Below are 110,288 nucleotides of genomic sequence, written 5' to 3' on the forward strand. Positions count from 1 at the left end.
TGTCCGAAGGTCTCTTCAAGCCTCCTGTTCACCGAGGGGCGAACTGAAAGAGCAACAACCTTATCATGGTATCCCCTCAGTTTCTGTATATCATCGTGTCCGAACCTTCCGAGGTGGTTTAAAGAGCCTTCACTGAACTCGCAGACATCTACGGTGGTATTACCAACGTCAAGGGTCAGAACCTTCACAGCCAGTGCGCTCCCTTCCCGGAACCTTTCAGGTGTAAAACCTTAGCTCTAACCCCTTCCCTTTCAAAGGCTTCTATCATAGCGCTTCCCACCCTGTCTTTTACTTCTCCGGAGCTTATCGCACATACCGTTGGACCCGCACCGCTCAGAAATACCGCATAGGCTCCCGCAGAGTAACCCGCTTCAAGAACCTTCTCAAAACCCTTTATCAGCTTTGCCCTGTAGGGCTGGTGGAGTCTGTCTTCAACCGCAGTTCTGAGGAGTTCATACTTTCCGGTGAGGATAGCCGAAACGAGGAGACTCGCTCTCTGGATATTAAAAACGGCGTCTTTCAGGGAGACTTCCCTCTTTATAACCCTCCTCGCCTCCTCGGTGGACAGTTCAAAGTCTGGAACCGCAAAGACAAGGGAAAGCTCATCGGGGAAGTCTAACCTGTTGTAAACGAGTCCCCCGTTCTGGACGCACACGACGAACCCTCCAACAAAAGCGGGCAGGAGGTTATCCGGGTGGGGTTCAAACTCAAAGGCTACCTTCATCTTATCCTCAAGGTTCACCTCAAGGCTGTGGAGTCTTACACAGGCTTCTATACCTCCCACTATCGCCGTAGCGGAGGAACCCAGACCCCTCGCCGTTGGAACTTCATTGACCTGCTTGAGTTTAAAGGGCTTTACCGGAACTCCGAAAACCTCACAGGCTCTTTTATAAACCCTTATCAGGAGGTTGTTCTCGTCCCTTGGGAGTTCTTTCCCTTCTCCCTCTACCTCCACGCCGAAGGCGTCGCTCTCCCGAAATTCAAAGGTGTTGTAGAGATTGAGGGCTAAGCCGAAGGTGTCGAAACCAGACCCGAAGTTAGTGGTGGTTGCGGGAACGAGGAGTTTCATGGGAATATTATGACCTAATCCATAGAGGGCTTGCATATCTGCCGATATCTTATAGATTGAATAACCTGAAGGAGGTGTCTTGAATGGGAATGCCAACGTGGGAAGAGGTTGAAAAGGTTCTTGATGAGATTAGACCTGCTTTGAGATTTGACGGTGGTGATGTTGAGCTTGTTGATATTCAAGAGGACGGAACAGTCCTTGTAAGATTGGTCGGTGCATGCTCAGGTTGCGGAATGTCCGTTCTAACTCTGAAGGCGGGTATAGAGAGGGCTTTAAAGCAGAAGTTTCCTGAGATAAAAGAAGTTAAGGACGTCAATATGGACGTTCCTATGTCCTTCGGGCTGTGAAGTTTTTCTCGTAAACTATATTCACACCCAGCTCCCGGAGGAAGTTTATAAACTCTTTATACCTCCAGACCCTGTTATCACACAGGATTATGGTGCCTGAGTCTGTCTTCTGTCTCATCAGTCTCCCCACTCCCTGTCTGAACTTTATGAAAGCTTTTCTGCGCTGATACTCAAAGGGGTCTTCACCTATGCTATTTAGATACTTTATCCTGTGGTAAGTTACGGGGTCATCGGGACTTTCAAAGGGCAACTTGGACATGAGTATTCCCTTGTCCCCCCTTACATCTATTCCAGTCCACAGGCTGTCAAGACCTATCAGGATTTTTATCTCTCCCTCCCTTAGTTTCTCTACCAGAGAGTTTAAGCTGCCTTCCCCCTGTTTCACTATTTCACTGGTGTTTTCAAAAAATTTCATATGGTTTCTGTTTGTTAGCAGGACGAGTACCCTCTCGTGAAGATTTTTTATCGTCTCAAAGGAGGTTATGAGGTCCCTCTCCCATTCCTTTCTCTTGGGGTTCGTGTTCATTATCAGAAAGGTAACCTTGCTGTAATCAAAGTTATGACTTAGCCTGTAAAAATCTCCTTCTATCCCGGTTGTAAAGCGTATGTCTTCGGGGTCTATTGTGGCTGAGGTGAGGAGAACCCCCTTGTAAGCTTCCGTTTCTACCACGCCTCTTGGAAAAACCGGGAAAACCTCAATCCTGTAGTTAAAGGTTTGAAGCTTCTTACTCCAGGCTCTTGAGATTTTGTACCCATACTCGGGTTTTTCCTCTTCACAGAGCCGGATAAAGGCGTTCAACTTTTGAAGCTTTCTTTCAAGGTAATCAATCTTCTTGACTTTCTCTATCAGTTCCCTTTCCCTCTCGTCAGGGTCATCGTATCCAGACCTGAACCTCTCAAGGAGTTCAGGAGGAAACACAAGGGTACTTTCAAGAAAACCCTTGAGCTTGTAACTTATCATAAGTCTGCTCTCTAAGAACTCTTCCACCTCTTTCACCAGTGTGTTTCTGAACTCCATATATAGGTTCTTCAGTGGTTCTGCGAGCTTTTCCCTGAGCGCGGGCATGTATGGTGTCAGAGTATCAAGGGCAACCTCCTGGCTTTCCTCCTTAAAAAGCTTTTCAAAGTTTTCCCTGAAGAATTCTTCGGGGTTGAGCTTCAGCTCCCTATCCAGGAGTTTCTCAAGGCTACCTATTAACTCCCTGAACCAGTAAACCGATAAGGCTCCAGTGCTTGCAAGGGTGAGGTATCTGTCAAGTTCATGGGCTTCGTCTATAATCAAAAGCCTATCATGAGCATCATCAAACTCTTTTAACGCCAGCAAGGCGTGGTTAATCACAAGTATCTGGGCTTTCCTTTCCCTGCTCTTTAACCTCTCCCAATAATAACACTTTGTTCTGTGAGGGCAGAGGTTTCTGTAGGAAGGTGTGCAGTAATCATCGTCAATGTTCAGTTTAGAGAGGGCTTCATAGGAGCAACTGCTCAAAGTTAAATCCCCTTCCCATTCCGTTTCAAGGAGTTCTGGCACATCTCCCAGCTCCTCAACAGGTAATCTTTCCTTGTAGTATCTGTCAAGGCAAAGGTAATTACCCTTACCCTTCATTATCAGGTAACTGACCTCTTTTCCTGTCAGGAGTTTGTAGTGTCCCGTGAGAAACTCAACGTCTCTTCTGAGCTGGTCCTGAAGAATCTTAGTTCCAGTTGATACTATTGCCTTCTCGTCTCGGGTTATTATGGGTATAAGGTAGGCAAAGGTTTTCCCAGTCCCTGTTGGAGCTTCTATTAGTTTTACTCCACCTTCTTCAATGAGCTCCTCCATCAGGGTTATGAATTCTTCCTGAGAGCTTCTTCTCTCGTATCCTTTGTTAATCAGGTATTCATAGAAGGAGTTACCACCCATTACAGGACCTTGATGTAACCGAAACCGTTTGTTTGGAGTCTTCCCACGCTTGCAACCCCTGAAGGGACTATCTTAACAAACTCAAAGAAGTTCTCATATTTGAGTTTTAAACTCCTTATGGTTATGTCACATATATAAAACTCAACCTCAAACTGGGCGAGGTAGGCTAATCTTTCACGGGCACGCTTCAGGTCAACCTTTTCCTTTTCCCACCGCGTTCCTTTATGGGTCTTCATGAAGAACTTGACCCCTACGCCGTTCGCAACGAGGACGAGCTTTATCCTGAAGGGGTCAAAGTCGTAGGCTGAAAGATGGTTTCTCACATTGTCCAGCATTCCGTGGAACCTGTTTTCCTGAGGAAAGTCACAGTGGTATACGACGGCGTCCTCTGTTTCCTTTTTTGGAAGCTCATCAAGGGTTAACCTTGGAAGTGAGACTTTCTCCTCCTGAGCAAACACGCTTCCGGTTACCAGTGGTACCGATAGGCTTAAAGCTCCAAGCTTAAAAAATTCCCTTCTGTCCATAGCACACCCCCTTTACAGCTTTTAATTTATTTTTTGATGTTAATTAAGATAGCACTTCTCCTCATAATTTTCTTCTCCCTCTCCTACTCCGTTGAATTGAGAGTCCAGGCTTTTGGAGGGGTTGTGTATAACCTTCCGACTCCCCTGCTCATAAAACAGGCTGGTTATGAGGAGATAGACCTGACCGCAAGGTATGAAACTAGACCCTTTGAAACCTCACCTGCCCCTTACTATGTGGTGAGGGGAGGGGTATGGGAAGGAGGAAAGGCATGGGAGATTGAGCTTATTCACTCAAAGCTGTATTTGAAGAACAAACCTGCCGAAGTTCAGGAGTTTCAAATAACTTACGGGTATAACTACCTGTTGCTCAACAGGGCATGGGAGACAGGGTCTTTTATATGGAGAGTAGGAGGTGGGGTGGTTATTACCCACCCATCAAGTGTCGTGAGGGGAAAGGAAAACGAGTACGTTCGCTACGACATTTCTGGGGTAGGAATCCAGGTGGGTGTTGAGAGGGTCTTATTAAGAGGTAGAAACTTTATCGTGTCGGTAGAGGCTAAACTTAGCTCAGCCTACGCGGAGGTACCTATTGCAGCTGGGTACGCTGTGGTTCCTAACCTTGCCGTCCATGGCATACTGGGCATAGGTTTTGGTTTTTAAAAAAAGAAAAGGAGGGGCGGGGAGCCATGGAGGGGAGGGGTCAGCAGCTTTCGCAGGAGGCAAACTTTTTCTTAGCCTCTATTGCCTTCTGGGCAGTCTCAGGGTCGTAAGCTTTACCCTGCCAGAGCATGTTGTAGGCTATCTCTTCGTTCCCGTTCTCACATAGCTCAAGGACCCTCTCAAAAAGCTTCTGGAATTCAGGGCTTTGGTGGGATTTCTCGTGCTGTTCAAAGGAAGTCCAAAAGGTGACTATCAGAGCTTCCCTGTCTTTGAGGGGTGATACCTCCTTATCTTCAACCGTTGAACCTTCCTTGGAAATCATACCTGCGTTCATCAGAACGAAACCACCTATGAAACCATCTATAGAATGGAAGGTCTTTACGTGCTCACACAGCTCGGCATCCCTTTCTTCAAGGTCTTCTACCGTATAATCAGGCTTTAAAATAACCCTGTTTATTGTTACAACCCCATCCGGGGGAAATTCCTTTATCAGTGCCATCGTTGCTCACCTCCTTTTATATAAGGATATTCATATATAAGAAAACTATTATGATTTCTGTCAAATACGGGAAGAGCTTACATAAAAACCGGTTTTGGGAATATAATTAAAGACACTATGAAAAAGTATGAGGGAGAGCTTAGGGCTGAAGGTATAAGGTTTGCTATAGTAGCCGCAAGGTTCAATCACCTACTTGTTGATAGGCTTGTTGAAGGTGCAATAGACTGCATCCTCAGACACGGTGGAAGTGAAGACAACATTGAGTTGGCAAGAGTTCCCGGTTCATGGGAGATACCCGTAGCCGTTAAGAAATTTTTGGAAAGGGAGGATATAGATGCCGTTATAGCTCTGGGTGTTCTTGTAAGGGGAAGCACACCCCACTTTGATTACATCGCCGCTGAGGTCTCAAAGGGTATAGCTAACCTTTCCATAGATACAGGTAAACCCGTCTCCTTCGGGGTGGTCACAGCGGACACTCTTGAGCAGGCGATAGAAAGAGCCGGCACAAAGATGGGTAATAAGGGATGGGAGGCTGCCTTATCTGCCATAGAGATGGCAAACCTCTTCAAGAAACTTGGGTAGACCATGCGTTTCAGAAAAAAGGCAAGAGAGAACGGTCTTATAGTGCTTTACCGATGGGACATAAGGGGGGATTCTATAGAGAAAGTGCTTGAAGAGTACCTGGAAGAAAAGGGTATAAAGAACGATGAGGTTATTGACTACACAAAGAAGTTGCTGTCAACGGTAAAGGATAGACTTACCCAGATAGATTCTCTTATATCTGAATACTCTGAAGGCTGGAGCTTGGATAGGCTTGGTTACATAGAGAGAAACGCCCTGAGGCTTGGCGTTGCAGAACTGCTGTATATGAATCCTCCAGACCCCGGCAGGGCTTTCAACGATTACATAGACCTCGTCAAGAGATATGCAGACGGCAAAGCGGCTAAGTTTGTGAACGGCATACTTTCAGGCATATACAAGGACTACAAAGCTACCTCTTCAGCGAAAAGAGCAGGTTGAGAAGAAGAGTCAGCAAGATGCTCAATATTATTGAGGTAACTATAGGAAAGTAGAATACGAAGTTGTCTCGCTTTAAAACTATATCTCCCGGTAACTTCCCGAGACCAAAGGGTAGCTTCTCAAAGAAGATAAGCAGGAGTCCCAAGAGGACCATCAGAACCCCGAAAAGAACGAGCATCTTCCCGGCATCCGACATATTCATAGTTTACAACGCTCCCTTACCAGTCTGTTGAAAACTTCCCCCCTTTCAATGTAACTCGTGAACATATCAAAGGAGGAACATCCGGGTGAAAAGAGGATGAAGTCTCCGGGCTTTGCAACTTCAAGGGCTTTATTTACCGCATCCTCCAGAGAGTTCATCAAGGTTATGCAAGACCCCCCGCCAAAGGCGGCTTTCATGAGCTCTTTAGTTTCACCTATTAGGAAGGCAAACTTAACCTTTCTCTGAACAAGCTCCCTTAAAGGCTCAAAATCAGCCCCCTTATCTTTCCCTCCAGCTATCAGGATTACACTATCGTCAGGGAAACTTTCCAGGGCAGCTCTGAGGGCGTTGGGTGTTGTTGACTTGGAATCGTTGTATATCTCTACTCCTGTCCATTTCCCGACGAATTCCATCCTGAAAGGCAATCCCTTGAATTCCCTTAAAGTATCCCTTATGCTATCAACGCCTACACCTTTCAGAAGGGCTATGATAGACGCCACCAGAGCGTTTCTAAAATTATGCTCCCCTTTAAGGTTCAGGTCTGAAAGCTCAAAGAGTTTTTCTCCTTCAAAGTAAGCTACTCCCTTAGCTAACTGAACGTTTTTTTCCAGGAGTATTTTTTTTGCGTACGTGGGCGTGCCTGTCACCTCCTCCTGAGCTGAGCCTGCTATAAAGAAATCTTCATGGCTTTGCCTCAGGAATATATTTTGCTTGCTTTTAAGGTAATCTTCTAAACTCGGATGCCAGTCAAGGTGGTCCTCGTAGAAGTTCAGGAATGCACCTACCTTGGGCTTAAAGGTTGTAAGCGTCTTTCCCTGAAAGGATGAGACCTCTACCACTGCGGTGGCTGAAGGGTTTCTTAAGGCTATTTCAGAAAGGGGGGTGCCTATGTTACCAGCCTCATATACCTGAGGAAACCTCCTTGACAACATAAGATAGGTGAGCGTGGTAGTTGTTGATTTCCCGTCTGTCCCAGTTATGGCTATTACTTCTCCCTCAAAGAATCTGTAAGCAAGTTCAAGCTCTCCTATTACCTCTATCCCTTTCCTTATAGCTTCTCTCCAGAGTGGATGCCTCGGTGGTATCCCGGGAGAGAGAACGAGGGTATCAACCTCACCTATAAGCTCCTCCCATCTGTCCCCTCTGGCATCATCACCGCAGAATACCGTAACGCCTTTACTTTCAAGAAGTTTGACCGCTGCCTGCCCGCTTTTCCCAAGACCCCATACCAGAACCCTTTTCATGCTCACATCATCTCCGAGGTTGTAGGTTCAACTTTAGATTTAAGAAGCTTATAGGCGTAGTCTTCGTCAAGGTAAAGATGCTTTGCCATTCCTGATGCCATTAATCTCATATAGTAATCCCTTTCATAAGGGGGAACTATCTTTAAAGACTCAACGTAGGCTTCTAACTCCTTATATACCCACCACTTTTTCCTTATACCGAAGGTGAGCTTTTCTACAAGGTTCTGTTTTATGTGGGTAAGCTCATGGGCTATGGTTATCTCTTTCTCCCATCCGCTCAAATGCCTGTTTACCTCTATCCTGAAGGTAAATGCCCGTCCCCAGTCTTCCATCTCTTTATACTCTACTAAAACCGGAAATATCTTCCACACAAACCGAATCTCATAGTTTTTGAAGAGTTTCAGCCTTCTTATCTTGTAGGGTTTGTAACCCATGTAGTTTTATTAACGTTTCCAAAACCACCTTCCTGACATGAATATGGAGGCGACGGGCGGATTTGAACCGCCGTAAAAGGGATTTGCAGTCCCTCGCCTAGCCGCTCGGCCACGTCGCCTATCACTTAAAAGTTATGCCTTTTTATGGAGCGGGCGACGGGACTTGAACCCGCGACCTGCTGCATGGCAAGCAGCCGCTCTACCACTGAGCTACACCCGCTAGGGTATATATTATAACCTTCCTTTGTAAGAATTCTACGGTCTGTAAAGGTTAAAATTTTCCTATGCGGGTAACGGTAATAGGAGGAGGATACGTAGGTCTTGTCACAGGAGCTTGTTTTTCCCATTTGGGGAATGAGGTTCTAATAGTTGAAAAGGTCCCTGAAAAGGTGGAAAAACTCAGAAGGGGTGAGAGTCCCATATACGAGCCAGGACTTGATGAACTCTTGAAGGAGGGTATTGAGGGAGGAAGTCTTAGGTTTACAACAGATATAGAGGAAGGTGTAAACTTCTCGGACGTTGTCTTCATATGTGTGGGAACACCTTCTTTACCTGATGGTTCTGCTGACCTTTCGCAGGTTGAGGAAGTTGCAAGACTTACCGCCAAAAGCATGAAGTCTTATAAGCTTCTTGTTGAGAAGTCAACGGTTCCGGTCAATACCCACCAGCTTGTAAAGAAGACTGTTCAGAGGTATCTAGGAAGAGATATCCCCTTTGACGTTGCTTCAAATCCGGAATTCCTCAGAGAGGGTTCCGCCGTTTATGATTTTCTTAATCCGGACAGAATAGTGGTTGGTGTTGAAGGTGACAAAGCCAGGGAGATAATGGAAGAACTATACAGACCATTAACCGAGAGGGGTTTCCCTCTTCTGGTCACTGACCCGGCAACGGCTGAGCTTATAAAACACGCCTCCAACTCCTTCCTTGCTATGAAGATATCCTTCATAAATATGGTGGCAGACCTGTGTGAGAGAACCGGAGCGGATATAGAGCTTGTTGCGGAAGGCATGGGCTACGATAAACGAATCGGCAGAGCTTTCCTTAACGCAGGTATAGGCTATGGGGGTTCCTGTTTTCCAAAGGATGTTAAAGCTTTTATCAAGATAGCGGAGGACGTGGGACTTGACTTTGGACTACTCAGGGAGGTTGAAAAGATAAACTCGGAGAGGATAGGAAGGTTCATTGAGAAGGTGCTCAATGCCCTGTGGACCCTGAAGGATAAAAAGATAGCCGTTTGGGGGCTTGCCTTCAAACCCAACACAGACGATATAAGGGAAGCCCCTTCCCTTAAGCTGATTCCTGAGCTTCTAAAGAAGGGAGCAAGGATAAGAGCTTACGACCCTAAGGCTATGGAGAACTTCAGCAGGGTTTTCCTGCCTGGAGATGACCTCATGTACGTCCAGGATAAGTACGAAGCTGTGAAGGGAGCTGAAGCCCTTTTGATACTCACAGAGTGGGAAGAGTTTGCCAAGGCTGACATGGAAAAGGTCAGGGAACTCATGGAGCTTCCAATAGTGGTTGATGGTAGAAACGTATTCAAGCCTAACCACATGAGAGCTCTTGGTTTTGAGTATTACTCTATCGGTAGGAGCTGAAGATGTCTTCGTGGGTAGAAGAGTGTTTATTAAACCACTGTTCTAGGTCTTCGTAATCGTACTCCCCGTCCTTTGTAAAGACTTGCTCAAACTCGTCAAAGCTCATCCCCTCAAGTATGGCGAGTATATAAAACCTCACGCCCGGTTCATCACTCGGGTTCATCTTGTAAACCTCTTTAAATATCTTCAGTGCCTTTTCCAGCTCACCAACTTCCCAGTAGAAAACCCCCATGCTTATAAGCGCCTTTATCAGATGTCTGTTTGTAGGATATTTCCACTCAAGCCTGTCAGGTAGCTTGTTCTCTTCGGATATAAGTTCAATAGCTCTTCTGTAAGCTTCCTCAAGGATACCTTCCGCATCCTTTACCCTTCCTTCCATCTCGTATATCTCGTTGAGAAATACATAAGGTTCAAGGTAGTATGGGTCTCTTTCTATAAGTTTTTTGAGAAATTCTTTGAGCTCTTCTATCCTTCCCTCCTTAAAGAGCTCCTTTGCTTTTTCAAAATCCTTTGAGGTTTCCCTCTCTATATCCACGAATTCTCTCATGGGTATGAATTTTAATCGTTAATTAGGGTCAATCCATGAGCTTTTTCAAGTGCCCTCTCGTATTCTTCCCTTGACACTCTCCTTGCAAGCTCAGGATATTCCTTAGCCCTGTAGAAGGGGAAGTACTGATCCATCACGTTCACCGCAAGCTCAGGGTCTATACTTCTCAGAAAGTCCATAACCTCCTTTGTTGTAGATATATCGTTGGGTAGAACGAGGTGCCTCACTATCAGTCCACTGACAGCTATTCCCCGCTCGTCGGTCTTCAGGTTTCTCACCTGCCTGTAGAATTCCCTTATAGCCTCCTTGGCGTGTTTTGGGTAGTCCTTGACCTTGGAGTACTTCCTTCCGAACTCTCTGCTTAAATACTTCAAGTCGGCGAGGTATATGTCCACTATCCCGTCCAAGAGTTTGAGGGACTCCAAGGAATCAAAGGAGGAGGTGTTGTAAACGAGGGGTATCCTAAGACCCTTCTCCACCGCTATAAGGAGAGCTTCCAGTATCTGGGGCACCACGTGAGAGGGAGACACGAGGTTTATATTGTGGCATCCCATGTCTTGGAGTTCCAACATCATATCGGCGAGCTCTTCAGGTTTAGCCTCTCTCCCCTCTCCGAAGTGGCTTATTTCATAGTTCTGACAGTAAACACACCTCATGTTGCAATAGGAGAAGAATATTGTTCCGCTGCCCCTGTAGCCCCTTATGGGAAACTCCTCACCCCTGTGGGGAAAGTATGAAGAGACAACCGCATACCTTCCCGTCTTGCAGTATCCAAGCTCGTTCTCAAGTCTGTTCACCTCGCAGTTGTGGGGACAGACTCGGCAGGAGAGGAGCATCTCCTTAGCCTTCTCAACCCTTTCCCTTAACTCTCCGCTTTCGTAGAGGTTGAGGTAGGAGGGATACCTCATAGGTATAATTTCTTTTCCTCTCAGAGTCTTTCAATGAGCTCCTTCACCCTCCTCTCTATCTCGTCCCTGACCCACCTGAAGGCGTATAGACCCTTACCGGCGGGGTCGGGAATGCCCCAGTGTTCTGTCTTGGCTCCCGGCACCACAGGACACTCGTTCTTTGCCGAATCGCAGAGGGTTATAACGAGGTCAAGCTCGTTAACGGGTATCTCCTCAAGGCTCTTTGAATACTGGTCGGATATGTCTATCCCCACCTCCTTCATGACCTCTACGGCAAGCCTGTGGACGTAGCCCGCCGGTTTGGAGCCTGCCGAGTAAACCTCTATGTCTTTTCCCATCTCCTTGGCAAAGTACTTAGCAAACCCCTCCGCTATCTGGCTCCTCGCCGAGTTTCCCGTGCATATAAAGGCTATTTTCATGGCTTGATACCTCTTGTGAGGGACTCTATCTTTATCACAATGGAACTTGAGAAACTAAGGAAATTTTACTACGCCCTTTCCGACGAGGTAAGATTGAAGATAATCTCCTTGCTCTCCAAGAAAGGTGAGCTATGCGTGTGTGAGCTTCAGTCATTCTTCGGCATATCCCAACCCAACCTCTCCTTTCATCTAAGGGTTCTAAAGGAGGCGAACCTCGTAAGGACCCAAAGGAGAGGTAAGTGGGTATATTACAGACTGAACGAGGACAATGAGCTCTTGAGAGCGAACCTGAAGTTCATAAACTCCCTTGGGCTTGAGGTTCCTGAAGAGACCGCCTGCGAGCTTACTTGACCACCATCATATAAAAAATTTTTTATATAATTAAATCCTATAGGAGGTTGCCATGAAAAAGGTTCAGGTTATAAGTGCGTCAAACTGCAAGAACTGCGAAATTCTATACGATGTGGTCTCAAAAATCGTGAAGGCTAAGGGGATTGATGCGGAGGTTGAGAAGGTCCTTGACGTAAAAGAGGTTGTGAAGTTCGGTGTTATGACAACTCCCCTGCTCGTTGTGGACGGAGAACTCAAGCACGCCGGGACTCCCCTGCCTTCCCCGCAGGAGATTGAGGAAATGATAGGTGGATAGGTGATGTTTTGGATTTACGAAAGGCTCGCCGACCTTATTGTCTACAATCTCCTGAACCTTCAACAGGGTGAGAGGCTTGCGGAGGCTCTTCACTTCTTCATATACGACACCCTGAAGATATTTACCCTCCTCTTCCTCGTGATATTCTTCATGTCCCTTGTAAGGAGCTACTTCCCCCTTGAGAGGACGAGGAGGATAATCTCCCGTCATAAGAAGCTTGCCCTTCCCCTTTCAGCCTTCCTCGGAGTTCTGACGCCCTTCTGCTCCTGCTCAGCCGTCCCCATGTTCATAGGCTTCGTGGAGGCAGGCATACCCTTAGAGGCGACCTTTACCTTCCTGGTGGCTTCCCCGACGGTGAACGAGATGGCTTTGGGACTTTTGCTCTCCCTCTTTGGTCTTAAGGTTGCTCTCCTCTACATAGGTCTGGGTATAGCGGTCGCCGTCTTTTCGGGATACCTGATAGGGAAGGCAAACCCGAGGAGTCTGATAGAGGACTACGTCTTTCAGGTTCAGATGGGTGAGAGCGAGGTAAAGGATATAAGCTTTAAGGAGAGACTCAAACTCTCCCTTGAAAGTGTCAGGGAGATAGTGGGAAAGGTCTGGATATACATACTTATAGCTATAGGGATAGGGAGCTTTATCCACGGATACGTTCCCCAGGACCTGATTGAAAAGGTGGCTAAGGCTTCAGGTATATTCGGAGTTCCTCTGGCGGTGGTCATGGGAATTCCCCTTTACTCCAACGCCGCAGGTGTCCTTCCGGTAATCCAGCCTTTAATAGATAAAGGAGTTCCAATAGGAACAGCCCTCGCCTTCATGATGTCTGTTACCGCCCTCTCCCTGCCAGAGTTCCTGATACTGAAGCAGATAATGAAGGTAAAGCTCATAGCTATATTCGCAGGTGTCGTCGGAACGTCCATAATCGTAGCCGGCTACATCTTCAATCTCGTTCTCTAATATACTCTTCTCTATGAAGGTTCAGTTTCTAAAGTCCACCGTGAGGGAGTTCCCCCCTGCGGACAAACCCGAGGTCGTCTTCGTTGGGCGCTCCAACGTGGGGAAGTCCTCTCTGATAAACATGGTCACGGGAAGGAATATAGCTCGTGTCAGCAAGGAGCCGGGAAGGACGAGGACCATAAACTACTTCCTTCTTGAGGATAGCGTCTATCTCGTGGACGTCCCCGGTTACGGCTTTGCGAGGGTTCCCAAGGAGGAGCAGGAAAGGTGGAAGAGCATGATGGAGAACTACTTCCGGGAGAGGAAGGAGAACATAAAGATGGTTTTCGTCCTGATAGACGCCGTTGCCGGCGTGCAGAAACTTGACGAACAGATGTTAGAGTGGCTCCAATTTATAGGAGTTCCTTTTACCGTGGTTCTTACAAAGACTGACAAGGCTAAGCAGAAGGAGCTCTCAAGAACTCTGAAGCAGGTGAAGGGCTACGTCGGTGAGACCGCAATTGTTATGAGCTCTGCCAAAGAAGGGAAAGGGAAGAAGGAGATACTTAGCAGGATATTCTCCTGAAAGCTGTATAATCCTTACATGATGGAAGTTCGCTCAACTACCATTCTGGCTGTAAGGAAAAACGGGGAAACCGTTATAGGTGGCGATGGGCAGGTCACTGTGGGAAGCTCCGTTATAAAGCACTCAGCTCGGAAGATAAGGAGACTATACAAGGACCAGGTTGTCGTGGGTTTTGCAGGAAGTGCTGCCGACGGACTTGCCCTGATGGAGAGACTTGAGCAGAAGCTGGAAGAGTTCAGGGGTAACCTTCTCAGAGCCTCAGTGGAACTTGCAAAGGACTGGAGGATGGACAAGTATCTCAGGAGGCTTGAAGCCCTTATGCTTGCAGTTGACAAAGAGCACATGCTTCTTATATCTGGCAACGGGGACATAATAGAACCGGATGAGCCGGTGTTGGGCATAGGTTCTGGAGGAGACTTCGCGCGTTCAGCAGCCCTGGCTCTTTACAGGAACACCAACATGAGTGCTGAGGATATAGTTAAAGAATCTCTCAGGATAGCCTCCGAGATATGCGTTTACACCAACTCAAACATAGTTATTGAGAAGCTTTAGGTACATATAAAAGACCGAGAGTTCCGCCCCATATCAGATGTAGCAGGAAGAGGGAGATATGATCCTTGAGGGGTATATTTAAAAACTCTTTCATGAATTTGGCACCGCCGTAGGCGGTAATTACAAGTACAAAGAGGACAATTAAGTGCCACACTGCACCGAAGGTTAAGCCTTTGAACAGTCCATTTTTAGGAGGAACGAGGCGGTAAACCTGAGGATGAACGAAGACCAAAGCCAAAACTACGGAATTAATGGTGTGTCCCGCAGCCATAATCCAGTCTTCCATCCCTCTGAATAAACCCCATATCTTTATAAGCTCTATATATCCCCTGTATGTACCGAAGAGTCCGAGGAAACCGTCAAGCATAAGGTCAACTCCGAGCATAACGTAGCCTGCGACTAAACTGGCAAATATGTAGCTCGGGAAGTTCACCCCTTTCACGATACTATTCAAGGTATTTCTTTACCTCCTGCTGGAGCGAGATAGGAAGACCCAACTTTCTGAGTCTTTCTTCATCCGCCCTGATAAATTCATAGAGGTTGTCAAAGTTCCTGTAAATTATCTTTCGTCTCGTTTCACCTACACCCTTTACCTTGGAAAGAACGTCTTCCAGAGCTCTCTTTGTCCTAAGCTTTTTGTTGTAAGAGAGGGCGAACCTGTGAGCTTCGTCTCTTATGAGACCAAACACTCTGTAAAGTATGGGTTCTTCCTTGAGTTTGAGTTGTTTCCCGTCTTCGGTAAGAAGTATCTCTTCCTCCTTTGCTATGGAAAAGACTTTAATAGGCAGGTTAAATAGGTCTCTTACCTGAATTGCAACGTTCATCTGTCCTTTGCCTCCGTCTATGAGCCACAGGTCAGGCATAGGCTCCCTTTTCTCTTTGAGCCTCCTTGCCCTTCTGGTAAGTACCTCTCTGAGGGCACCGTAGTCGTCTATCTGGGACAGGCTCTTTACTCTGTACCTCCTATACCTCTTTTTGTTTATCCTCCCCTCTTCCCATATTACACAGCTTCCTACCGTATCTTCTCCATAGAAGTGGGATATATCAAACCCCTCTATTATCCTTGGAAGTTGGATTCCTAACTTACCGGAAAACTCCTCCTCCAGAAGTTCAAGGTTTATACTCTCTTTGACGTTTTCCTCTGCGAGATTTACCAGCTCCAGAGGTACTTCCTGCAAGAACTCCACCTTGTGTTTTGCCCTTTCCCTAATCCACCTTTTGGCTTCCTCGGATAGTTTGAAGTTCCCAAGGATGGTTTCAGGAACGAAGTTTGAGTAGTAATACCCAAGTATGAATTCTTCAAAATCTGTTTCCCTGTCAAGGTCGTAAATCTCTTTGCTTATCAGCTTACCCCCCCTTATCAGGAACAAACCTACCCTTCTGCCAAGCGTGTAAAAGAGATCCGCACAGTTGTAAGGAAGTCCTGTAACGCTCTGACCCCTGGTTATATTTTCAAGAGCCCTTATCTGGTCCCTTATGTGGGCGCACTTTTCAAAAAGCATCTCTTTCGCAAAGTCTTCAACCTTTTCGTACAGCTTCGGAAGTATATCTGCCACCTCTCCCGAGAGTAGAGCCTTGCTTCCCTCAACGCTCAGTTCGTATTCTTCCCTGGTAACAAACCCTGTGCAGGGGGCGGAGCAGAGTCCGAGGTGGTAGTCCATACAAGGTTCTGTCCTTTTAGGCAGAGGGTCACAGGTTCTTAGCTTAAAGAGTTTATGGATTAATTTCTTGACCTTATAAGCCTTGCTCGCCTGCAGGAATGGTCCGTACAACATACCCTTGTGCTGGGTACCCCTTACGACTTTTATAGTCGGATAGGGTTCCTCCGTTAAGAGGAGCATAGGATAACCGCCTCCGTATTTGTGTAGTATGTTGTATTTGGGCTTGTGGGATTGTATGAGGTCAACCTCAAGAACCAGGGCTTCAAACTCATTCCTGGTTATTATCCATTCTAAACTCACCGAATCTCTAAATATCGCAAATTCCTTAGTGTCGGTTTCAGAGAGTTTAAGATGTTGCTGGAGCCTCTTCTTTATGTTCTTCGCCTTTCCTATGTAAGTTGGTTTCCTTTTGCCTTTGAATATATACACGCCCGGTTTCTCGGGAGCTTTTGATACAACCTCTGTCCAGTTCATCTTAAAGAAATATAATTTCCTTAAGGGAGTGTATGAAGTACAAAGAAGCTTGGATAATCTTAGCCTTTATTATAATCCTTACGGCGATAATAATTCCCATTCCAGCTTTTCTTCTTGATATACTTCTTGCAACCAGCATAACCTTTTCCCTTGCCGTTCTGGTGCTTACATTCTTTGTTAAGACTCCCCTTGAGCTCAGCTCCTTCCCAACGATACTTCTTATGGGTACGCTCCTCAGACTTTCCCTTAACATAGCTGCGGCAAGGAGAATACTCCTTTACGGACACGAAGGCACCGATGCGGCAGGACACATAATAGAGGGTTTCGGAAAGTTTGTGGTCGGTGGGGACGTGGTAGTTGGACTGATCGTGTTTCTCATATTCATAGTCATAAACTTTATAGTTATAACCAGGGGTGCGGAGAGGATATCCGAAGTGTCTGCAAGATTTACCCTTGACGCTATGCCTGGAAAGCAGATGAGCATAGATGCGGATTTGAATGCAGGTCTTATAACGGAGGAGGAAGCAAAGAACAGGAGGGCACAGCTTGAAAGGGAAGCATCCTTTTACGGTGCTATGGACGGAGCAAGCAAGTTCATAAGAGGGGACGCTATCGCTGCACTTCTCATACTCTTCCTTAGCCTTATAGGGGGTCTCATAGTCGGGCTTGTCTTCAGGGGAATGGCTTTTATGGATGCACTGCAAACTTACACCTTGCTTACGGTGGGAGAAGGTCTCGCTTCCCAGATACCCTCTCTTATACTTTCAACCTCTGCAGGTTTGATAACCACCAAAAGTTCCTCCTCTGATGAAGTAGGGGCAGTTATAGCTGAGGAGTTTTCAAAAGAACCGAGAGCCCTTCTCTTTTCCTCTGCACTCCTGGTCTTTATAGGTCTACTGCCGGGACTTCCGAAGATACCCTTCTTCTTTATGGCGGGTGTTCTTGGGGGACTTTACTACGCTCTGAGTAGGAGTTTAAAGGAGAAACAGATTAAAGAGCTTGAAAAGCTCGTTGAAGAGCAGAAAAAGGAAGAATCAAAAAAGAGAGAAACCGAAGAAGAGTTTATACCTCAACCCGACCCTATAACAATGGAGGTGGGTTACGGTCTTATCCCCTATGTAGACGAGAGCCAAGGTGGGGATGTACCACAGAGAATCAGGACTATGAGGAGGCAGATAGCTCAGGAATACGGTGTAATAGTCCCTCTGGTGCACATAAGAGATAACCTCAAGCTCCAGCCAAATCAGTACCGGATACTCATCAAAGGGATTGAATCCGACTCCTATGAGATAATGCCAGGATACTCGCTGGCTGTTGATCTTGGTACTACCAGAGGTAAGGTTGAGGGTATAGAGACGAAAGAGCCAGCCTTTGGTATGAGAGCCTTCTGGATTCCTGAAGACAAGAAGGATGAAGCCCAGAGGAAAGGCTATATGGTGGTTGACATAAGTACTGCGATAATTACGCACCTGTCCGAGGTTATAAAGAGAAATCTCCATGAGCTTCTCGGAAGGAATGAAGTCATTGAGCTTATTGATAGGCTCGCAAAGAAGTATCCTAAGGTAGTTCAGGAAATAGTCCCAGAACACGTTCCCATATCCGTGGTGCATAGAGTTCTTCAGAACCTTTTGAGGGAAGGTATACCTGTCAACGACCTTTTGACCATACTTGAAACACTTGCTGACTACATAGACCAAACCAGAGACCCGGATATACTGACGGAATATGTCAGGCAGAATCTGTCCAAGAAGATAACACGTATGTACATGACGGATGGGGTTCTCTACGCTCTGGCACTATCTCCAAAGGTTGAGGCAAAGCTTATCCACATGATTAATGAAGGAAGGGAAGATGAGTTCATAGACCTCGTCTTGAACAAACTTTACAGGAAAATGACAAAGGAGATTGAAAAGTTTGTTCAGTTTCAGGCGCAACCCGTTCTCTTGACATCGGCGAATTTACGTAGATATGTGAGAAAGACCTTAGAGCCCTACTTACCTCAGCTCGCCGTTCTATCTTATAATGAACTTGAAAAGCAGGTTAACATGAAGATATTAGGACTTATAGATGAAGACTGAAAAGATAATAGTTAGCTCTTTACAGGAGGCTGTGGAGGAGTTAAAAAGAACATACGGGGACAATGCTGTAGTTCTTTCGTCAAGGATAGTAAAGAGAAAGAGATGGAGCTTAATTCCCTTCTTCAAAACAACCCTCCTTGAGGTTACGGTTGGAATACCCGAAAAGGAAGGGGAATTCCAGAAGGAGTTTGAGGAGAAGATAAGAGTTTATGAAGAGCTTGAAAAACTCAAGAGCACATTGAGTGAGGTTATGAAGACCGTCCGCACCCAGGATGAGGAAAGGGAAGCCCAGCGTACAAACGTAAATGAAGGCTTGTCTATGAGAGCACAACGTGTCCTGTCCCGTATGGTTTATAGGGGTGTTAGAAAGGACATAGCCAGAAGGCTTGTTGAGGAAGCCTGTGGCTACGACATAGAGCTTGGAAAACTTGACTTCAAAGAGGATATATATCCGTCCTTGATTGAGAGCCTTCGCAAGAACATAGTTATTGAAGGGGAAAAGATCTTTAACAGCACTCCTCGTATTATGGTCCTGATAGGACCTACCGGTGTTGGTAAGACTACTACCATAGCCAAGCTTTCATATCTGTTCAAGAGGGCTGGTAAACGTCCCGGAGTTATAACGCTGGACAGTTATAGAGTGGGTGCCGTTGAACAGCTTAGAGCCTTCATAAACATAATGGAGTTACCCTTCAGGGTGGCGGATACACCGGAGGAGTTTCTTAAATCTTTGAACGATATGGAGAACAGAGACCTTATACTCGTTGACACCGCCGGTAGAAGCCAGCACGATAAACTCAGGTTAAACGAGCTGAAGCTGTTTCTTGAGAGTACGGAGACCCAGATATACCTTACCCTTAGCGCTAACCTGTCCGAGCTTGTTATGTATGAGGTGATAATGCAGTTCGGTATGTTTCCCATAAGAGGTTTGATATTCTCAAAGCTTGATGAAACCTCCTATCCTGGAAATGTAATAAACGTTGCTTACAGAACAAAGCTACCTATACTCTGCTTTACAACAGGTCAAACAGTACCCGATGACATAGTCATGGCTGATTACGAAGTTCTGGCCAAATTAATGTTAGAGGAGAAACATGAGCTTGAATCAGCAGGCAACTCACCTGAGGCATAGGGAAGGTGCCGAAACCGGTACCAAGTACCTCGCCATAGCGAGCGGTAAAGGTGGTGTTGGAAAGACCATCTTATCTTTGAGCATAGGTAAGAGCCTGTCCAATAGTGGCAAAAAGGTTCTCATAATAGATGCGGATTTTGGATTGAGTAACATTCACTTGATGCTTGGTATTACACCCCAGAAGAATCTCGCCCACTTCTTCTTCGGCGACGCCTCCTTTGAACAGATAGTTGTGAAGGTTGAGGATAACTTCTCCTTCATATCAAGCGGTAATGGTATCTACGAACTTGCAAAGCTGCCAAAGGAGCAGGTTATAAACCTGATAAGGAGACTCCAGGAGCTTGCGGAAGACAACTACGATTATGTGATATTTGATACCCCACCGGGAATACATGACGATACCATAGCTGTTGTTTCCTCCGCCGACTTTCCTCTTATAATAACCACCCCTGAACCGACCGCCGTTGCAGATGCATACGCCCTAATTAAGATAATAAACAGGGAAAACGAGACTGAGAACTTTTACCTCGTAGTCAACAAGGTTGAAAACGATAACGAGGGTAAAAAGGTCTATGAGAGCATAAAGCTTTTAACGGAAAGGTACACGACCGCAAAACTCAACCACGTGGGAAATATAAGGTACAGAAAGACCCTCATAAGGAAGATTATTGAACAGAATCCCTTTGAAAGCGGTTTTATGGATGATGTGTATAATATTCTATCCAACATGAGTGTTGACGTGCTGCCCAGGAGGAGAGGCTTCTGGGAGAGTGTAATGTCAAGGTTGCTTAGGAAATGAAGAATCCCTATTCTTACGGAGAAAAGGAACGAGAGGAGCTCGTATTAAAGTACCTTCCCTTAGTTAAAAGCATAGCTTTCACCATAAAAAGACACATACCACCCACAATAGATGTAAGGGATTTAATAGGGCATAGCATAATCGGACTGATGAAGGCTCTTGAAAAGCTTGATACCCAAAAGAATCCCGAAAGTTATCTTAAAATCAGGATAAGGGGAGCTATATACGACTATCTGAGAAGCCTTGACTTTGGAAGCAGAAGAATAAGGGAGAAGGAGAGGAGGATAAGGGAAGCTCTCAGGGAGCTTACCGAGGAATTGGGAAGGGAGCCTACCGATGAGGAGATAGCGGAGCACCTTGGAGAGGACCTTGAAGTCCTACAGCATGACCTTAGCAGGATATCCTTCTCTTACATACTCAACCTTGAGGACATATTTACAGAGGAAAGGAGGAATTACGAAGAGGTCATAAGCTCAAGGAGAGCAGACGTTGAAGAGGAGGTGGTAAGGAAAGACCTCATAGAAAAGCTGAAAGAGGCCATAGAAAAGCTTGATGAGAGGGAAAAGCTCGTAATACAGCTCATATTTTACGAGGAGTTGCCCTTAAAAGAGATAGCTCAGATACTGAATTGTTCTATATCGCGTGTATCCCAGATAAAGGGAGAAGCTATAGAGAAGTTGAAGAAGCTCATGAAAGATTTTTAGACCTCAACCACTCTTCAAAGCTCATACCTTTCTTTATACTCTCCATAATCTCAAGCTCCTCCTCTGTAAGGTCTCGTGGGATGAGGTCCGGTCTCTTCCTTAAAGTGTTCTCTATTTTGTGCCATAACTTCCAAAGTTCAATAAGTTGGTGGTTGCCCGAAAGTAGAACATCAGGCACCTTCATACCCATGAATTCTCTCGGCCTTGTATAAACAGGGTATCCCAACCATCTACCCTTATAGGAATCCTCCTCTATACTCCGTGGTTCGCTTAAAACACCAGGTATAAGTCTGCTCACGGCGTCTATAACAGTCAGTGCGACGAGTTCACCACCGCTCAGTATAAGGTCTCCCACTGATACCTCCTCGTCCACTATAGACTTTACCCTCTCGTCCACTCCCTCGTACCTTCCACAGATTATCGCTACCTTCTCCTTCTTCAAAAGCCCTTCTATAAAGCTCTGATCAACTCTCCTGCCCCAGGGTTCTGTTATCAACACATAGGGCTTGCCATAGTTTTCTACAACGTGTTCATAAGCCCTAAATATAGGTTCAGGTTTCAGGACCATTCCCGGAAACCCACCGTAAGCCGTATCATCCACCTGCCCTTTAGGGGCAAATTTCCTTACATCAATGGTCCTGATAACTACCTTCCCCTTATTTATAGCTTGGCGAACTATACCAAACTCAGCATAGCATTCCACCACCCTGGGGAAAATCGTAAAAACGTAAAACTCCATAATTATCCTGTGAGGAAGTTCCTGACCAGCTCTTCCGCCCTCCTCTGGCTAAACTTATAGTAAGTTTCTATAGTTGTCTTTATATTTGAGTGCCCTGCAAACTCTTTAACTACTTCTACGGGAAAGCCGCTGTTTACAAGGTTGGTTATATAAGTATGTCTGAAGCTGTGTATGCTGAAAGGAATGCTTAACCTTTTTGATAGTCTGTCCGTGTAAACCTGAAGTACTCCCCTCTTTACAGAGAAGTTTTCCTCATAATTCTCTATCCATTTGAGTAATTTATCGGTTACGCTGTAAGTCTCATTTCTATTGGGAGCAAGCACGGGGGCAAGCCTTCCCTTGTTTCTCTTTGTCATATAAGGTTCAAGCCTTATCCACAGTATCCCGCTCTTGTCCAGGTAGAAGTTGTTCCTGCTGAGATGTTCAAACTCTCCAAGTCTTATTCCGCTGTATAGAAATAGGGAGTATATCTTCTCATACCTCTTTCCTCTGACAGCACTAAATATCCTGTCAACTTCCTCTTTGGTTAAGGCTTTTGGGTAGTTGGGGTTCTTCTTCGCATTCAGCTCTTCCCTTATCTCCTCTATCGCCTGCTCTATATCCGTGAACCTATCCCTGTCTATGTATTCCCTTCTGAGAAGAAACTTGAAGAAATGCTTAAGGGCTGAGAGGTTTGCAAGCATTGAAGTGGGACCTAGGTTTGCGCTGTCAGCATACTTAAATATCTGTGCCGATGAAACCTTTATAAGACTGTCCTCATCCAGAATCTGGGTTGTGCTGAGGAAGTTCTTAACATGTCTGAGGTAAGCCTCAGTTGTCCTCTGGCTCTTTGTCCTCATTAGGTTTTTTTCCCAAAGCTCAAGAACCTCCATAGAATTCATAATAATAGAAGAATGAAAGTTATTGCAATCGTGGGATATCACAATACAGGGAAAACTACTCTTATAAAGGAGCTCGTTAAAGAGCTTAAGAGGATAGGCTACAAGGTAGGTTACATAAAGCATGACCCGAAAGGACATGGAAAGACGGATAAGGAAGGCTCAGACACGGATAAACTTTTTAAAGAGGTTGAAAAGGTTGCCCTTCTCTCTCCAGGCAGAATGACCCTCTGGGAGAAACGGGAAGATGACCCCATAAAGGTTGTTAAAGAGTACTTTGCGGGGTTTGATATAGTTGTACTTGAAGGGTTCAAGAGCTTGAAGGACATTCCTAAGGTTGCTATCGGTGAAGTTGGTGCTGACAATGTGATTCTCAGAGTTGAAGGTCTGAAGGATGTAGCTCATATTATAGAATTACTTAAGGGTATGGAGGATAACCTATGAAGATGAAGTGCTTGGAACATAGGGAATTGTGTCCCTTTTGTCACAGGATAGCTCTTAAAGTGTGCGAGTACTCGGAGCCTTATCCGAGGGTTGAGGCTACCTGTGAGTGTTGTGGCTATCGTTCTTACGATATACCTATGGAGCTAAAGAGGGAAACCTTCTTCCAGATACTGGATAAGCTGTCCAGGAAAGAGATAGGTGAGATATGTATAGATGACCGTTGTGGAGCACGGGATATAATCAAGCTCCTGCACGAGGGGAGGTACACCGAGTACAGATGCCTTGAATGTGGTGCCGAATGGAACAGCGACGACATGCTCAAGGCTATAAGGAGGGTGAAATCGGTCCAGCAGCACGTCACCAACGGCTCAAGGTTGATGGACGTCCTGAAAGCGGACGAGGGTGAGTGCCCCCTGTGTGGTTGGGACATAGGACACCTACATGAGGGTTACGCAGTTGAGATAAGATGTCCTATATGTGGTTATCACAATGAATTCAAGGAGGAACTACCAAAGGAGGAGCCTCCTCCAGAGGTCTGCGCTCAGTTTGAAAAGTCTGAGGAAGCTGGATGAAAAACCCCTTTAAAGAGCTTCACCGTTTTATGAACTGGAAGGATAAGTTCCTTAATGACTATGAGAAGATTGAAAGTTCAGACCTTGATCTTGTGAGGGATGAGGTAAGAGAGTTCCTGGGTAGAGAGCCTGACGATAGGCTCCTCAAAGCTGTCAGATCCATGTACGTTGGAGGTATGGAAAGGAGAGTTGAAGACCCCGAGATAAGACGGTGGACCAACTGGGCTGCTGTAAAAACCTATAAAACCTTTAACGAGTTCCCGATACTCTCCGATACGGAGCTGGCTTTCGTATTTTACTCAATAGGGAAGCTCTTTGTTCCTCTCCTCATGCACGAAAGGGGTGTGAAGTCAGAGGCTTTCAGGAGGCTTTCTCAGGAAGAGCAAGAAGAAGCTGTTTTTGATGAGCTTGATACAATATGGGAAACACAGCTAACCCTTATACTCCAGGCTCTTCAGTTTCTTGACTTGAACTCTATTAGAAAGTGAGCACCTTTTTCTGAGGGTAAAGTTCTAATGCTCCATCCGTGGTCTTCAATAACCTTCTTTACCACCGCTAAACCCAACCCCATACCTTTTGGATTGCTTGAGTAGTAAGGTATAAATACGTTCTCTGTCTCTTCCTGCGGAATACCCTTTCCGTTATCAATATAGTCTAAGCTATCCTCTCTTATGTTGATAGTTATCTCATCGGCACCCCATTCCAGACTGTTGTTTATAAGGTTGTAAAAGACTTCCTTTAAAAGAGCTACGTCCCCTTTAACCCTCTTCTCACCGTTCACCTTTATGTTTATGCCTGCCGAAGCATAGAGTTTTTGGACGTCCAGGAGCAGGTTCTTAAGACTTACCTCCTCAAGTTTCAACTCCCGTGAAGGACTTAAGTGTTTAAACTGGTTTATAAGTTCGCTTATGCGGTCTATCTCCTTCAATATAAGCTTTGTAAGCTCTACGAATTTCTCATCGCTGAAATCACCTCTCTGGGCATACTTGTTCAGCCTTTCAAGATTCAATTTTATAGGTGTGAGAGGGTTTTTTATCTCGTGGGCTATCCTCTTTACCGCTTCCTGCCATGTCTTGAATCTCTCTGCCAAAACTATGGAACTTATATCCTCCACCAGATATATATCTCCATCTATGCCCTTTATATGCTCCAGTCTAAAGTTCTTGTCTTCTCTTATCCTCTTGAGGGTTTCTTCAATGTCTATATCCTTTCCGAACAATTCCACAAAGGTACTGTTTGAACGCATCTCACCCTTGGAGCTCACAAAAAGCACGCCGACAGGCAAAGTATCAAGGAGCCTTCCAAGCAAATCTCTTTCCCTTCTCAGCTCTTCATATATCCTCTTCAGGTTGCCTTTCATCTTTATGAACGCCCTTGAGAGTTCTTCTATTTCGTCTCCTGTTTTTTCTTCGGTAACTTCCACGTCAAGATTTCCCCTTGCGATTCTCATTGCTTTGTCTGATAGCCGCTCTATAGGCTCGCTTATGTGCCTTGCAACGAGCATACTTAACCAGACGGTGGCAAGCAGGGTAATCAGGGAGACGAGAACTATGAAGAAAACAAATATTCCTGTTATTATGTCCCTCGTCTTTACAAAAGCCCTCACATCAAGAGCCAGTTCACCAAATTCGGATACATCCCTTATGAGACTTAGGTCTTTGCTGACAACTACCTTGTATCCTGCATCGTCCAACTTTATACACAACGTATAGTTGAACTCCCCCTCGGAGACATCAAAATCACACTTGGGTACACGGATTATACTCTCAATCTCCTTAATCCTGTTCAGCTCATCAAACTGGTTTGCGCGGAGCAGTGCGTAGGATATGCTTTTAAACCTCTCTATCCTGCTGAGCTCAGACTCATAGAGGTTCTTGTACACCCTTTCTGCAGAGGCAGAGAGTGCCCTGGTTTTTGAGCTGAGGTAAGTCTTGGTTGACTGTAAAACAACAACGATAGAAACAACGTTCAGCAACAGCAATGGGATGAAAAGATAGAGAAACAGTATGTTTGCGAGCTTCCTCCTGAGTATGTTTCTCCTTCTGCCTAGGTAAACCTTTATCAGCTTTCTCAGGACTATGGACGTAACCACTACCAGGGCAAGCAGGTCAATGTTTATGGCGAGGAGGAGTATGTAATAGTTAGCGTAGGGAAGATTTTTAAGGTTGTTTATAAAGGCTACGTTTATACCAATAAAGATTAAGAGTAGGGCTAGCCCTATTAAAAGTTTACGCTTCACCTTCCTCTTCTTTTATCCTGTGATGTTTTATAAGCTCTCCCTCAGCCCAGTATATAGCCATTTCCGATATGTTTTCCGCATGGTCAGCTATCCTTTCAAAGTGTCTTGCTACGAAAGATAGGTGTATGACCCTCTTTATATTTCTTGGGTCCTCCATAACGTAGGTGATAAGCTCCCTCTCTAGCTGATGGTAGAGCTCATCTATCATGTCATCTTTCTCTATTATCTTTTTAGCCAGCATCGTGTCCCTCTGGAGGAAGCTTATAACACTGTCGTTTACCATCTCTTTAACAGCTTCCGCCATTAGGGTTAGATTCACGTAAGGCTTGAGGGGTGGTTCCTGAGCCAGGAATATGGAGCGCTCCGCTATGTTCTCGGCTTCATCTCCCATCCTTTCCAGGTCAGAAACTATCTTGTATATACCCATAACGAGTCTTAAATCTGAAGCTTCCGGTTGATAAAGGGCTATCATCCTTATACACCTTCTTTCTATATCAACCTCTAGGGAGTCTATCTCATCGTCGCCTTTTATGATCTCTTCCGCAAGCTCCACACTCTGTTCGTTAAGAGACTTTATCGCTTTGTCTATTGCATTCTGAACAAGCTTAGCCATCTTAACCACAAGACCTTTAGTTTCTTCCAGCTCCTCAAAGAACTTCATAGCTAAATAATTTAACCTCCCTGGGCTTCCTTGTAAATCTCAAAACCGCTGCTTGTCCCCAACCGGTCCGCACCGGCTTTAATCATAGCTATAGCTGTTGCAAGGTCTTTTATCCCACCGGCCGCTTTCACTTTTATCCTGTTTCCACCTATCTCCTTTATCAGTTTTACATCTTCAACGGTGGCACCTCCACTACCAAACCCTGTAGAGGTCTTTACAAAATCTACACCAGCTTGAACACATATCTCAACAGCTTTCACTTTCTCATTCTGGTCCAGATAGCAGGTTTCTATTATTACCTTTAAAGGCACGCCACATTCCCTCTTTACTGCCTTTAGCTCCTCTTCAACGTACCTGTACCTTTTCTCCTTAAAGGCAGATATGTTCATAACCATATCTATCTCATCAGCTCCGTCTTCTACGGCTCTTACAGCTTCATGAACCTTAACCTCTTTAGTATTCAGTCCTAAGGGAAAACCCACCACGGAACACACTTTAATCCTGTCTGTCCCTACCTCCTTTGCGAGTTTTACGTGATAGGGATTTACACAGACAGCATAGAATCCTACGCGAGCCGAGTCCCTCACGAACTTTTCCACTTCGCTTTCACTCACGTAAGGCTTGAGTATAGAGTTATCTATGTAGCTTCTTATGTCCATTCTCTCAACCTCCTGAGCGCCTGTAAAGCTACCTTTGCAGCTTCTATAATCTTCTCCTGATAGTTTATGAGAAACTTCTCTTCTGGCCTCTTATCAATTATGGGGCATATGGCACCGGCTCTATGTCCAAGAGGAAACATGAAGTGAAGTAGAAAGCTCGCCTCCATTTCCATGTTCTCAAACCTCAGGTCCTTCAAACCACTTTCAGCCCTGGATAAATGGACATCTATATCCGGGACGGTCAGAGGTATCCTGGAAACAGACCTACCTTGATTTGCAAAGAAACCCGAGTTGGAGACGGTTATTCCGCTTTTGAAGTTCGCGGTATTCTCTTGTGCGGATTCAATTAGAGCTTTAACCACAGCTGGGTGTGCCTTTGAAGCGTAAGGTTCTATCTTGCCTTTAAATCTGGAGCTTTCGGGTATGGCTCCTTCTATAACATCCTTGACTACCTTCTCAAGCTTTTGGCAGTTTTCGTCTGGGATGGGTGCATCGTAGAAGAGCCCCGTGTTGTCCAGACCTACAGAATACTCTGTTATAACCAGCGTCCCGAGCTCTGTATCTGGTTGAAGACCTCCTGAAGTCCCGACTCTGATTATGTTTATGGTTGGAAATTCTTCCTTTCTTTTTCCTTCGTAGAAATCTATCTCGTGTAAGGCAACCACCTCGTTTAGAACTATCTCTAAGGAGGGTGTTCCCATTCCGGAGGTTGTTATTGATACCCTTTGTCCCCAGTCGGTGTAACCTGTAATCGTTCTCAATCCCCTATGCTCCTTGTTTATATCCACACCCCGAAGGAAATTTTCCGCTATGAAGGATACTCTATTTGGGTCTCCTACTATAAGTATGTCCGGTGCGAGCTCTCCGGGAGATAGGTTCAGGTGGTAAACTTTATGGTTCATTATAGGAAGGTCAGGTAAATGAAAGGGTTGCTCCCTCATACTACGCATTATAATCCTAAAGGGATAAATTATTTCGTGGGGTGTTTTCATGGTTAGAGATATAGTTACATATCCGGCAGATGTGCTGACAAAGCCTACCGATAAGGTGGGTGCTATTGATACTGAGATAAAAAAGCTCATAAGGGATATGTTTGATACTATGTACAATGCAGAAGGTGTTGGCCTTGCTGCAAATCAGATAGGGGTTCCCCTCAGCATAATGGTTATAGATACAACTCCCAAGGAAGATGCTCCAGACCTTAAACTGGTCCTGATAAATCCGGAAGTTATCGCTGAAGAGGGGAAGATAAAGTACAAAGAGGGGTGCCTTTCCTTCCCAGGGTTAAGCGTTGAGGTGGAGAGGGCAAGAAAGGTCAAGGTAAAAGCCCTCAATGAGCACGGAGAACCTGTTGAAATAGAACTGGTAGATTTCCCCGCTATAGTTTTCCAACATGAGCTTGACCACCTTAAAGGTATAACCTTTATAGATAGACTAAAAGGTTGGAGGAGAAGGCTTGCCCTGGAAAAGTACAGGAAGCTACAAAAGGAGGCTGAAAAGGTTTGAGGATGCGAGCACAGACCAGACCCTATCTCTCCCTGAAGGATTACTTTCTTGAGAAGTACGGCAGGCGTGTCCAGAAGATAACCGTTGCCCTACCCTTTACCTGCCCAAATAGGGATGGAAGTAAAGCCAGAGGTGGTTGTACCTTCTGTCATGACGGCTCAAAGCCGTCAATGCTTACCCCTACAGTCCCTTTGGAAATCCAGATAAAGGAAGGCATTGAAAGGGCTAAGAGGAAGTATGGGGAAGATATATTCTTCTTTGTTTATTACCAGTCTTATACAAACACGTACGCTGACCTGCAAACTTTGAAGAGAGTTTACGACACAGCCCTTAAGTTTGATAGGGTTGTGGGTATAGATGTTGGAACGAGGCCAGATTGCGCTCCTGAAGAGGTGTTGGACTTGTTATCGGAGTACTCAGAATCAGGGCTTGAAGTCTGGGTTGAGTATGGTCTTCAGTCTGCTAACTTTGAAACCCTCAAAAGGATAAATAGGGCACACGGTGTATCAGACTTCGTAGATGCTGTTTTAAGAACAAAGAGGAGGCCTCTGAAGGTATGTGCTCACATGATTGTAGGTCTCCCTAATGAAACCAGAGAGGATGTCATAGAAACTGCAAAACTCATTGCCTCTCTTCCCGTGGACGGCGTGAAGATACACCCCCTGCACGTTATAAAGGGAACTGTAATGGCTAAGCAGTATGAAAGGGGCGAGTTTGAACTCTTGTCTCTTGAAGAGTATGTGGAACTCTCTGCCGACGTTATAGAAATACTTCCTCAAAGTGTAGTCATTCACAGGGTAACGGGGGAAGTAGATGAAAGCCTCCTTATAGCACCAGAGTACTGTAAGCCCTCCATGAAGAACGAGGTAATAGGCAGAATCCTGCTTGAGCTTGAAAGAAGAGAGACCTGCCAGGGAGCAAAAACTTCTTATTACCTGAATAGGTCAACCTGACTGTAAAATTTTTCCGATGAAAAAGGAACACTGGGCACTGGTTTCATTACTTCTAAACCTGTTTCAATCTGCCCTTAAATTCTTTGCAGGATTTCTTACCGGGAGCCTATCGCTGCTTGGGGAGGCTCTTCACTCTCTTTCCGACGCTACTGCCTCCGTTATAGCTTATGTCTCAATCAAGTTTTCTGAGAAGAAGCACAGACGCTTCCCTTACGGTCTATACAAACTTGAGAATATAGGAGCTATAGTTATAGCCTTCTTCCTTATAGTGGCAGCCTACGAGATAGGACAACGGGCTGTGTCCGGCCGTGTAGAGATAGATAGGAGTTTTCTCCCTGTGGGTATAGGGGTGGTTGTTTTTTCCCTGTTAAGTTCTCTAACTCTATCTTTCCTGGAAAGGAGGGCTGGCAAAAATTTAAATTCTCCTACATTGATAGCCGACTCTTACCATACCCTTACAGATGCTTTTGGTTCTGCCCTCGTTCTGTTGAGCTTGTCAGCTGCCTACCTTGGCTACAACTATGACAGGTACTTTGCCTTAGCCGTGGTGGCACTGATTCTATATACAGCCTTTGGGCTGTTAAGGGAGCAAGTGGGTGCTATACTTGATATATCCGCAGACGAGGAGACTGTTGAAAAGATAAGGGATATAATCCTTGATTTTCCGGAGGTTGAAAGCATAAAAAGACTCCTTGTCAGGAGTGCTGGTGGGAGGCTCTTCGTTGATGCGGAGATACTCCTCAGACCTGGGAGTTTCATGAGAAGCCATGCCGTGGCAGACGAAATTGAGAGGAAAATTGCGAAAGAGATAGACAATGTTGAAATGGTCTTTATCCACTATGAACCGGCACGGGAGGAGAGACTCAGAATTGCGGTCTTTTCCAGAGACGGCGAGGCGCTGTGTAGGGACTTTTCCAATGTAAGCAAGATGTACATCTTTGAAGAAAAGAGGGGCAAACCAGAGGTCAGGGAAGTCAGGGTTCATTCGGAAGAGGATGTAGCAAAACTCCTTGTCAGGGAAGGTGTGGATATAGTTATATGTGGGCACCACCCTGAGAGTTCCAGAGCCAAGTGGATTCTTCACAAGAACGGGATCTTTGTGTGGGAGACGGATAGGGAGAATATATATGAGGCTCTATCCGAGGTGTCCAAGCTTAGGCTTGATAGTTTAAATAAAGAGTGAAGCCAGCAGAGGAACCAAGAGGTTTACACTCCTAACTTCTTTAAGCAATCCCCAAAGCTTTAGAGCTATAACTACCATTATCCCCCCTCCTATGAAATGGCTGTTAGCCATAGCTTGTGAGCTTAAGAATTCTCCGAAAAAGAAAGCCAGAAGTGTTATACTTCCCTGGAAAATCAGTACGAACAGTGAGGAAAACAGAACACCCCTCCCTAGAGAGGATGCTAGGATTATTGAAGAAAACCCGTCCATCGTAGCTTTAGAGAGTATAAGGGAGCTGTCCCCCTTTGTTCCTTCCAGGATACACCCCAGAAGGGTCATGGGTCCTATGGTGAACAGGACTGAGGAGGTGATGAAAGCGTTGGTGAAGTCCCTTCCAGCGCCTGAGAGTTGCTCAATCTTCCCTTCCAGATCAATCAGATAACCTATTGCGGTCCCAAATAGGAGAATAAAAAAGACTTTCAGGGTTTCTGGTTTGTTCTCAAGTATCAGCTTTACCCCAAGGAGAAATGTAAAGAGCCCTATCCCGTGGATCACCCCTTCCCTGAGTTTAGGGTTTATAAACCGGGCTCCCTTCAGACCAAATAAGCTGCCGAGTATTATAAGGAAAAAGTTTACAAGGGTTCCAAAGCCCGGGAACATATCATCCTTTTTCTCTATCCGTTTCTTCCCGCTTTGCTTGAATTTCTGCTTGGGCAATTATATCCTTCATCAGACCGTATATGAACTCTCCCCTGTCATCCACTCTGTACCTGTTTACAACAGCATTCCTTGCCCTTTCACCTATACCCCTCGCCTCTTCCGGATTTTCCAGGTAATAGAGGAGCTTCTCCTCTATATCTGCCCTGTCAAGGGGCATATAGGCTATAGCTTCTTCTTCCGGTACCAGAAAACCGGGCAACGTTCCTCTAAAATCAAGCATCGGAGCACTACCCATAGCTGAGACCTCAAGAGGTGTGAAACCTATACCCGACGGCACCGTATGAGGGAAGCTCAACACAGTTATATTCGTACGTCCGTATATATCAAGAAGCTCTTCAAAGGAGTTCACTTTAACATGCTCATGGTCCTCTTTTAGCTCACCCTGAAACTCTCCTATGACCTTAAGGTTTACTCCCTCAAGGAAGTTAATCAGATACCACCTCTTCCTCATGGTCGCATAGATGGATATGTCGTTCAGGAGTCTGAGGAAAGCCTCTTCATTCTTTTGCCTCCAATCCATAAATTCCTGTTGGAACTGAGGATTAAATATGCTGAGTATGTGGTTGAGCGCAGTGAGGACGTGAACTTCAGGATTTCTGAACATAAACTCTCCCGTCTCTATGAAGAGTGGAAATATATTGTCCGGGAGGTTCCTTCTCACTGAGTTCACCACAATCTCCGGAGCTATAACCGGTCCGAGGAAGGCTATCTCTATGTCCCTTTCTAAAGATGGTTGGGGAAACAGGGAGAAGTCAAGGAACGGGGTTATGTAACTGATATTTTCAACACCCAAAAACTTCAGACTGTCCGCGTACTTTATGTCTGTAACCAGGGCGACGAGGTTTCTGTGGCTATCAACCCCGTACAGGTTCGGGAAATGAAGCAGAGGGTCCTCTGTGAAGAAGGACAGATGAACAAAACCGAAGAGGTCGTATATGGGTATCTTTTTGCCGTCCTGCTCCCCTATCACTATACCTGTTGCGTTAACGTCCATTGTGAAAGCGGGCTTAAATTCCTGGAGTTCTTCAACTGCCTTCTGAACATTCTGAGGGTCAAGCTCTATCTCCTTAAGCTCAACTCCCCTTCCTTTCAGGTATTCAAGTAGAACCTTTAGGTGTCTCAGATTTCCCTGCAGCTCTCCTACCTTGAAAAAGGCGAGTTTCATGGTCTTTCCATTATAAAGGATTTCTCTTCGTCCATGAGTCTCTCCTTTAGCTTCTCTATCTCCTCACCGAGCTCCCTACCTTCAAGACCTCTCTCCTTCATTTCTCTTACGGCTTCAGGCGGCACTTTTACGAACCTCAACCTCTCCAGGAAGAGCTTTACCTTGTCCTGTACCTCTCTGCAAGACATAAGAATCAGGAGAAGGGATAGGTGAACCCCCTTAAGGAGTTTGTATATCTCCGAGTTCCTCTCCGCTTTTTGGAGATTCCCCTTTATTATATTGAGGGTTGTATAGAGGCTTTCCATACTCTCTCTTACCCAGGAAGGTGCGGATACATCTTGAAGAAACTTCATACTTACGTCTGGCTTGATGGTTGACAGAATTACCATAAGGAAAACCCAGCCGTAATCTATCCTTTCGGAAGGGAATTCCAGGGAATGCCAATCGGTGACCTTCTTCAAGCTCACAAGCTTATCTTCAAGGTTTTGGGTCCAGTTAAACCCTTTTATTATGTGCTCCAGAACCTTAAACTTCCTGTAGAGGGATAAAATTTCCAGGATTCTATCTTCTCTCAGGGCAAGCCTTATCTCGTTCATGATTCTCCCTGTTGGTGCTTCTTCAAGAAGCCCGAGATTAACAGCCTGCTTTAACAACCTTTCAGTGCTTTTAGAGCATTTAAAACCTAACCTACCTGCAAACCTAAGAGCCCTAAGTATTCTTACGGGGTCTTCTATGAAGCTCACCGGGTGAAGCACCCTTATTATCTTGTCCTTGAGGTCTCTAACTCCACCGAAGTAGTCTATTAACGTTCCAAAGCTTTCAGGATTTACAGATATAGCCATTGCGTTAATGGTGAAATCCCTTCTCACAAGGTCTTCCTTCAGGGATGCCCTTTCAACCTTTGGGTAAGCCCCGGGTCTGGAGTAGGTTTCCCTGCGGGCTGTGGCGAACTCCAGTTTCAGAGTACCAACCTTTAAATGGGCGGTCCCGAACTCTGGGAAGGGATGGGTCTTAACTTTGTACCTGCTGGCCAGTCTCTCCGCAAGCTCTATTGCATCTCCTTCAACGACGAAGTCCAAATCCCAAACCTCTTTCCCGAGGAGGATGTCCCTTACGACACCCCCAACTATATAAGCCTTGTAGCCCAGACCTTGGGCTATCTCACCGACTTCCTTTGATATACTCTCTATGTTTCCCGGAATTTTTACCCGCTTGTGAAGGGCTTTTACCTCTCCCAGGTCCTCCTTCATTCTGTGAAGTATGTCCAGCCTCGTAACTACACCCACAACCACACCTTCCTCAACCACCGGTATGAGCTTCTGTCCAAACTTGGTCAGGACTTCCTCAGCTTCCCAGACGGGAGAGTCGGGCGATAGTGTGGTAAAGTCCTTATTTACAAACTCCTCTATTGGCTCTTCGGGATAAAGCCTTGACAGCTTCAAGAGGCTTTTCTTTGAGATTATACCTATAAGGTTCCCGTCCCTGTCTATAACGGGGGCGTTGGCAAAGCCTCTTTCTGAAAGCTCAAGGAGAGCATCCTTTACCGAAAGGTGGTCCGATAGTAGGAAAGGTGGAGAGCTCATTATATCTCCGACCCTCAGTTTTTGGGATTTTATGCCTTTCAGGTAATTTACAAGCATGTTCTTTATCCTTGATGCGGATACATTCTCCAGCTTTGTAGCCCCCGCCTCTGGATGTCCTCCTCCGCTGAAGTAAGATAGGATATTGCCGGCATCAATATCCTCCGTTTGAGAACGCCCAAAAACGTACGTTTTCCCCTCGGCTTCTATGATCACAAAGAAGGCATCAGCTTCTTTCAAGTCTTTGACTTCATAAAGAAGAGCGTTTATATCTGGTTCATATTTCTCAAGGACCGCTGTTGCTATCGCTATCTCCCTTCCGTCAAGGTAAATCTTTTCTATGGAGGATAGTATTCTCCTGACTATATCTATCTGTTCCTTTGTGAAGGATTCAAGCATGTATCTGCGGATAATTTTCAAGTCCGCTCCTTTATATAACAACCAGGAAGCGGCTTTTAGGTCTCTTTCGGTTGTGCCTTCATAAGTGAAATTTCCCGTATCCTCGTATATACCCAAGGCTATCACCGTTGCCTCTTCCGGTGTAAGCTCCACACCCCTTTCCATAAGGTCCTCAACTACGAGGGTTGTCGCGGCACCAACCCTGTCTACCTTCCCTTCATAATTTTCCACGTCACCCGTAGGGTGGTGGTCATAAACGATAACCTTTTCTACTGTCTCCTTCGGGATGCTCTCTGGAAAGTACCTTGTGTCGGTAAGGATAAGAACGAACCTCTCAGGAAGTTCATCTGTGGTATGGAATAGATGCCTGTAATCCCTGAAAACCTCCCCAGCTCTTTTAGACAGGTATCTTGGCGTAAGTAGGCATGAACCCGGATAAAGCTTTTGAACAGCTAAGGCTGCCGATAGGGCATCAAGGTCTGCCCCTTCATTCAGGACAACTATCTCTTTGCAAGAATGCACCACCTTATAAATTTAAACCCTTACAGCCAACCCACGAGCTTTTATCTTCGTATGGAACGCATGTTCCTCGGTTTCAATGGTAAGTTCCAGTATGGCGTTGGCTCCTTCTCTAAGGGCTTTGTCCATAAGCTTCTGGATTACAGCCTGCTCCCCCATGGAGAGGTGTATATCCTCCCCTTCATTGGGTACAGTTACTGTGCTCGTTATGTAACCGATTATTCTGCGCACCTCATACCCTGGTATAGACTTGGAATAGGTAACTATAATGTTCTCCTCAACAAGAGGGGTTTTGTTGTCAAGTCTGTGCCTGAGCAGGGAAGCAGCTACGAAACCCACCAGGAATAACCCGAGGGAAACTTCAAACCACATATCTGAACCCTCCCTTTTATATGTTGCTTTCCAAATATTATATGCCTTCTCTTTTTTATGAAAAGTGTTTACATTTTAACAATTTTGTAAACAAATTTACATAAGCTTATATGTCTCCACATACCCTTTAACCCTTAAAATTTCATATTAGGAGACCATTTTGGTCTTTTGGCATGCTTTTTGCACTATAAAAACTGTGAAAGGAGGACGAAGGATGAAGAAGATTGAGGCGATAATTAAACCTTTCAAGCTGGATGAGGTTAAGGACGCTCTCGTTGAGATAGGTATAGGGGGCATGACCGTTACCGAGGTGAAGGGCTTTGGTCAGCAGAAGGGTCACACAGAAATCTACCGGGGCACAGAGTACGTTATTGATTTCTTGCCCAAGGTAAAGATTGAGGTGGTTGTGAAGGATGAGGATGTTGATAGGGTTGTGGAGACTATTGTTAAGACCGCCCAAACTGGAAGGGTGGGTGATGGAAAGATATTCGTCCTACCTGTTGAAGAGGTTGTTCGTATAAGAACAGGTGAAAAAGGAGAAGCTGCAATTTAGAAATCTTATAAGGAGGTGCAGAAATGCCTAAGTATTCACCCCAAGAAGTTTTAAGCCTGATTGAACAGGAGGGGGTCCAGTACGTGGACCTCAGGTTCTCAGACCCCTTTGGTCAATGGCAGCATCTGACAGTTCCAGCTTACGAGATATCGGAAGACACCTTTGAGAGCGGGAGGGGTTTTGATGGCTCTTCCATAAGAGGGTGGAGGACTATAAACGAGTCTGACATGATCGCTAAACCTGACCCCAATACAGCCTTCATAGACCCCTTCATAGAGCCGAAGACCCTCGTGATGATATGCGATATCTACGACCCTATTACGGGCGAGAGGTACGGAAGGGACACAAGGTACGTAGCTCAAAAGGCTGAGCAGTACCTCAAACAGACCGGTATAGGGGATGCTGCTTACTTCGGACCTGAGGCGGAGTTCTTCATATTTGATTCGGTTGAGTTCGGGACTGGACCCAACTACTCCTTCTGGAGGATAGACTCTGAGGAGGGTTGGTGGAACAGGGAGTTCACCTCAACAGGATACAAGATCCCCTTTAAGAGAGGTTACTTCCCGGTACCGCCCTTGGATAAGACAATGGATATCAGGAACGAGATGGTAACGATTCTCTCGGAGCTCGGGGTAACCGTTGAGCTCCACCACCACGAGGTTGCCACAGCAGGCCAGGCTGAGATAGATATAAGGTATGACTCCCTCGTGAGTCAGAGCGATAAGCTTTTCCTGTACAAGTATGTAGTCAGGAACGTCGCGGCAAAACACGGTAAGTACGCAACCTTCATGGCTAAGGTGCTTCCCAACGACAACGGTTCGGGGATGCACACCCACTTCTCCATATGGAAAGGTGACGAACCACTCTTCGCCGGCTCAGGGTACGCAGGACTCTCCGAGACAGCTCTTTACGCCATAGGTGGAATACTCAAACATGCGAGAGCCATAGTTGCACTGACCAACCCCACTGTAAACTCTTACCACAGGCTCGTTCCAGGCTTTGAGGCTCCCGTAAGACTCGCTTACTCTGCGAGGAACAGGTCTGCGGCGATAAGGATACCCATGTACTCCCAGTCCCCCAAAGCCAAGAGGATAGAGGTAAGGTTCCCCGACGCCACCTCCAACCCCTACCTTGCCTTCAGCGCCATACTCATGGCGGCGATAGATGGTATAGAGAACAAGATTGACCCGGGAGAGCCCTTTGACAAAGACATATACTCCTTACCTCCAGAGGAGCTTGAGGGGATACCCCAGCTTCCAGGCTCTCTTGAGGAGGCTATAAATGAGCTGGAAAAGGACTACGAGTTCCTGCTAAAGGGAGGTGTCTTCACCGAAGAGCTTCTCCAGCTCTGGATTGAAGCCAAGAGGGCTGAAGTGGACAGGCTCAGGTTCACTCCTCACCCTCTTGAGTTTGAGCTCTACTTTGATGTGTAAGTTTTAAAGCACCCCGCCTCTGGCGGGGTCATTTCAATATAGGAGGGAAAAGAGATGAGGCGCGCACTTCTTTGGATGAGTCTGCCCTTACTTTTGGGGGCGATACCTGCCTTTGCCGCAGAGACCAAGCTGGATACGGGGAATACAGCGTGGATGCTTACAGCTTCCGCCCTGGTTGTGTTTATGACGGTTCCGGGGCTTGCTCTCTTTTACGGAGGGCTTGACAAGAGTAAGAGCATCCTCAACACGATAGCCATGTCCTTGGTCGCCTTCGCGATAGTTACGATAACCTGGCTTGCCGTAGGATACTCTATAGCTTACGGGAACGATATAGCCCAGTTTGTGGGAAACCCCATCCAGTATTTCTTCGGAAGAGGCATAACGGGTATGAACGAGAGCACCGGTTACCCGGCACTCCTGGACCTGATGTTTCAATTAACGTTCGCTGCCATTACAACTGCCCTGGTAAGCGGTTCCTTGGTGGGGAGAATGAAATTTTCTGCATGGATAGTGTTCAGCATCCTCTGGAGCATTATCGTTTACGCTCCCATCGCCCACTGGGTCTGGGGTGGGGGTTTCCTGAGCAATCACGGTGCCCTTGATTTTGCTGGAGGGACTGTTGTTCATATAAACGCAGGTATAGCCGGTCTTGTTGGTGCTCTGATACTCGGAAAGAGGAAGGAACCTCAGCTCATACCTAACAACGTTCCTCTCGTGGCTCTCGGTGCCGGGATACTGTGGTTCGGTTGGTTCGGCTTCAATGCAGGCTCTGCCCTCGCTGCAAACACGGTAGCCGTCTATGCCATGGTAAACACTACAGTCGCCACCTCCTCTGCAGCTCTTGCCTGGATGTTTATTGAATGGGCAACTGCAGGAAAACCCACCGTTGTTGGTATATCCTCCGGCATAGTGGCAGGTCTTGTTGCTGTAACACCGGCGGCTGGTTTTGTTAACCCTGTAGGAGCAATATTTATAGGTGCTATCGCTTCTCTGATAGCATACTTTGCGGTCGCTAAACTCAAACCTGCTTTTGGATACGACGATGCCCTTGACGTCTTTGGAATTCACGGTATAGCTGGTGTGGTTGGTGCTTTACTCACCGGTGTGTTCGCAGACCCCTCTATAAATGAAAAAGCCGGACTCCTATACGGGAACCCGAAGCAGGTTCTAATACAGGTTGAAGGTGTTGTGGTTACCCTTGTTTACTCTGGTGTCCTGACGGCGGTTATCCTTTTAGTTGCTAAGGCTGTTACAGGGCTTAGAGCTAGGGAAGAAGAGGAGATAGAAGGTCTTGACAGCTCTCAGCACGGAGAGAGCGCTTATAACCTTTAAAGGAGGTTTTAGCTATGAAGAAGAAACTGCTACTCACAGCGATCTTGGCTTTTACCGGAAGCTCCATTGCCCAGGAGAAGACCTTGAGTCTCAAGCTTTCACAGCCCCTTGAACTTTACGGAGGATTGACTGGAGGCTACTTCTTTACAACGAACGAAGGAGGCAAAGACTCCCAGGACGCCTTCAAGCTTACAAACGCCCTTATAGGGCTTAAAAGTTCCGAGGGTATTGTAGGTTTTGACCTTGCCGTTGGAAGTTTCCTGGCACCCTCCGTATGGGACGGGGGAGTGAACAACAGCATGGTCTCCTACACGCAGGGTGAACCTACATACGATGAAGCTGGAATACTCTGGGGTTACGCAACACTTTCGCCTATTGATAAGCTCTCCCTTAAACTGGGATACATACCCACGAACATAGGGGCTGAGGTTATAAACACCTACGCTAACAAAAGCATAACCCTCGGTGCGGTGTGGTTCGCTCAACCCGTCATTTATCCAGGTGTGAGGGTTAGTTATGAGGTTTTTAAAGATATCAAGCTCTACGCCGAGTATAACCACGATTCTGTAAGCCCGAGGAGGGAAGCCTTCGCCTTTGGCTCCCTCGGTTCTATATCAGGTATAAGCTACGCTCTAAGCTACTATGACTATACAGGTTTCAAAAACCTCATAGACCTTGTTCTGGGATACTCCATAGGGGATATAGAGCTTGGGCTGAATGCGGACTACCAGTGGCTTGACAGCTCTGCTAAGACTCCGGGGCAAGATGACAGCGCTTACGGACTTGCCGTTTATATAACGCCAAAGCTTGGGATTCTATCTATTCCTGTAAGACTGGAGTACTTTAACGAGGGAACGAGTGGTATATACTGGGGTGGTGCGGACAAGGGCTACACCGTGACCGTAACCCCAACCTTCAAGCCTTCCGAAAACACTTTTATCAGAGGGGAAGTAGCCTACATCTCAACGGACAACAAGGTCTTTAAAAACGGAACTGAAGATAACAAAACTACCCTTGCTGTAGAGCTTGGCTTTACTTTTTGAGTTCTGCACCCATGTACCTGTTGCCCCCTCGGCGGGGGCTTTTTTAACATTAAACCATGAAGGCAATAAAGGGGTTGCTTCTTGACATAGATGGGGTCCTTTACGTAGGAGAAAGACCTATCCCGGGCGCAATAGAGTCGCTCAGGAAGCTCAGAGAAAGATTTAAAGTGAGGTTCATAACTAACACCACGAGAAAGCCCACTTCAGAAGTAGTTAAAAAGCTCAAGAAAATGGGTTTTGATGTGTACAAGGATGAGGTGTTTACAGCCCTGGCAGCAACAGCAAGCTTTCTGAGAGAAAGAAATGCAAAAGCCTTCTTCCTTCTGACAGACGAGGCTATGGAAGAGGTAAAAGATCTTATGGGAGAACCTCCCGAGTACGTGGTGGTGGGGGACGCCCACTATAACTTCAACTACGACAACCTGAACAGAGCCTTCAGGTATTTAACCGACGGTGCAAAGCTCATAACCGCCGCCAAGAACAGGTATTTCAAGGACAGGGACGGAAAGCTGTCTCTCGACGCAGGACCCTTCGTCAAGGCCTTGGAATTCGCCTCCGGAAAGAGAGCTAAGGTTATAGGAAAGCCGAGCAGAGAGTTTTTCCTGAGTGCGGTGAGGAGTATGGATCTGACGCCTCAGGAGTGTGCGGTCGTCGGAGACGACATAGAGGCTGACGTCCTGGGGGGTATGAAGGTAGGTTTACACGGCGTACTTGTGAGAACAGGAAAGTTTAGAGATACGGACTTAAAAAAGGGTAAACCAGACCTTCTGATTGAAAGTATAGCCGAGTTATCCAGAATTTTCAGGTAGCCTTACCGTTGCCGTTAAGAGATTCCCATTCTTCCGGCGTAAGCACGCTCACAAGCTTTTTGTTTCTCCTGCTTTCAAAGTGAACGTACCCGTCCGTCAGCGCGAAGAGGGTGAAATCTGAACCAAGTCCTACATTTTTACCAGGATATATCTTTGTTCCCCTCTGCCTTACAAGTATGTTTCCAGCCTTTACGAACTGACCGCCGTACCTTTTAACACCTAACCTTTTAGAATGACTATCCCTTCCGTTTCTCGTAGAACCACCGCTCGCTTTAGAAGCCATTTCAAACCTCCTTTATATCTTTAATTAATATCTCCGTGTAAGATTGTCTATGCCCTTTCCATCTCTTATAGTTCTTCTTAGGCTTATACTTAAAGACGGTTACCTTTCTCCCCTTACCATGGGCTACCACTTCAGCTACAACCTTTCCCTTGTAAAATTCAACGCTTCCGTCGTCCTTCCTGAGCATCAATGGTTCAAACTCTACACTTGCACCTTCTTCCGCCTTTATTTTCTCAATTCTGAGCTTCATACCCGGTTCAACCCTGTACTGCTTTCCACCAGTCTTTATTACGGCGTACATATGGATTACCTCCTATATGGCTTAACAGAGTGAATAGTATAGCATAAAAGCAAAGTGATAAAATAAAACTTCTATGGAAAAGCTCTGGGAAGCACATGGACTCTCTGAGGAAGAGTACAAGAAGATAGTCTCCTTTCTCGGCAGGGAGCCTAACAACGTTGAGCTCGGTGTCCTCGGTGCCCTCTGGTCGGAACACTGCTCTTATAAATCTTCAAGGGCTGTTCTCAAGAAGTTTCCAACTCAGGCTGAGTGGGTGGTTCAAGGACCTGGCGAGAACGCAGGCGTTATAAGGGTGGACGACGACGTATGGGTAGCCTTTAAGATTGAAAGCCACAATCACCCCTCCTTTATAGAACCTTTTAACGGGGCTGCTACAGGGGTTGGAGGGATAATAAGAGACGTACTTTCAATGGGAGCACGACCGATAGCACTTGCAGACTCATTGCGTTTTGGAGAGCTTACAGACCAGAGGACGAAATTTCTTGTAAAGGGAGTTGTAAAAGGTATAAGCTCTTACGGGAACTCCATAGGGGTCCCCACCGTGGGTGGAGAGACTTTTTTTGAAGGCTCTTACAGAACTAACCCCCTGGTGAACGCCTTCTGTCTGGGGATACTCCCGGCTAACAGGATGTACCGGGCGAGAGCAACCAAAGTAGGACAGCTCCTCTTTCTTATAGGCTCTTCCACGGGAAGGGACGGCATTCACGGCGCGGTGATGGCTTCTGGAGAGTTTGGAGAAGATGCCCAGGAGAAAAGACCGAACGTACAGGTTGGAGACCCTTACTTTGGAAAGAAGCTAATAGAGGCAGTTCTTGAAGCTGTGGAGAGAGGCATACCTGTAGGTATGCAGGACCTGGGTGCAGCCGGGCTTGCAGGCTCTGCTTCCGAACTTGCCAGCAAGTCTGATATGGGGGTTGAACTTTACCTTGACAAGGTTCCTCTTAGAGAGGAGGGTATGAACCCGTATGAGATCCTCCTTTCAGAGAGTCAAGAGAGGATGCTGCTTGTAGTTGAGGAGGAAAACGTAAAGTATCTGGAAGAGATAGCAGAAAAATACCACCTCAACTATGCGGTTGTCGGAAGGACCACGGACGATAAAAGATTCAGAGCTTTCTTTAATGGGGAGTTGGTAGCTGAGCTTCCGGTCAATCTTATAGTAGATGAAGCACCAGTCTATAGCAGACCCGTAAAAGAACCTTCTTACCTAAAGGAGCTCAGGGACTTTGACCAAGAACTTCTACCGGAAGTTGACATCAAGGAGGCGTTAATAAAACTCCTGTCCTCTCCCAACGTATGCTCAAAGGCTTGGATATACACCCAGTACGATTATCAGGTGGGGACGAACACGGTAATAAAACCGGGTGGGGACGCAGCCCTTTTGAGGCTTAAATGGGTTGAGAAACCAGAGCTTCACTCAAAGAAGGGCATAGCTATCTCCTCAGAGGGGAACGGGAGGTTCGTATTCTTGAACCCCTATGAGGGTGGCAAGTACATTGTTGCGGAAGCTTGCAGAAATGTGGCCTGCACGGGAGCGGTGCCGTTGGCTATAACCGATTGTCTAAACTTTGGAAATCCTGAAAGACCTGAGATAATGTGGCAGCTCCTTAAAGCTGTTGAAGGCATGTCGGAGGCTTGCAGAGAGCTGAACGTTCCTGTAATAAGCGGGAACGTATCTCTTTACAATGAAACAGTTGAGAAGAATGAGGTCAGAAATGTGTACCCTACACCCGTTGTAGTTTGTGTGGGTGTACTGGAAGATATAGAGCGATTTGTAGATATAGCCTATCAAGCACCCGGAGAGCTTATACTCATAGGAGACCTCAAAAGACCTTCTCAGATAGACGGAAGTGAGTATCTTAAGGTAGTTCATGGTCTTGTAAAAGGAGATGTACCGAAGGTTGATCTCGGGAAAGAAAGGACCCTCATAGAGACCTTATCCTTTCTTATTAAGAACGATATTGTGAAGTCAGCCCACGATATATCCTCAGGCGGGCTTCTTGTGAACGTGCTTGAGAGTCTATTTACAAGTAAGTTCGGGGCTGAGATAGAGCTGTACTCCGATGAAAGGGCGGACATCTTCCTGTTTGCTGAAATGCCAACTCGCGTTGTTGTGAGTGTTGAGCAGTCTAAGTCCGATCAGCTTAAGGATTTAATTGAGGAAAGAGGGCTTGATTGGATGTACATAGGCAGGATTATACCTGAGAGAGTTATCAGGTTGAGCTATAATGGGGAGCTGGTCTTTGAAGAGGACGTTGAAACCCTTAAGGAGGTGTGGGAAAGATCCTTAGAGGAAGCACTCTAATATACCTGTACACCCTTATCGGGGTTGTGTTCCTTGATCTCCTCACAAAGGAGATGGCGGAGCAGTTTCTCTCAGAGAAAAGCTATGAGCCTTTACCCTTCCTCAAGCTCTTTCTTATATACAACAAAGGGGCTGCCTTCGGTATTTTCTCAGGTGCACCCGATTGGATAAGGATACCTATCCTTGTTGTAACACCTGTTATCGCTTTTGCCGTCACCTACATTTACTCCAGAAGAGACTCAAACCTGCTTATCTCAGTGATAATGGGTCTTATAGCTGGAGGTGCCTTGGGAAATCTTTACGATAGGCTTTTCTTAGGAAAGGTCAGGGATTTTATCCACCTCCACATTGGAGAACACTACTGGCCAGCCTTCAATATAGCCGATGCCTCCATAACAACAGCGGTACTCCTTTTAGTAATAGGGCAACTCAAGAAGTAGTATATAAGTATGGGTTTCATATATATGACCTCCTTTGGAGGTGTTGAGAGCAGACTGCTTATAGGTTCAGCCACGAATGTAAAGGAAACCTTCGGTTTTAGCGTACGTGTATCTTCTGTGCCCTTTCCACCAAAGCTCGGCTTTAACCCAAGAAGGGGGCAGTTCCACGCAGGAACTATCCTCTCTTACTTAAGCCAGCTTTACTTTCCGGAGCTTGTACGTATGGTAGCCCTTGTCGGCTTTGACCTTTACGAGGAAGGTTTAAACTTTGTGTTTGGAGAAGCTGAACTTGGAGGAAAAAGCGCCCTCATAAGCGTTTACAGGTTGAAGCATTATGATGAGCGAATAACCTTTGAGAGAACCTTTAAGGAGGTAAACCATGAACTTGGGCACACCTTTGGGCTCACCCACTGTTCTGATACCACCTGTGTTATGAGCTTCTCAAATTCTCTTGCTGATGTTGATAGAAAATCAAGAGAGTTCTGTGAAAGTTGTAAAGGGAAGCTGAGGTTAGCCCTTTCCTCTTACAGATAGAATCCAGGGCGCAAGGGTGAAAAGCCATATAAGGGAGAGGATAGAGTTAAAAGTTAGCATGTAAACAGTCCCCAATTTTAGAAAAACGCCTCCCATAGCTCCACCTAAAAAGGCGCCTATAAACTGGCTTGTGTTGTAAACTCCGACCGCCAAGCCTCTCGTGTCTTTATGGGAGAGTTTGGTAAGCAAGGAAGGCATGATAGGTTCAAGAAGGTGAAAACCTATGAAGTAAAGCAAAAGGAGCGAGACCACACCGGTGAAGTTCTTGAAAATGAGATGACTGATAAAACCTAAGCCGATGAGGACTATACCGCTAAGAAATACCTCCCTTATCCTACCTTTCTTTTCAGCGAGTATAGTTGAAGGTACCATCACGGCTATGGATACGAGGATTATGGGTAAGTAAAGTTTCCAGTGCTCCGGTTTTGGGAGATTGTATCTGTTTATCAGCTCTATGGGAATTACCGTAAATATGGATACGAGGAGGGCATGGAGTATACCTACAGACAGGTTCAGCATAACTTGGCTTCTATCCTTAAGTACCATGCCTATGTTCTTTAAGGAAGGTTCTATTTCTTTATGATGGGTTTTTGGCTCCTTTATAAAGAAAAGAATGTACAGCATAGCTATACAGGACAGGAAAGCAGTTAGATAGAATATGAAGGGAACGCCAAACTTACCAGCCAATATAGGTGCAACCGTTATACTGAAGGCAAAGACCATCCCCACAGAAGCACCTATCTGAGCGAAGGCTCTCGTCCTCACCTCCTCTCTTATTAGGTCTGCTGCTAAGGATACAGCCGCTGAAGATATGGCTCCACCACCCTGAATGAGCCTCGCGACTATCATACTCCATATATTGTGAGCTATCCCCCCCAAGATGCTACCGAATATATAGGCTATAAACCCGAAGGTTATAACGGGTTTCCTGCCAAATTTATCGGACAGGTATCCGAAGGGAATCTGCAAAACTGCCTGGGTAAGCCCGTATATACCTACCGCTATACCTGTGAGCACCGGTGTGCTACCTTCCATGCTTTTCACATAAGGTGCAAGAACCGGGAGTAAGAGGAAAAGTCCCAGCATACGGGCAACCACAGCGAAGGTTATACCGGCGAGGGTTCTTTTCTCCTCGGATGTAAACATGTGGGGAATATTATATCAGGAGCCTTCCAGGCTGTATCTGATAATCTCTAAAAGGGTTAGTAAAGTCTTCTTAACGTCCTCCTTATCCTTCGCGGAAAGGGGTATTACCGGTATGCCCTCCTCCTCGGATATATCAAGGGCAAACTTTACATCCTCAGGAGACCAGGCGTTGGGAAGGTCCTGTTTATTGGCACCAACCACAACCGGCACAGGGAACCTTGACTGGAAGAAGTTGATTATCTTCCTCGCTTCGTGAAAGGTTTTTGGGTCAGTGCTGTCAACGAGAACTATTATCCCCAGGGCACCCTCACCGAGTATCTCCCACATGAAATCAAACCTTGATTGCCCAGGTGTCCCAAAAAGGTACAGTTCGTGCTCATCGTCTATCCTTATCTTTCCGAAATCCATAGCAACGGTGGTGTAGTCTTTAACGTTTTTTTCAGTTATACCAGAGGTTTTCCTTTCGGTAGCGACGGTCTTTATCTCGCTTACTGTATTTATAAACTGGGTCTTCCCTGCCGCGAAGGGACCTGCCACAACTATCTTAATCTTTTTAAGCTCCTTCATGCCCCACCTACAGCTGCTTTATTTTCTCTATTATCTTTGCAAGAAGGTCAAGGGTTATGGAGGGTTTCTGCACCCTCTCCTTCCTCTTCCTTCTTATTATCCCCGCTGCGAGAAAACCGTATAGAGCTCTATCAACGGTAAGCCTGTCCAACCCTGCCTCTTTCCTTATGTCTGCGACGCTCTTATTCCCATCTACAAGGGATAGAACTTTCTTCTCCTCCTCTGTTAGATTAACCCTGGCGACTCTCTCATCTACATCGGGAGCTTTTTCAAACACCAAAAGCTCATCGGAGATTTTTCTCTCAACCTCCTCCTCTGTAAGGGAACGTGAGGCTCTCATGATGAGCTCTTCCACCGGGTAACGGACCGGTACATCGCTATCGTACTTTATAAACCCGGGCGTAAAGGAAAATATACCTTCTTTCTGCTCAAGCCTCGGTAAAAAGAAGCGCTCTATAGTTTTGTGGATATCTTCCTTCTTTATACGTAGTCTGCTGATGAGCTGCTCAAAGTTCCTGTCCGTATATACCCTGAAAACCTTGTCAACTGGTCTTGCGAAGATGACCTCCCCGTCTTTAACGTAGTATGCGACTATCATATCCTTCCATTCAACCAAAAGAACACCGCTCTTTTTATCCTTGGCAAGGACCTGAAGTATATCTGCAAAGCTGAAAGTGGTTAAATCTCCTGTAAGCGCCATCTATTAACCTATAGCCTCCTTAAGTTGAGTCTGAGCTTTCTTTATATCCATAAGCAGGAGACCCAGCTTGGCAGCGTTGCTTGCAAGGACGGTAAGAACCGCGTCCTGTCCGATTCCGGTAAGCACGATGTAGCCCTCTTCCCCTTTTATGGTAATCTGCTCAAGGGTTCCCTTTTGAAGTTCCTCAGTGACCTTTTCTCCCAGGGAGAGGATAGCTGCGCTCATAGCTGCAACTCTGTCCTCCTCTATGCCCGGCTTGAGTACCGCGGATATGGGGAGACCATCGGCACTGACGAGAACGGCACCTTCCAAACCAGAACTTTTGATAAGTTCCTGCAAGACCTTCTCGTACTTGTCCATATCTAATAACCCTCCTTATTCTTCTTTTATAAGTTCAAGTCTCTTCATTACTCCTCTCTCCAGCTTCATAACCCTTTCTATCCCCTCCTTTACTCTCTGAACATCTATTTTATCGTCTTTTTCTTCCAGAAGTGCAGAAATTCTTTCAAGCTCTTCCCCGCACTCTCTAAGGTCCCTTTTTATCTCCATGAAAAGCTCTGCGTAATCCTCAAATACGTTCTGGACAGCCTGCCCTATAGCTCCAACCGGGTCAAGTCCTGCAGGAAACTCCGTCTTCAGGTAGCCTTCTCTGACCCTGTCCAGGGATTCCAAAAGCTTTGAGGTGTTTTCCGATATGCTCTCTATCTGGTCTTCCAGTGCGTTAATCTGTTTTTGATATTTGTCTTCAAAGTTCTTCACAAGCTCCTTTATGCTTTCAACAACGGTAACCATCTCCTCGTGGATAGGTATCGGGACTACGGTCTTCTCCTTATGCCTTTCTTCAAGGATATCTATCACATACATCAGCCTTCCGAACAACTCCTCAAGTTTTCCCTTAGTCCAGAGAAGGTTGAAGACTACCCATGCGGAGGATATGGCAAAGCCCACACCGAGGGCGTAGTATGGATTTACCTGCCCGAGAAAAAATAGGGCGAAGGATATAAGTATCCCCAGGAATATGGAAGAAAGAACGAAAAATTTTAGAAGCTCGTTTCCTAAAGAGGAAATTCTCGGTGTTTCAACCATGGGCTCACCCTTCAAACCCTCCTAACAAAGGTTATCGCTACAAGACGTGGATTTTTCAATTATTCCAGATTCCCTTCTTCTATGAAGAGTTCCCTCCTCATAGCCACCTTACCTGTCCTTGCCATTTCCTTTATACCAAAAGGTTTCAGGAGTTCCAGCATGGCGTTTATCTTTTCCTCATCACCGGTGACCTCTATGGTGTAGGTCTCAGGAGAGACGTCAACTATCTTTCCTCTGAATATCTCAACTATTCTCAAAACTTCGTCTCTCGCCCTTGAAGTGGGTGTGTGGACCTTTACCAGGACGAGCTCCCTTTCTACATGGGGGACATCCGTTATGTCTCTTACCTTTAAGGTATCTATTAGTTTCCTGAGCTGTTTCACAACCTGGTCTATAACTATGTCATCACCAACAACCTCTATGGTCATCCTTGATATTCCTGGTTCGTGGGTTTCTCCAACGGAAAGGCTCTCTATGTTGTATCCCTTTCCTGCTATAAGGGTCGCTATCCTTGCCAGTACGCCTATTTCGTTCCTTACCTTAACGTTTATTATGTGCTTTCTGACCTGACCCTTCCTCGTCTGCCTTAACCTTGGTGATTTAGCAACCGTTATCTCCGCACCACCAACCGTGTCAGCCATTTAAATCCTCCTCTCTTTATCCAACTAAGTACATGGTTTCCGCTTCAGCTCCTCTTCCGTCTTCAAGAATCATGTCCTTGTAAGACTTTCCAGGAGGAACCATAGGCAGGACGTTTTCCTCTCTGTCTACGACGAAGTCCATTATTACAGGTCTGTCCTCCACCTTCATAGCTTCTTCAAGGATTTCCCTGACTTCCTTAGGTTTCTCCGCTCTAAAGCCAACCGCTCCCATGGCTTCAGCAAGCTTTACAAAATCTGGTTGCAAGCTCAAGTCAACCTCTGAGTACCTTTTGCTGTAGAAGAGCTCTTGCCACTGGCGCACCATCCCCAGATAGGCGTTGTTTACTATGGCGACCTTAACAGGTACTCTGTACTGTACAGCAGTGATTATCTCCTGCATAGTCATCACAAAGGACCCATCACCGTCTATAACGAAAACCTCCTTCTCAGGTCTTCCTATCTTGGCGCCTATACCTGCTGGAAGGCCAAAACCCATGGTTCCCAAGCCTCCGGAATTCAGGAACTGTCTTGGGTAAGAGTACTTGTAGAACATGGCTGCCCACATCTGGTGCTGTCCAACTCCGGGCACAATTATGGCGTCGCCGTTGGTTACCTCGTAAATCTGCTCAATAACATACTGAGGTTTAATCACCTTCTTGGAATTTTTATAGGTAAGGGGATGGAGTTTCTTCCACTTCTCTATCTGTTCCAGCCATTTTTCCCTTTCCTCCGGGTGGGTGACCTTAGCACCTTTCCTCTTAAGCTCGTTTATCAGTTTTCTGAGGACTATCTTTACATCCCCGACTATGGGAACATCAACGATTATGTTCTTAGATATGGAAGCTGGGTCTATGTCTATATGAATTATCTTTGCATCGGGAGCGAACTCATCAATTTTACCTGTGACCCTGTCATCAAACCTTGCCCCCACAGCTATTAGCAGGTCGGAGTTATAAACTGCCATGTTGGCATAGTAGGTGCCATGCATGCCTAGCATTCTCAGAGCGAGAGGGTGGTTTTCTGGGAAGGCACCCTTACCCTGTGTGGTAGTTGCCACAGGTATCTTCATAAGTTCAGCCAGCTCTATGAGCTCTTCCTGTGCTTCTGCATTCACAGCCCCACCACCCACATATAGGACGGGTCTCTTGGCTTCCATTATGAGCTTTACAGCTTTCTTTATCTGCTGGATATTGCCCTCGGTATGGGGTTTGTACCCAGGAAGAGCCTTTTTAACCTCTTCAAGAGAGGGTATCTTTACATCTGAAAGTTGCTGGGTGATGTCCTTTGGTATATCAACGAGAACCGGTCCCGGTCTTCCTGTACTTGCAATATAAAAGGCTTTCCTTATGATGAGGGGAAGCTCATCTATGTTTCTCACTAAGAAGTTGTGTTTTGTAATGGGTCTGGTTATTCCGACTATGTCAACCTCCTGAAAGGCATCGTTTCCTATCATGTGGGTGGGCACCTGACCGGTTATAACCACCATAGGGACGGAATCCATATATGCGTCCGCTATCGGAGTGACTATATTTGTAGCCCCTGGACCAGAGGTTGTCATAGCAACGCCCACCTTACCGGTAGCCTTGGCGTAACCCTCAGCCATATGGCCTGCACCCTGTTCATGACGGGCAAGTATATGCTTTATGCCTCCGTCTCGGTAAAGGGCATCGTAAACCTCCATTATTGCCCCACCGGGGAGTCCGAATATCACATCAACCCCTTCTTCCTTAAGGGTTTCTATCACTATGTCTGCGCCCTTTCTTGACATTAGACTATCTCCTCCTGATTTAAATAAATCGTAATATATAAAATTTGTATAAACACGTAAGAAGGTCAAGGGAAAAAACAGACCTGTAAGCGTTTAAAATTTGCCCACTCAATAGGAATGCGCGTAAGACTTTACTCTGAGCTATATTTCACGTCTTTGGGAATTACGCACAGATACACTGAGGGTGTGGTATAATTTGCAGGATAAATCACAGGAGGTTCCGAGATGGGAATGCTCAGTTACGAAGAAGCCCTTGACCTTTTACGTCAACAGATAAAGGAGTTTGAAGCTGAAGCCAAGATGGAAGAAGTTGGCGTGGTTTACTATGTCGGTGACGGCGTGGCAAGGGCTTATGGTCTGGAAAATGTTATGGCTATGGAGGTCGTGGAGTTTGAGGGGGGACAGAAGGGATTAGCCTTTAACCTTGAGGAAGATAACGTTGGTCTGATAATACTGGGTAGCGAATCGGGTATAAGAGAAGGCTCCATAGTAAGGAGGTCAAACCAGATACTCTCAGTCCCTGTTGGGGAAAGCCTCGTTGGTAGAGTTATAAACGCTCTTGGAGAACCCCTTGACGGGAAGGGACCTATAGAGTATGAATACATGTCTCCTGTTGAAAAGATAGCCCCCGGTGTTGTTGCAAGGAAACCTGTCCACGAACCCCTCCAGACAGGCATAAAGTCTATAGACTCTATGATTCCTATAGGAAGAGGTCAAAGGGAGCTTATAATTGGTGACAGGGCAACCGGAAAGACTACCATATGTATAGACACCATCCTCAATCAGAAGAATACTGACGTTTACTGCATATACGTAGCCATAGGTCAGAAAAGGTCAACTACCGCAAGGATTATAGAGCTCCTTGAAAAAGAAGGGGCTATGGAGTACACCACCGTTGTCGTTGCTTCAGCGACTGACCCTGCTTCCCTTCAGTACCTTGCTCCCTTCGTGGGGTGTACCATAGGTGAGTACTTTAGAGACAACGGAAAACACGCTCTCGTTGTTTACGATGACCTTTCCAAGCATGCAGAAGCTTATAGACAGCTCTCCCTGTTGATGAGAAGACCACCGGGTAGGGAAGCTTACCCTGGAGATGTTTTCTACCTTCACTCAAGGCTTCTTGAAAGGGCTGCAAAGCTTAACGACAACCTCGGTGGAGGCTCACTTACAGCCCTGCCCATAATTGAAACCAAAGCTGGAGACGTTGCCGCCTACATACCAACCAACGTTATATCCATAACGGACGGGCAGATATACCTTGAACCGGACCTCTTCAACAAAGGTGTAAGACCGGCTATAAACGTTGGTCTATCGGTTTCAAGGGTTGGGGGAGCTGCCCAGATAAAGGCTATGAAACAGGTCGCAGGAACTCTCAGGCTAGACCTGGCTCAGTTCAGGGAGCTTGAGGCATTCGTTCAGTTTGCCTCGGAGCTTGATAAGGCAACCCAACAAACTATAAACAGGGGTATGAGACTCGTTGAGCTCCTAAAACAGGAACCTTACAATCCTTTACCCGTTGAGAAACAGATAGTCGCTATATTTGCTGGTACGAACGGCTATCTGGACGACCTTCCCGTTGAGTCTGTGAGAAAGTTTGAAAAGGAGCTCTACGTATTCCTTGACAACGAAAGACCTGAAATACTCCAGGAAATCAGGGAGAAGAAAGCCCTTGATGACGAACTCAAGGGCAAGATAAAAGAGGCTCTTGACGCCTTTAAGGCAAAGTTCGTTCCATAATTGCGTGAAAGGTGTATATATAGGGTGTAGTGGTTTTTCCTACAAGGACTGGAGGGGGACTTTTTACCCCTCCGGTATATCTCAATCAGACCTTATAAGGTATTACGAGAAGTTCTTTGAAGTTCTTGAGATAAACTATACCTTTTACTCAATGCCCCACACTTATACCCTGGAAAGTTTCCTTAAGAAGACAAGGAGACTCAGGTTTTCTATAAAGGTGAACAGCGTCTTTACCCATGTTAGAAGCTATACAGACAACGAGCTTAGGAAATTTAAGGAAGGTATAAAGCCTATAGCAGAAAGCCAACGCTTTATAGCCTTGCTCTTCCAGTTCCCTCAAAACTTTACATACTCTCCAGAAAGCATGGTGTACCTTAAGAGACTCTCAGAGGATTTTGTGGGCTACGATAGAGCGATTGAATTGCGAAGCAGAAGTTTTAATAGGGCTGAAGTTTTTGAAGAGCTTGAGAGTCTTGGTTTTAATCTTGTAAATGTTGACGCTCCAAAGATAAAAGGTTTGCTTGTTGGACCGTGGAAGTCCGTCGGAAACTTCAACTACGTCCGCCTCCATGGTAGAAACAAAGACAAGTGGTTTAAAGGGGAAGAATCCTATGAGAGATACGATTACCTCTACTCTGAGGAAGAGTTGCTAGAGCTGAAGGATAAGATAGAAAAGCTTCGTCAAGGAAAGGATACTTACATTTTCTTCAACAACCATTACAGGGGAAAAGGCGCGCTGAACGCTTTGCAGCTCAAAGGCTTATTCTCTGAGGCTGTTGAAATCCCCAAGGGGCTTGTGGCTGCTTTCTCAAAGAGACTGTGGGAGTAGAAATTTATAAGATATTTCGTATATTATTATTTGCTCGGAGGTGGTCAGGTTGAAAAGACAGATGCTTAAGTCAAAGATTCACCGGTTAACAGTTACAGGGGCAGACCTTCATTACGAGGGGAGTCTCTCCCTTGACCTTGAGCTTATGGAAGCTGCCGACCTCTTACCCTTTGAGAAGATAGATGTATACAACATAAATACAGGTGCAAGATTCACAACATACGTTATACCAGCCCCAAGGTACTCTGGTACCGTGAGGTTAAACGGTGCAGCTGCAAGACTCGGTGCAAAAGGTGACCTGATAATAATAGCTTCCTATGCTGAGTATAACGAAAATGAACTTGAGTATTACAGCCCCAGGCTCGTTTACGTTGATTCAGAAAACAGGATCGTATCCCTTAAAAGGTCTATGGAGGAAGAAGATGTTCAATGTACCGGAGGTAACCCCAGAAGAGGCTAAGAAGCTTCTTGAAGAAGAAGGAGATAAGGTAGTCCTTTTGGATGTGAGAACTCCACCGGAGCACTTTCAACTCAGGATACCCAACTCGCTATTTGTGCCCCTGGACGATCTGAGGTATAAATATTCAGACCTTCCAAAGGATAAAAAGTACATAGTGTACTGCAGGAGTGGAGAAAGAAGCGCCTTTGCCACGTACTTCCTTAGACATATGGGTTATGAAGCTTACAATCTTGCAGGTGGGATAATATCCTGGCCCTACGAGAGAGAATCCGGAGAAGTCAAATCCTGAGTATCTCTTCAGCCTGGGATTGAGCCTGGAACAGGAGGTTTTTAACCTCGTAGGGTTCCATCCTCAGTTTTGGAGCGAACTTTTCTACAATACTGTCCAGTCTTTCACCTCCTATCTCAAGGGCCTCTTCAAGTATGCTTGCCTCCTGGAGTACAAGACTTAAAGGTTTGTTCGCGCCTGTGTAGGCATCTATTATTTCCTGGTCTATGTTTACCTCTCTCAGGAACTCTATCTTATTCACCCCAAGTATCTTGTCTATAAGGGAGAAAAGACCTACAAGATACGCCTCATTGGCGAGCTCTGGTTTCATCCTCTTCATTATCTCCTCAGCGAGTATAGCCCTTATTAGGGACTTCTTCCATAGGTAGGGATTTTCAACGGAGACGTAATCGTTGGTCGCTATGAGTAGGGTAAATTTCTTCAGATTATCCATGCCCAGGTAGGCACAAGCCTGTACAAGGTCTTTTATCTCCTTTCTCCTAGCAAAGTAAGCAGAGTTCACAAACCTTAGAAGTTTTGCCGACATACCTACGTCGCTCGCTATTATGCCTGCAAACTCCCTTATGCTCTGAACCGTATTCAGGGAAGCTATCATACGCATAAGGGTACTCTTCAGGAAGGGAGCTATCTCAAACTCTTTTACCAGAGATACGGAACCGAGATAGTTTCCTTCAAATAGGTCACCGTAACCTAAAACTTTGTTGTACTCCTTCTCAGACTCTATTCTGGATATGAGTATCTTCTTCTGCATCCTCTTCACGGCGTTTACCCTGCCTTCATCAACCGTTTGGGCTGAAAACTCAACTATATGGGACATGCGCAGTATATCCGCGTATTTTCCCGAATAGAGCTTCTCTGTTAGGGCTATAAGTCCCCCCTTCTCCTTGAGCTCTTCTATCCTCTTTATAGCGTTAGCGTAAAGAGATTGACCTATCTCTATCTGCGGAGGCATGAGCTGGAAAACAACCATCTCCGTTGGCAGGAGGTCAAGAACTTTGTTCAGAAGCGAATCTAAGGTTACGTTTATAAAGACTTTTTTATTATCGGATACTCTTTTCAGACCAAGCTCGGCTACCAGCTCAGCGATTATGAAGGTCGCCTTGTTAAAAGGTATATCCGAAGGGTACTTTTCAAGGTCGTCACTCCTTCTCAGATAAACTTCATAACCGTATATGCTCCTCTCCGCGTTAAATACCGGCTGTCGGGCTATTACGAAGCTCATCTATCTTCTCCCTGAGCTCTGGGTAGAGGGGAAACTGCTCGCATAGCCCCTTTACCTCTTCTTTCACTCTCTCTATAACTTTATCGTCTCCTATATTTTTTACAACAGTGGATATCATTTTCGCTATCTTCTTCATTTCTTCCTCTTTCATACCTCGGGTTGTGAGTGCAGAGGTTCCTATCCTTATGCCACTCGTTACAGTCGGCTTCTGGGGATCAAAGGGTACAGCATTCTTGTTAACCGTGATATTGGCACGTCCAAGAGCTTCTTCAACCTCCTTTCCGGTAAGGTTCATGTTCCTAAGGTCAACAAGAACTATATGGCTATCTGTCCCTCCGGTAACTATTTTAAACCCTTCTTTTGCGAGTTCTTCAGCCATAACCTTTGCATTGAGTATAACCTGCTTAGCGTAAGCCTTAAACTCTTCTGTCATGGCTTCTTTAAAGGCAACAGCTTTGGCTGCTATTACGTGCATGAGTGGACCACCCTGGATTCCTGGAAATACCGATTTGTCTATCGCCTTTGCAAACTCCTCTCTGCACAGAACGAAACCGCTTCTTGGACCTCTAAGGGTTTTATGGGTAGTTGAAGTCACGAAATGGGATTCCGGAACAGGGTTTGGATACTCACCCGCAGCCACGAGCCCTGCATAGTGGGCCATGTCAACCATAAGCAGTGCTCCAACTTCGTCAGCTATCTCCCTGAGCTTTGCCCAGTCTATCACTCTTGGGTAAGCCGAAGCTCCTCCCACTATAAGCTTAGGTTTATGCTCTTTTGCGAGTTTATAAGCTTGGTCGTAATCTATCAGCTCCGTTTCTGGATTAACCCCGTACTGGACAACGTTGTAAAGTTTTCCAGAAAAGTTGACCTTCGCTCCATGGGTGAGGTGTCCGCCGTGGGCAAGGTTCATGCCCATTATGGTATCACCCGGCTCCAGAACTGCCATGTAAACAGCCATATTAGCTTGAGAGCCGGAGTGGGGTTGCACGTTAGCATGCTCTGCACCGAAGAGCTTCTTCGCCCTTTCTATAGCGAGTGTCTCCGCTATATCTACAAACTCACACCCTCCATAGTATCTCTTCCCTGGTAGACCTTCAGCATACTTGTTTGTAAGGACACTACCCGTAGCCTCCATTACGGCAAGGGATGTAAAGTTTTCGGAGGCTATAAGCTCAAGGTGGTAAAACTGTCTTTCATACTCTTTAACGACAACCTCAAATATCTCAGGGTCTGTCTTGAGCAGGTTTTCCATGAGAGAATTATATCACCTCTCAGGGCAGAGATTTTCCCTAAGCTTTAGAGCCGCTTCAACCAGCTTTTCTCTTTTTATGTCCGTCCCCACTGTCTCTTCCCAAAGTTCTTCACTTTCCGTTTCAATTCCACTATCAAAGTAAGATTCCATCATTGATACGAAGTTCTCAAAGGTACTCTCAACCATAAGCTCGGCATCTTTAAGGGTGGGGTACACCTCGGCAAAGTTTTCAAGATTGACCTCCTCTGAGAATTCCAGAAACAGTTGAAGTCCCAAACAGATGCACTCTTTGATATCAACAGCCTTTATATCCCTGATTTCTCGGGATGGGGAGTTCTCCATTTCGTCCGCCAAAAGGGGTATAAGAACGGATATGTAAGCGAATACGTTGCTCAAGTTTATAGGCATGTCCTGAGTCTTACCAAGCTTTAATATCTCTCTCAGAGAGAATACGGATTTTTGGAGTAAGACGACGGAGAGTTCCCTGTAGTCCTGATTGCCCGTATCCTCCCATTTTGTATAAAAGCTCATGCCTAAATCCCCGAATATCAGAGGTGAGAACTCCTCGGTATAAGGTACGTACTTATCAAAGCTGTACAGGAGGCTTTTCAAAAGTTCTATGTTATCGGTTCTCAAGCTCGTTATTACTTCGTATATGGTAAATGCTCTTTCTTCCTCGGAAAGCTCTTCCTCCATATACTGCTCAAGCAGGCTCTTAAGTTCTTTGTAAGTATTTAGGTCCTCTACAAGCCTTGCGTAAGTGTATATAGCCTTTTCCATGAGAATTTTCTTTAAGTTTTGGTTATCAGCTCTGTCGTATTTATCCATGAAGAGATCAAACAGTCTCTGGGATTCCTCTTCATCAATGAACCTGAAGAGAACATGACCCAGGAAGACCTCTAAGGCTCCCGGGTCGTATTCTGAGCAGTCTGAGAGTATATCTTCAAGGGTTTCTATATCTACTTCCACTTTGTCCTCAAGGAGTAAGTTATTTAGCTTCTCAAGGTCATCGCTCCTTAAGAGTTCTTTAATCTCCTCTCCGGAGACGGGAGACTGCCCATATCCTTTAAGGTTTACAGATATGAGCTCTTTCCCGAAGCCTTGCTCACGCAAAAGTTTTTCAGATATCACTACTATATCCGCCTCCGGTTTAATAAGGTCCTCTGGAGTAGGGTTATTGGGGTCCAGACAAACGAACTCTCCGGTGGAGTTTATGTTCTCCACGGCGGTTAAGAAGTCAGGTGATTCCAGTAAGGCTCTCTCCAGCTTATCTCTTTCCGTACTGGTTCCTCCGTAATCTACGAGGATTGCCTTGTCTTCGCTCTCACCTTCAATATATAGGAGTAAGTATTCAACCTTCAACCTTTTCGTATTGAATATGTAGGATATATCCTTAAGTTTGTTGTTTTCTAAGACTTCCTTTACAGATTCTCTTCCCTTAAGAACTTCCAGTTTCATACAGATAAAAGATAGTACTATATATTACCAGCTTCAAACATAAATACAGTTGAGCAACAACTCGGTGACAGAACTGGCTCAAGACCTATTGATTTGGAGTAGGTCACGACCCCTTCGGCAGGGAAGGCTATACCGTTCACACCTGCTAATATGGAGTATACGTCAAGCTTAACTCTTTCAGCTCCCGCTGGTCTTGCACATCCTACCATTATCGGAGATTCAGGCATGTTCTTTCTGGCATATAGAATCACGTCAACGCTTTCTTCAACTGACGGTGGAGGAAGAAGCTGAAACCTCGCTTTTCCATAATAAGGCATAACTACAACTAAAACGAGAGCTTCGGGTTTATACTTGGCGATAACATCAAGGGCTTTATACTCACCCTTTATCTTACCGTAATGGAGACCTATTATGACGTGGGGGACGATCTTCAACTGAGCTTCTCTGAGGAGCCTTAGAGACTCATCGTAATCTCTTACGCTTTTGTGGGGCATCTTGTAAACCTGGGAGATGGTTTCATCGTCACCTATTATGTCCAGGAGAACAGCGTCAACCTCTGCATCCTTTAAACCTTGCACGTAACTCTCATTAACGAGACCAACATGGCAGGTGACAAGCATACCTAACTCTTTTTTGACAGCTTTCATAGTGTCAAAGAAAGGTTCCAGCTCCACAACGCCGTCCCTGTTGGAACCTCCAGACACGAGTATACCTTCAACTCCCTGTTCCTTCAATTGAGAACACACTTTCCAGAGTTCTTCAGGTGAGGTCGCCGGTATCATGTGCCAAAGTATTTTGCTGGCACAGTGGTCACACATAAGCTCGCAGTTTCTACCGGTTATAGATATATCTACGAACCGCGGTGGAGTTTTTATAGAAAAGTCATCAACCTCGTAATGTTTAAATCCAGGGCTGTGAAAGTAGACCTTCTTACCAAAGTTTTTTAGCCTTATATCAAGCCCTTCCCTTAACCTCTCAGCAAGCCTTTCGTCAACTTCAAAGTCAAGTTCTAACATAGTATTTAAGGAGTCCGGGGCAGAGCCCCGACACTGTTAACCGCACTTAACGCCTTTCTCTTCGGCGACCTTTCTGAGCGCCTCAACAGCCTCAGGACCTTTCATCAGTTGGTTGACCTCATCAGCGTTTGTGGGCTTGAGTTTTACAACCCAACCCTGTCCATAGGGGTCATCGTTCACAAGAGCGGGGTTTCCTTTTAGACTTTCGTTGATTTCAACTATCTCTCCGGTAAAGGGTGCAGGGACAGGTCCGACCCACTTTCCACTTTCAATGGTGGCAACGCTCTTTCCCTTCTTGACCTCTTTACCCACCTTCTTAGGAGTGTAGGCAACAAGTCTCCCAGCCATTGCAGCGGCTATTGAGGTTAGCCCAACAGTGTAAGTTCCATCTCCGTTGTCTTTAACCCATGTAAAGGCGTTTGCCTCTGGGTCAACATGATAGAGCAGGTCCTCTGGAACCTGACATCCGTTTACCTCTGCCATTTCACACCTCCCATTTATTGAAATTTAAGGAATATTCTATACTATCTGGACTCCTCAGAATACTATTAGCTTATCAGCTTCCATAGCTCTAAGAGCAAATTCACTTGCCGGAACTACACCATCCAGCTCGGGTATCAGTTCCTCCTCGGTGAGTCCCAGAGAATCAACAGCCTGCTTGCACGAATAAAACTTTACCCCCGCAAGCTTAGCGTCTCTCATGAAGTCATAGACAGTTTTGGGTTTTTGTCCATTCTGCTGGAAGCAGTTACCCTCCGCAGACGGGCATATCTTCTCTGCTATCCCCCTACGGATCAGATGGGTTCCATCCATGTTAAAGAACACTTCCACCTCAGCATCGTTAGCTGCCATGAGGGCTGCAATGTAAAAGGGCGAGGCACACCGCCAGGGTGTCCTCGGACCGCTCGTCATGAGTATAACTATCTTCTTCTCCTCTTCCATGTCCCAAACCTTTATCAGGCGAGTCCAAGCCTCTTGAGAACGGGAATGGGGTCGGAGAGGTTGTCCTTGAGCTTCACGTCGCCAGAGCTGTAACCGAAGGCGAGACCCAGAAGCTGCGTAAAGTAAGCAGCGGGAACGTCAACATCGGGAACACCCTTCATCATGAGCCTGTGCCTGTACATTTCAAGAGATGCGTGACACAGCGGACACTCTGTGGCTATTATGTCTGCACCGTTCCTCTTTGCCATCTGGAGGATCATCATTACAAACTTCTCGGAGACCTGCTCATCAGAGAGGGAGTGGGGTCCTCCACAACACTGGGTATGCATGGGTTCAAACTCAACATTGGTAGCCCCTGCAGCTTCCAAGAGGGCTTCCATGTAGTATGGATGCTCGTCATCATCGGCGGTTTCTCTCATTCTGGGTCTATCTTGCTCTTCAGAGCCAATGTGAGAGTAGGTCCTTGCATAGAAGTGAGGTCTTGTATATAGGCAACCGTAGTAGTTGGCTACCTTTAAACCTTTGAGAGGTTTCTTCGTTCTTTCCTTAACCTTTTGAGGTCCAGCCTCGTGGTAAAACCATTCAAGTATATGATATGTGTGGGGTATTTCAGCCAGAGGGTCAACTCCTCCTTCTTTTAAAAGGGCATTTATTCTCTCAAAGACGTTCTTGTCTGTTTCAAGGAAGTACTCCGCTCTCTGAAGTGAGAAGGAGCATCCGTTGCAGGGGGCTACGATAGTGCTGTGCCCCTGTCTCTTCGCAAGAGACATGTTCCTCGCATTGAGGAGCATAGTTCCCCAGAAGGTGACATTCTTTGTTTCCATAGCACCGCAACAGTTGTAGTCCTCAAGATAATCAAGCTCAAGACCCAACTCCTTAGCAACTATCCTGGTAGAAACATCGTACGCTCTTGCAGCACCTTCCAGAGAACATCCAGGGTAGTAAGCTACCCTCTTTCCTATACCACCCATAGGTGGTTTTCTTTCCTGTGCTACTGCCATCTCAATCACCTCCTCAACAGATTAGTGGGTAAATACTCCCTCTTCCTCCATAACTTTCCTGAGAACCTGCTTGAACCTGTTCCAATTTTTGGTCCTCGGGTGGAAAAGCATGTGCTTTGCGTTGAGGACGAGGAAGCCAATGTTCATACTCTTCAGTGGTTTTGCTGCGAGCTGCTTTAGCCAATCTGGCACTCCGCCCACAAAGGGTATAGGTTTCTTGAGAATTGGGTCCTTAACAACTTGGTAACCCTGTTTCTCCACCCATCCGAAGAGGAGCTCTCCATCCTCTATCCTGCCGTACTCATAGACGCTCTCTAAGAAGAACTTATCAAACTTCTTGGAAGGATATTCTTCTATTATTCCCCTCTTAGCCATAACCCTGAGTATCGCTTTCAGAACCTCTTCAACGAGAACACCCTTTGGACACCTGTGGGTACACTTGTGGCAGGACACACACCTCCACATGACATCTGCCCGCTTCTGGAGTTCATCAATCAACCCGAGCCTTGCCAGGTATATGAAGTGTCTGGGGTTGTACCTTTCATCCCAGTAGTTATGGACGGGACAGGAAGCTGTACAGTAAGAGCACTGGTAGCATTGGGTTATAGTCTTACCTTCAGGCTGCTGGAGGACTTCATCTAAGAACTCAAGGTCATAGTCGTTTATAACCCTGGGAAGTATTATTAAGTTCCAGTCTCCTGATACATCAACTCCATCAATAACTAACCTCTCTTTCCTGAGTACCCTTTCCGGGTCAACCAGGCTTCTCTCATGGATAGCCATCTCTCACACCTCCTAAGTAAATTCAACGGGGACATTAACCCCTAGGAGCCTCTTTGCCATGACTCCAGCAGGTGGGAAGAACCCCTTTGCGCTGTGCATCGTGGACAGGGTCATGTAATCTACATAGGTTGCGTATATCATTGCAAGGAATATGTCAACGAAGAGGTAGCCCTTAACCTTTATTCCAAACTCTTGGAGCTTTTCCGCTATTTGCTCGTAAACCTGTTTGAACTGCTCGTAGGTTTCTCCGTACATCCTCCTTCCACGTCCTCCTGTCGGGGGTTCCTCCTTAAGGAAAACGATAGCTCCCGTTTCACTCTCCGGGTCCCAGATCCAGCTGGTCCAGAGAATGTATTTCTCCGGAAAGGTAAAATGGAGGAGCTCTGCGGCTATGTCCCTGGCTGACTTTCTGTCAATTCCTCTCAGTTGCTTTGCAAATTCATCAACCTTCTCTTCCCATGTTCTTTCCGTATCCTTCTTCTTCCTGAGTAATCCACCCTTCTCATCGCCGTACAGGAGGTCACTTATAGCCTTTTTGAGTTTGTCTATGCCGGTTTCCTCAATAATCTGCTTCTTTTTCCTTCTTGCCGCGAATATCTTGTCAAAGATAGCCTCAAGCTCCTCTGCCTTTAAGGAAGGCAGCCTGTCTTTGGCAAGGGTTTTCTGGAAGAATTCGGATTTCTCCACCAATTCCTGATAGAATTCCTGGGCAAAGTCTTCCCCTTCACCAAGGATTTTAATCAGATAGTCCCTTATAAGGGCATCGTCAAGCGTGACAGCCTTAAAGCCGCCTTCCTTTCTTTCTTCACTCATAACTACGCTGACACCTTAGCTCCTATAAATGTTGCTGCTTCAGCTCCAGCAGCTTCACCCTCTGATAGGGAGGATTCAATGTCTATGGGTCCTTTGCAGGCACCCGCTATAAACACGCCTGGCTTGTTAGATATTATGTTGGAGCCAGCATCTTCTGCTGGAACAAGAAACTGGCTGTCTGGGTCCTGGGCGAGACCGAGTATCTTTGCAACCTTTTTGGTGCCTTCGGAAGGCTCCATTCCAAGAACTAAAACTACAAGGTCCATCGGAACCTCAGCAGGTCTCTGGACTATGGTGTCCTCATGCTTGACCCTCAACCTTCCATCTTGGGGGTTATAGGTTATCTCAGCTATCCTACCCCTTACGTACCTGACTCCGTGTTTCTCCTGAGGAGCCCAATAGAAGGGGTACTCCCATGTTCCGTAAGTCCTCACATCCATGTAGTAGCAGAACACATCAACTTCAGGGTAGTGTTCCCTTATCTCGGTTCCCTGAAGACCTGAAAGGGCACATCCGTATCTACAGCAGTGAACATTTGTAACACCAAGCTGTCTATCCCTGGAACCGACACAGAACACAAAGGCAACCCTCTTGGGAAGCTGTCCATTAGATGGTCTGTAGAGCTTTCCTTCCCTTGAGAACATTTGCTCAAGCTCAAGGTTGGTTATTACGTCAGGATAGATACCGTAGCCCAGCTCGCCCTTCCTTTTGGCATCAAAGTGCTGGAAACCTGTAGCTACAACTATTGCAGCTACCTCATGCTCCTCACCGTTGGATAACTTCACTTTAAAGTTTGGAGCTTCACCTTCACAGGCTTCAAGCTCAACACCGAGTTTCACATCAATGTTGGGGTTATTCTGGACCTCTTCTATGAAAGGTCCTATGACCTGCTGGGGAGTCATCTTTCTGGGTATTAGGGTGTGATAGTCCTCAATTACAGGCCTTCCACCGAGCTTTTGCTCCTTTTCTACGAGTATAGTGGGTATTCCGAGCTTACCCAGTGTCCTCGCTGCTGCAAGTCCTGCTGGACCTCCTCCGACCACCAGAACACTCTTAGCCATCTCCAACCTCCTTAATAAGAGTTATTAGAGTAAAGGGGAGCAAAGCTCCCCAGAACCTGCTAGCTTTAAGACTTGAAAAGGGGCATGTCTGCAGAAGCGGACTTCTTCCTCTTAAATCCATCAGAAGTTCTGCTGTAAGGCTCGTAAAGGTCATACTCCTTGAAGAATTCCAGGAGCTCATCGTACTTTCCTTCTTTCTCAAGCTCTGCTATGTGCTTAACAGTGTCTTCCCACTCTTTTCTGAGCTCTTTCCAGTTGGTTATACCCATCTTCTCAAGCAGGGGTTCGTAGTTGGAGCAGTTCCAGTAGAGCTGAACTATCTTGAAGGGGTGTGCTCCACATGCCAGAGCAGCGAACATCACATCGGACATGACAGCCACAGGGTGATACATCCCGTGAGCTTTTCCTATCCACTGGTTCTTTTCAAAGGTGGTTGTGCATCCGGTATCATGGGTAACCATGAGGTCAGCCTTGACCTCTTCGGCTATGACCTTAAGCTTTCTCTGGATAGCGAAAGACCTCGTGAATTCCCTCTCGGTGAGTATGTGCCTGAAACCAAAACCGCAGCAGTCGTACCAGGTTGAGTAGTCAACAACCTGAGCTCCGAGAGCCTTCACTACCGCCGTAGAAGCTGCAGGTCTCTGTCCATTGTAAACTTCCGCATCGTATGGGTAATCATCTGCCATCATCTTCCAAGTGTGACAGGCATTGTGTATAGCTACCCTAACATTGGAAACGTCTATACCTTTGGCTTTCCCCTCCTTCTCGTAGAGTTCAGCTATCTTGTGCCTTACAGCGTGAACCCACTCGGAGTAGTGAACTACCTCTTGGGGTATAACGATTCTTCCGTCCTCGGTAAGCCTTCCAAGCTTCTTCAGGATCGGCTTAACGGCGTCCCTGAGTTCCTTGTTGAATATGAGCTGCTCTCTTGTCTCCTTATAAGAACCGAATGAGGTTCCGCAGTGTATAAGGGGGTAATAGCCCGTCTTCCAAGCCTGGTGCATGTTCCTGAGCCAAACTGCTGCCAGGGCAACGGGGTTTGATGTTCCAGAACCGTGGTAGTTCCATGCTGTACAGGATGTCTGGTGCGGCTCGTTCAGATAGTCATACCCGAACTTGTTCATGAACCAGAATATGGATGCAGGATATCCAGGTATGTTTCCGCACTGACCGCAAGATTTGTGGTGCCATAGCTTGGCTGTAGGAACGGTCTTTATCCTTCCGGTTCTTGTGAATACCTCAACAGGCTTATTCTCCTCAGTAATCTTGTATACCAGGATCTCTCCCTTCTCTTCAAGTTCGTGCATCTCCTCAAAGAGATGGTCATAGTGAGAATGCTTGTTCAGTATTGGAAACGGCTCAGGGTCTGCATATCTCAAATATGGGCTTTTTCCGTGTCCCATAATTACACCTCCTCAAAATTTTTACTCGGGGTTTTAGCCCCTTTAGTTAACTTAATCACTCTTCCTCCTCTTCCAGAAGCTCTTCCCATCTCTCTTCGTTCTCCTCAACGATGTCCATTATGACGTTGTATAGGTTGGGGTCAAGCTTCTCAAGCATTTCAAATATTCCTGTTTCTCTCCATATGGTGTACATCTCTATAGCCGTTTCAAGGGAGACTTCCCAAGCTGTTTTAACGGACTTTCCAACGTCAAAGGGTATAGCCATCCTCTTAGCCCTGACGTTCTCCATATTGTCCTGCATCTTCGGACCCCAGTCAGGGAAGAAGTCTGGTTGTAGCATGTCAGCTGAAAGCTGGTTTCCTGTCGTCATAACCTTGAGGAGAACCCTTCCGTAGGGCTTGAGAAGGTCTTTGGTTGCCTCAAAAGCGTTTCTGACTGCAACCTCTCTCATTATTATCACTAGCCCGCCCGGATTGTTTACGAAAGGACACCTTATCCAGCAGGTGAAGCACTGGGAGCAAGCCCATATGTATTCATGCATCATATCGTATATAACCTCTACGTCCTCTTCAAGGAACCTCTGAACGATCTCCCTTGGAGAGTAATCAAAGAATCTATTTGATGGGCAGGAAGCTGTACACACTCCACAGTTCAAGCATCCGAAGAGAAACTCCTTGAACCTGAAGTCGGACTTTACCTCCTCATATACCCTGACCTTCTCTTCCCACGGAACTTCCTTGGTCTTTTCCGATATGGGAATGTTGTATCCATAAGGATGTCCTTCCATCTCAACACCTCCTCAAAATGGTATGCACGTTGGTACCATGCTCAGATACTAAGTTAGTTCCTTTCGCACAGGAAAACAAAAAAATTTCGTTATAGGGATATAAAAATATGCTTATAATCATATTTTTGATGGGGAGGGGGAAGAACCCCTCCTTTGTCTTACAGGGATATGACAGCATATTCGCCGCTCATAAGCTTGTCTAGGAACGCTGCCCCACCTATTATTCCGTCACAGAGTTCCTCGTTGACGTCTTCCTTCTTGTAAACGTCCGTCAGGTCAAGGGAGGGAACACAAAGGTATATCTTCACACCGGCTTCCTTTGCCATAACTATGAAATCATAAACGGTCTGCTCAACACCTGGTCTTACCTTGACCTTTTTAGCGTTGTCCTTCATGAGGAGAAAACCAGCCTCCGAGGTGATGACCATTTCAACCTCATAGTCCATAGTGGTAGCAGCGGTTGCGAGGAAAAAGGGTGCTCCAGCCTGAGGGTTTATAAGCTCCCCTGTAGTGGGCTCAGCCCTTTCAAAGAAGGGGACCGTAAGGATGTAGAAGAGAAGTTTTTCGTACTCTTGTGCCGCCATTCCTTTCCTCCTAAAAATTTTTTAAGTTAGGTAAAGATAATCATTGGCTTGTCTGCTTCAAGGACGTAGTTAATAAAGGTGGCAGCTCCACCCGGAGGTTCTAAGCCGTCTATAAGGTCCTCATACTTGTAGCCAAACAGTTCCATAGTCATCTGGCAGGGTATGAGCTTTACATCAGCTTCTTTGCAGAGTTCAACGAGCTCTTCAACTGAGGCCACACCGTGGTCTTTCATGGTCTTCTTCATCATAGCTGTCATAAAGTCAGTCATTCCAGGTATGATACCCATTATCTGGGGAGGACCAGGGAATACAGCCTCCATTAAGCCTGCAAGCTGACCTGCTATGGGCGTCTTCTTTACCGAAGGGGGGAACGCCATTGGCATTCCAGGATTTCCAACGGGGGAAATCTTTAACTGCTTTTGCTTCTCCTTGTGTATTATGTTCAGCCCATAGAAGGTGAAGAATATAGCAGTTTCAACACCTAGGGAAGCTGCCGTTGATGCAAGTATAAGTGGAGGGTAAGCCCAATCCAACGTTCCTTTTGTAGCTATTATTGCAAGCCTTTCAGATGCCATGGCTACCCTCCTTTACTTTTTCTTAATGTAGAAGATGTACTTACCTCCTTCTTCTACAGTTTCTACAAGCTCATGCCCGGTTCTGTTACAGAAAGCGGGTATGTCAGCTTTAGAACCTGGGTCTGTTGATATAACCTCAAGAATTTGACCGCTCTGAAGCTCCTCAATCGCCTTCTTGGTCTTAAGAACTGGGAGAGGACAGTTAAGTCCTGAGGTATCCAATGTCTTATCTGCAGTAACACTAGCCATACTACACACCTCCTATACAAAGTTTACACTAAACTCCTTACATTAGATTATCACCATATTTTTATAATGTGACTATTACTTTTTATTAATAATAGGATAATGCCGATTTATAGTTTACAGGAACAAGCCTAAGTTATAAGTTTATTTAAAAGATGGGAAGGAAAGAGGAAATTGTAAGACTTGTGGAAGAAGGATACAAGACAGCTAAGGAACTTGCGAGGCACTTTAACGTATCCCTCATGACTATATACAGAGACCTCAAAGAACTTGAAGAAGAGGGTGTAATAATTAGAAGGCATGGAAATATTGAGCTTAAAAGGGAGGAAAGCCTCCGTGAAAGTGTGTGTGCTGTCTGTGGGAAGGAGGTTGACCTTAGGCTGGCCTTCATATATATCCTACAGGGGGGCAGAAAGGTTCATACGTGCTGTGCCCACTGCGGACTTATAGCCTATAAGACTTTACCAACGGATAAAGTGGAGATGGCCATCACCAGAGACTTTATAACCTGCAACCCTATAAACGCCTTTACGGGTACCTTTGTGGTCGGCAGCATGGCAAATTCATGTTGTACTCCATCAGCTTTCGTTTTTGCCGATAAAGAATATGCACAGAGGTTTGCCAAGGGTTTTGGAGGTTACGTGTCTGACTTTGTGGATGCGGTGGTGAAAATGGAAGAACTTATGAAGGCAGGGCAGAGGGTAAACCTTTCCCTGTAAGGAGGGAGAAATGGCTTTAGATTACCAGCCCCTCTTTGTGTTGTCCGGTGGCATGCTCCTTCAGGAAAGGAAGCTAGCAGTTATAACCAATAACCTTGCAAACATGGACACACCTTCCTTTAAGAAGGATCTACTTGAAGTCTCAAGCTGGTATACAGACATGGGTAGCCAGGTTCTGCACAATTCTCCGGAAAACCCTGCCAACAACTTCATTTACCCGATGATGAGTGGTGTCTTCACGGACATGTCCCAGGGTCCCCTGAGGGAGACCGGGAATACCCTTGACCTTGCCATAGACGGGGAGGGTTTCTTTGCTGTCAGAACTCCAGATGGAATCAGGTACACAAGGAAAGGCAACTTCAGGTTGGATAGGGAAGGTTTCCTGGTCACCGAGGAAGGCTACAGAGTTCTTGACAGAGGCAACAACGATATACAGATAAGGGGGAGCAGAATTGAGGTTGATAGGGAAGGCAACATATACACGGACGGCGTGCTCAGTTCAACCTTAGGGGTGTGGTCTCTACAAGACTCTCAGAAACTTGGAGAAGATCTCTTTGTTGGTACACCGCAACCAGCTCGCGAATTTCATATAAAGCAAGGTTTTATTGAGCTGTCAAACGTAAACGCTATACTTGAGATGGTGAGACTTATAGAAACATCAAGGGCGCACGAAACCTATGCAAGGCTCATACAGGCTGTTGATGAGGTGCAGGGAAGGGTGAATAACATAGTTCGTTAGAAAAGGGAACCCTGCGCTCTCTTTTTAAGAACCGTATCTAAGTCCTTAAGTATACTCTTCATTTCTAGCTCTTCCAGCCTTCTTTTGAGTTTATCCATGACAGGCTCTTTTAGCTTCAGGTCCTCTTCTTTAACTTCAATGTCCGCATCCATGAGGGGCTTTACGAGATAGTAGGATAGCTCAAGCTCTTGTCTGTTTGCTTCTGGGAATGCTTTCACAAACTCCTCCCAGTTTTCCAGTATGCCTTTTATCCCTCCAAACTTTTCTATGAGTTTTACTGCAGTCTTCGGACCAACTCCTTTAACACCTTGAATATTATCTATCTTGTCTCCCACAAGGGCTAGGTAGTCGGCAACTTTATCGGGAGAAACTCCGAACTTTTCCTTAACCTTTTCCGCTGTGAAGATCTCCCAGTTCATAGGGTTAATAACTATGATATTGGAGCTGACTAACTGGAGCATATCTTTGTCCGGAGTATATACCTTTACCTTGAAGCCCTTCTCAGAAAATTTCTTTGCCAGTATAGCTATTAAGTCGTCAGCCTCGTAACCTTCAACTTCTAATGTGGGTATGCCCATGAGCTTTAACAACTCCTTTATTACCGGAATCTGGAGTCTCAAAGGGTCTGGCATTGAGGGTCTTCCTGCCTTATACTCTTTGTATACCCTATCCCTCTTTGTAGGTGCAGGATGGTCAAAGACAACAACCAGATACTCAGGTCTTTCGGATTTCATTATAGAGAGAAGAGCCCTCAAGAAGCCGTATATAGCCCCGGTAGGGAAACCCTCCTTCGTAGCTAAAGGTGGTAACGCATAGAAACCCCTATATATAAAGGATGATGCATCAATGAGATAAAGGCTTTTCATGGTAATTTATAATTTTTATACAAAATGTTGAAGAAAATCCTCCTTTCCTTGATATCTCTTTCAATAGGAGTCACCTTCTTACTGGACGAGACCCTTGTGAGGGAGATTTTTGAGATTGAGAAGGACAAGGTACTCACCCTTGAAGTTCTGGTGCTGGCGATGTACCTGTTCGTATCGGAGCTTGTTAGGGTTGATGTAGTTGGAATCCTTATGATGGTTCTCCTGCCTTTGTTGGGACTTATCCCCCCTGAAAAGTCAATAAGCGGTCTAAGCAGTAATGCGGTGGTTTCCATAATAGCGGTGATAATCATAGGAACCGGGCTGGATAAAACAGGTGTGATGAACATAATTGCGAACTACATAATACGTCTCGCAGGTAAATCAAAAACCAGGATAATCACGCTGATCTCTGGGACGGTTGCTTTAATATCAAGCTTCATGCAGAACATAGGGGCTGCAGCTCTATTTCTGCCAGCGGTTGTGAGGATTTCAAGAAGGCTCAGGGTACCTGTATCCCACCTCCTTATGCCGATGGGCTTCTCTGCCATTCTTGGAGGGACTATCACCCTTGTAGGCTCAAGCCCCCTGATACTTCTGAACGACCTTTTGTCTCTTTACGAGCTACCTCCTTTCCACCTCTTTTCTGTTACACCGATAGGTTTGTCCCTCGCCTTTGTAGGTATCCTGTACTTTGTTGTCTTTGGAAGGTTTATCCTTCCAAAAACAGAGAAGGGAGAGGATGAGGGGAAATTTTTACCGCCCGACCTTGCCCAAACCTACGATAGAGTATGTGGACTTTATGAGCTCCACGTGCCTGTGAACTTTCAAAGGAGAACGGTGGAAGAGATAGATGCCAGGAGAAAGTATCAGGTTACGATCGTTGCAGTTTATCACAGAAAGACAAGGAGTAAAACCTTTGCTCCCCACAGGGAAGAGACTATAGAGCCTTCCGATGACATGGTTGTAATCGGCTGCCCTGATACAGTAGACAGGTTTGCTAAAGAACTTGGACTTATTCTTAAGGGAGAGCTTGAGGAGTTTGCTGATGACCTTTCCAATGTGAATGCGGGTTTGGTAGAGGGTATAGTTACTCCCAGGTCAGAGCTAGTAGGTAGGACCCTTAAAGAAGTCCATTTCCGCAGGAGATATGAGGTTAATCCTGTTGCCCTCGTGAGAAGAGGGGAAGTTATATACGCTGGGTTCTCCGATATGGAGCTTATGCCTGGGGATGCTCTGCTCCTCTTTGGAAAGTGGGACAAGCTTTTAGAGCTTAAAAATAGGAATATATTTGCCTTTTCCACCGAGATAAAGGGTGAGGTGATGAGACCCGAGAAGGCAAAGCTTGCCCTATTCTGGTTTGCACTGGCTATTGTCATGATACTTGTCTTCCACATTAAGCTTTCTATAGCTCTTCTTACTGGAGCACTTGGAATGGTTCTCACACGGGTTATGAGTATTGATGAAGCTTATCAATCCGTTGACTGGATGACTGTTTTCCTTCTGGCTGGTCTTCTTCCTCTGGGTATGGCTTTCCAGGAAACCGGTACAGCGGAGTTTCTGGCTAACAGGATAGTCTCAAGTATTGAAGAGCTAACCCCATTTACCCTGTACCTTCTGGTTGCTCTGCTTACATCCTTTTTCACCCTTGTAGTCTCTAACGTTGGAGCTACGGTTCTCCTTGTCCCCCTTTCTGTAGATATGGCTCTTGATGTTGGGGCTGACCCAAGGGTTGCTGCCCTTGTTGTGGGTGTTTCAGCTTCAAACACCTTTATAATTCCTACACACCAGGTGAACGCCCTAATAATGAGACCGGGAGGATACAGGACTATAGACTATGTCAAGGCTGGTGGGGGTATGACAATTCTATTCATACTAACCCTTATGGCAGGTATATACCTGTTTTACAGGTAACCCTACCTCTCCGGGCTCACGGTTAAGACTTCTTCTCCAAGAGTCCTGACCTTTTCAAGGAGTTCTTCAAGTCCCCACCTCTTTTCGGCGGAGACAACAACGGACCTACCTTCAACAAAGGCTCCGTGGGGAAGGTGTCTGGCTTCCTCCTCACTGTCCACAACTCTGTCTGCCTTGTTCAGGACATATATTACAGGTTTGTCATCTGCTGCAAGTTCCCTGAGTATTTCCCTCACCGTGTGAATGTAATCAAGCCACCTGTCATCGGATATGTCAACCACGTGGAGAATAATATCAGCCTCTGTAACCTCCTCAAGGGTCGCCTTAAAAGACTCTATAAGCTCTGGAGGTAGTTTCTTTATAAAGCCAACCGTATCTGTAAAGAGTACCTTCATCTCAGGGGATATAATTCGGGCTGAGGTTTTTGTGTCCAGCGTTGCAAAGAGCATATCGGCTGTAAAGGTTTCTCTGCCAGTCAAGGCTTTAAGCAGGGTGGATTTCCCGGCGTTTGTATATCCGACAATAGCAACCTTCAGTATGTTTTCCCCTGTATCGCTTCTCTCCCTCCTCTTCCTCTGATGTCTCCTCATCTTCTTTACCTCTTCAAGCTCCTCCTTTATCTGGTAAATCCTCTTCTTTATTAACCTTCTCCTTATTTCTGCTTCCTGCTCACCAGGACCTCTGGTTCCAACACCACCTCCAAGCCTTGACATCGCTCTACCCTTTCCGTAGAGCCTGGGTAACTCGTGTGTCAATCTGGCAAGCTCAACCTGAAGCTTGGCTTCCTTACTTTTGGCTCTCCTTGAAAATATCTCTATAACTAAATCTGTTCTATCAAGGACGGGCTTACCTATTATCTCCTCAAGACTCTTAACCTGTGATGGGGTCAGGAAATCGTCAAAGATCACTGCGTCAGCCTTTGTACCTTGCGATATCTCCTTCAGCTCTTGAGCCTTTCCAGCACCTATAAAGTACTTTGTATCAGGTTTGCTTCTCTTTTGGAGAACGTAACCGAGGCTAACCCCGCCCAGGGCTTTAACGAGTCCCTTCAGCTCCCTCAGAGATTCCTTAGCCTCCTCTTTATGTATGTCCTTGTTCCATATACCTACGAGGATAGCCCTCATTTACCCTCCACGATGGTGCTGACGGCGTGTTTGTATATGAGGTTGGGTTGTCCCTCAACATCAAGGAGTATAGTGTACTTATCGTGATTGAGCACCTTTCCTGTAATCCTGTTGCCGCGGGTAAGGTAAACGGTTACAGTAGCCCCTTTAGCTTTGAAGCTGTCCAAAAGCTCGTCCTGTATACTGGTCTCCTTCTCCATAGGGTACATTCCTTTACCTCCTTTCCTCTAAGATTTAAATATATACAAAATATCGCTCTTTTGTTGCATGAGAAAACCAGCCACTTTAAATTATTTCTATGCTCAAGGATACTTGGCAGGAGATCGGGAGGCTGGAGAGTATCTTCCTTGAGATAATAGAAGACCCCACGAAGAAGGAAGTCCTCCTTTACCCTATATGTTACTGTCAGCTTGTCAGGAAGGAGAACAGCTTTGATATAGAGCTGCCAAAGTTAATTTCCTGCGCCAATAAGACCTTCCATACCTTTAAGGGGAAGTGGCAGGATATACTCCTTGAGCTTGACCTGTTTCAGTTCATAACACCCAGAGGTGACGTCTTTTACGGAAAGGATATCTTGAAGTTCTCTTCTCCAGAGGGGTTAACCGTCAGCTTTCTTCCGGAGTACAGAGAGGTTTTCTACGAGGTTTACTCAAAGTTCCTTAGATACTGGACGGTACTGAGCAAGATTTCAAGTTATTCAAAGAGAAACACTCCTGCGGAAGCCGTTTATCTTGCCTCCATAATATTTAATGAGGAACTTTACAGCGAATCTGCCTACTATGCAAGTACACAAGCTTTCAGATTTCCTCAAGAGAAGCCTTTCTTTAACGCCCTTAAGGAGCTTTCAGAATTCTACCTCAGACTTAACGAAAAGAAGGAACCCAGTGTGGAACTGTTGCAGTCAGCCTTGGGCAGGATAAGTACCCTTAAAAGCCCCTATTACGGAGTGAACACAGATAAGTTGAAGCAGGATATAGAGGCTTTGATAAAGGATATATCAAAAGGCAGGAAGTACTTCATCCTGAAGATAAGTTTTACCCTTGTCTCAGGTCATGGAAAGGGTTTCTTCAGGAGGTTAATATCTAAACTTGTAAACAAGCTCAAAGAGATTGGAGGAAGAAGATGGACTTTAATGAGCTCAGAAACGGTTTACTCCTCTTTCACAGGAACCTGCTTGAGAAGGCAGAGAGAACCACTGACCCACGCTTGAAAGACGCCTATATGGAAGCAGCGAGGCATCTTAAGGATGTTGCTTCCTCCCTGTACAAGTTTGACCAGACCATGAAGGTTATTAAAGAGCTTGAAAAACAGGGAACACAGCATAACTGAAGGTGTTTAAGGAGTTTTCTGACCCCCTTTACGGTTTTATCAGGGTAGATGTAAGAGAACTTGCCCTTATAGACACCCTTCTGTTTCAGAGACTCAGACATATCAAACAGCTGGGTTTAGCTTATATGGTGTTTCCCTCAGCTCAACATACGAGGTTTGAGCATGCGTTAGGTGTACTCCATATCTGCTCCCTCCTGAGCGATAGACTCCTCAGGAGTAAAGACAGGCGTGAGAGGGAGCTTGTAAGGCTTGCCGGACTCCTCCACGACTTAGGTCATCCACCCTTTTCCCACACAACAGAGGTCTTGATTCCAGAGAAGAAGACCCATGAAGATTTAACACAGAGGCTTATCCTTGAGACAGAGATATATGACCTGCTCAGGAGGGTTTTCTCTTTTACCCATGAAGACGTGGAGAGGCTTCTGAGGATAACCTTGGGTAGACCTGAAAACAAGGAGGAAGAGTTTTTAACAGAACTCATAACCGGACAGTTCGGAGCGGACAGGGTTGACTATCTGCGTAGGGACGCTATCTTCTGCGGAGTTTCATACGGTTTGTTTGACCATAACAGACTGCTTAACACTGTAGAGGTGGTTCATGAGGGAGATTCAAAGGTGCTTGCGGTACATATAAGTGGGTTGAGGGCGCTGGAGAGCTTTATTATCGGTAGGTACTTTATGTATCTACAGGTTTATTTCCACAAGGTTGTAAGGATACTCAATATACACCTGATAGAACTTATAAGGGAGTTAATACCCGGTAAGGACTTTGAGGATATAAATTCCTTTGTGAGACTTACAGACAGCGTGGTTATATCCCGTGCCTTTTCAGAGGCAGATAAGAAGGAGCTTGTAGACAGGGTTTTCGGCAGGAAACATTTCAAGGAAGTCTATTCAACAAGGGACCGAAACGATTTTAACAGAGTAAAAGAGGAGCTTTTGAACCGTTACCCAGCTGAGCTTATAAGGTTTGACCATGTATATAAAAAGCCTTACGATGATGAGATAATGGTATTCGGTGGTATGAAACTCTTACCCATAAATGAGGCTTCACAGCTGGTGGCAGGACTTAACCCCATAGAGATATACAGGGTTTACGTTGCCCCAGAGATAAGGGATGAGGCATGCTCTCTGCTAAAAAGGTAAGTCTGGGACTAACATACCTGGTTGCGATAGGATGCTTTTTGGGACTCTATGGAATAGCCAATCAAATTTACTTCTTTTTATTGCTGTTCTTCTTTCTGTTAGGTTTGTTTAACGAGTGGAAGTTCAACGTCTATATGCCCCGTTGGATGCTTAACACCGGTGGGATTCTCGTTTCGCTCCTTTTCCTTTCAGAGCTCAGTCTTGAAAATGTTGTGAATCCCTTTGCCAACATGATCCTGCTTCTCTTAGCGATAAAGTCTCTTGAAGACAAAAAACCCAGAGATATATATCAGATGCTCTTGCTCAGTCTGTTTGGTGTTGCACTCTCTACCACTTTCCGCCTGGACTTGAGCTTCCTCTTCTTCTTCCTTTATGAGCTCTTTATAGGAAGTGTGGCTTTTATGCTCACTAACGTTTATGCCAACGTGGGGGACAAACCCTTGCAGAGGGAATTTCTATTCCGATATCTGAAGTTTTCCATAGCTTTCCCTATTGTTGTTGCCTTTGCCACAGTTCCTTTTTTCCTCATACTTCCAAGAGCCCAAACACCGCTCTTTGACCTCTTCGCTAAACAGGAGAAAGGGCTCGTCAGTGGTATATCCAACGAAGTGGAGCTTGGGAAAGTAGGCGAAATTCAGCAGGACAATACGGTCGTCTTCAGGGTTTATGGTGAAGTTCCAGAGGATGCCTACTGGAGAGTCTCCGTCTTTGATACCCTTATGAATACTAAGTGGGTTAACACCCTGTCGGAGAAGGAGAGGGTTGCAAACTTACCCGCCTCAGGAAAAATATACAGATACACAGTAATACTTGAGCCCACCTACGATACCTTCTTACCTCTCCTGGATTACCCCTTAAAGATTCTGAGACTTGAGGGGATGAAGGCAGATTACACGCGCAACAAAGGAGGATACTATGAAAGCACCAAACCTATAAACAGACCTGTAAGGTACAGAGCTGTATCTACAGAGGACTACCCAAGAGACCCTGTAAGCCAAGTCTACCTGGATGTCCCTCCCGACGTGCCTGAATCTGTGAGAAAGCTGGCAAAGGAGCTCTCTAAAGGAAAAAGCAAACCAAAAGAAAAAGTTGAGTCTGTTAGAAGTTTTTTTCGGAAGGGTTTCTCCTACTCCTTAAAACTTGACAAGCCTGAAGGAGACCCTGTTGAATATTTCCTGTTTAAGGCTAAAAGGGGAAACTGTGAATATTTTGCCTCCTCAACAGCTTTACTTTTGAGACTCATGGGTATGCCTGCAAGGGTGGTTGGTGGTTTTAAAGGTTTTATAAAGAACGAGTATGGCGATTACTATATAGTTACGAACTCTATGGCTCATGTTTGGGTAGAAGCTAACTTTGATGGAAGATGGACAAGGGTAGATACAACCCCATCTTATCTATCGCCGGCTGTCAGAAACATATCAAAGCTTCACCTTTTGCGGGATGCGATAATCTCTTTTTGGTATGAGAACGTGGTTGATTTTTCGGCTCAGAAGCAGGTATCCCTGCTCAGGAACCTTTTGAGGGAGGCAAAGACTCTATCCCTATCAAAGGTAAAGAGCGCCCTCTTGCCGGTACTTTACCTGATTACGGCTCTGTTATTGTCCTACGTACTGTTTATGTTCTATGTCAATAGAGTAAGGAAAACACCGGAGAATCTTTACAGGTTACTGGTGGCGAGACTCAGCAGGCTGGAGGGTGAAAACCTGAAAGGACTTCTTCCGGAGGAGTTACTGAAGAGGGTAGAAGGAAAAATGTACGGCAAAGAGGCTTCTTTCATAGTACACCTTTACCAGAGACACAGATTCTCACCTTACAGGGTAACCAAGAGAGAGCTTGAACATGCGTACAGGGTATTGAGAAAGATTTAATACTTGCTTATATTCTAATTATGTTAAAATTTACGAGAGGGCGAGAGGATGAATACAACTCTGACCAATGAGGAAAAGTTGGAAGAGCTGGCAGAATTTTTTAAAGCTCTTTCCCACCCCGTGAGGTTGAAGATCATATCCATTCTGATGGAAGGTAAGCAGTGTGTTAAGAACCTGGGAGAAGTACTCAACATGTCTCAACCCAGTGTTTCTCAGCACCTATCCATACTTAGAAGCAGGGGAATAGTGGGGTGGAAAAGAGAAGGGTCAATAATCTGCTATTACATCAAAGATGACAGAATTCTTAAACTCTATGACATATTGATAAAGGAGGAGCTGTAATGGCGGGAAGCGTACTCACTCTGAGCGAAAGCAACTGGAATCAGGAAGTCGTTAACTCGGATAAACCTGTGCTTGTTGACTTCTGGGCGCCCTGGTGTGGACCATGTAGGATAATAGCTCCGATAATTGAAGAGCTTGCTGAGGAGTTTGAGGGTAAGCTTAAGGTTGGCAAACTCAATACCGATGAAAACCCGAACATAGCTATGCAATACGGTATAAGGGCTATACCTACGGTGATCCTTTTCAAAGGTGGGGAAGTTGTTGATACAAGGATAGGAGTCCAGCCCAAAGAGGCACTGAAGCAGATGGTAATGGCACATATATGAGCTGAAGCTTAAAATTTTTATCTTGGGGAGGATATTAATATATAGCTATGGAGGCTCAGTCTGCGTGGGATACCCTAATTGAGGCTTCCCGCTATATGTTTCAAGGACCTTCTATCAAAGAGATAATTCTATTCTTTATAGTGCTTGGCATCACTCTTACGGTTATAGCTATACCCTATATATGGGGTAAGATATCCCATGCGAGGGAAGTTGAGAACGCTTTCTTTCTAAGGGGAAGGTCTCTGGGCTTAACCGAGGAGGAGATAAAGCTTCTGTGGAGCTACGCCAGGAGGTTTCCTTACGACCCCCAGATGCTCTATGAGAACAAACCACTCTTTGAGCGGGTTGTATCCCGTATAATCCGTGAAGACATAGCAGGTGTAAGACTGATACCTTCAATTAGGGCAAAACTGAGGTTTGATACGATACCCTGGTTCATACCTTTGACAAGTACAAGGGACATAGACCTGTATCAAACCGGTAAACTCATCGTGGACGGGGTTTACATTGATGCCGCCGTGTGGGATAAAACCGAGACAGAGCTTCACGTTGTTATCCTTGAGGCACTCCCAAGACCTATAAGGATAGGGGAGAGCGTGAAGTTTCACTTTATAAGGGAGAATGAGGGAAGGTACAGCTTTGACACCGTTGTAAAGGACAAGTATACTGAGGGAGACAGGCTTGTCCTCGTGCTTGAACATACCGATAACATCCACAGGGTTCAGCTGAGGGAAAGTCTCAGGTGGAAGGTAACTATCCCTGTGGAGTTTGCCATCGTAGACGATATAACCGAGGAAGCCATGAAGGAAGCTTCCTTCATATCTGGGAGGATAGAGGATATAAGCACGAAGGGAGTAAGAATATGCACTGACGCTCTCATAAGAACCTCGGAAGGGAAGTACATGATTATGAACTTCTCCATAGCAGAACATTACTTTGAAAATATGCTGGGACAGATAGTGAACGTGAGGATTACCCAAACACAGGTATGTATGGGGGTGAAGTTTCTCAAAGTGTCCCGCCAGGAGGAAAAGGTGATTGACAAGTTTATCCTTGAAGAGCAGAGGAAACTTATCAAGACCTTTAAAATTGGGGAGAGTGAGTAATAGGTGTTAACATATTAAACCTCCATGAGCAATCGGGTTGTAATTATAGGAAGACCTAACGTCGGGAAATCCTCTCTGTTCAACAGAATAATAGGACGTAGAAAGGCGATAGTTGAGAACATACCAGGTGTTACCAGGGACACGATAGAGGCGAAAGCTGAATGGTCAGGTAAGGAGTTTATTCTTGTTGATACAGGCGGACTTGTGCCCGACTCCCATGACGATATACTCCTCAAGGTAAGGGAAACAATAGAGAGGGAGGTAAGCAGGGCTGATGTGATACTCTTTGTTGTCAGCGTTAAAGATGGTGTAACACCTTTAGATACGGAGATAGCGAAGTTACTGTATCCATACAAGGATAAGGTTATCCTGGTTGTTAACAAGGTTGATACCAATAAAGATGAAAAGGCGAGTGTAGAGTTTTACCAGCTCGGTTACGAGCTTCTGTTTCCCGTATCGTCAGTTCATGGTAGGGGCGTCGGTGAGCTTCTTGATGAGGCGGTTAAAAGGCTTAAAGAGGAAAAAGTTGAGCTCGTGTATGAAGGTATAAGATTGACCTTTGCGGGCAAACCGAACGTTGGTAAATCCTCCCTTCTGAACGCACTCCTCAAGGAAGAAAGGGTCATAGTTTCCCCTGTGGCGGGAACCACACGTGACACGGTAGAGGTACCCTTTGAGTGGAATGGGATGAAGTTTGTCCTCATTGATACTGCAGGTATAAGAAGACCCTCTAAGGTTGATTACGGTGTTGAGTTTTTCTCTGTCGGGCGTTCTTTGAAAGCTATTGAACACTCGGATATTGTCTGTCTGATAATAGATGCAAGTGAAGGTGTTACACGACAGGAGAAGAGACTGGGTGGGCTTATAGAGAGAAAGTACAAGGGATGCGTGATAGTGGCGAATAAGATGGATCTGTGTCCTTTATCCGAAGGGGAACTCCAGGACCTCGTGAGGAAGGAACTCTTCTTTTTGGACTATGCACCCGTGGTTTTTACCGTCGCCACGGAGGGAAAGGGAGTAGAGGACATACTTGAAAAGGCTTCGCTCGTGTATAGGGACTACACCAAGCAGCACAGAACCTCATTCGTAAACAGGGTGGTTCAAGGTACACTCAAAGAGAAACCGCTTCACCATAGAGGCAAAAGCGTCAAAGTTTACTATGCCTTTCAGGAGGGGGTAAAGCCTCCCACCGTAGTGATAATCACAAACTATCCCGAAGCTTGGAAGGAGAGCTACCGGAAATTCTTTGTTAAAAGACTCAGAGAAAAGCTCGGTATAGAGTTTTCCCCTGTAAAACTGGTAATTAAGGGTAGGGACTAATCACTTTACGAGGTCATCAAGCTCCTCAGCCGACCTGGGGAGTCCAACGATATACTTGCCGTTCATACCTATAACGGTTGGTGTTCCAGATATACCGAGCTCCTGCATAAGGTTCATGTTCTCTTCAATGGCTTTTTCACCTTCCTTGCATTGATTCTTAGTGCTTACATTCCTGTGAATATCGTCATAGCCCTTCTTGTCACAAACCATAGCTACAGCCTTTGGCTTTGCGTCCGGGTGTATCGGCAGTGGATAAAGTATGACCTTAACCTCTACGTTATTCTTTTTAGCCCAGTCTTTTAATATAGGGGAGAACCTCTTACAGAAGGGACAATCAGGGTCTGTTATATAGTAAACGAACTTATCTCCCTTACCGTAAGTCATATTTACACTTTTTTCCAGCTTTTCAAGTACTTCCTTAGATACCGTCATGTACTGGCTGGCCGTTTTCTGGGTTAAGTTCTCCTTGGTATCAACGTTGAACACATTCCCAACTATGTAGTTCTTGCCCTCGGAGTTAGTGTATATGACTATAGGTTTAAGGCCAACCTTAAGGACAACTTCACAAAGACCGCTGAAACCTTCCGCCGGCTTAAGACTGACCACGCTGAATTCTCTGTTTACAAGCTTGCCCAGGTTTTCCTTTACAGCCTTTTCATCGGGACAGACCTTCGCCTGGGGTGCTTTGCAGGAGTAAAGCATGACGGAACCTATCATAGTTGCAAGGATTGCCTTTTTCATAAATTACCTCCGTTTATATCTTCCAACTAATAATACACCAAAATCCCAAAAGTTCAGATAGTTCCCTCTTCTCTTATTTGGGACTTCTGAAGTATATACTCCTTCCTCATTATAGCTCTGTTCAAAGCATCAACAAAGGCATTCACACTCGCTTTAATTATGTCCGTATCAACCCCTCTACCTGAAGCTCTCACCCCATCAAGCTCAAGGACAACTCTTGCCTCCGCCTGGGCATCAGTGTTAGGTGTGAGAGCCTTTATTGAGTAATCAAGGAGGTTGGCATCTATACCGAGTGCCTTTTGAATAGCCTTTATGGTAGCATCAACAGGTCCGTTTCCTGTAGAGGTTCCGGTCTTTTCTTCTCCTTTAAAGTAAAGCTTTACCGTTGCAGTCGGCATGATATTGTCACCACTTTGAACCTGGAAATGCTGGACCTTTATGGGCTCTTCTTCACTCAGCTTCATAAACTCCTGGTATATGAGAGCTTCAATGTCCTCATCGTAAACCTCTTTCTTCTTGTCAGCGAGGGCTTTGAGCCTTTCATAGATCCTATTCAGGTCATCTTCAGAATACTGTATCCCGTACTCTTCAAGTTTCTGCTTTAAGGCGTGTCTCCCTGAGTGCTTTCCAAGCACTATCCTTCTGCTTACCGGAAAGCCAACGTCTTCCGGATTCATTATTTCGTAAGTCAGTCTGTGGCTCAAGACACCATGCTGGTGTATTCCAGACTCATGGGCAAAGGCGTTATCCCCGACGATAGCCTTGTTCGGTGGAACGAAGGAGCCCGTTATCCTGCACAGGAGCCTTGAAGTTTTATAAAGCTCTTTTGTATCCACACCCGTGAAAAGCTCACCGAAATAGTCCCTCCTCACTCTGAGAGCCATAACTATTTCTTCAAGGGCTGCGTTTCCAGCTCTTTCCCCTATACCGTTGATGGTGCATTCAACCTGCCTCGCCCCATGTTTCACAGCCGTCAGGGAGTTGGCGACAGCAAGTCCAAGGTCATCGTGACAGTGGACACTGATTATAACCTTATCTATGTTTGGAACGTTATTGATTATATCCTCAATAAGTTTCCCGAATTCCTCTGGGACAGCGTAACCCACGGTATCAGGTATGTTTATAACGGTGGCTCCCGCCTTTATCGCTTCCTCTATAGCCTTGTACAGAAAATCTCTCTGACTCCTGGTTGCATCCTCGCAGGAAAACTCCACGTCGTCGGTAAAGTTCCTCGCGTAGGAAACCGCACGCCTTATCCTTTCAAGTACTTCGTAAGGTTCCATCCTGAGTTTGTACTTCATATGTATCTCTGATGTAGCTATGAAGGTGTGTATCCTCTTTCTCTCTGCAGGCTCTATAGCCTTGGCAGCAACCTCTATATCCTCCTCACGTGCCCTAGCGAGTGAGCATATTACCGGACCCTTTACCTCTTTAGCTATCCTGTTTATAGCTTCAAAGTCCCCCTGGGAAGCTATGGCAAAACCGGCCTCTATTATATCAACCCCCAGACGGGCAAGCTGCATAGCCATCTGGAGTTTCTCTTCCGTCGTCATGGAAAATCCGGGTGCCTGTTCTCCGTCTCTCAAAGTGGTGTCAAATATGTAAACTCTATCGTCCATCCTTTACCTCCGCAATTGATAATAATTCTCATTTGGGGTTTTGTCAACCTATCATATCCATGACCTTCTTAAGGCTGACACGCATTCTCTCTATAGCCTTAGCAAGTTTACCTATCTCGTTCTCCGACTGGTAAGGGATCGGCTGTTCAATCTCCCCCTTGCTTATCTTCTCAGCCCTGTCTCTGAGGGCATCTATGGGCTTAAACACTCTGAAGTTAAGTATCAGCAGTATTATCCCCGACATGAGTATGAACACACCGCCCACAAGACCACCGTTTACGATACCATCAATTCTTGCCTGTTCCATAACCTTATCAAAGGGAACGTAGACGAGGACGGCACCATTTACCTGACCGACAGGCCAGTTAGGGTCTTCCTTGGGATTGTACAGATTTCTCACAGCAACAGGCATGTCCTCAACCTTGCCGTGGCACCGCAAACAGCCCTTTTTGGGTATGACAGAGAAGGCTTTTATAAAGTATTCCTTCCCACGATGGAGGGTTATCCCCTCAAACTCTTTCAGGTTCTTAGATTTCAGGTAGGCTATGATCCAGAGCTCGGTTTCGTTGGGTTTATCTTTCGGATTCAAAGGTTTTACGGCAACCTGTCTGAGCTGCATATCCGGAATCTCCTGGTTTACCCGTGTGAAGATGGAAGCTGTGAAAAAGGAGGAGGACTGAGCTTCAAGAATGAAGTCCTGGCTTGTACACCCGGCAGCAAGGAGTTCATCAACTTTAGGTCTCAAGGTTGAACGTACATAATCCCTTGAGGCTTTTACAAAGGCCATAGTGGTCTCTATTCTACTTCTTGCAGAGTCAATGGCTTTATTGATGGTTGACCTGTATATAAAGAAACCCACTCCCGTACCTATGAGTATTCCCGTTATAACGATAACGAATGAAATCTCAGCCCTTATGCTTCTGAAAAACACCTTCATTCCCGGCTCCTCCTAACCCGCTTTAAAAATGCGCTCCTATGATCATCATAGGGGATCTCTTCCGCCAACCTCTCTATGAACTCGTCAAGTTTACTGGCAGGGACACTCTCTTCGTCCCAGCCGAACTCATCAAAGAGCTTTTTCCATACTATCTTCGCGACGGGACCCATCTCATCCAGGAGTGCTTCCTTTATCTCATTAAGTTTCTGCGGAGGGACTCTGTCTATTACTTCCTCTGAGGCTTTGAGACTGAACCTGACAGGGCTCGGATTTGTATCCACGTATAGAGGGTAGAGGGTGAACCTTCCGGGAAAGTCCACATCCTCTTCGCTCACCTCATCTATGCTAAATAAACCCTGGAGCAGTCCCTTTACCTCTTTACCCCTGTAAAAGAACTGGTAATATCTCCTTGCTCTTCCTCCGTCAAGGTAAAGCAGCGCACTCATCCTCCTACCTTTTATATCGTCCCTTACCGCGTCCATTTCGGCTTTTTCCGTTATATCACCTTCTTTAATAACCTCCAGGCGCACCATGGAAAGGAGCAGGGGTACAAAGTCTGGCTCCAGCAGGAACGTGCTTACAAAACCACCCCTTGAGTTTATCCTTATGTATTGAACGGCTTTCTCACCGCTCCTTTCCGGAGCGAAGATTCCAGCAGGGTCTCCATTGTAAAAGATAACCATACCTACAGGCTCTCGCTTTGTATGGAAAAGCATGTAGCCGTTAAAGTGGCTCTTCTTTGCGAGTGTCTTGAACTGGTCAATATCTATGTGAGATAAGGAGGATGTAGGGTGGAATTCATCTCCGTAACCTGCCAGACAGAGGGGTCCATCCCTTTCAGGGTTAAAGTCGTTCCTCAAGCCGTGTACGATACTTACAGGGTCTGTTTCTATTATCTCTAACATACCTGTTTGGGGAAACCCGTAAGTGGTATAGTTGGTTTCCTCTATTCCCCTTTTGCTAACTATAAAGATTCTGTTAATTTCCCCATCGTAAAAGGGAATGTAATCCTCAGCGTCCCAGCTGGTTATCTTCACGTATCCTGTAAACTTTCTGCGTCTTAAATCCTCTATAAGGGCTTCTGTATTAACAAGTTCCAGGTTTATCTTTTCTTTTACTTCTTGGCGCATGCTTTCTCTAATAAGATTTTTCTGACAATTGCCTGGAAGGTTTCCAAAACCCCCTTACCTTCCGTAGCTACAGCCTCTATATGCTCAGTCCCCCAAGGATTACATACGGGCTCAAGCTCATCTACGGGGAGTGCATCAGGCACGTCCCTTTTGTTGTACTGAACCACAACGGGCAGAGAATATAGATCAAAGCCCTGCTCCTTAAGAACGGCGGCTGTCTCTCTGAGAACGAGAAAGTTTATATTCTCCCTCTCTTTGGAACTGTCTACGACGAAAACCAGTCCGTCCACGCCTTTCATTATCACCTTTCTAAGAGGATGAAGTCTGAACTGCCCCGGTGTGGTAAGAACCTTGATGTCAATATTTTGACCCTCAAGATTTATGGAGCTTAGGAACATTTCAACGAAGAGTGTCCTGTTCTCGTCGGTCTCCATAGATATGTAATCACCCTTAGTTATGCCTTTGCTTTTAAGAAGGTCATACAGAACCTTAACGTTGGTACTCTTGCCAGCCAGAGATGCCCCGAAGTAAACCACCTTTAACTTCATTTCGCCCCCAGTATCTTGTTGAGTTTGTCTTCAATTGCTTCAGGGGAGAGCTTCAGCAGCTTTGAAGGCTTCGGTTTTACCGAAGAGAATATCCTATTTAGCTCGTCTGCAAGCTCTTTTAAGAAGAGCCTGACGGTTCCCAAGGCAACGCTCTTTGGGCAAAGTACACCTACAAGAAACCTTTCACCTACAGCTTTAACCACAACATTCTGTTTCTTGCTCTCGTACTGAATGGCGTCAAGGAGGTCTTCCTTGGATACCATCTTTGCCATTTCAAAGGCGGCGCCGAATATACCGCTTATTATGCTTGCGAGAAATTCAGCCTGGGTTTCATCAAGGTTCTTTCCGTAAAAGGAGATGATACGTCCAGCGTCGTCCGAGAGGAGTACGAGGTCAGCTTCTGTCCTTGCCACAAAGTTTTTTAGGGCATTGATAAGCTTCCTCTCAACCTCCTCGTCTATCTCGTACTGGACTATGTCAAGTTCCATCCTATCCTCCTGGAATAAATGATAAACCAAAACCTTTCACCTTCAACCTCACTTAAGAAGGTCCATAACCTTCTTTATACTGAGCCTCATTCTATCAAAGGCTTCGGCAAGTCTTCCGATTTCGTCCCTTGACTCTATTGGTATCTTCTGGTCAACGTCTCCCATACTTATCCTCTCGGTATGCTCTATGAGAGTATTTATCGGGTCTTCAACGTATTTCTTGAATATCATGTAGCTTATAAAGAAACTGAATATGAGTCCGACGAAGACGAACATAAGTATGTAAACACCTATCTGTTTGTAGGAGTCTATCACTGGTGTCAGGTCGTAGCCCATAAGCAGGAGTCCTACGTTTCTTCTTGAAAAGTCAAATATAGGCTTTGCCATAACCGCGTAGTTCTGAACCACAATAACCGTCTCCGGTTTGTCCTTTGCCTTGAGCATAAGCTCCCTAAGTATAGGGTTTGTCTCGTAATAAAGGAGGTAGGAACCGATCTTTTCTGCCTTTACAGCCCACTCGGCATGAGCTGCTGCCTTTTTGTCTATTAGGACTACAGTATCCATACCTACGAGTCCCTTGAGGTCATCAAGTATAGGGTTGAAGGGTGTTATGAGTTCCACAGCTCCCAGATACTCGTTCCCTTCCATTACAGGGTATGCACCTGTAACTATCGCCCTTCTCAATCCTATCTCTATCCCCTTCTGAGGAGCCCTCCTTTCGGCGACAGTGACTATTATCCTCCTGAACTTGGAAACGTCTATTCCAAATCTCTCCGGATTCCAGCTTCTGAAGAAGGAGATGGCGACAGGAGCCAGGAAGTGAAGTCTAAGGTCGTATATGCCCGTTAAGGTTTCAAGGTCTGTTCTCACCTTTACATACTTGTAAAGGAGGTCCCTGTTTTTGCTTTTAAAGGCTTTCTTCACGTCCGGGTCTTGGCTCACAAGGTAGGCAACCGAAAGACCTGCGTTCTCCCTCGTTTTAATTTGTTCAAGGAACAGTTTGTATCCGTTGTTTAAGGTCTCCTCAGCCTGCTTCCTTAACTGCTCTTGCAGGAGATAGTAACTAACAGCAGCAACAGATGCTATGAGGACAACCAGTATTATTACGTTCGGGACAACGAACTTCTCTATAAGCGAAGCGTTCTTAAAGTATCTGCCTACCATTTACAACCTCCTCTAAATTATATCTGGCAGTATGCTTTCAACGCGCCTTAAAAATTCCCTGGCTGCCTCATCCTCTGGTATTTCCCTCTTAAGCTTATCAACGACTATCTTTATATGGTTTATAGTCATTGAGCTCTCTTTAAAACCAAACTCGTTCAGCGTCTTTTCCCATATTAACTTCCCAAGAGGTCCTATCTCCTTTATAAAAGCTGATTTAACCTCCATGACCTTATCCAGAGGCACCTCACTGTCCGAGGTGACGACTTCCTCCTCAACACCCTCTATAACCACCTCAATAGGCTGAGGTTTTTCAATAAGAGATATATCATATACCCATATGGACCTGTCTGGCAGGTTTTCAACCTTGGTAGCTAACCTCCCCCTTTCAACTTCGTCGTTAACAAAGAGACCCTTCTCTTTAACAAGCCTGTCTATATGTTGACCCCTGAAGAACATATCGTATCGGTGTATACCTTCACCCTCTATAACTATAACTGCATTCCTCTTTTCCTCTGCGACAAACTTTTCCGCCTCTTCGTAAGTCCTGAAGTTTCTTTCTGTTTTCCTTACGTTGTCAGAGTGCATGGAATAAGCGAAACTTAACAACTCCGGTTCAAGGGTGTACATGGACATGAAGCTCTTTGCTGGAATGAGGTTTGCGTTTATGTAAGTTACCGCTCTGTCTCCGAAGGACCCGTCACCTCCAAACACTGCCACCGGAAAACCCCCTTGGAATATCACGATGCCAAATAGCGTCTCCTCTGTGTAGAGGGCAACGTACCCATCTAAATGACTCCTCTGAGCGAGGAGAAACTCCTTGTTTATGTCAAGGAAGCTTATTGACACAGGCTCCTGTATGAGGAGACCGTAAGGAAAGAAAACCAAAGACCCATCTTGTTGTATGTTGTGTCTGTACTCAATTATGCCTACAAGGTCGTCTATGGTCGTTTCTACGAGGGATGCGGTGCCCTCCTTACTTTCTATAGCGAAGTTCTCAGCCTTGGAGAGGCTCCTGCTTCCATCCGCACCGAAGGTAACTACTTTGTAGGGTGCTCCCTTATTAAAGAGCAGATAATCGTCCTTGCTCCAGTATACTACCCTGAGGAACCCGGTTATCTCCTTTTTACGGACTTCTTCATAGACCTTGTTTATATTCATCACGTTTATGTCAAGGTCTTTGAATAGAACTCTCTTTACCATCTCCCCGTTATTCCCCTCTTAGGGTATTTCGGTCATGAACATTATAACTTTACCTTGCAGGAATCACACAGCTCACATATGGGACACTCCTCACACTTCGGGTTCTTTGCTATGCACACGTTTTTTCCATGGTTAAGTAGAAGGAAAGAAAATTCAGTCCACTTTTCCTGAGGAACTATATGCCTTAACTCTTCCTCCACCTTGTCTGGGTCCTTCTCCTGGGTAAAACCTATCCTCTGGGAGACCCTCAGAACATGCCTGTCCACTATTATCGCCGGAAGACCAAAGGCACCTCCCACAACCATGTTGGCAGTTTTTCTACCTACTCCTGGCAGTCTTGTTAACTCCTCAACGGTCCTTGGTATATCGCCACCAAACTCTTTAACGAGAGCTTCACAACACTTTTTCAAGAGCTGTGCCTTCCTTCGGTAGAAGTTTATTGAGCTTATGTCTCTTTCAAGCTCATCCAGGGGTACATTGACTATATCCTGCGGGCTCTTGTATTTATTAAACAGCCTTTCCCTCAGCTGGTTAACCTTCTTATCTGACTCCTGGGCAGCCAGTATCGCCTCCACCAAGAGCTCAAAGGCATTGTTGTACTCAAGTTCAAGCCTTGCATCTGGGTAGAGCTTCTCAAGCCTCTTTACAACCTCTTCTGCTCTTTCCCTCAGCTTTCCAGCTCTTTCAGGAGCTTCTCTACGTGACCCTTTGCCTTTACGTTGTACCATGCCTTTGCAATCCTCCCTTCTTCATCTATCAGGAAGGTTGACCTGATTATACCTTTCGTAACCTTCCCGTACATCTTCTTCTCACCGTAAGCCCCGTAAGCTTCAGCCACCTTCTTGTCGGGATCACTTAATAGGGGGAAGTTCAGCCCGTGCTTCTCTTTAAATTTTTTGTGGGAACTGACACTGTCTGGGCTGACTCCGACAACAAGGTAACCCTTTGATACCAGCGGATTCAGGTTGTCCCTAAAATCGCATGCTTCAACCGTGCACCCAGGGGTATCGTCTTTTGGGTAGAAGTAGAGTATCAGCTTCCTACCCTTGAAATCCTTAAGACAAAACTCTCTCTCTTCTCCCTTTTCATCTATACCCTTAAGACAAAAATCTGGTGCCTTATCGCCCTCTTTAAGCATCCTTATCCTCCCGTTTCAGTTTAACATTTATTATATGGCTCCTTTTATATTTAAGTCAGAGCTGTGGACAGCCCAGTATACAGGTGTTAAGGTAAACACACTGGCCGCTTTTATGAGAGTTCTGCAAGAGATAGACGAGGACTCTATATACTATCACCTTTACAGGAACCTCTTTGAGTACCACTTGCTCCCTACAGATTATGGAAACAGTTTTGCCTACTGGCTGGCTGAAAACGGTTTTCCAGTCTTGGCGGAGAAGTTTTCTGCTATAGACCTTATGGAGTGTGTATGTATAGAGGATATAAGGGAGGAGATGTTGAACATACTCCACAGCGAGCCAAACGGTTTTGAGAGGCTCTGTAAACCCTTTTATTTTATAAGGGCGGTCAGGAAGGTTGTAGATACCGGAGTAACAGCAAACAACTTGGAGGAGTTTAAGAAAGGGTTAAGTAGAGTTGGGGTGCATTCCCTCTTTTACCATCTTGTAACCTCAAGGCTTGTAAACCGTGAGCCTGTGAATGACTTTTCCAAGTGGTTGAGGTCTATAGGTGAAGAAAGCCTGGCTGTCAAAATAGACAAGATAGACCTTATGGCACACAGCCTCTATGAAGTCAGAGAAATGATCATTACCAATCTGGAGAGTTAAAATGCTTGAAGAGTACACAAAATATATAGACGAAGGTACACTGAGTGAACTGAAGCAACTTGCACAAGAGCTTAAAGGTGTAAAAATCTTGCATGTGAACTCCACCAAGCTCGGCGGCGGTGTAGCAGAGATACTCCACCGTATGGTCCCTCTGATGAACGAGCTCGGGATTGAAACTCGCTGGGAGGTGATAAAAGGAGAGCTGGAGTTCTTCAAGGTTACAAAGAAGATACACAACCTACTTCATATGCCCGGTAAGGAGGCTCTTACCCATCAAGACGTTATAACTTACATGAGGCAAACTTACGAAAATGTGTCCTATATAGACACTGACCCTTACGACGTTGTTTTTATCCACGACCCCCAACCCTTAGGCTTGATAGTTAAGAAGAGAAAGGGACAGAGGTGGGTTTGGAGGTGTCACATAGACATATCAACGCCAGATGAAGGTGTATGGAAGTTCCTTGAGATGTTTGTGAATGGTTATGACGGGAGTATATTCCACATACCTGAGTTTGTCAGGGAAGGTGTACAGATTCCTGCCTTTGTCATACCTCCTTCCATAGACCCACTTCATGACAAGAATATTGAGTTGAGTGAAGAATTTATAAATTCGGTATTGGAGAGATTCGGGATAGACCCGGAAAAGCCCATAATTCTTCAAGTTTCAAGATTTGACCGTCTAAAGGACCCCTTGGGGGTAATGGAGGCGTATAAGCTTGTTAAGCGGAGGTACGATTGCCAACTCGTCCTTGCAGGCTCTTTCGCCGCGGACGACCCAGAAGGGGAAGAGGTCTATAAGGAAGTAATGGAAGCTAAAGGTGATGATAAGGATGTGTTTATCCTGAATCTTCCTCCCGACAGCCATAAGGAGATTAACGCCCTTCAGAGGGCAGCTACTGTTGTAGTACAGAAATCAATAAGGGAAGGCTTTGGCCTTGTGGTTTCTGAAGCTATGTGGAAGTATAAACCGGTTGTGGGAAGTAACATAGGTGGAATTAAAAGACAGATAGTAAATGGTGTAACGGGGTATCTTGTGAATAGTGTGGAAGGCACAGCCTTCAGAATTAAGCAACTCCTTGCCAACGTGAAAGATAGAGAGGAGATGGGTAAGAATGCCCATGAGAGAGTAAGGCATAGCTTCCTAATAACAAGGCATATAAGTGACTATTTACTTGTAACCTGCAAACTTCTCAAGCCTTGAAAGAAAGACATAAACCTGGTCTACATTCTCCAGAGTAAACTCAGCTTCAGGGGGTTTATCCTTTCCAACGAAGACCGGCAACCCTCCAAGTTCTCTTACCTTTTTAAGGGCGTACAGGTCTGTTGTGTCGTCTCCAATATAGACTACCTTTTCTTTACCATTCCAACCCACGAGCCGGAGGAAGTTTTCAACCGCCTTGCCCTTGTCCACATCTGAGTAAACAGCTTCAAGGACTTTCTTGCCTTCTATGACCTTTTTTGGGGGATGGCTATCAACAAACTCCTTAAAAATACCTTTAACCCTACTTTCATCACCTTTAAAGTTCCTGAAGTGAAGGGCAAAGCAACCCTCCTTTTCTTCTATAAAAACACCGGGTATGTTTTTTATTCTTTCCCTTAAAGGGGTCAGGTCTGGCAACCCTAAATCCAAGAATTCCTTTAAAAGTTTTTCATCTCTGTAAATTTTTGCTCCATGGGATGTGATAACGTATATCGTATCAGGTACGTGGCCGAAAACCTTTTTGAAGCTTTCAATGCTCCTTCCAGTGACTATTACAACCCTGTGCTTTTTTGAGAGCTCTTCAAGAAATTTTTTCCTGTCAGCCTCTATCTTAGCCTCGTCAGGCTCTTTAACTATAGGTGTTAAGGTTCCATCGTAATCAAGAAATATAATCATCGTATCTTAATGTTTAGCTTTACTTGACAGCTCAATTATATACATATAACATTACTTAAAACCTTAAGAAATGAAATTAATTGTAGTATCAAACAGAGAACCTTACAGGGTAGAAACGGTTAGGGGAAGAACAAAACTTGAGAAGACGGTCGGCGGGCTTGTTTCAGCCCTTGAACCAGTTCTAAGAAAAGAAGGTGGAGTATGGGTCTGCTGGGGAAGAAAGGGGCAGAAGACGCCTCTTGAAGTAAAGGTAACGAGCAACTTCCTTATAAAGCACGTACCTCTCACCAGTGCGGATGTTTCTGAGTATTACTACGGCTTTGCAAACGATACCTTATGGCCACTATGCCATATGTTTATCAACAGAACGCATTTTAACAACAGATACTGGCTTGGCTACAGCAGGGTGAACAGGAAGTTTGCAAAAGCTGTTTCCGAGATTTACTCGCCCGGCTACAAAGTACTCGTTAACGATTACCAGCTTGCCCTTGTCCCTAAACTCCTGAAAGAGCAAGGTATCAAAGATACCATATACATGTTCTGGCATATCCCTTTTCCTCCTTACTTCATACTTAGATTCCTGCCTCAGAGGAGAGAACTCTTAGAAGGTATGTTGGGAGCTGATGTAATTGGCTTTCATACCCAACATTACGTTCAGAATTTCCAGGAATGTGTAAGGGAGGTGCTTGGCGCTTTTTATGACGACAACGCTATCTACTGGAATGGGAGGAAGATAAAGGTTAAAGCTGTGCCTGTAGGTATTGATGTCAATAAATGGGAAAAGTTAACGGAGGAGCCGAAGGTGGTAAAGTATGCCCAGAACCTCCGTAGAAAGCTTGGTGTTGAGTATGTGGGTATAGGCGTTGATAGGCTTGATTATACAAAGGGGCTTGAGGAGAAGTTTAAAGGTATCGGGAGATTCTTTGAGAAGTATCCCTCCTTTAGAGGGAAGGTCTCCTTTATTCAAATAGCTGCTCCCACAAGAACCAGGTTGGAAGAGTATATGGATATAAAGAGGAAAACCGACGAGATAGTTGGTATGATTGAGGGGAGGTTTGGAGAACCCGGCTGGGTGCCTATATATTACTACTACAAAAACTACGGTGATGACAGACTCGCATCCTTTTACATGATTGCGGACTTTGCCCTGGTGACCCCAGTTATAGACGGACTGAACCTCGTTTCAAAGGAGTATGTGGTTTCAAGAAAGAGAGAGGATGGCGTGCTTATTCTGAGTGAGTTTGCAGGAGCCAGTGTACAGCTTAGAAACGGGGCTATCATAGTAAACCCCTTTGATGAGGAAGCTTTGGCTGAATCTATATATATAGCTCTGAAGATGAAAAAGCGGGAGAAACGGGAGAGGATGAAAGCTCTCCGGGAGAAGGTGATAAAAGAGGATATACACTGGTGGCTAAAGAACTTCTTAGAGGATGTACCTGCTTAACTCCTCATCTTTCACTATGCCTTCCAACTTAGCCCTTACAAACCTGCTGTCTATTATTATGTGCTGGCCGCTCATATCTGGAGCGTTGAAGGATATATCCTCTAACAGTTTTTCCATAACTGTATGAAGTCTCCTCGCTCCTATGTTCTCGGTTCTGTTGTTTGTGTCCTCGGATATCCTCGCTATCTCTTCTACCGCGTCTTCAGTAAATTCTATTTCAACTCCTTCAGTTCTCAGGAGCTCTATGTACTGTTTAGTTAAGGCGTTTTCCGGCTCGGTCAGTATTTTTACGAAGTCCTCCTTGGTAAGAGGTTTAAGTTCAACTCTTATGGGAAACCTACCCTGTAACTCGGGTATCAAGTCTGAAGGTTTTGCCATATGAAAGGCGCCAGCGCCTATGAAGAGTATGTGGTCTGTTTTTACTGGACCGTATTTGGTGTTGACGTTTGTTCCCTCCAGTATGGGAAGTAAATCCCTTTGAACACCCTCTCTGGACACACCCGGACCTGTGCCTGGTGTCTTCACAGCTATCTTATCTATCTCATCTATGAAGATTATGCCGAAGTTCTCAGCCCTGAATACAGCCTCCCTGGCTACTTCTTCCATGTCTATCAGTTTCTCGGCTTCTTCCTGTTCAAGGATGTGAAGGGCTTCCTTGACTCTTAGCTTCCTCCTCTTCTTGGAGGGCATCAGGTTAGAAAACATCTCCCTAAGCTGGTTCTCAAGCTCCTCAAATCCGGGAGGTCCTGCTATGCCTACCATAGGGATAGCTTTTTCCTGGACATCAATTTCTATAACCTTTTCATCAAGCTCCCCTCTCCTGAGCCTTTCCCGTAACTCTTCCCTTTTGCCGGCGTCTTGAGACTCTCTTATACCAAAGCTTGTAAATTGCTGAGGCACGAGATAGTCAAGTATTCTTTCCTCTGCGAGCTTCCTCGCCCTTTCCTTAACCCTTTCAACTTTTTCTCTCTTTACCATCTGGTAAGAGACTTCCACCAGCTCTCTTACCATAGATTCCACATCCCTTCCAACGTAACCGACTTCCGTATATTTGGTGGCTTCAACTTTAACAAAAGGTGCCTTTATAAGTCCTGCGAGCCTTCTCGCTATCTCGGTTTTTCCAACTCCCGTGGGTCCTATCATGAGTATGTTCTTAGGAGCGACCTCGTCCCGTATGTACTCCGGTAACTTTTGCCTCCTCCACCTGTTTCTGAGAGCTATGGCAACAGCCTTCTTAGCTTCCTCCTGGCCTACGACGTATTTGTTTAACTCCTCAACTATCCTTTTAGGGGTTAGCTCTTCAAGGAGCTCAGAAAGCTGGCTCGTCATCTCCAAATCCTCTCTTGGTAAGCTCCTGGGGGGTGCTCTTAACTATATCCTCAAGGAAGCTGTCAATATCCTGGGGAAACTTCTCAAACTCGGGCTCAACGGGAAAGAATCTCTTCACCACATCAACTGGAGGATTTCCGTAACCTATAGCCGGGAGAATCTTCTTTGCCCCTCTTCTTGCTGCCTCCCTGTAGGCGATCTTGTAGCCCTCCTTAAAGGCGACCTCTATATCCTTAAACCTCTCTATCTCATCACCGAGCTCGTAGAGGACTATATCGTAGGTTGTCTTTTTGAACTTCTCCCAATCCTTTATTTCCACTATGTAGTTTTTCCCAGACCACTGTTTCAGTTCAACGGACTTCAAGTTCCCAAGCTTAAAAGATAGAATGTAGTAGTCTATCAGCTGCCTGTCTGCATAAACGTCAAGGAAGAAGAAGAATTCCATAACACCTCCTGTTAGGATTAATAATATAATCCAGAAATTTGGCACCCGTGAATTTTTGCTATAATGTATTCTCCCGTGGAGGACCGAATGAACGAATTTGAGAAGCTCCTAAACAAAGCCCTCCCGCAGGAAGAAGCCTTTAAGAGAGGAAAGATAGTAACCGGGAAGGTGATAAAGATTGACGAAAGGTACGTTTACGTTGATATAGGGTATAAGGTGGAGGGAGTCATACCTCGTGAAGAGGTAAGTGAAGAGCTTAAAGAAGGAGACGAGATACAGGCTGTCATAGTGAAGATATCTCCACGCCTTGACTACCCACGGTTATCCTATAAGGTAATCTCTCAGCAAAAGGGTCTGGAAGAACTTCAGAAAGCATACGCCGAAGGGCGTGAGGTAATAGGGAACGTAGAGAGAAGGGTCAGGGGGGGCTTTATAGTTGATATAGAGGGTGTAAAGGCTTTCCTTCCCGCAAGCGAAACCGGCAAGAAGTTAAGTACTGGGAAGCCTGTCAGGCTCAAGGTTATTGAGATAACACTGCAGAAGGATAAACCCAAGGTTATAGTCTCCCATAAGGCGTACCTGGAAGAGGAAAGAAAGAGAAGGAAGCAGGAACTTATTAAGGGTTTGAACAAAGGTGATGTAGTTGAGGGTAAAGTTATAAAGATTGACCCAAACAAGGGTATAACCCTTTTGATAGAAGGTGCTCTGAGGGCTTTCCTTCCCAAGGAGGAGCTCTCCTGGGGTAGGGACAAGAACCCCTATAATTACGCTGAGGTGGATGAAACCATAAAGGTTAAGGTCAAAAAGAAGAGTAAAGACAAGGACTTTCTTATAGTTTCTCTGAGGGAGCTTAAGGAAAACCCTTGGGACAAGTTTGTCAAAGAGCATAAGGTCGGTGACGTTGTAGAGGCTAAGGTCGCGCAGGTGGTTCCCAAGGGAGTTGTCCTTGACTTGGAGGAAGGTCTTGAGGGCTTTGTTCCTTCTGAAGAGGTCAGCTGGAACGGGAACACACCCCAGAAGGGAGACCTTGTGAAAGCAAAGGTGCTCAGGATAGAACCCAAGAGGAAGAGGATAATACTAAGCATAAGGCAGGCTCTCCCCAAGCCTTGGGAAGAATTCCTTGAGAAAAACCCAGTAGGTACAAAAGTAAAAGGTAAAGTGGAGAAGATAGAGGGGAGCAAGGCTATAGTTGACCTCGGAGAGGAGGAGGTCAAGGGGATAATCCACAGAAGTGACCTTTCCTGGGCAAAGCCTAAAAGGGTTGAAGAAGTCCTTAAGGAGGGTGAAGAGAGAGAGTTTCTCATTTTAGGGACCGAAGGGAAATACGTTAAGCTTGGGATAAAACAACTCACACCCAACCCGTGGGATATAATTCAGGAAAAGTACAAAGTAGGTGACGAATTAACTTTAAAGGTTAAAGAGGTAATGCCCTTTGGAGCTTTCCTTGAGTTGCCTGAAGGTGTAGAAGGACTCCTCCCACTATCGGAAGTTCCCAGAGATGTGAAGCTGGAGGTAGGCAAGGAGTATGAAGTAAAGATAATTGACCTTGATCCCAAGGAGGGGAAGGTGACCTTCTCAATTAAAGCTCTTAGAGGCGAGGAGGAAAAACAGGAAGAACAACCGGCTCAACAACAGGGAGAAGAGGTCTCAGCAGGAGGCTTCAAGCTCGGCGATATACTGAAGAAGAAGTGGAAGATGTGAAATTCGGAGTCCGGTATGACTAAGAAGGACATAGCTAACCTCATCCATGAAAGGTGCGAGGGTGAGTTTGAAGTTACAAAGAAAGAGATGTATCAGATAGTCTCTGAGATATTTGAGATAATAGAGGATACCCTTAAGAGGGGAGAAAAGGTTCAGGTTTCCGGTTTTGGGACCTTCATAGTGAAGAGGAGAAAGGGGAAGGTGGGCAGGAATCCAAGGACAGGCGAGGAGGTCCCGGTCCCGGACAGGAACGTAATTATCTTCAAACCCAGCAAGAAACTCCTGGAGTTAGTAGAGCTCAAGCTTAAGAAAGTATAATTAATATTGACGGGGTGTAGCGCAGGTGGCAGCGCGCTGGCATGGGGGGCCAGAGGTCCCGGGTTCAAGTCCCGGCACCCCGATTTGGAAAATAAAAGGAGGTGGAGACATGGTAATTGAACTCAGACCTGTAGAAGTTGATGTAGAACCCCTGGTTACCAGAGTTTTCCTGAAGGCTATAGACATGCTGGGAGGACTTCAAAAACTGGCAGAGTACAGAACCCTCACATGGCTTCCTTCCCTTGCAAGGGCTGCCTTTGCCGTTGTGTTGAGGGAGGAGTATCTAAAGACAGAGGACGAGATAGCTGAACTGGTGGGTCTTACGAGACAAACCGTCAGGAATATCCTAAGGGCTGACCCAGAAATGGCTATCTATAAAGTTCAACATCTTGAGGAGCTTACTCAGGAGGAAAAGAAAGAGCTAAGGGTTCACACGGCAGGCGGTATAGCTAAGCTTGCCTACAAGCTGGTCAAAGAGGGACATGAGGAGCCTAGGTTATTCTTGGAATACTGTACCCAGGCAGCTTTAGCTCTTGATGTGCCCTGGGCTTACATGGTTCTGAAGAGGATAAAGGGGACGGATTTCCCCGTGCAGTCTGCAGATGATGTGAGGGAAAAACTGTCCGGTGTAGTCATAAGAGGGAGAAAGGCGGAGGAGGTTATACAAGAGCTGGAATACCCGATCAAAAACCCTGCAGAGCTTCTTCATAGGATAAAGGAGAACCTGAAGATGCACGGTATAGAATGAGTTTATGCGCTATGTTGCTTTCCTGCTTCTTCTCTTGCTCTCCCTTTACTTTTTCTTAATAAAGCCTTACCTTATAGCTAAACGCATATACTTTAAGTTTGAAGGGGTTGAGCTTAACCTTTCCCCTTTTTATCTAAAGGCAGGTTTAATTTACTTTTACATTCCCTTTCAGGGTAGATACGTCTTCTTAAACCTGACAGACCTTTCTTTTGAACTGGATGAGCGTCCAAACCTCTCCCTTAAAGAGGGAAACTTTACGGTTGTTGAGACAGGAACTTCTATAAACGTGGAGGAAAAGGAAAGGAAAGCTCCATACATTTTTGTCCCTGAGTTCTTAAAGACTACCCAAATCTACGTGGGAAAATTCCTGTTCAATTATCTGGGAAAGACAAACCTCTCCGTACTTGCAGAAAACTTCTCTTTGAAGGATAGGGTCATCTCGGGCAATCTAGATGTTATATCGGGAAGTAGAGAGTTCAGCATAAAGATAAAACGCATGAGACTGCTGGAGGATACCATAAGCCTGGATTCTGTGGACGTAAACTCAGACCTCTTCTCCTTTTCCCTGAGAGGCACATTCCAGGAGGGAGAACCAGAAGCCCGCTTCAGTCTTGTGGGTGGTATCAGAGGGCTGGATTTTGGTAATGTTTATGTTGCACCCGTGAAACTGAATGGCAGAGGGAGGGCAAACTATAAGGGAATAAACGTACTGCTTAGTGCTGAGACTGACAGTGTTCTGCTCAAGGGGAGAAAGACCTTCTCCAAAGTTAGAGCTTCTGGGCTTCTGAGTCTTACCTTTGGAAAGGAGCTATCTCTGAGGGGAAGGATAGAGAACCCCGTTGTTAAAGGGGACTATAACCTTGAGCTTGCACCCCACAGGAGACTTAGCTTGAAGATTGAGAGATTCCCCATAGATTCTGAGCTCTTGGGTGTGAAACCCTTCCTCTTCTCCTGGGTAAGGGGCGATCTTAAGCTAGACATGGATGAGGGCAGTTTATCTCTTTATGCAACCACAGATGGTTTTGATGTGGAAAACTATGCCTTTAACAGAACGGAGATGTTTCTGGACTACAGTTACAAGCTTAACAAAGGAAAGGTGGAGCTTGCTGTCAGAAACCCTGCTGAAACCTGTCTAAGCGGAAACTTAGAAGGTGGAAGTTTTAAAAGTGAGCTCCTTGCTAAGGATATTCTCCTGGTGATGTATGGAGCTTCAACTTTTCTCTCCTATCAGGGAAAACTCAACTATGAAGGAGATCTGATTCTGAGTGGGGAAGGGACTTTGAAGGATAGCTTCTATCAGAACCTTCCCCTTGGAGATGTGGACTACAAGCTCAGTTACGGTAAAGGGAGTGTTGACCTGGACTACTCTGGAAGGGGTTTTTCTGGAAGCCTCTTAGGTTCAACCGTGGGCGGTTTTATATCCATTACAGATTTCAAAGACTTCAGGGGCAGTTTTAGGGGTTACGGATTATCGGTCAGAGAGGGTAAGCTGGAAGTGGCACTTCAGGACAAAAACCTCGCTCTCGTCCTCAGCCTTGAGGATGCTAAATTTTCAAAGGACGATCTGAACGCCTCGGTTCAGGGCGAGTTGAAACTATTCAAATCAAAGGAACTTCAGGGTAAGTTTTGGCTTGTATCCAGAGATGTAAGTTTTGGGGATAAATCCTTTAAAGAGGAGATGTCTCTGACGGGAGAGTTAACTCAGAACCTTGTGAGTGGGTCTTATGAAGTGAAAGGTTATCTGAACGGTGTTTATTCTTTCAACCTACAAAATATGCACCTCAGGTCTACAGGAAACTTAGCATGGCAGTTTCTGAAAGCGGACTTCTCCCTTGAAGGCACACCTGAGGAGGGAACTCTGAACTCTAAGGTTGAGATAAGAACTGGAGACAAGCCAGTTGCAACTGAGCTTACAGCAAGTTACTCGGGTAGAACCCTTAAGCTCCGTTTAGACCCTGCCAGCTACACCTACAAGGTCTCTAAGATTGAATTTGGCGGAGCAAAACTCAGAGTTGATGGAGATAAAGGGTCTGTTGAGTTGGGCGATACCAGTATTTCAATACTTGGACGCCCAGTGGTCGTTTTTAAACAGGACGAAAGCGTCCTTGACCTTGGCAGGGGACTTTTTAAGCTGACCCTTGTATCCTCAGGTGCACTCCAGGGTAAAGCTGAGGTGTTTTACAGCAAAGACAAAGGACTCCATGTTCTATCTTCCGGAAGCTTAGACCTGGACAGACTTTCCTTTTTCATAACCACTCCAGTTGGTGGTAAGGCAAAGGGACTTTTGGATTATCAGTTCTCCTACAGGGGAGGCAATTTATCCTTCCTACTGAAGAATGAGGGGAAGCTGGTTTCTTACTCAAGGTATTTTGCCTTTCCAATGGATGCTGCGATTGAGCTCAAAGCTCTGGATAGAAGTCTTTCCGCTTTCATAACTGTGTGGAGGAACAGCTCTGGCTTTTCAGCTAACGTGGGTTCAAACAACCTAAAGGACTACTATATCTACCTTGTGTCCAGAGAACTCCCGGTTGCTTACAGGACCCCTTCTCTTTCAGCCAGGCTTGACGTCAGCTCGGAGGGTTGGGTAAGGGTCTCAAACCTGAAAGAGGTTTCCGTGACGCTTGATGCCCTGCTTTCCGGTGAACTTGAGATACTGAAAGCGGAACTGGAGAGGAAAGGAGAGAGACAGCCTTCTAAGACTGAAGTAGAGCTTGACGTGAGGTTTGATACCTTTAAACCCATAAGGGTGCAGCTGCCGGAGGGTTACCTTTTTGTAAAGGTGAAGGGGTGGGTTCAAGGTAAATCCAGTGACCCCAATTACGCGCTGAATATTGAATTTTTAACAGGGGAGCTAACCTACTTTGGAAGGCGTTTCTTTGTTAAAGGTGGGCACGCAAACCTTTTAAAGGAGCAAGAGGTTGAAGAGAAAAGAATAGATATATCTCTTGTAAATCCTTCCGAGGACATGAGCATATTTATAAACCTGAAGGGTAGCTTGGATAACCCACAGATAGTTGTTTGGTCGGAACCTCCAAAGAGTTCCCAGGAAATTCTCACAAAGCTGGTCATAGGCAGTACGGCAGAGGGTTTGATACCTGTTGCAAAAACACTCTTCAAACAACTTGGATACTTGGGGAGTGCCAGAAGCGGTCTGGCAAGCTTGCTTGGAGTTGACATAACCCTGTCAACCCAGACAGGCTCTCAGGGTGAGATAGGTATAAATTTGAACGTAAGGAAGAAGATAGCTGAAGCCTTCTCAATTGAGTACCAGCAGAGTACTTTAAAGGACCCTCGTGCCACCTACTACGGAGGAAGCCTTACCTTCCCTGGAGGGACTTACTTCTACGGCCGTATATTTGCAGATAACACATCAGAGATAAAATTAAGGTTTATAAGGAAGTTTGATTTCTGATATGGCTGATAGGGTAAAACTACTGGAGTTCATAGAGGGGCTTCTTGAAAACGAAGCCTTGAAACTCAGAAGGGGTTTTGGAATAGGGCTTTACCTTTACAATCAGCTCAAAGATTCTGCACCGCCTTATGTTCTTGAAAACTTGCAGGTCTTTGATAGGATGCCCTTTGAAAAGAGAAAAGCTTTCCTTATTGAACTCAAGAGGTTTATTGGTGAGGTAACAGAGCCTCCCAAGGATGTGAAACGCAGTGTGAAAAAGAGAGGTTTAAGGGATTTCCTTATACCGCTGGATAAACTTAAATTCTTGGACAACAAAGAGATAAAGGTTTTGAAGTCCCTAGGTATAGGTACACTCCTTGATGCTCTGTTCTTCTTTCCCCTCAGGTACGAAGACAGAAGACCCTTGTCCTCGTTGAAACTCGCCAAGGTTGGAGATAAGGTTGTCCTCAAGCTCAGGGTCAAAGATGTGCGCAAGGTGAACGATGGGAGATACACGGCCGAAGTTATCTGTACCGATGGAGTTGATGAGGTCAAACTGAAGTTCAGGTTTAAAAAAAACGACTTCATATTTGCCCTTTACAGGAGGGGGAGCGAGGTAGTTGTTCTGGGAAAATTGAAATCCTTCAACAGGGAGAAATACATAGTTCACCCAGAGCTTTTAAAGGAGGGGGAGTTTGGGGGAATATTCCCTGTTTACTACGTTAGAACAAAGGGTGAGGTTGTGAACGTATCCTCAAAAACCCGTCAGAGCAGAATAAGGCTGGCTCTCAACAAGACGGTTCGGAAGACAGCAAAGTATTTCCCTGAGTATCTTCCTGAGAGCATAAGGAAAAAGTACAGCTTTCCTGATATAGATGAAACCCTCCTGATTCTCCATACCCCAGAAGGTGTAGATGTCAAGAGCCTAAACGCCTTCTCAGATCCCTTTCACAGGAGAGCGATATACGATGACCTGTTTCTCTTTCAACTCGCTCTGCTTCTGAAGAAGAAGGAGACAGAGCTTGAAAACTCTCCCCAGATAAAGCTCTCTGTTGATAAGTTTGTAGCGAGATTCCAAGATAAGCTAAGTTTCAGGCTAACGAACGCCCAGCTCAGGGTCCTTAGAGAGATACTGGAGGACATGGGCAGGGAGCATCCTATGAACAGACTCCTTCAGGGAGATGTGGGTAGTGGTAAGACGGTAGTGGCTATAGGGGCTACCCTTGCAGCTGTGGAGAAGGGTTATCAGGTTGCCGTTATGGTTCCCACAGAGATACTTGCCCACCAGCACTACAGGAAGTTCAAAGCCTTCTTTGATAAGGAAGGAATTGAGGTAGGTTTGCTGACCGGGAGCTTAACACCCACCCAGAAGAGAAGCGTTTACAAACACATAAGGGAGGGGAACATAAAAGTCGTCGTTGGGACTCATGCTCTGATTCAGGAGAAGGTTGAATTCCATAAGCTCGGTCTTGTAGTAATAGACGAGCAGCACAGGTTTGGAGTCATGCAGAGAAAGCTCTTGCTTGAGAAGGGGAAGGGACTATACCCTCACTGTCTAGTTATGAGCGCTACACCTATTCCGAGGACTTTAGCTCTCTCTGTTTACGGTGACCTTGACATATCGGTTATAGACGAACTGCCTCCGGGTAGAAGGGAAGTCAGGACGATGCTGCTTTATGACAGCGAGAAGGAAAAGCTTATGGAGGCTGTAAACAGGGAACTATCCCTTGGAAACAAGGTCTACATTATATATCCCCTCATAGAGGAATCGGAGAAGGTAGAGCTGAAGGCGGCTACCGATGAGTATGAGCGCTGGAAGAAGCTTCTCCCGGAAAGGAAAGTTCTTCTCCTACATGGAAGGATGAGCGATAGTGAGAAGCAGGAGATAATGGAGAGCTTTAAGAGGGATGGAGACGTTCTCGTATCAACCACAGTAATAGAAGTTGGTATAGATATTCCTGAAGCTACCCTTATGATAATTGAAGATGCTCACCGTTTCGGTCTATCCCAGCTACACCAGCTGAGAGGAAGGGTGGGAAGGTCAGACAGGCTTTCTTACTGCTACCTTGTTATTCCTGACAGCATAAGAAGGGTGGACGCAGAGGCTATAAAGAGACTGAAAGTTCTGGTGAGAACTAACGATGGCTTTGAGGTTGCGGAGATGGACATGAAGCTTAGGGGTCCAGGGGAGCTTCTTGGTGTCTCCCAGTCAGGGTACTTTGGCTTCAATATAGCGAACCTTGCTCGCTCTCACGATAGAGCCGTCTTGCAGAATGCAAGGGATGATGCTCAGAAACTTCTTGAGGAGGACCCTAAGCTTGACAAACATATAAACTTAAAGGAGCTTATCCTTTACAGATACGGGGATAAGCTTGACCTGAGCTATATAGCCTGAGGCACTAACCTAGTGCCTGCTTTTTGAACCTCAGCCCGCTTTAAAGGGAGGGACGCTCACGTCTTCAAAGAGGGGGTTTACCTCCCTGTTTGCAATCCTTGCAAACTCTTCGTTTAAGTTCTCAAGGGAGCTTTTCACAAAGGATTCCTCCACGAAGAGGATATTCCCCGAAGGGTCTATAAGATAGAGTGTGGGTACAACCCTTACATCGTAAGCTATGGAAGCTTCATAGGCGGGTTCATCGCTAACCTGTGGAAAGCTGAGGCTGTAATCCCTGGCAAACCTCTGAGCATCGGGACAGCCGTCCTGGCACACCCCTACAAAGCTTATGACGTCACCGTAGCTTTTGAACATCCTCTCAACAAAGGGTAAAGTTAACTGACAGGTGGGACAACTGACCTTGTAGAAGCACAGAAGTCTGTAACCTTTAACTGAGCCCAGGTGAAAAACCCCTTCAGGACAAGATTTAACTCTAAAATCTGGAGCCCTATCTCCAACCTTTAAAGGCATCTCTCCTCCTCCTTCAAACTTTACCTAAAAGCATAAGCTGTTTCATGGTTTCTTTGTATGCTCTCTTTATCTCTTCGGCAGCTTTTTTAACGTCTTCAAAACCAAGGATTCCAGCGGATATAGCCATGTTTCTGCACCCGGCTTTTACAACTTCAGAAACCCTGTAAGGCATTATTCCACCTATACAGACTATGGGTTTTTTTGACAGGCGGATAGCCTCTGTCAACGCTTCAACTCCCACAAGCTTGTAGCTTTCCTTCGTCGTGGTGGGGTATATGGACCCAAATCCGATGTAATCTACAGGTAACTCTTGAGCCCTTTTAACCTCTTCAAGACTGTTGGCTGTATAACCTATATAGAGCCTGTCTCCAACCACCTTCCTAACAGCTTCCGGAGGTAAGTCTTCCTTTCCAACATGGACACCATCAGCGTCAACAGCCAAGGCAAGGTCCACTCTATCGTTTACTACGAGGTCTGCCCGGTATTTGCGTGTGAGTTCTCTAAGCTTGAGGAGTTCCTCGTACATCTCTCTGGTGCTCTTGTTTTTGAACCTGTATTGAACAGCGGTAACACCGCCCTGAAGGGCTTTCTCTATAGTTTCTAAAAGGTCTCTACCTTTGAAGTACTTATCATCAGTTATCAGATATATAGTAAGGTTCATATTGTCCTCCTTTTTTGGCGGAGAGGGAGGGATTCGAACCCTCGGAGGGCTATTAACCCTCTGCCGCTTAGCAAGCGGCCGCCTTCGGCCTCTCGGCCACCTCTCCTGAGCTTTAAAATTATATACTACATGAAAATATTTGACCGATACCTTCTTCTCAACTTCTTGAAAATACTTGCTGTTGTGAGTCTTGTGTCCGTGGGGCTCATAGTTATGTACAGTCTTACAGACTTCTTCCTTGGTTTCAAAGTGACGGATTTTAAAGCAGGTGCGGAATACGTGATTTACCTTATCCCTGTTGGTTTTTATATACTCTCATCACTTCTTGTGAATATATCCCTTATGATTCTCTTTAGAAGGCTATTCTCTAAGGGCATAGATTTAACAGTTCAGAGCTTTGGTATCTCTCCTCTGAGATTTTCAGCCTTTTTGGTCGTTTTCGTTTCTTCCCTATCTTTCTTGTTTATAACTTTAAATGAGAGTGTCCTTCCTGGTCTCTTTAAAAAGCTCTGGTACATAGAAAAAACCTATAAGAAGAATCAGGAGATAGGACGTATAGTGAGCAGGTTATGGTTTGTTAAGGAAACTGAGCTCAACAAGTACTATACGTACATAGGAAGTCTGGATGTAACCAACGGGAAGTTTACAGGGCTATTTATGATGACCGTATCAAAGGAGGGAAGCGTTCAAGAGGTTGTTGAGGGTAACGTTGGTACCTGGAAAGGTAATAGGATTTACGTAGGTTCTGGTTCCTCTTACAACTTCCGTGAAGGCTACTTCGTCCGCGAGCTGAAGGACTTTTCACTTAAGACAGAGATAGACGTGTCAGACGTGAGGTTATTTGCTGAGGAGATAGAGCACGTGAGCTCCTCAGCCCTTCTGGGTCTGTATCTAAAGGGTAGCAGGCTTGGGTTTGACACCAAGAGATACCTATCTGAAGTTATTTACAGGGCAGGGTTATCGCTCTTGCCAACCCTTGTTCTGATTCCGCTCTTAAGAGACCTTTTCAGGTTCAGGAGTTTGAAGGCTGGAATGCTGTCTTTCTTCATTAACCTGGTGATAGGTTGGGTTGTTGTCGTAAGCCCTAAGCTTCTATCGGAGAAGGCTAATCTTGACCCTCAGTACGCCCTGCTGGCTTATATCCTTTTACTCATATACCTCTTAAAAGGAGTAAACGATCTTCGCAAAGGTTTCAGGGTTTAAACTTGCTCCACCAACCAGTAGTCCGTCTATTTCCGAGTGTTTCATATACTCACCTGCGTTCTCAGGTTTAACACTACCTCCGTATAAAACCCTTGTTTTACCCTTGTTCTTTGGGTTTATATCGTTAAGAAGCTGTTTTATGAAACCGTGCACACTCACGGCATCCTCTGGCATGGCTGGTATACCCGTTCCTATAGCCCAGACGGGCTCATAGGCTATGTCAACTCCGTCTGTGTGCTCTTCAAGTCCAGACAGGGCAAGTCTTACCTGCGTTTCTACCACTTTAAAGGTCATTCCCGTCTCTCTGTCTTCAAGCTTCTCCCCAACGCAGAGTATGGGCCTGATACCTTCCTCCAGGCAGGCTATGAGCTTTTTGTTTATCAGCTCATCGTTCTCCCCAAATAAATATCTCCTTTCAGAATGTCCGATTATAACGTACTCACAGCCCACCTCTTTGAGCATAGGGAGGGAAACCTCTCCTGTGAAAGCACCCTGTTTCTCATAGTAACAGTTTTGAGCCCCCAGTTTGACCCCCGAACCTTCAAGCAATTTACCCGCAACGTAAAGGGAAGTAAAGGGGGGGCATAGGAGTATCTCTCTGCTCTCAGGATGCTCAACAAACTTCAAGAATTCCCTTATGTACTCCTCGGTTTCTTTTACGGTCTTGTGCATCTTCCAATTTGCAGCTATTAACCTCATTGGGAGAATTTTACTAAATTTATTGGAAGGAGGTGAGCCATGGAAACTGTTAGCCTTATTAGGACACCAAAACTCTATATAGCACCAGAGCTCCTGGATAGAGCCCGCAAGGAGGGCAGATACCTTGTCCTGTACCCGACCCTGAAATTTAGCTGCCTCATTGCAAAGCGCTTCAGGGCTGAGCTGAGCGAGGAGCAACCCGAAGAAGGTATAGAGGTTGATGTAGGCAACGCTCAGGTTTACATAGTTTTTTCCGTTGTGGGTTCAAGGTTCTGCGGGGGAGAGAAAGGATTTGAGGAAATGGACTTTCCTGTAAAGGAACCGGAACGCTTTCTTCCCAAGTGGATAAAGGTAAACCCCGATATGAGCGGTGAATTCGGTTACGTGTAATCACCTGCTGGGTCTGAAAGCTTTAATTTTATCCTCATAGGTATCTATAAAAGCACCACCTATCAGGTCTATGCAGTAAGGTATGGCAGGGAACACAGCGTTCAGGCAAAGTCTTATAGACTGAGGCTTCCCCGGAAGGTTCACTATCAAACAGCTCCCCCTTATACCAGCTGTCTGCCTTGAAAGTATGGCTGTAGGTACCTGCTGAAGGGAAACCTGCCTCATCAACTCACCAAAACCAGGAAGCATCTTTTGGCAAACCGCTTCTGTAGCTTCTGGAGTTACGTCCCTGGGGGCAGGACCTGTTCCTCCCGTGGTAAGTATGAGACTACATTTAAAATCGTCCGCCAGTTCTATCAAGGTGGTTTCTATAATTTCCCTCTCATCGGGTATGACCCTGTACTCTACTTGAAAGGGAGTTTTTATAACCTCCTTTAGGTAGTCTATTATCGCTTTGCCACTTATATCTTCATACTCTCCTTTGCTTGCCCTGTCAGATACGGTAACCACACCTATTACAGCTTCCATGAACTCTATTTTATCAGGGCTCAACCACCACGCAGTGATATTTGTTTATGTATTTTTCTACAGACTTCTCTACGTCCTTTAGGGATACTTTCCTGATTCTTTCTGGATAACTCTTGTCCGTTTCCCAACCCAAGCCCATGACTTCGTAAAATCCCAGATACCATGCCTGCCTGAGTCTGGTCTGGTGGTCAAGGAGGAAATCTCCGACTATCTTGTTCTTTGCAAGCTCTATATCTTCCTCGGTAAGTTTGGGGTTTCTCACTACCCTTAAAAGGTCTTCAAGGGCGTTCTCCTTTTTCTCAGGAGAAGTCCCTATGTATGCGAACAGCCTGGGTGACGATAACTTCGTCGGGTAAAAGGCGTAAGTTGCGTAGGCGTATCCCTTCTTTTCCCTTAACTCCACAAAGAGTTTTGAGGTCATGCCATCCCCAAGGGCGCTGGTAAGAACCTTAAAGCTGTAATAGTCTGCCGTTCCCTTCTGAGGTGCATTCAATGCACAGAGAATAGTTGCCTGAGTCCCCTCCCTTTTAACCCTTACTACCTCCTCCTTAGTTATAGGGTTGTCCTTTTCCTCTATGCTCATAACTCCGGGTTTCAGGTTATAAAAGGTCTCTTCAAGTAGTTTCAGAGCCTTACCTTTATGTATATCACCTACAAGGCTTACAACTATATTGCCTCCCTTTCTCAGTTCCTCCAGCCTTCTTAAGAGGTCCTCTCTGCTAACCGCTGAAACACTCTCCTCGGTTCCCAATGGGGTTGTTTCATAAGGTGTTCCTCTGTAAGTTAGTTTCCGCATATGTTCCATGGCAAACTCCATTCCCCTTTCCCTTTTAGAGCGTATAGCGACCAGGGTATTCTTCTTTTCCCTCTCTATATCTTCCTCTTTTAATAGGGGGTTTTCTATTACGTCCCTGACAACCTTGAGAGCTTCTTCCAGTTTCTCTGCCCTTGTTGAGAAACCAAGCTCTGAGAAATCATCGCCGGAGGAGGTGTATATATATCCACCCTGGCTTTCAAAGGGAAGGGACACGTCATAAGAGGAGGGATAGTTCTTAGAACCTTTGATAAGTAAGGTGAGTAGTAGGTGAGTTTCCCCCTTTAACTTTTCCCCGTACTGTCCACCCTTAAAGAATATAACAGCAGAAACTATACCCTTACCTTTGGTCTCCTTAACTATGAGGGTTACACCATTAGGCAAAGTTTTTTCAACCACGTTAGAACCTCCAACCGCAAAACCCACAATGGCAAATAGGAGTATAAGTAACCTGGTCACTTCTGTTCCTTTTCTACCTTAACCTTGTAACCCTCTTTGCCTGCGTAGTATCCTGCCGCGCCTCCAGCAACTACGCCCGCACCTAAAAGAGCAAGCTCAACACAGGAGCTCAGAAAGAGGGCACAGGATAGAGCAAGTGAAATAATGGTTATCTTTCTCATAGCTGTATATTTTAATCCCTTTCCTTTTCAACTTTGACCTTATAGCCCTTTTCTCCAGCGTAATAGCCCGCAGCTCCTCCCGCAGCGGCACCCACCATCAGAGCACATCCATTCAGAAACAGGGAAGTCACAATTAGGAAGAGTAAGAGTTTCATCTTGAGCCTCCCTTGGGGAGCATGAGAACTTCTACATAGTCTCCCTTGCTAAGGTATTTCTCGTAAACCTTCATCACGTCAACCTTCCTTACCCTACCTACATTTTTCTCAAAGAAACGATAGAAGTCAATATCTCTGATAACCGTATAAGAGTAGCCTATGTCATAAGCTTCACCCTCAACCTTCTCCTCCTCAAATATTCTGGAGCTTATAATTTTTTGCTTTGCACTTTCCACCTGCTTCTCTGTAAGGCTTTTATAAACTTCCTCAAGGAGTTTGAGCACTTTTTCCTTCACCTCTTCGTACTTATCCGGGTCAAAGGTAGCGCTTATGACGTACATATTGTCCCTCGGTCTCCCTAAGTCTCCTGCGAAGTAGGAATAGACGAGACCTTTTTCCCTGAGCTCTCTGTACAATACAGACGTTCTTCCACTTCCCAGAATTTCATCAAGAACTACGAGTCCATAGTAATCAGTTTTTCCGATAGGAGGAACTCTCCAACCGATTATCCAGTAAGCTTTTTCAACCCTTGGGTCTTCAAGCTTCTCAAACCTTGCCCCAATCTGTTCGGGTTCGTTGGGTATCTGAACCTTTGGTACTGGTCTGCCCTCCTCTCTTCCAAAGGTTCTAGTAACCTCCCTCTCAACCTCCTCTGGATTTACGTTACCTACCACGATAACTGCCATGTTCCGTGGCTGATAAAAATCCCTGTAAAACCTGAGGAGCATATCCCTGGTAAAGTTCCTTATCGTGTTTTCAAAACCTATAACAGGAAATCTATAGGGTGAAACTTTGTATGCTGTCTTCTCAAAAGTTTCCCAGAGAACAGTAGAAGGGTTGTCCTTACCCCTACGAAGTTCCTCTATAACTATCTCCTTCTCTTTCTCAATCATCTTTTCGTCTAATAAAGCCTTTAGGGTTATCTGGTAAAGAACCTCAAGGGCTTCCCTCCAGTAAGGTGCCGCTATCTCTATGTGGTAATAGGTGAAGTCCTTTGATGTTCCAGCGTTTATATTCCCTCCAAGGCTTTCAATTATCTTGTCCACCTCGCCGTACGGGTACTTTTCTGAACCGTTGAAAAGCATGTGTTCAAGGAAGTGAGCCATCCCCTTTTCATCGTATTTCTCGTATATGGAGCCTACCCTGAACCAGACGTGCAGGGCAACAGCGGAGGTATCATCCCTCGGCTTGACTATGAGTTTCCCTCCGTTGGGGAGGTCTCTTATATACAGCTCCTGAGCCAGTGCTAATCCCATGGTAACCACCTCCAGGGTTAAAAAGGCAAGCAGCAGTATAGCCCTCATGCCTTTATCTCGGTAAGTAATTTATCCTTTATTTCCTGCGGAACGGAAACTATTTTCCCTCCCTTTACCATGCAGTGTTTCGTTCTTCCCTCTGCCCTTAACTCTCCCCCAACAGACACCAAATATACGAAACTGAAGGTAAACCTATCAAGCTCCTCAAGAGACAGCTCTATCTCAACAAGCTCATCGTAAAGTAGAGGTTTCTTGAAATTACAGCAAGCTTCTAAAAGAACAACCTCGTATCCCTTCTCTCTTACTGTTTTATAAGGCAAACCCAGACTTCTGAGAAACTCTCCCCTTGCTTCCTCAAAGTAGCGGAAGTAGTTGGAGTGGTGCACTATACCCTGTGCGTCTGTATCGTAAAACTGGACGCGCCTTTTATAGAGCATGTATCTATGTTACTCCACTTTTGCTACATTCAGAACATACACCGAATATTTCCAGTCTG

At 45.6% G+C, this 110,288-nt stretch carries 125 protein-coding genes and 4 tRNA genes (2 of these 129 running past the window's edge); 53 read left to right on the forward strand and 76 right to left on the reverse strand.

Annotation, left to right across the window (positions count from 1 at the left end; all coding sequences use genetic code 11):
• Together BCF55_RS02130 and thrB are read right to left on the reverse strand one after the other, a co-directional pair.
• On the reverse strand, nt 1-188 hold the 5' end (the start) of the coding sequence (locus BCF55_RS02130; protein ID WP_170144727.1) for a type III pantothenate kinase. The gene continues 493 nt to the left of window position 1, outside the view; 188 of the gene's 681 nt are visible here — the first part of the coding sequence; it begins with the start codon at nt 186-188; its stop codon lies off the left edge, out of view.
• On the reverse strand, nt 185-1,069 hold the full coding sequence (gene thrB / locus BCF55_RS02135; protein ID WP_121009335.1) for a homoserine kinase: 885 nt from the start codon (nt 1,067-1,069) through the stop codon (nt 185-187). Before thrB ends, BCF55_RS02130 begins: the two co-directional genes overlap by 4 nt.
• Before the next feature lie 83 nt (nt 1,070-1,152).
• On the opposite strand from thrB, the gene BCF55_RS02140 reads away from it, so the two are divergent.
• Nucleotides 1,153-1,416, forward strand: coding sequence for a NifU family protein (locus BCF55_RS02140; RefSeq protein WP_170144728.1), 264 nt, complete (start codon nt 1,153-1,155; stop codon nt 1,414-1,416).
• Here the strand turns inward: BCF55_RS02140 and BCF55_RS02145 are convergent.
• Both BCF55_RS02145 and BCF55_RS02150 read right to left on the reverse strand, forming a co-directional pair.
• The gene (locus BCF55_RS02145) at nt 1,397-3,316 is read right to left on the reverse strand and encodes an ATP-dependent DNA helicase (RefSeq protein WP_121009337.1); all 1,920 of its coding nucleotides are present in this window, start codon (nt 3,314-3,316) and stop codon (nt 1,397-1,399) included. The two genes, BCF55_RS02140 and BCF55_RS02145, sit on opposite strands and share 20 nt — an antisense overlap.
• Nucleotides 3,316-3,840: a DsrE family protein gene (locus BCF55_RS02150; RefSeq protein ID WP_121009339.1), complete on the reverse strand. Its 525-nt coding sequence runs from the start codon at nt 3,838-3,840 to the stop codon at nt 3,316-3,318. The genes BCF55_RS02145 and BCF55_RS02150 overlap by 1 nt, the downstream gene beginning before the upstream one ends.
• A gap of 36 nt (nt 3,841-3,876) precedes the next feature.
• Between BCF55_RS02150 and BCF55_RS02155 the strand changes: the two genes are divergently transcribed.
• Entirely contained in the window at nt 3,877-4,500 is a 624-nt protein-coding gene (locus BCF55_RS02155) for a hypothetical protein (protein ID WP_121009341.1), read from the forward strand.
• A gap of 40 nt (nt 4,501-4,540) precedes the next feature.
• Here BCF55_RS02155 and BCF55_RS02160 read toward each other — a convergent pair whose 3' ends face one another.
• A complete protein-coding gene (locus tag BCF55_RS02160; protein WP_121009343.1) occupies nt 4,541-4,999 on the reverse strand; it encodes an antibiotic biosynthesis monooxygenase family protein in 459 nt (152 codons plus the stop codon).
• A gap of 117 nt (nt 5,000-5,116) precedes the next feature.
• Here BCF55_RS02160 and ribH point away from each other — a divergent pair, with 117 nt between their 5' ends.
• Nucleotides 5,117-5,581 carry a 6,7-dimethyl-8-ribityllumazine synthase gene (ribH, locus tag BCF55_RS02165; RefSeq protein ID WP_121009344.1) on the forward strand — a complete coding sequence of 155 codons (465 nt, stop codon included), beginning with the start codon at nt 5,117-5,119 and terminating at the stop codon, nt 5,579-5,581.
• A gap of 3 nt (nt 5,582-5,584) precedes the next feature.
• Complete coding sequence (gene nusB / locus BCF55_RS02170) at nt 5,585-6,019, forward strand: transcription antitermination factor NusB (protein WP_121009345.1); 435 nt, start codon at nt 5,585-5,587, stop codon at nt 6,017-6,019.
• Here the strand turns inward: nusB and BCF55_RS02175 are convergent.
• The 5 genes from BCF55_RS02175 to BCF55_RS02195 all read right to left on the reverse strand — a co-directional run bounded on the left by BCF55_RS02175 (nt 5,991) and on the right by BCF55_RS02195 (nt 8,119).
• Complete coding sequence (locus BCF55_RS02175) at nt 5,991-6,215, reverse strand: DUF2905 domain-containing protein (protein ID WP_170144788.1); 225 nt, start codon at nt 6,213-6,215, stop codon at nt 5,991-5,993. The two genes, nusB and BCF55_RS02175, sit on opposite strands and share 29 nt — an antisense overlap.
• Before the next feature lie 2 nt (nt 6,216-6,217).
• Nucleotides 6,218-7,465: a UDP-N-acetylmuramoyl-L-alanine--D-glutamate ligase gene (murD, locus tag BCF55_RS02180; protein WP_121009347.1), complete on the reverse strand. Its 1,248-nt coding sequence runs from the start codon at nt 7,463-7,465 to the stop codon at nt 6,218-6,220.
• A gap of 2 nt (nt 7,466-7,467) precedes the next feature.
• Nucleotides 7,468-7,899 (reverse strand): hypothetical protein, encoded by a 432-nt coding sequence (locus BCF55_RS02185; protein WP_121009348.1) that lies wholly within the window; start codon nt 7,897-7,899, stop codon nt 7,468-7,470.
• A 44-nt stretch (nt 7,900-7,943) separates the two neighbouring features.
• A tRNA-Cys gene (locus BCF55_RS02190) sits at nt 7,944-8,018 on the reverse strand.
• 26 nt (nt 8,019-8,044) lie between these two features.
• Nucleotides 8,045-8,119 (reverse strand) — tRNA-Gly (locus BCF55_RS02195).
• Between the two features lie 64 nt (nt 8,120-8,183).
• On the opposite strand from BCF55_RS02195, the gene BCF55_RS02200 reads away from it, so the two are divergent.
• Entirely contained in the window at nt 8,184-9,494 is a 1,311-nt protein-coding gene (locus tag BCF55_RS02200; RefSeq protein WP_121009350.1) for a UDP-glucose dehydrogenase family protein, read from the forward strand.
• Here BCF55_RS02200 and BCF55_RS02205 read toward each other — a convergent pair.
• Genes BCF55_RS02205 through BCF55_RS02215 form a run of 3 tightly spaced genes read right to left on the reverse strand, consistent with a single transcriptional unit; the run spans nt 9,478 to nt 11,368 of the window.
• Nucleotides 9,478-10,041, reverse strand: coding sequence for a tetratricopeptide repeat protein (locus tag BCF55_RS02205; protein ID WP_245960375.1), 564 nt, complete (start codon nt 10,039-10,041; stop codon nt 9,478-9,480). The genes BCF55_RS02200 and BCF55_RS02205 overlap by 17 nt on opposite strands.
• A gap of 11 nt (nt 10,042-10,052) precedes the next feature.
• Complete coding sequence (locus BCF55_RS02210) at nt 10,053-10,949, reverse strand: radical SAM protein (RefSeq protein WP_121009355.1); 897 nt, start codon at nt 10,947-10,949, stop codon at nt 10,053-10,055.
• A gap of 20 nt (nt 10,950-10,969) precedes the next feature.
• Nucleotides 10,970-11,368 carry an arsenate reductase ArsC gene (locus BCF55_RS02215; RefSeq protein ID WP_121009358.1) on the reverse strand — a complete coding sequence of 133 codons (399 nt, stop codon included), beginning with the start codon at nt 11,366-11,368 and terminating at the stop codon, nt 10,970-10,972.
• Nucleotides 11,369-11,371: 3 nt separating this feature from the next.
• Here BCF55_RS02215 and BCF55_RS02220 point away from each other — a divergent pair, with 3 nt between their 5' ends.
• The 5 genes from BCF55_RS02220 to hslV are packed head-to-tail and all read left to right on the forward strand — an operon-like array spanning nt 11,372 to nt 14,088.
• Entirely contained in the window at nt 11,372-11,719 is a 348-nt protein-coding gene (locus BCF55_RS02220) for an ArsR/SmtB family transcription factor (protein WP_245960376.1), read from the forward strand.
• Between the two features lie 52 nt (nt 11,720-11,771).
• Complete coding sequence (locus tag BCF55_RS02225; protein WP_121009364.1) at nt 11,772-12,014, forward strand: thioredoxin family protein; 243 nt, start codon at nt 11,772-11,774, stop codon at nt 12,012-12,014.
• Between the two features lie 3 nt (nt 12,015-12,017).
• Nucleotides 12,018-12,971: a permease gene (locus BCF55_RS02230; RefSeq protein WP_121009367.1), complete on the forward strand. Its 954-nt coding sequence runs from the start codon at nt 12,018-12,020 to the stop codon at nt 12,969-12,971.
• 13 nt (nt 12,972-12,984) lie between these two features.
• A complete protein-coding gene (yihA, locus tag BCF55_RS02235) occupies nt 12,985-13,536 on the forward strand; it encodes a ribosome biogenesis GTP-binding protein YihA/YsxC (protein WP_121009370.1) in 552 nt (183 codons plus the stop codon).
• Between the two features lie 18 nt (nt 13,537-13,554).
• The gene (hslV, locus tag BCF55_RS02240; protein ID WP_245960377.1) at nt 13,555-14,088 is read left to right on the forward strand and encodes an ATP-dependent protease subunit HslV; all 534 of its coding nucleotides are present in this window, start codon (nt 13,555-13,557) and stop codon (nt 14,086-14,088) included.
• Here the strand turns inward: hslV and BCF55_RS02245 are convergent.
• Nucleotides 14,072-14,542, reverse strand: a complete 471-nt coding sequence (locus tag BCF55_RS02245; protein WP_121009376.1) for a hypothetical protein — start codon at nt 14,540-14,542, stop codon at nt 14,072-14,074. The genes hslV and BCF55_RS02245 overlap by 17 nt on opposite strands.
• Complete coding sequence (gene uvrC, locus BCF55_RS02250) at nt 14,535-16,223, reverse strand: excinuclease ABC subunit UvrC (RefSeq protein ID WP_121009379.1); 1,689 nt, start codon at nt 16,221-16,223, stop codon at nt 14,535-14,537. Before uvrC ends, BCF55_RS02245 begins: the two co-directional genes overlap by 8 nt.
• A gap of 32 nt (nt 16,224-16,255) precedes the next feature.
• On the opposite strand from uvrC, the gene flhA reads away from it, so the two are divergent.
• Genes flhA through BCF55_RS02270 form a run of 4 tightly spaced genes read left to right on the forward strand, consistent with a single transcriptional unit; the run spans nt 16,256 to nt 20,936 of the window.
• A complete protein-coding gene (flhA, locus tag BCF55_RS02255; protein WP_121009382.1) occupies nt 16,256-18,301 on the forward strand; it encodes a flagellar biosynthesis protein FlhA in 2,046 nt (681 codons plus the stop codon).
• Nucleotides 18,291-19,433 carry a flagellar biosynthesis GTPase FlhF gene (gene flhF, locus BCF55_RS02260; protein ID WP_121009385.1) on the forward strand — a complete coding sequence of 381 codons (1,143 nt, stop codon included), beginning with the start codon at nt 18,291-18,293 and terminating at the stop codon, nt 19,431-19,433. Before flhA ends, flhF begins: the two co-directional genes overlap by 11 nt.
• The gene (locus tag BCF55_RS02265; protein ID WP_121009388.1) at nt 19,396-20,232 is read left to right on the forward strand and encodes a MinD/ParA family protein; all 837 of its coding nucleotides are present in this window, start codon (nt 19,396-19,398) and stop codon (nt 20,230-20,232) included. Before flhF ends, BCF55_RS02265 begins: the two co-directional genes overlap by 38 nt.
• Complete coding sequence (locus BCF55_RS02270; RefSeq protein ID WP_121009391.1) at nt 20,229-20,936, forward strand: sigma-70 family RNA polymerase sigma factor; 708 nt, start codon at nt 20,229-20,231, stop codon at nt 20,934-20,936. Before BCF55_RS02265 ends, BCF55_RS02270 begins: the two co-directional genes overlap by 4 nt.
• Here the strand turns inward: BCF55_RS02270 and trmD are convergent.
• Both trmD and BCF55_RS02280 read right to left on the reverse strand, forming a co-directional pair.
• On the reverse strand, nt 20,920-21,675 hold the full coding sequence (gene trmD / locus BCF55_RS02275; RefSeq protein ID WP_121009394.1) for a tRNA (guanosine(37)-N1)-methyltransferase TrmD: 756 nt from the start codon (nt 21,673-21,675) through the stop codon (nt 20,920-20,922). The genes BCF55_RS02270 and trmD overlap by 17 nt on opposite strands.
• Before the next feature lie 2 nt (nt 21,676-21,677).
• A complete protein-coding gene (locus tag BCF55_RS02280) occupies nt 21,678-22,547 on the reverse strand; it encodes a tyrosine-type recombinase/integrase (protein ID WP_121009397.1) in 870 nt (289 codons plus the stop codon).
• A gap of 21 nt (nt 22,548-22,568) precedes the next feature.
• Here BCF55_RS02280 and mobB point away from each other — a divergent pair, with 21 nt between their 5' ends.
• From mobB to BCF55_RS02295, 3 genes are read left to right on the forward strand one after another with little or no spacing between them, the layout of a single operon-like run.
• Entirely contained in the window at nt 22,569-22,997 is a 429-nt protein-coding gene (gene mobB / locus BCF55_RS02285) for a molybdopterin-guanine dinucleotide biosynthesis protein B (RefSeq protein WP_121009400.1), read from the forward strand.
• On the forward strand, nt 22,994-23,569 hold the full coding sequence (locus tag BCF55_RS02290) for a hypothetical protein (RefSeq protein WP_121009403.1): 576 nt from the start codon (nt 22,994-22,996) through the stop codon (nt 23,567-23,569). The genes mobB and BCF55_RS02290 overlap by 4 nt, the downstream gene beginning before the upstream one ends.
• A complete protein-coding gene (locus BCF55_RS02295; protein ID WP_121009407.1) occupies nt 23,566-24,057 on the forward strand; it encodes a DUF3467 domain-containing protein in 492 nt (163 codons plus the stop codon). Before BCF55_RS02290 ends, BCF55_RS02295 begins: the two co-directional genes overlap by 4 nt.
• On the opposite strand, the gene BCF55_RS02300 is transcribed toward BCF55_RS02295, so the two are convergent.
• Genes BCF55_RS02300 through BCF55_RS02315 form a run of 4 tightly spaced genes read right to left on the reverse strand, consistent with a single transcriptional unit; the run spans nt 24,024 to nt 28,069 of the window.
• On the reverse strand, nt 24,024-25,808 hold the full coding sequence (locus tag BCF55_RS02300) for a sensor histidine kinase (RefSeq protein ID WP_121009410.1): 1,785 nt from the start codon (nt 25,806-25,808) through the stop codon (nt 24,024-24,026). The two genes, BCF55_RS02295 and BCF55_RS02300, sit on opposite strands and share 34 nt — an antisense overlap.
• A complete protein-coding gene (gene phoU / locus BCF55_RS02305; protein WP_121009413.1) occupies nt 25,798-26,469 on the reverse strand; it encodes a phosphate signaling complex protein PhoU in 672 nt (223 codons plus the stop codon). The genes BCF55_RS02300 and phoU overlap by 11 nt, the downstream gene beginning before the upstream one ends.
• A gap of 11 nt (nt 26,470-26,480) precedes the next feature.
• Nucleotides 26,481-27,128, reverse strand: coding sequence for a deoxyribose-phosphate aldolase (gene deoC / locus BCF55_RS02310; RefSeq protein ID WP_121009416.1), 648 nt, complete (start codon nt 27,126-27,128; stop codon nt 26,481-26,483).
• Nucleotides 27,119-28,069, reverse strand: a complete 951-nt coding sequence (locus tag BCF55_RS02315) for a nucleoside phosphorylase (RefSeq protein WP_121009419.1) — start codon at nt 28,067-28,069, stop codon at nt 27,119-27,121. Before BCF55_RS02315 ends, deoC begins: the two co-directional genes overlap by 10 nt.
• A 49-nt stretch (nt 28,070-28,118) precedes the next feature.
• Here BCF55_RS02315 and def point away from each other — a divergent pair, with 49 nt between their 5' ends.
• From def to BCF55_RS02330, 3 genes are read left to right on the forward strand one after another with little or no spacing between them, the layout of a single operon-like run.
• The gene (def, locus tag BCF55_RS02320) at nt 28,119-28,634 is read left to right on the forward strand and encodes a peptide deformylase (protein WP_121009422.1); all 516 of its coding nucleotides are present in this window, start codon (nt 28,119-28,121) and stop codon (nt 28,632-28,634) included.
• A 2-nt stretch (nt 28,635-28,636) separates the two neighbouring features.
• Complete coding sequence (mnmL, locus tag BCF55_RS02325; RefSeq protein WP_121009425.1) at nt 28,637-29,587, forward strand: tRNA modification radical SAM protein MnmL/YtqA; 951 nt, start codon at nt 28,637-28,639, stop codon at nt 29,585-29,587.
• Between the two features lie 16 nt (nt 29,588-29,603).
• Nucleotides 29,604-30,770, forward strand: coding sequence for a cation diffusion facilitator family transporter (locus BCF55_RS02330; RefSeq protein ID WP_121009428.1), 1,167 nt, complete (start codon nt 29,604-29,606; stop codon nt 30,768-30,770).
• Here the strand turns inward: BCF55_RS02330 and BCF55_RS02335 are convergent.
• The 4 genes from BCF55_RS02335 to BCF55_RS02350 are packed head-to-tail and all read right to left on the reverse strand — an operon-like array spanning nt 30,756 to nt 35,504.
• Nucleotides 30,756-31,409 (reverse strand): DUF554 domain-containing protein, encoded by a 654-nt coding sequence (locus BCF55_RS02335; RefSeq protein WP_121009431.1) that lies wholly within the window; start codon nt 31,407-31,409, stop codon nt 30,756-30,758. The two genes, BCF55_RS02330 and BCF55_RS02335, sit on opposite strands and share 15 nt — an antisense overlap.
• A gap of 1 nt (nt 31,410) precedes the next feature.
• Nucleotides 31,411-32,634 (reverse strand): glycosyltransferase, encoded by a 1,224-nt coding sequence (locus BCF55_RS02340; RefSeq protein WP_121009434.1) that lies wholly within the window; start codon nt 32,632-32,634, stop codon nt 31,411-31,413.
• The gene (locus tag BCF55_RS02345; protein WP_170144730.1) at nt 32,631-35,135 is read right to left on the reverse strand and encodes a CBS domain-containing protein; all 2,505 of its coding nucleotides are present in this window, start codon (nt 35,133-35,135) and stop codon (nt 32,631-32,633) included. The genes BCF55_RS02340 and BCF55_RS02345 overlap by 4 nt, the downstream gene beginning before the upstream one ends.
• A 12-nt stretch (nt 35,136-35,147) precedes the next feature.
• The gene (locus BCF55_RS02350; RefSeq protein WP_121009439.1) at nt 35,148-35,504 is read right to left on the reverse strand and encodes a YbjQ family protein; all 357 of its coding nucleotides are present in this window, start codon (nt 35,502-35,504) and stop codon (nt 35,148-35,150) included.
• Nucleotides 35,505-35,718: 214 nt separating this feature from the next.
• Here BCF55_RS02350 and BCF55_RS02355 point away from each other — a divergent pair, with 214 nt between their 5' ends.
• From BCF55_RS02355 to BCF55_RS02375, 5 genes are read left to right on the forward strand one after another with little or no spacing between them, the layout of a single operon-like run.
• Nucleotides 35,719-36,057, forward strand: coding sequence for a P-II family nitrogen regulator (locus BCF55_RS02355; protein WP_121009442.1), 339 nt, complete (start codon nt 35,719-35,721; stop codon nt 36,055-36,057).
• A 23-nt stretch (nt 36,058-36,080) separates the two neighbouring features.
• On the forward strand, nt 36,081-37,490 hold the full coding sequence (glnA, locus tag BCF55_RS02360; RefSeq protein ID WP_121009445.1) for a type I glutamate--ammonia ligase: 1,410 nt from the start codon (nt 36,081-36,083) through the stop codon (nt 37,488-37,490).
• 54 nt (nt 37,491-37,544) lie between these two features.
• Nucleotides 37,545-38,822, forward strand: a complete 1,278-nt coding sequence (locus BCF55_RS02365; protein ID WP_121009448.1) for an ammonium transporter — start codon at nt 37,545-37,547, stop codon at nt 38,820-38,822.
• Nucleotides 38,823-38,836: 14 nt separating this feature from the next.
• Nucleotides 38,837-39,865 carry an outer membrane beta-barrel protein gene (locus BCF55_RS02370; RefSeq protein WP_121009451.1) on the forward strand — a complete coding sequence of 343 codons (1,029 nt, stop codon included), beginning with the start codon at nt 38,837-38,839 and terminating at the stop codon, nt 39,863-39,865.
• Between the two features lie 56 nt (nt 39,866-39,921).
• Entirely contained in the window at nt 39,922-40,674 is a 753-nt protein-coding gene (locus BCF55_RS02375) for a TIGR01458 family HAD-type hydrolase (RefSeq protein WP_121009454.1), read from the forward strand.
• On the opposite strand, the gene rpmA is transcribed toward BCF55_RS02375, so the two are convergent.
• Both rpmA and rplU read right to left on the reverse strand, forming a co-directional pair.
• Nucleotides 40,667-40,957, reverse strand: a complete 291-nt coding sequence (gene rpmA / locus BCF55_RS02380) for a 50S ribosomal protein L27 (RefSeq protein WP_121009456.1) — start codon at nt 40,955-40,957, stop codon at nt 40,667-40,669. The two genes, BCF55_RS02375 and rpmA, sit on opposite strands and share 8 nt — an antisense overlap.
• A gap of 1 nt (nt 40,958) precedes the next feature.
• Entirely contained in the window at nt 40,959-41,258 is a 300-nt protein-coding gene (rplU, locus tag BCF55_RS02385; protein ID WP_121009459.1) for a 50S ribosomal protein L21, read from the reverse strand.
• Nucleotides 41,259-41,331: 73 nt separating this feature from the next.
• Here rplU and purL point away from each other — a divergent pair, with 73 nt between their 5' ends.
• Genes purL through BCF55_RS02400 form a run of 3 tightly spaced genes read left to right on the forward strand, consistent with a single transcriptional unit; the run spans nt 41,332 to nt 44,534 of the window.
• Nucleotides 41,332-43,560, forward strand: coding sequence for a phosphoribosylformylglycinamidine synthase subunit PurL (purL, locus tag BCF55_RS02390; RefSeq protein ID WP_121009462.1), 2,229 nt, complete (start codon nt 41,332-41,334; stop codon nt 43,558-43,560).
• Nucleotides 43,530-44,000 carry a signal peptidase II gene (gene lspA / locus BCF55_RS02395; protein WP_121009465.1) on the forward strand — a complete coding sequence of 157 codons (471 nt, stop codon included), beginning with the start codon at nt 43,530-43,532 and terminating at the stop codon, nt 43,998-44,000. The genes purL and lspA overlap by 31 nt, the downstream gene beginning before the upstream one ends.
• Nucleotides 44,001-44,009: 9 nt before the next feature.
• Entirely contained in the window at nt 44,010-44,534 is a 525-nt protein-coding gene (locus tag BCF55_RS02400; protein WP_121009468.1) for an archaemetzincin family Zn-dependent metalloprotease, read from the forward strand.
• Here BCF55_RS02400 and BCF55_RS02405 read toward each other — a convergent pair.
• The 7 genes from BCF55_RS02405 to ilvB are packed head-to-tail and all read right to left on the reverse strand — an operon-like array spanning nt 44,511 to nt 50,442.
• Nucleotides 44,511-45,680: an MFS transporter gene (locus BCF55_RS02405; protein ID WP_121009471.1), complete on the reverse strand. Its 1,170-nt coding sequence runs from the start codon at nt 45,678-45,680 to the stop codon at nt 44,511-44,513. The genes BCF55_RS02400 and BCF55_RS02405 overlap by 24 nt on opposite strands.
• A gap of 15 nt (nt 45,681-45,695) precedes the next feature.
• Nucleotides 45,696-46,247: a GTP-binding protein gene (locus BCF55_RS02410; protein WP_121009475.1), complete on the reverse strand. Its 552-nt coding sequence runs from the start codon at nt 46,245-46,247 to the stop codon at nt 45,696-45,698.
• Nucleotides 46,248-46,254: 7 nt separating this feature from the next.
• Entirely contained in the window at nt 46,255-46,947 is a 693-nt protein-coding gene (locus BCF55_RS02415) for a DUF4388 domain-containing protein (protein WP_121009478.1), read from the reverse strand.
• Nucleotides 46,948-46,950: 3 nt separating this feature from the next.
• The gene (locus BCF55_RS02420) at nt 46,951-47,307 is read right to left on the reverse strand and encodes a roadblock/LC7 domain-containing protein (RefSeq protein ID WP_121009481.1); all 357 of its coding nucleotides are present in this window, start codon (nt 47,305-47,307) and stop codon (nt 46,951-46,953) included.
• Between the two features lie 15 nt (nt 47,308-47,322).
• Nucleotides 47,323-48,048: a hypothetical protein gene (locus tag BCF55_RS02425; protein ID WP_121009484.1), complete on the reverse strand. Its 726-nt coding sequence runs from the start codon at nt 48,046-48,048 to the stop codon at nt 47,323-47,325.
• A gap of 44 nt (nt 48,049-48,092) precedes the next feature.
• Entirely contained in the window at nt 48,093-48,674 is a 582-nt protein-coding gene (gene ilvN, locus BCF55_RS02430; RefSeq protein WP_121009487.1) for an acetolactate synthase small subunit, read from the reverse strand.
• A gap of 16 nt (nt 48,675-48,690) precedes the next feature.
• Nucleotides 48,691-50,442 (reverse strand): biosynthetic-type acetolactate synthase large subunit, encoded by a 1,752-nt coding sequence (ilvB, locus tag BCF55_RS02435; RefSeq protein WP_121009490.1) that lies wholly within the window; start codon nt 50,440-50,442, stop codon nt 48,691-48,693.
• 225 nt (nt 50,443-50,667) lie between these two features.
• Here ilvB and atpA point away from each other — a divergent pair, with 225 nt between their 5' ends.
• Genes atpA through BCF55_RS02455 form a run of 4 tightly spaced genes read left to right on the forward strand, consistent with a single transcriptional unit; the run spans nt 50,668 to nt 53,757 of the window.
• The gene (gene atpA / locus BCF55_RS02440) at nt 50,668-52,179 is read left to right on the forward strand and encodes a F0F1 ATP synthase subunit alpha (RefSeq protein ID WP_121009493.1); all 1,512 of its coding nucleotides are present in this window, start codon (nt 50,668-50,670) and stop codon (nt 52,177-52,179) included.
• Nucleotides 52,180-52,183: 4 nt separating this feature from the next.
• Nucleotides 52,184-53,008: a DUF72 domain-containing protein gene (locus tag BCF55_RS02445; protein ID WP_121009496.1), complete on the forward strand. Its 825-nt coding sequence runs from the start codon at nt 52,184-52,186 to the stop codon at nt 53,006-53,008.
• Nucleotides 53,009-53,057: 49 nt separating this feature from the next.
• A complete protein-coding gene (panD, locus tag BCF55_RS02450) occupies nt 53,058-53,468 on the forward strand; it encodes an aspartate 1-decarboxylase (protein WP_121009499.1) in 411 nt (136 codons plus the stop codon).
• A complete protein-coding gene (locus BCF55_RS02455; RefSeq protein ID WP_121009502.1) occupies nt 53,431-53,757 on the forward strand; it encodes a rhodanese-like domain-containing protein in 327 nt (108 codons plus the stop codon). The genes panD and BCF55_RS02455 overlap by 38 nt, the downstream gene beginning before the upstream one ends.
• On the opposite strand, the gene BCF55_RS02460 is transcribed toward BCF55_RS02455, so the two are convergent.
• From BCF55_RS02460 to BCF55_RS02530, 15 genes are all read right to left on the reverse strand, one after another.
• Nucleotides 53,747-54,979 carry an EAL and HDOD domain-containing protein gene (locus BCF55_RS02460; protein WP_121009504.1) on the reverse strand — a complete coding sequence of 411 codons (1,233 nt, stop codon included), beginning with the start codon at nt 54,977-54,979 and terminating at the stop codon, nt 53,747-53,749. The genes BCF55_RS02455 and BCF55_RS02460 overlap by 11 nt on opposite strands.
• On the reverse strand, nt 54,945-56,231 hold the full coding sequence (gene glyA / locus BCF55_RS02465) for a serine hydroxymethyltransferase (RefSeq protein WP_121009507.1): 1,287 nt from the start codon (nt 56,229-56,231) through the stop codon (nt 54,945-54,947). Before glyA ends, BCF55_RS02460 begins: the two co-directional genes overlap by 35 nt.
• Nucleotides 56,232-56,243: 12 nt before the next feature.
• Nucleotides 56,244-57,689: a hypothetical protein gene (locus BCF55_RS02470; RefSeq protein ID WP_121009510.1), complete on the reverse strand. Its 1,446-nt coding sequence runs from the start codon at nt 57,687-57,689 to the stop codon at nt 56,244-56,246.
• 17 nt (nt 57,690-57,706) lie between these two features.
• Nucleotides 57,707-58,705, reverse strand: a complete 999-nt coding sequence (gene lipS1 / locus BCF55_RS02475) for a LipS1 family lipoyl synthase (RefSeq protein ID WP_121009513.1) — start codon at nt 58,703-58,705, stop codon at nt 57,707-57,709.
• A 36-nt stretch (nt 58,706-58,741) separates the two neighbouring features.
• The gene (gcvH, locus tag BCF55_RS02480) at nt 58,742-59,188 is read right to left on the reverse strand and encodes a glycine cleavage system protein H (protein ID WP_121009516.1); all 447 of its coding nucleotides are present in this window, start codon (nt 59,186-59,188) and stop codon (nt 58,742-58,744) included.
• 54 nt (nt 59,189-59,242) lie between these two features.
• Nucleotides 59,243-59,647 (reverse strand): DsrE family protein, encoded by a 405-nt coding sequence (locus BCF55_RS02485; protein ID WP_121009519.1) that lies wholly within the window; start codon nt 59,645-59,647, stop codon nt 59,243-59,245.
• A gap of 14 nt (nt 59,648-59,661) precedes the next feature.
• The gene (locus BCF55_RS02490) at nt 59,662-60,618 is read right to left on the reverse strand and encodes a heterodisulfide reductase-related iron-sulfur binding cluster (RefSeq protein WP_170144791.1); all 957 of its coding nucleotides are present in this window, start codon (nt 60,616-60,618) and stop codon (nt 59,662-59,664) included.
• Nucleotides 60,619-60,669: 51 nt separating this feature from the next.
• A complete protein-coding gene (locus BCF55_RS02495) occupies nt 60,670-61,431 on the reverse strand; it encodes a 4Fe-4S dicluster domain-containing protein (RefSeq protein WP_121009524.1) in 762 nt (253 codons plus the stop codon).
• A gap of 12 nt (nt 61,432-61,443) precedes the next feature.
• Nucleotides 61,444-62,244 (reverse strand): hypothetical protein, encoded by an 801-nt coding sequence (locus BCF55_RS02500; protein ID WP_121009525.1) that lies wholly within the window; start codon nt 62,242-62,244, stop codon nt 61,444-61,446.
• 2 nt (nt 62,245-62,246) lie between these two features.
• Complete coding sequence (locus BCF55_RS02505) at nt 62,247-63,305, reverse strand: FAD-dependent oxidoreductase (protein WP_121009530.1); 1,059 nt, start codon at nt 63,303-63,305, stop codon at nt 62,247-62,249.
• A 65-nt stretch (nt 63,306-63,370) separates the two neighbouring features.
• Nucleotides 63,371-64,708, reverse strand: coding sequence for a heterodisulfide reductase-related iron-sulfur binding cluster (locus BCF55_RS02510; protein ID WP_121009533.1), 1,338 nt, complete (start codon nt 64,706-64,708; stop codon nt 63,371-63,373).
• A gap of 55 nt (nt 64,709-64,763) precedes the next feature.
• Nucleotides 64,764-65,495, reverse strand: coding sequence for a 4Fe-4S dicluster domain-containing protein (locus BCF55_RS02515; RefSeq protein ID WP_121009535.1), 732 nt, complete (start codon nt 65,493-65,495; stop codon nt 64,764-64,766).
• A gap of 158 nt (nt 65,496-65,653) precedes the next feature.
• Nucleotides 65,654-66,079, reverse strand: coding sequence for a DsrE family protein (locus BCF55_RS02520; protein WP_121009538.1), 426 nt, complete (start codon nt 66,077-66,079; stop codon nt 65,654-65,656).
• A 26-nt stretch (nt 66,080-66,105) separates the two neighbouring features.
• A complete protein-coding gene (locus BCF55_RS02525) occupies nt 66,106-66,654 on the reverse strand; it encodes a DsrE/DsrF/DrsH-like family protein (protein WP_121009541.1) in 549 nt (182 codons plus the stop codon).
• A gap of 12 nt (nt 66,655-66,666) precedes the next feature.
• Complete coding sequence (locus tag BCF55_RS02530; protein WP_121009544.1) at nt 66,667-66,903, reverse strand: sulfurtransferase TusA family protein; 237 nt, start codon at nt 66,901-66,903, stop codon at nt 66,667-66,669.
• A gap of 152 nt (nt 66,904-67,055) precedes the next feature.
• On the opposite strand from BCF55_RS02530, the gene BCF55_RS02535 reads away from it, so the two are divergent.
• Nucleotides 67,056-67,619 (forward strand): DeoR family transcriptional regulator, encoded by a 564-nt coding sequence (locus BCF55_RS02535; RefSeq protein ID WP_121009547.1) that lies wholly within the window; start codon nt 67,056-67,058, stop codon nt 67,617-67,619.
• A gap of 10 nt (nt 67,620-67,629) precedes the next feature.
• The gene (gene flgF, locus BCF55_RS02540; protein ID WP_121009550.1) at nt 67,630-68,358 is read left to right on the forward strand and encodes a flagellar basal-body rod protein FlgF; all 729 of its coding nucleotides are present in this window, start codon (nt 67,630-67,632) and stop codon (nt 68,356-68,358) included.
• Here the strand turns inward: flgF and BCF55_RS02545 are convergent.
• Nucleotides 68,355-69,224 (reverse strand): 5'-3' exonuclease, encoded by an 870-nt coding sequence (locus tag BCF55_RS02545; protein WP_121009553.1) that lies wholly within the window; start codon nt 69,222-69,224, stop codon nt 68,355-68,357. The two genes, flgF and BCF55_RS02545, sit on opposite strands and share 4 nt — an antisense overlap.
• Nucleotides 69,225-69,248: 24 nt before the next feature.
• Between BCF55_RS02545 and BCF55_RS02550 the strand changes: the two genes are divergently transcribed.
• Nucleotides 69,249-71,135 carry an SLC13 family permease gene (locus BCF55_RS02550; protein ID WP_121009556.1) on the forward strand — a complete coding sequence of 629 codons (1,887 nt, stop codon included), beginning with the start codon at nt 69,249-69,251 and terminating at the stop codon, nt 71,133-71,135.
• A gap of 2 nt (nt 71,136-71,137) precedes the next feature.
• On the opposite strand, the gene hflX is transcribed toward BCF55_RS02550, so the two are convergent.
• Nucleotides 71,138-72,259, reverse strand: a complete 1,122-nt coding sequence (gene hflX, locus BCF55_RS02555; protein WP_121009559.1) for a GTPase HflX — start codon at nt 72,257-72,259, stop codon at nt 71,138-71,140.
• Nucleotides 72,256-72,468: an RNA chaperone Hfq gene (hfq, locus tag BCF55_RS02560; RefSeq protein ID WP_121009562.1), complete on the reverse strand. Its 213-nt coding sequence runs from the start codon at nt 72,466-72,468 to the stop codon at nt 72,256-72,258. The genes hflX and hfq overlap by 4 nt, the downstream gene beginning before the upstream one ends.
• Before the next feature lie 89 nt (nt 72,469-72,557).
• Between hfq and BCF55_RS02565 the strand changes: the two genes are divergently transcribed.
• From BCF55_RS02565 to der, 7 genes are all read left to right on the forward strand, one after another.
• Nucleotides 72,558-73,469: a hypothetical protein gene (locus tag BCF55_RS02565; RefSeq protein ID WP_121009565.1), complete on the forward strand. Its 912-nt coding sequence runs from the start codon at nt 72,558-72,560 to the stop codon at nt 73,467-73,469.
• A 121-nt stretch (nt 73,470-73,590) separates the two neighbouring features.
• Nucleotides 73,591-74,733, forward strand: a complete 1,143-nt coding sequence (locus BCF55_RS02570) for an HD domain-containing protein (RefSeq protein WP_121009568.1) — start codon at nt 73,591-73,593, stop codon at nt 74,731-74,733.
• Nucleotides 74,712-76,601: a transglutaminase TgpA family protein gene (locus BCF55_RS02575; protein WP_121009571.1), complete on the forward strand. Its 1,890-nt coding sequence runs from the start codon at nt 74,712-74,714 to the stop codon at nt 76,599-76,601. Before BCF55_RS02570 ends, BCF55_RS02575 begins: the two co-directional genes overlap by 22 nt.
• Before the next feature lie 48 nt (nt 76,602-76,649).
• On the forward strand, nt 76,650-76,943 hold the full coding sequence (locus BCF55_RS02580) for an ArsR/SmtB family transcription factor (protein ID WP_121009574.1): 294 nt from the start codon (nt 76,650-76,652) through the stop codon (nt 76,941-76,943).
• Complete coding sequence (gene trxA / locus BCF55_RS02585) at nt 76,943-77,269, forward strand: thioredoxin (protein WP_121009577.1); 327 nt, start codon at nt 76,943-76,945, stop codon at nt 77,267-77,269. The genes BCF55_RS02580 and trxA overlap by 1 nt, the downstream gene beginning before the upstream one ends.
• Nucleotides 77,270-77,316: 47 nt before the next feature.
• On the forward strand, nt 77,317-78,375 hold the full coding sequence (locus BCF55_RS02590) for a flagellar brake protein (RefSeq protein WP_121009580.1): 1,059 nt from the start codon (nt 77,317-77,319) through the stop codon (nt 78,373-78,375).
• Between the two features lie 24 nt (nt 78,376-78,399).
• Entirely contained in the window at nt 78,400-79,695 is a 1,296-nt protein-coding gene (gene der / locus BCF55_RS02595; protein ID WP_121009583.1) for a ribosome biogenesis GTPase Der, read from the forward strand.
• On the opposite strand, the gene BCF55_RS02600 is transcribed toward der, so the two are convergent.
• From BCF55_RS02600 to bcp, 10 genes are read right to left on the reverse strand one after another with little or no spacing between them, the layout of a single operon-like run.
• Entirely contained in the window at nt 79,696-80,436 is a 741-nt protein-coding gene (locus BCF55_RS02600) for a DsbC family protein (protein ID WP_121009586.1), read from the reverse strand.
• Nucleotides 80,437-80,489: 53 nt separating this feature from the next.
• Nucleotides 80,490-82,055: a 2-isopropylmalate synthase gene (leuA, locus tag BCF55_RS02605; RefSeq protein WP_121009589.1), complete on the reverse strand. Its 1,566-nt coding sequence runs from the start codon at nt 82,053-82,055 to the stop codon at nt 80,490-80,492.
• A 43-nt stretch (nt 82,056-82,098) separates the two neighbouring features.
• Nucleotides 82,099-82,992 (reverse strand): c-type heme family protein, encoded by an 894-nt coding sequence (locus BCF55_RS02610; RefSeq protein WP_121009592.1) that lies wholly within the window; start codon nt 82,990-82,992, stop codon nt 82,099-82,101.
• Entirely contained in the window at nt 82,989-84,122 is a 1,134-nt protein-coding gene (locus BCF55_RS02615) for a DUF8082 domain-containing protein (protein WP_121009595.1), read from the reverse strand. Before BCF55_RS02615 ends, BCF55_RS02610 begins: the two co-directional genes overlap by 4 nt.
• Nucleotides 84,107-84,670 (reverse strand): GTP-binding protein, encoded by a 564-nt coding sequence (locus BCF55_RS02620; RefSeq protein WP_121009598.1) that lies wholly within the window; start codon nt 84,668-84,670, stop codon nt 84,107-84,109. Before BCF55_RS02620 ends, BCF55_RS02615 begins: the two co-directional genes overlap by 16 nt.
• A complete protein-coding gene (locus BCF55_RS02625) occupies nt 84,667-85,158 on the reverse strand; it encodes a roadblock/LC7 domain-containing protein (RefSeq protein ID WP_121009601.1) in 492 nt (163 codons plus the stop codon). The genes BCF55_RS02620 and BCF55_RS02625 overlap by 4 nt, the downstream gene beginning before the upstream one ends.
• Before the next feature lie 48 nt (nt 85,159-85,206).
• Nucleotides 85,207-86,322: a cache domain-containing protein gene (locus BCF55_RS09755; RefSeq protein WP_121009604.1), complete on the reverse strand. Its 1,116-nt coding sequence runs from the start codon at nt 86,320-86,322 to the stop codon at nt 85,207-85,209.
• Between the two features lie 12 nt (nt 86,323-86,334).
• A complete protein-coding gene (locus BCF55_RS02635; protein WP_121009607.1) occupies nt 86,335-87,522 on the reverse strand; it encodes a DUF8082 domain-containing protein in 1,188 nt (395 codons plus the stop codon).
• A gap of 41 nt (nt 87,523-87,563) precedes the next feature.
• Nucleotides 87,564-88,250, reverse strand: a complete 687-nt coding sequence (gene nth / locus BCF55_RS02640) for an endonuclease III (protein WP_121009610.1) — start codon at nt 88,248-88,250, stop codon at nt 87,564-87,566.
• Complete coding sequence (bcp, locus tag BCF55_RS02645; RefSeq protein WP_121009613.1) at nt 88,190-88,660, reverse strand: thioredoxin-dependent thiol peroxidase; 471 nt, start codon at nt 88,658-88,660, stop codon at nt 88,190-88,192. The genes nth and bcp overlap by 61 nt, the downstream gene beginning before the upstream one ends.
• A 34-nt stretch (nt 88,661-88,694) precedes the next feature.
• On the opposite strand from bcp, the gene BCF55_RS02650 reads away from it, so the two are divergent.
• Together BCF55_RS02650 and BCF55_RS02655 are read left to right on the forward strand one after the other, a co-directional pair.
• Entirely contained in the window at nt 88,695-89,306 is a 612-nt protein-coding gene (locus BCF55_RS02650) for a DUF5752 family protein (RefSeq protein WP_121009616.1), read from the forward strand.
• A gap of 1 nt (nt 89,307) precedes the next feature.
• Entirely contained in the window at nt 89,308-90,510 is a 1,203-nt protein-coding gene (locus tag BCF55_RS02655; protein WP_121009619.1) for a glycosyltransferase, read from the forward strand.
• Here the strand turns inward: BCF55_RS02655 and otsB are convergent.
• A complete protein-coding gene (otsB, locus tag BCF55_RS02660; protein ID WP_121009622.1) occupies nt 90,478-91,185 on the reverse strand; it encodes a trehalose-phosphatase in 708 nt (235 codons plus the stop codon). The genes BCF55_RS02655 and otsB overlap by 33 nt on opposite strands.
• Before the next feature lie 70 nt (nt 91,186-91,255).
• On the opposite strand from otsB, the gene BCF55_RS02665 reads away from it, so the two are divergent.
• A complete protein-coding gene (locus BCF55_RS02665) occupies nt 91,256-92,629 on the forward strand; it encodes an alpha,alpha-trehalose-phosphate synthase (UDP-forming) (protein WP_121009625.1) in 1,374 nt (457 codons plus the stop codon).
• Here the strand turns inward: BCF55_RS02665 and hslU are convergent.
• Entirely contained in the window at nt 92,609-93,958 is a 1,350-nt protein-coding gene (hslU, locus tag BCF55_RS02670; RefSeq protein ID WP_121009628.1) for an ATP-dependent protease ATPase subunit HslU, read from the reverse strand. The genes BCF55_RS02665 and hslU overlap by 21 nt on opposite strands.
• Nucleotides 93,939-94,403 carry a hypothetical protein gene (locus BCF55_RS02675; protein WP_121009631.1) on the reverse strand — a complete coding sequence of 155 codons (465 nt, stop codon included), beginning with the start codon at nt 94,401-94,403 and terminating at the stop codon, nt 93,939-93,941. Before BCF55_RS02675 ends, hslU begins: the two co-directional genes overlap by 20 nt.
• Nucleotides 94,404-94,490: 87 nt before the next feature.
• Between BCF55_RS02675 and BCF55_RS02680 the strand changes: the two genes are divergently transcribed.
• The 6 genes from BCF55_RS02680 (at nt 94,491) to recG (ending at nt 102,956) form a co-directional block, all read left to right on the forward strand.
• Nucleotides 94,491-96,104, forward strand: coding sequence for a S1 RNA-binding domain-containing protein (locus BCF55_RS02680; protein WP_121009634.1), 1,614 nt, complete (start codon nt 94,491-94,493; stop codon nt 96,102-96,104).
• A gap of 15 nt (nt 96,105-96,119) precedes the next feature.
• Nucleotides 96,120-96,422: an HU family DNA-binding protein gene (locus BCF55_RS02685; RefSeq protein ID WP_121009637.1), complete on the forward strand. Its 303-nt coding sequence runs from the start codon at nt 96,120-96,122 to the stop codon at nt 96,420-96,422.
• 10 nt (nt 96,423-96,432) lie between these two features.
• A tRNA-Pro gene (locus BCF55_RS02690) sits at nt 96,433-96,505 on the forward strand.
• A 26-nt stretch (nt 96,506-96,531) separates the two neighbouring features.
• Nucleotides 96,532-97,170: a bacterio-opsin activator gene (locus tag BCF55_RS02695; RefSeq protein WP_121009640.1), complete on the forward strand. Its 639-nt coding sequence runs from the start codon at nt 96,532-96,534 to the stop codon at nt 97,168-97,170.
• Between the two features lie 4 nt (nt 97,171-97,174).
• Nucleotides 97,175-100,582: a translocation/assembly module TamB domain-containing protein gene (locus BCF55_RS02700; protein WP_121009643.1), complete on the forward strand. Its 3,408-nt coding sequence runs from the start codon at nt 97,175-97,177 to the stop codon at nt 100,580-100,582.
• Between the two features lies 1 nt (nt 100,583).
• The gene (gene recG / locus BCF55_RS02705) at nt 100,584-102,956 is read left to right on the forward strand and encodes an ATP-dependent DNA helicase RecG (protein ID WP_121009646.1); all 2,373 of its coding nucleotides are present in this window, start codon (nt 100,584-100,586) and stop codon (nt 102,954-102,956) included.
• A gap of 30 nt (nt 102,957-102,986) precedes the next feature.
• Here the strand turns inward: recG and BCF55_RS02710 are convergent, their stop codons facing one another.
• From BCF55_RS02710 to BCF55_RS02720, 3 genes are all read right to left on the reverse strand, one after another.
• A complete protein-coding gene (locus tag BCF55_RS02710) occupies nt 102,987-103,466 on the reverse strand; it encodes a TlpA family protein disulfide reductase (RefSeq protein WP_121009649.1) in 480 nt (159 codons plus the stop codon).
• A 13-nt stretch (nt 103,467-103,479) separates the two neighbouring features.
• A complete protein-coding gene (gene thiE / locus BCF55_RS02715) occupies nt 103,480-104,127 on the reverse strand; it encodes a thiamine phosphate synthase (protein ID WP_121009652.1) in 648 nt (215 codons plus the stop codon).
• A gap of 15 nt (nt 104,128-104,142) precedes the next feature.
• Nucleotides 104,143-104,233: transfer RNA gene (locus BCF55_RS02720), tRNA-Ser, on the reverse strand.
• Between the two features lie 23 nt (nt 104,234-104,256).
• Here BCF55_RS02720 and BCF55_RS02725 point away from each other — a divergent pair.
• A complete protein-coding gene (locus tag BCF55_RS02725; protein ID WP_121009655.1) occupies nt 104,257-105,330 on the forward strand; it encodes an LptF/LptG family permease in 1,074 nt (357 codons plus the stop codon).
• On the opposite strand, the gene tpiA is transcribed toward BCF55_RS02725, so the two are convergent.
• Nucleotides 105,289-106,029 carry a triose-phosphate isomerase gene (gene tpiA, locus BCF55_RS02730; RefSeq protein WP_121009658.1) on the reverse strand — a complete coding sequence of 247 codons (741 nt, stop codon included), beginning with the start codon at nt 106,027-106,029 and terminating at the stop codon, nt 105,289-105,291. The genes BCF55_RS02725 and tpiA overlap by 42 nt on opposite strands.
• 39 nt (nt 106,030-106,068) lie before the next feature.
• Between tpiA and BCF55_RS02735 the strand changes: the two genes are divergently transcribed.
• A complete protein-coding gene (locus BCF55_RS02735; RefSeq protein ID WP_121009662.1) occupies nt 106,069-106,419 on the forward strand; it encodes a hypothetical protein in 351 nt (116 codons plus the stop codon).
• Here the strand turns inward: BCF55_RS02735 and mog are convergent, their stop codons facing one another.
• The 7 genes in view from mog to BCF55_RS02760 are tightly spaced (at most 13 nt apart) and all read right to left on the reverse strand, a layout consistent with a single transcriptional unit that may run on beyond the window.
• Entirely contained in the window at nt 106,420-106,947 is a 528-nt protein-coding gene (mog, locus tag BCF55_RS02740; protein WP_170144731.1) for a molybdopterin adenylyltransferase, read from the reverse strand.
• A 13-nt stretch (nt 106,948-106,960) separates the two neighbouring features.
• Nucleotides 106,961-108,220, reverse strand: coding sequence for a M16 family metallopeptidase (locus BCF55_RS02745; RefSeq protein WP_121009665.1), 1,260 nt, complete (start codon nt 108,218-108,220; stop codon nt 106,961-106,963).
• Nucleotides 108,217-108,381 (reverse strand): hypothetical protein, encoded by a 165-nt coding sequence (locus tag BCF55_RS09660; RefSeq protein WP_170144732.1) that lies wholly within the window; start codon nt 108,379-108,381, stop codon nt 108,217-108,219. Before BCF55_RS09660 ends, BCF55_RS02745 begins: the two co-directional genes overlap by 4 nt.
• 11 nt (nt 108,382-108,392) lie before the next feature.
• Complete coding sequence (locus BCF55_RS09665; RefSeq protein WP_170144733.1) at nt 108,393-108,536, reverse strand: hypothetical protein; 144 nt, start codon at nt 108,534-108,536, stop codon at nt 108,393-108,395.
• Entirely contained in the window at nt 108,533-109,840 is a 1,308-nt protein-coding gene (locus tag BCF55_RS02750) for a M16 family metallopeptidase (protein WP_245960378.1), read from the reverse strand. Before BCF55_RS02750 ends, BCF55_RS09665 begins: the two co-directional genes overlap by 4 nt.
• Nucleotides 109,837-110,229, reverse strand: coding sequence for an acyl-CoA thioesterase (locus BCF55_RS02755; protein WP_121009668.1), 393 nt, complete (start codon nt 110,227-110,229; stop codon nt 109,837-109,839). Before BCF55_RS02755 ends, BCF55_RS02750 begins: the two co-directional genes overlap by 4 nt.
• 4 nt (nt 110,230-110,233) lie before the next feature.
• Nucleotides 110,234-110,288: the 3' end of a Fur family transcriptional regulator gene (locus tag BCF55_RS02760; RefSeq protein WP_121009672.1), read on the reverse strand. 401 nt of this gene lie beyond the right edge of the window; the window shows 55 of its 456 coding nt (coding positions 402-456); its start codon lies off the right edge, out of view; its stop codon occupies nt 110,234-110,236.

It is taken from the genome of Hydrogenivirga caldilitoris (assembly GCF_003664005.1).
In the GTDB taxonomy this organism is placed as follows: domain Bacteria; phylum Aquificota; class Aquificia; order Aquificales; family Aquificaceae; genus Hydrogenivirga; species Hydrogenivirga caldilitoris.

Bases quoted from the DNA above. Each gene is read 5' to 3' on its own strand.
- thrB (WP_121009335.1), bottom strand. From the start codon at position 1,069: ATGAAACTCCTCGTTCCCGCAACCACCACTAACTTCGGGTCTGGTTTC.
- BCF55_RS02140 (WP_170144728.1), top strand. From the start codon at position 1,153: ATGGGAATGCCAACGTGGGAAGAGGTTGAAAAGGTTCTTGATGAGATT.
- BCF55_RS02145 (WP_121009337.1), bottom strand. From the start codon at position 3,316: ATGGGTGGTAACTCCTTCTATGAATACCTGATTAACAAAGGATACGAG.
- BCF55_RS02150 (WP_121009339.1), bottom strand. From the start codon at position 3,840: ATGGACAGAAGGGAATTTTTTAAGCTTGGAGCTTTAAGCCTATCGGTA.
- BCF55_RS02155 (WP_121009341.1), top strand. From the start codon at position 3,877: ATGTTAATTAAGATAGCACTTCTCCTCATAATTTTCTTCTCCCTCTCC.
- BCF55_RS02160 (WP_121009343.1), bottom strand. From the start codon at position 4,999: ATGGCACTGATAAAGGAATTTCCCCCGGATGGGGTTGTAACAATAAAC.
- ribH (WP_121009344.1), top strand. From the start codon at position 5,117: ATGAAAAAGTATGAGGGAGAGCTTAGGGCTGAAGGTATAAGGTTTGCT.
- nusB (WP_121009345.1), top strand. From the start codon at position 5,585: ATGCGTTTCAGAAAAAAGGCAAGAGAGAACGGTCTTATAGTGCTTTAC.
- BCF55_RS02175 (WP_170144788.1), bottom strand. From the start codon at position 6,215: ATGTCGGATGCCGGGAAGATGCTCGTTCTTTTCGGGGTTCTGATGGTC.
- murD (WP_121009347.1), bottom strand. From the start codon at position 7,465: ATGAAAAGGGTTCTGGTATGGGGTCTTGGGAAAAGCGGGCAGGCAGCG.
- BCF55_RS02185 (WP_121009348.1), bottom strand. From the start codon at position 7,899: ATGGGTTACAAACCCTACAAGATAAGAAGGCTGAAACTCTTCAAAAAC.
- BCF55_RS02200 (WP_121009350.1), top strand. From the start codon at position 8,184: ATGCGGGTAACGGTAATAGGAGGAGGATACGTAGGTCTTGTCACAGGA.
- BCF55_RS02205 (WP_245960375.1), bottom strand. From the start codon at position 10,041: ATGAGAGAATTCGTGGATATAGAGAGGGAAACCTCAAAGGATTTTGAA.
- BCF55_RS02210 (WP_121009355.1), bottom strand. From the start codon at position 10,949: ATGAGGTATCCCTCCTACCTCAACCTCTACGAAAGCGGAGAGTTAAGG.
- BCF55_RS02215 (WP_121009358.1), bottom strand. From the start codon at position 11,368: ATGAAAATAGCCTTTATATGCACGGGAAACTCGGCGAGGAGCCAGATA.
- BCF55_RS02225 (WP_121009364.1), top strand. From the start codon at position 11,772: ATGAAAAAGGTTCAGGTTATAAGTGCGTCAAACTGCAAGAACTGCGAA.
- BCF55_RS02230 (WP_121009367.1), top strand. From the start codon at position 12,018: ATGTTTTGGATTTACGAAAGGCTCGCCGACCTTATTGTCTACAATCTC.
- yihA (WP_121009370.1), top strand. From the start codon at position 12,985: ATGAAGGTTCAGTTTCTAAAGTCCACCGTGAGGGAGTTCCCCCCTGCG.
- hslV (WP_245960377.1), top strand. From the start codon at position 13,555: ATGATGGAAGTTCGCTCAACTACCATTCTGGCTGTAAGGAAAAACGGG.
- uvrC (WP_121009379.1), bottom strand. From the start codon at position 16,223: ATGAACTGGACAGAGGTTGTATCAAAAGCTCCCGAGAAACCGGGCGTG.
- flhA (WP_121009382.1), top strand. From the start codon at position 16,256: ATGAAGTACAAAGAAGCTTGGATAATCTTAGCCTTTATTATAATCCTT.
- flhF (WP_121009385.1), top strand. From the start codon at position 18,291: ATGAAGACTGAAAAGATAATAGTTAGCTCTTTACAGGAGGCTGTGGAG.
- BCF55_RS02265 (WP_121009388.1), top strand. From the start codon at position 19,396: ATGAGCTTGAATCAGCAGGCAACTCACCTGAGGCATAGGGAAGGTGCC.
- BCF55_RS02270 (WP_121009391.1), top strand. From the start codon at position 20,229: ATGAAGAATCCCTATTCTTACGGAGAAAAGGAACGAGAGGAGCTCGTA.
- trmD (WP_121009394.1), bottom strand. From the start codon at position 21,675: ATGGAGTTTTACGTTTTTACGATTTTCCCCAGGGTGGTGGAATGCTAT.
- BCF55_RS02280 (WP_121009397.1), bottom strand. From the start codon at position 22,547: ATGGAGGTTCTTGAGCTTTGGGAAAAAAACCTAATGAGGACAAAGAGC.
- mobB (WP_121009400.1), top strand. From the start codon at position 22,569: ATGAAAGTTATTGCAATCGTGGGATATCACAATACAGGGAAAACTACT.
- BCF55_RS02290 (WP_121009403.1), top strand. From the start codon at position 22,994: ATGAAGATGAAGTGCTTGGAACATAGGGAATTGTGTCCCTTTTGTCAC.
- BCF55_RS02295 (WP_121009407.1), top strand. From the start codon at position 23,566: ATGAAAAACCCCTTTAAAGAGCTTCACCGTTTTATGAACTGGAAGGAT.
- phoU (WP_121009413.1), bottom strand. From the start codon at position 26,469: ATGAAGTTCTTTGAGGAGCTGGAAGAAACTAAAGGTCTTGTGGTTAAG.
- deoC (WP_121009416.1), bottom strand. From the start codon at position 27,128: ATGGACATAAGAAGCTACATAGATAACTCTATACTCAAGCCTTACGTG.
- BCF55_RS02315 (WP_121009419.1), bottom strand. From the start codon at position 28,069: ATGAGGGAGCAACCCTTTCATTTACCTGACCTTCCTATAATGAACCAT.
- def (WP_121009422.1), top strand. From the start codon at position 28,119: ATGGTTAGAGATATAGTTACATATCCGGCAGATGTGCTGACAAAGCCT.
- mnmL (WP_121009425.1), top strand. From the start codon at position 28,637: ATGCGAGCACAGACCAGACCCTATCTCTCCCTGAAGGATTACTTTCTT.
- BCF55_RS02330 (WP_121009428.1), top strand. From the start codon at position 29,604: ATGAAAAAGGAACACTGGGCACTGGTTTCATTACTTCTAAACCTGTTT.
- BCF55_RS02335 (WP_121009431.1), bottom strand. From the start codon at position 31,409: ATGTTCCCGGGCTTTGGAACCCTTGTAAACTTTTTCCTTATAATACTC.
- BCF55_RS02340 (WP_121009434.1), bottom strand. From the start codon at position 32,634: ATGAAACTCGCCTTTTTCAAGGTAGGAGAGCTGCAGGGAAATCTGAGA.
- BCF55_RS02350 (WP_121009439.1), bottom strand. From the start codon at position 35,504: ATGTGGTTTGAAGTTTCCCTCGGGTTATTCCTGGTGGGTTTCGTAGCT.
- BCF55_RS02355 (WP_121009442.1), top strand. From the start codon at position 35,719: ATGAAGAAGATTGAGGCGATAATTAAACCTTTCAAGCTGGATGAGGTT.
- glnA (WP_121009445.1), top strand. From the start codon at position 36,081: ATGCCTAAGTATTCACCCCAAGAAGTTTTAAGCCTGATTGAACAGGAG.
- BCF55_RS02365 (WP_121009448.1), top strand. From the start codon at position 37,545: ATGAGGCGCGCACTTCTTTGGATGAGTCTGCCCTTACTTTTGGGGGCG.
- BCF55_RS02370 (WP_121009451.1), top strand. From the start codon at position 38,837: ATGAAGAAGAAACTGCTACTCACAGCGATCTTGGCTTTTACCGGAAGC.
- BCF55_RS02375 (WP_121009454.1), top strand. From the start codon at position 39,922: ATGAAGGCAATAAAGGGGTTGCTTCTTGACATAGATGGGGTCCTTTAC.
- rpmA (WP_121009456.1), bottom strand. From the start codon at position 40,957: ATGGCTTCTAAAGCGAGCGGTGGTTCTACGAGAAACGGAAGGGATAGT.
- rplU (WP_121009459.1), bottom strand. From the start codon at position 41,258: ATGTACGCCGTAATAAAGACTGGTGGAAAGCAGTACAGGGTTGAACCG.
- purL (WP_121009462.1), top strand. From the start codon at position 41,332: ATGGAAAAGCTCTGGGAAGCACATGGACTCTCTGAGGAAGAGTACAAG.
- BCF55_RS02400 (WP_121009468.1), top strand. From the start codon at position 44,010: ATGGGTTTCATATATATGACCTCCTTTGGAGGTGTTGAGAGCAGACTG.
- BCF55_RS02405 (WP_121009471.1), bottom strand. From the start codon at position 45,680: ATGTTTACATCCGAGGAGAAAAGAACCCTCGCCGGTATAACCTTCGCT.
- BCF55_RS02410 (WP_121009475.1), bottom strand. From the start codon at position 46,247: ATGAAGGAGCTTAAAAAGATTAAGATAGTTGTGGCAGGTCCCTTCGCG.
- BCF55_RS02415 (WP_121009478.1), bottom strand. From the start codon at position 46,947: ATGGCGCTTACAGGAGATTTAACCACTTTCAGCTTTGCAGATATACTT.
- BCF55_RS02420 (WP_121009481.1), bottom strand. From the start codon at position 47,307: ATGGACAAGTACGAGAAGGTCTTGCAGGAACTTATCAAAAGTTCTGGT.
- ilvN (WP_121009487.1), bottom strand. From the start codon at position 48,674: ATGGCTGACACGGTTGGTGGTGCGGAGATAACGGTTGCTAAATCACCA.
- ilvB (WP_121009490.1), bottom strand. From the start codon at position 50,442: ATGTCAAGAAAGGGCGCAGACATAGTGATAGAAACCCTTAAGGAAGAA.
- atpA (WP_121009493.1), top strand. From the start codon at position 50,668: ATGGGAATGCTCAGTTACGAAGAAGCCCTTGACCTTTTACGTCAACAG.
- BCF55_RS02455 (WP_121009502.1), top strand. From the start codon at position 53,431: ATGTTCAATGTACCGGAGGTAACCCCAGAAGAGGCTAAGAAGCTTCTT.
- BCF55_RS02460 (WP_121009504.1), bottom strand. From the start codon at position 54,979: ATGAGCTTCGTAATAGCCCGACAGCCGGTATTTAACGCGGAGAGGAGC.
- glyA (WP_121009507.1), bottom strand. From the start codon at position 56,231: ATGGAAAACCTGCTCAAGACAGACCCTGAGATATTTGAGGTTGTCGTT.
- BCF55_RS02470 (WP_121009510.1), bottom strand. From the start codon at position 57,689: ATGAAACTGGAAGTTCTTAAGGGAAGAGAATCTGTAAAGGAAGTCTTA.
- lipS1 (WP_121009513.1), bottom strand. From the start codon at position 58,705: ATGTTAGAACTTGACTTTGAAGTTGACGAAAGGCTTGCTGAGAGGTTA.
- gcvH (WP_121009516.1), bottom strand. From the start codon at position 59,188: ATGGCAGAGGTAAACGGATGTCAGGTTCCAGAGGACCTGCTCTATCAT.
- BCF55_RS02485 (WP_121009519.1), bottom strand. From the start codon at position 59,647: ATGGAAGAGGAGAAGAAGATAGTTATACTCATGACGAGCGGTCCGAGG.
- BCF55_RS02490 (WP_170144791.1), bottom strand. From the start codon at position 60,618: ATGGGTGGTATAGGAAAGAGGGTAGCTTACTACCCTGGATGTTCTCTG.
- BCF55_RS02495 (WP_121009524.1), bottom strand. From the start codon at position 61,431: ATGGCTATCCATGAGAGAAGCCTGGTTGACCCGGAAAGGGTACTCAGG.
- BCF55_RS02500 (WP_121009525.1), bottom strand. From the start codon at position 62,244: ATGAGTGAAGAAAGAAAGGAAGGCGGCTTTAAGGCTGTCACGCTTGAC.
- BCF55_RS02505 (WP_121009530.1), bottom strand. From the start codon at position 63,305: ATGGCTAAGAGTGTTCTGGTGGTCGGAGGAGGTCCAGCAGGACTTGCA.
- BCF55_RS02510 (WP_121009533.1), bottom strand. From the start codon at position 64,708: ATGGGACACGGAAAAAGCCCATATTTGAGATATGCAGACCCTGAGCCG.
- BCF55_RS02515 (WP_121009535.1), bottom strand. From the start codon at position 65,495: ATGGAAGGACATCCTTATGGATACAACATTCCCATATCGGAAAAGACC.
- BCF55_RS02520 (WP_121009538.1), bottom strand. From the start codon at position 66,079: ATGGCGGCACAAGAGTACGAAAAACTTCTCTTCTACATCCTTACGGTC.
- BCF55_RS02525 (WP_121009541.1), bottom strand. From the start codon at position 66,654: ATGGCATCTGAAAGGCTTGCAATAATAGCTACAAAAGGAACGTTGGAT.
- BCF55_RS02530 (WP_121009544.1), bottom strand. From the start codon at position 66,903: ATGGCTAGTGTTACTGCAGATAAGACATTGGATACCTCAGGACTTAAC.
- BCF55_RS02535 (WP_121009547.1), top strand. From the start codon at position 67,056: ATGGGAAGGAAAGAGGAAATTGTAAGACTTGTGGAAGAAGGATACAAG.
- flgF (WP_121009550.1), top strand. From the start codon at position 67,630: ATGGCTTTAGATTACCAGCCCCTCTTTGTGTTGTCCGGTGGCATGCTC.
- BCF55_RS02545 (WP_121009553.1), bottom strand. From the start codon at position 69,224: ATGAAAAGCCTTTATCTCATTGATGCATCATCCTTTATATATAGGGGT.
- BCF55_RS02550 (WP_121009556.1), top strand. From the start codon at position 69,249: ATGTTGAAGAAAATCCTCCTTTCCTTGATATCTCTTTCAATAGGAGTC.
- hflX (WP_121009559.1), bottom strand. From the start codon at position 72,259: ATGAGGGCTATCCTCGTAGGTATATGGAACAAGGACATACATAAAGAG.
- hfq (WP_121009562.1), bottom strand. From the start codon at position 72,468: ATGTACCCTATGGAGAAGGAGACCAGTATACAGGACGAGCTTTTGGAC.
- BCF55_RS02565 (WP_121009565.1), top strand. From the start codon at position 72,558: ATGCTCAAGGATACTTGGCAGGAGATCGGGAGGCTGGAGAGTATCTTC.
- BCF55_RS02575 (WP_121009571.1), top strand. From the start codon at position 74,712: ATGCTCTCTGCTAAAAAGGTAAGTCTGGGACTAACATACCTGGTTGCG.
- BCF55_RS02580 (WP_121009574.1), top strand. From the start codon at position 76,650: ATGAATACAACTCTGACCAATGAGGAAAAGTTGGAAGAGCTGGCAGAA.
- trxA (WP_121009577.1), top strand. From the start codon at position 76,943: ATGGCGGGAAGCGTACTCACTCTGAGCGAAAGCAACTGGAATCAGGAA.
- BCF55_RS02590 (WP_121009580.1), top strand. From the start codon at position 77,317: ATGGAGGCTCAGTCTGCGTGGGATACCCTAATTGAGGCTTCCCGCTAT.
- der (WP_121009583.1), top strand. From the start codon at position 78,400: ATGAGCAATCGGGTTGTAATTATAGGAAGACCTAACGTCGGGAAATCC.
- BCF55_RS02600 (WP_121009586.1), bottom strand. From the start codon at position 80,436: ATGAAAAAGGCAATCCTTGCAACTATGATAGGTTCCGTCATGCTTTAC.
- leuA (WP_121009589.1), bottom strand. From the start codon at position 82,055: ATGGACGATAGAGTTTACATATTTGACACCACTTTGAGAGACGGAGAA.
- BCF55_RS02610 (WP_121009592.1), bottom strand. From the start codon at position 82,992: ATGAAGGTGTTTTTCAGAAGCATAAGGGCTGAGATTTCATTCGTTATC.
- BCF55_RS02615 (WP_121009595.1), bottom strand. From the start codon at position 84,122: ATGCGCCAAGAAGTAAAAGAAAAGATAAACCTGGAACTTGTTAATACA.
- BCF55_RS02620 (WP_121009598.1), bottom strand. From the start codon at position 84,670: ATGAAGTTAAAGGTGGTTTACTTCGGGGCATCTCTGGCTGGCAAGAGT.
- BCF55_RS02625 (WP_121009601.1), bottom strand. From the start codon at position 85,158: ATGGAACTTGACATAGTCCAGTACGAGATAGACGAGGAGGTTGAGAGG.
- BCF55_RS09755 (WP_121009604.1), bottom strand. From the start codon at position 86,322: ATGGTAGGCAGATACTTTAAGAACGCTTCGCTTATAGAGAAGTTCGTT.
- BCF55_RS02635 (WP_121009607.1), bottom strand. From the start codon at position 87,522: ATGGTAAAGAGAGTTCTATTCAAAGACCTTGACATAAACGTGATGAAT.
- nth (WP_121009610.1), bottom strand. From the start codon at position 88,250: ATGGTACAACGTAAAGGCAAAGGGTCACGTAGAGAAGCTCCTGAAAGA.
- bcp (WP_121009613.1), bottom strand. From the start codon at position 88,660: ATGCTTAAAGAGGGCGATAAGGCACCAGATTTTTGTCTTAAGGGTATA.
- BCF55_RS02650 (WP_121009616.1), top strand. From the start codon at position 88,695: ATGGCTCCTTTTATATTTAAGTCAGAGCTGTGGACAGCCCAGTATACA.
- BCF55_RS02655 (WP_121009619.1), top strand. From the start codon at position 89,308: ATGCTTGAAGAGTACACAAAATATATAGACGAAGGTACACTGAGTGAA.
- otsB (WP_121009622.1), bottom strand. From the start codon at position 91,185: ATGATTATATTTCTTGATTACGATGGAACCTTAACACCTATAGTTAAA.
- BCF55_RS02665 (WP_121009625.1), top strand. From the start codon at position 91,256: ATGAAATTAATTGTAGTATCAAACAGAGAACCTTACAGGGTAGAAACG.
- hslU (WP_121009628.1), bottom strand. From the start codon at position 93,958: ATGACGAGCCAGCTTTCTGAGCTCCTTGAAGAGCTAACCCCTAAAAGG.
- BCF55_RS02675 (WP_121009631.1), bottom strand. From the start codon at position 94,403: ATGGAATTCTTCTTCTTCCTTGACGTTTATGCAGACAGGCAGCTGATA.
- BCF55_RS02680 (WP_121009634.1), top strand. From the start codon at position 94,491: ATGAACGAATTTGAGAAGCTCCTAAACAAAGCCCTCCCGCAGGAAGAA.
- BCF55_RS02685 (WP_121009637.1), top strand. From the start codon at position 96,120: ATGACTAAGAAGGACATAGCTAACCTCATCCATGAAAGGTGCGAGGGT.
- BCF55_RS02695 (WP_121009640.1), top strand. From the start codon at position 96,532: ATGGTAATTGAACTCAGACCTGTAGAAGTTGATGTAGAACCCCTGGTT.
- BCF55_RS02700 (WP_121009643.1), top strand. From the start codon at position 97,175: ATGCGCTATGTTGCTTTCCTGCTTCTTCTCTTGCTCTCCCTTTACTTT.
- recG (WP_121009646.1), top strand. From the start codon at position 100,584: ATGGCTGATAGGGTAAAACTACTGGAGTTCATAGAGGGGCTTCTTGAA.
- BCF55_RS02710 (WP_121009649.1), bottom strand. From the start codon at position 103,466: ATGCCTTTAAAGGTTGGAGATAGGGCTCCAGATTTTAGAGTTAAATCT.
- thiE (WP_121009652.1), bottom strand. From the start codon at position 104,127: ATGAACCTTACTATATATCTGATAACTGATGATAAGTACTTCAAAGGT.
- BCF55_RS02725 (WP_121009655.1), top strand. From the start codon at position 104,257: ATGAAAATATTTGACCGATACCTTCTTCTCAACTTCTTGAAAATACTT.
- tpiA (WP_121009658.1), bottom strand. From the start codon at position 106,029: ATGAGGTTAATAGCTGCAAATTGGAAGATGCACAAGACCGTAAAAGAA.
- BCF55_RS02735 (WP_121009662.1), top strand. From the start codon at position 106,069: ATGGAAACTGTTAGCCTTATTAGGACACCAAAACTCTATATAGCACCA.
- mog (WP_170144731.1), bottom strand. From the start codon at position 106,947: ATGGAAGCTGTAATAGGTGTGGTTACCGTATCTGACAGGGCAAGCAAA.
- BCF55_RS09660 (WP_170144732.1), bottom strand. From the start codon at position 108,381: ATGAGAAAGATAACCATTATTTCACTTGCTCTATCCTGTGCCCTCTTT.
- BCF55_RS09665 (WP_170144733.1), bottom strand. From the start codon at position 108,536: ATGAAACTCTTACTCTTCCTAATTGTGACTTCCCTGTTTCTGAATGGA.
- BCF55_RS02750 (WP_245960378.1), bottom strand. From the start codon at position 109,840: ATGAGGGCTATACTGCTGCTTGCCTTTTTAACCCTGGAGGTGGTTACC.
- BCF55_RS02755 (WP_121009668.1), bottom strand. From the start codon at position 110,229: ATGCTCTATAAAAGGCGCGTCCAGTTTTACGATACAGACGCACAGGGT.